This is a genomic window from Streptomyces sp. HP-A2021 (assembly GCF_022807935.1).
GTDB classification, from domain to species: Bacteria; Actinomycetota; Actinomycetes; order Streptomycetales; family Streptomycetaceae; genus Streptomyces; species Streptomyces afghaniensis.
Map to the genome: position 1 here is coordinate 6711857 of NZ_CP094344.1, position 114810 is coordinate 6826666.

96 protein-coding genes, 3 tRNA genes and 3 pseudogenes (2 of these 102 only partly in view) are annotated in these 114810 nt (G+C 71.9%); 45 read left to right on the plus strand and 57 right to left on the minus strand.

The window, feature by feature from the left end:
- Nucleotides 1-2015: the 5' portion of a nitrite reductase large subunit NirB gene (gene nirB, locus MQE23_RS30335; protein ID WP_020270019.1), read on the minus strand. It extends 583 nt beyond the left edge of the window; only the first 2015 of its 2598 coding nucleotides appear in the window; it begins with the start codon at nt 2013-2015; its stop codon lies off the left edge, out of view.
- Nucleotides 2015-3232, minus strand: a complete 1218-nt coding sequence (locus MQE23_RS30340; RefSeq protein ID WP_243380805.1) for an FAD-dependent oxidoreductase — start codon at nt 3230-3232, stop codon at nt 2015-2017. The genes nirB and MQE23_RS30340 overlap by 1 nt, the downstream gene beginning before the upstream one ends.
- A gap of 175 nt (nt 3233-3407) precedes the next feature.
- Here MQE23_RS30340 and MQE23_RS30345 point away from each other — a divergent pair, with 175 nt between their 5' ends.
- Nucleotides 3408-4190: a sulfite exporter TauE/SafE family protein gene (locus MQE23_RS30345; protein ID WP_020270021.1), complete on the plus strand. Its 783-nt coding sequence runs from the start codon at nt 3408-3410 to the stop codon at nt 4188-4190.
- 10 nt (nt 4191-4200) lie between these two features.
- Here MQE23_RS30345 and MQE23_RS30350 read toward each other — a convergent pair whose 3' ends face one another.
- Entirely contained in the window at nt 4201-5103 is a 903-nt protein-coding gene (locus MQE23_RS30350) for an NAD(P)-binding domain-containing protein (RefSeq protein ID WP_243380806.1), read from the minus strand.
- 105 nt (nt 5104-5208) lie between these two features.
- On the opposite strand from MQE23_RS30350, the gene MQE23_RS30355 reads away from it, so the two are divergent.
- A complete protein-coding gene (locus MQE23_RS30355; RefSeq protein WP_037666968.1) occupies nt 5209-5601 on the plus strand; it encodes a helix-turn-helix domain-containing protein in 393 nt (130 codons plus the stop codon).
- Here the strand turns inward: MQE23_RS30355 and MQE23_RS30360 are convergent.
- Together MQE23_RS30360 and MQE23_RS30365 are read right to left on the minus strand one after the other, a co-directional pair.
- On the minus strand, nt 5539-6225 hold the full coding sequence (locus MQE23_RS30360; RefSeq protein WP_243380807.1) for a class F sortase: 687 nt from the start codon (nt 6223-6225) through the stop codon (nt 5539-5541). The two genes, MQE23_RS30355 and MQE23_RS30360, sit on opposite strands and share 63 nt — an antisense overlap.
- Before the next feature lie 167 nt (nt 6226-6392).
- Nucleotides 6393-6914: a hypothetical protein gene (locus MQE23_RS30365; protein WP_020270023.1), complete on the minus strand. Its 522-nt coding sequence runs from the start codon at nt 6912-6914 to the stop codon at nt 6393-6395.
- 271 nt (nt 6915-7185) lie between these two features.
- Here MQE23_RS30365 and MQE23_RS30370 point away from each other — a divergent pair, with 271 nt between their 5' ends.
- Nucleotides 7186-7803 (plus strand): NAD(P)H-dependent oxidoreductase, encoded by a 618-nt coding sequence (locus tag MQE23_RS30370; RefSeq protein WP_051185472.1) that lies wholly within the window; start codon nt 7186-7188, stop codon nt 7801-7803.
- 28 nt (nt 7804-7831) lie between these two features.
- Here MQE23_RS30370 and MQE23_RS30375 read toward each other — a convergent pair whose 3' ends face one another.
- Nucleotides 7832-8248 (minus strand): gamma-glutamylcyclotransferase family protein, encoded by a 417-nt coding sequence (locus MQE23_RS30375; RefSeq protein WP_020270025.1) that lies wholly within the window; start codon nt 8246-8248, stop codon nt 7832-7834.
- A gap of 139 nt (nt 8249-8387) precedes the next feature.
- On the opposite strand from MQE23_RS30375, the gene MQE23_RS30380 reads away from it, so the two are divergent.
- On the plus strand, nt 8388-10034 hold the full coding sequence (locus MQE23_RS30380; RefSeq protein WP_243380808.1) for a M4 family metallopeptidase: 1647 nt from the start codon (nt 8388-8390) through the stop codon (nt 10032-10034).
- 47 nt (nt 10035-10081) lie between these two features.
- Here the strand turns inward: MQE23_RS30380 and MQE23_RS30385 are convergent, their stop codons facing one another.
- On the minus strand, nt 10082-10792 hold the full coding sequence (locus MQE23_RS30385) for a GntR family transcriptional regulator (RefSeq protein WP_037666970.1): 711 nt from the start codon (nt 10790-10792) through the stop codon (nt 10082-10084).
- 139 nt (nt 10793-10931) lie between these two features.
- Here MQE23_RS30385 and manD point away from each other — a divergent pair, with 139 nt between their 5' ends.
- The 5 genes from manD to MQE23_RS30410 are packed head-to-tail and all read left to right on the plus strand — an operon-like array spanning nt 10932 to nt 17049.
- The gene (manD, locus tag MQE23_RS30390; RefSeq protein WP_020270028.1) at nt 10932-12140 is read left to right on the plus strand and encodes a D-mannonate dehydratase ManD; all 1209 of its coding nucleotides are present in this window, start codon (nt 10932-10934) and stop codon (nt 12138-12140) included.
- 5 nt (nt 12141-12145) lie between these two features.
- A complete protein-coding gene (locus tag MQE23_RS30395) occupies nt 12146-13510 on the plus strand; it encodes a mannitol dehydrogenase family protein (RefSeq protein ID WP_243380809.1) in 1365 nt (454 codons plus the stop codon).
- Nucleotides 13511-13563: 53 nt separating this feature from the next.
- Nucleotides 13564-14958, plus strand: a complete 1395-nt coding sequence (locus tag MQE23_RS30400; RefSeq protein ID WP_020270030.1) for an MFS transporter — start codon at nt 13564-13566, stop codon at nt 14956-14958.
- A complete protein-coding gene (locus tag MQE23_RS30405; RefSeq protein WP_243380810.1) occupies nt 14955-15998 on the plus strand; it encodes an L-idonate 5-dehydrogenase in 1044 nt (347 codons plus the stop codon). Before MQE23_RS30400 ends, MQE23_RS30405 begins: the two co-directional genes overlap by 4 nt.
- Before the next feature lie 49 nt (nt 15999-16047).
- Nucleotides 16048-17049, plus strand: coding sequence for a sugar kinase (locus MQE23_RS30410; protein ID WP_243380811.1), 1002 nt, complete (start codon nt 16048-16050; stop codon nt 17047-17049).
- On the opposite strand, the gene MQE23_RS30415 is transcribed toward MQE23_RS30410, so the two are convergent.
- Nucleotides 17046-19283, minus strand: coding sequence for a molybdopterin-dependent oxidoreductase (locus MQE23_RS30415; RefSeq protein WP_243380812.1), 2238 nt, complete (start codon nt 19281-19283; stop codon nt 17046-17048). The genes MQE23_RS30410 and MQE23_RS30415 overlap by 4 nt on opposite strands.
- 312 nt (nt 19284-19595) lie before the next feature.
- On the opposite strand from MQE23_RS30415, the gene MQE23_RS30420 reads away from it, so the two are divergent.
- Genes MQE23_RS30420 through MQE23_RS30430 form a run of 3 tightly spaced genes read left to right on the plus strand, consistent with a single transcriptional unit; the run spans nt 19596 to nt 23170 of the window.
- Entirely contained in the window at nt 19596-21116 is a 1521-nt protein-coding gene (locus MQE23_RS30420; RefSeq protein WP_020275223.1) for an amino acid adenylation domain-containing protein, read from the plus strand.
- Entirely contained in the window at nt 21113-22381 is a 1269-nt protein-coding gene (locus MQE23_RS30425; RefSeq protein WP_243380813.1) for a hypothetical protein, read from the plus strand. Before MQE23_RS30420 ends, MQE23_RS30425 begins: the two co-directional genes overlap by 4 nt.
- A gap of 21 nt (nt 22382-22402) precedes the next feature.
- Nucleotides 22403-23170 carry an enoyl-CoA hydratase-related protein gene (locus MQE23_RS30430; RefSeq protein WP_243380814.1) on the plus strand — a complete coding sequence of 256 codons (768 nt, stop codon included), beginning with the start codon at nt 22403-22405 and terminating at the stop codon, nt 23168-23170.
- A 97-nt stretch (nt 23171-23267) separates the two neighbouring features.
- Here the strand turns inward: MQE23_RS30430 and MQE23_RS30435 are convergent, their stop codons facing one another.
- Together MQE23_RS30435 and MQE23_RS30440 are read right to left on the minus strand one after the other, a co-directional pair.
- Nucleotides 23268-23576, minus strand: a complete 309-nt coding sequence (locus tag MQE23_RS30435; RefSeq protein ID WP_243380815.1) for a hypothetical protein — start codon at nt 23574-23576, stop codon at nt 23268-23270.
- A gap of 159 nt (nt 23577-23735) precedes the next feature.
- Nucleotides 23736-24434, minus strand: a complete 699-nt coding sequence (locus MQE23_RS30440) for an ElyC/SanA/YdcF family protein (protein ID WP_037671642.1) — start codon at nt 24432-24434, stop codon at nt 23736-23738.
- A gap of 215 nt (nt 24435-24649) precedes the next feature.
- Here MQE23_RS30440 and MQE23_RS30445 point away from each other — a divergent pair, with 215 nt between their 5' ends.
- The 5 genes from MQE23_RS30445 to MQE23_RS30465 all read left to right on the plus strand — a co-directional run bounded on the left by MQE23_RS30445 (nt 24650) and on the right by MQE23_RS30465 (nt 31599).
- On the plus strand, nt 24650-25432 hold the full coding sequence (locus tag MQE23_RS30445; protein WP_243380816.1) for a sirohydrochlorin chelatase: 783 nt from the start codon (nt 24650-24652) through the stop codon (nt 25430-25432).
- Nucleotides 25433-25548: 116 nt separating this feature from the next.
- The gene (locus MQE23_RS30450; RefSeq protein WP_037671645.1) at nt 25549-26826 is read left to right on the plus strand and encodes a deoxyguanosinetriphosphate triphosphohydrolase; all 1278 of its coding nucleotides are present in this window, start codon (nt 25549-25551) and stop codon (nt 26824-26826) included.
- 167 nt (nt 26827-26993) lie between these two features.
- Entirely contained in the window at nt 26994-28259 is a 1266-nt protein-coding gene (locus MQE23_RS30455) for an FAD-dependent oxidoreductase (protein WP_020275230.1), read from the plus strand.
- 38 nt (nt 28260-28297) lie between these two features.
- The gene (gene dnaG, locus MQE23_RS30460; RefSeq protein ID WP_243380817.1) at nt 28298-30220 is read left to right on the plus strand and encodes a DNA primase; all 1923 of its coding nucleotides are present in this window, start codon (nt 28298-28300) and stop codon (nt 30218-30220) included.
- A gap of 86 nt (nt 30221-30306) precedes the next feature.
- Nucleotides 30307-31599: an RNA polymerase sigma factor gene (locus tag MQE23_RS30465; RefSeq protein ID WP_243380818.1), complete on the plus strand. Its 1293-nt coding sequence runs from the start codon at nt 30307-30309 to the stop codon at nt 31597-31599.
- Between the two features lie 54 nt (nt 31600-31653).
- Here the strand turns inward: MQE23_RS30465 and MQE23_RS30470 are convergent, their stop codons facing one another.
- From MQE23_RS30470 to MQE23_RS30485, 4 genes are all read right to left on the minus strand, one after another.
- Complete coding sequence (locus tag MQE23_RS30470; protein WP_037671647.1) at nt 31654-33582, minus strand: ABC transporter ATP-binding protein; 1929 nt, start codon at nt 33580-33582, stop codon at nt 31654-31656.
- On the minus strand, nt 33582-35315 hold the full coding sequence (locus tag MQE23_RS30475; RefSeq protein ID WP_020275234.1) for an ABC transporter ATP-binding protein: 1734 nt from the start codon (nt 35313-35315) through the stop codon (nt 33582-33584). Before MQE23_RS30475 ends, MQE23_RS30470 begins: the two co-directional genes overlap by 1 nt.
- Nucleotides 35316-35458: 143 nt before the next feature.
- Entirely contained in the window at nt 35459-36913 is a 1455-nt protein-coding gene (locus tag MQE23_RS30480; RefSeq protein ID WP_037671649.1) for an FGGY family carbohydrate kinase, read from the minus strand.
- Between the two features lie 152 nt (nt 36914-37065).
- Nucleotides 37066-37371: a YtxH domain-containing protein gene (locus MQE23_RS30485; RefSeq protein ID WP_037671666.1), complete on the minus strand. Its 306-nt coding sequence runs from the start codon at nt 37369-37371 to the stop codon at nt 37066-37068.
- Between the two features lie 159 nt (nt 37372-37530).
- Here MQE23_RS30485 and MQE23_RS30490 point away from each other — a divergent pair.
- The 5 genes from MQE23_RS30490 to MQE23_RS30510 all read left to right on the plus strand — a co-directional run bounded on the left by MQE23_RS30490 (nt 37531) and on the right by MQE23_RS30510 (nt 39115).
- A tRNA-Asn gene (locus MQE23_RS30490) sits at nt 37531-37603 on the plus strand.
- A gap of 5 nt (nt 37604-37608) precedes the next feature.
- Nucleotides 37609-37681, plus strand: a tRNA-Asn gene (locus MQE23_RS30495).
- A gap of 189 nt (nt 37682-37870) precedes the next feature.
- Nucleotides 37871-37947, plus strand: a tRNA-Ile gene (locus tag MQE23_RS30500).
- Between the two features lie 107 nt (nt 37948-38054).
- Nucleotides 38055-38390: a metalloregulator ArsR/SmtB family transcription factor gene (locus tag MQE23_RS30505; RefSeq protein WP_243380819.1), complete on the plus strand. Its 336-nt coding sequence runs from the start codon at nt 38055-38057 to the stop codon at nt 38388-38390.
- The gene (locus MQE23_RS30510; protein WP_037671654.1) at nt 38390-39115 is read left to right on the plus strand and encodes a cation transporter; all 726 of its coding nucleotides are present in this window, start codon (nt 38390-38392) and stop codon (nt 39113-39115) included. Before MQE23_RS30505 ends, MQE23_RS30510 begins: the two co-directional genes overlap by 1 nt.
- A 65-nt stretch (nt 39116-39180) precedes the next feature.
- On the opposite strand, the pseudogene MQE23_RS30515 reads toward MQE23_RS30510, so the two are convergent.
- From MQE23_RS30515 to MQE23_RS30525, 3 genes and pseudogenes are all read right to left on the minus strand, one after another.
- Nucleotides 39181-39408 (minus strand): annotated as a pseudogene (locus MQE23_RS30515) (undecaprenyl diphosphate synthase family protein); the annotation flags it as partial.
- Nucleotides 39409-39419: 11 nt separating this feature from the next.
- A complete protein-coding gene (locus MQE23_RS30520) occupies nt 39420-39590 on the minus strand; it encodes a hypothetical protein (protein ID WP_020275239.1) in 171 nt (56 codons plus the stop codon).
- Nucleotides 39591-39663: 73 nt separating this feature from the next.
- Entirely contained in the window at nt 39664-40359 is a 696-nt protein-coding gene (locus MQE23_RS30525; RefSeq protein ID WP_243380820.1) for an ANTAR domain-containing protein, read from the minus strand.
- Nucleotides 40360-40535: 176 nt separating this feature from the next.
- Between MQE23_RS30525 and MQE23_RS30530 the strand changes: the two genes are divergently transcribed.
- Nucleotides 40536-40892, plus strand: a complete 357-nt coding sequence (locus tag MQE23_RS30530; RefSeq protein ID WP_051185664.1) for an STAS domain-containing protein — start codon at nt 40536-40538, stop codon at nt 40890-40892.
- On the plus strand, nt 40889-41842 hold the full coding sequence (locus tag MQE23_RS30535; RefSeq protein ID WP_020275241.1) for a sensor histidine kinase: 954 nt from the start codon (nt 40889-40891) through the stop codon (nt 41840-41842). Before MQE23_RS30530 ends, MQE23_RS30535 begins: the two co-directional genes overlap by 4 nt.
- 28 nt (nt 41843-41870) lie before the next feature.
- Here the strand turns inward: MQE23_RS30535 and MQE23_RS30540 are convergent, their stop codons facing one another.
- The 8 genes from MQE23_RS30540 to MQE23_RS30575 all read right to left on the minus strand — a co-directional run bounded on the left by MQE23_RS30540 (nt 41871) and on the right by MQE23_RS30575 (nt 53769).
- A complete protein-coding gene (locus tag MQE23_RS30540; RefSeq protein WP_020275242.1) occupies nt 41871-42908 on the minus strand; it encodes a rod shape-determining protein in 1038 nt (345 codons plus the stop codon).
- A 173-nt stretch (nt 42909-43081) separates the two neighbouring features.
- Nucleotides 43082-46213 (minus strand): SAV_2336 N-terminal domain-related protein, encoded by a 3132-nt coding sequence (locus MQE23_RS30545; protein WP_279345165.1) that lies wholly within the window; start codon nt 46211-46213, stop codon nt 43082-43084.
- 93 nt (nt 46214-46306) lie between these two features.
- On the minus strand, nt 46307-47326 hold the full coding sequence (locus MQE23_RS30550) for a MoxR family ATPase (RefSeq protein WP_020275246.1): 1020 nt from the start codon (nt 47324-47326) through the stop codon (nt 46307-46309).
- Nucleotides 47327-47395: 69 nt separating this feature from the next.
- Nucleotides 47396-49084 carry a trypsin-like peptidase domain-containing protein gene (locus MQE23_RS30555; protein ID WP_243380822.1) on the minus strand — a complete coding sequence of 563 codons (1689 nt, stop codon included), beginning with the start codon at nt 49082-49084 and terminating at the stop codon, nt 47396-47398.
- Nucleotides 49081-49422 carry a CU044_2847 family protein gene (locus MQE23_RS30560; RefSeq protein ID WP_037671668.1) on the minus strand — a complete coding sequence of 114 codons (342 nt, stop codon included), beginning with the start codon at nt 49420-49422 and terminating at the stop codon, nt 49081-49083. Before MQE23_RS30560 ends, MQE23_RS30555 begins: the two co-directional genes overlap by 4 nt.
- An 82-nt stretch (nt 49423-49504) precedes the next feature.
- Nucleotides 49505-50863: a carboxyl transferase domain-containing protein gene (locus MQE23_RS30565; protein WP_243380823.1), complete on the minus strand. Its 1359-nt coding sequence runs from the start codon at nt 50861-50863 to the stop codon at nt 49505-49507.
- On the minus strand, nt 50856-52313 hold the full coding sequence (locus tag MQE23_RS30570) for an acyl-CoA synthetase (RefSeq protein ID WP_243380824.1): 1458 nt from the start codon (nt 52311-52313) through the stop codon (nt 50856-50858). Before MQE23_RS30570 ends, MQE23_RS30565 begins: the two co-directional genes overlap by 8 nt.
- A gap of 55 nt (nt 52314-52368) precedes the next feature.
- On the minus strand, nt 52369-53769 hold the full coding sequence (locus MQE23_RS30575) for an SLC13 family permease (protein ID WP_020275252.1): 1401 nt from the start codon (nt 53767-53769) through the stop codon (nt 52369-52371).
- Nucleotides 53770-53964: 195 nt separating this feature from the next.
- Between MQE23_RS30575 and MQE23_RS30580 the strand changes: the two genes are divergently transcribed.
- The gene (locus tag MQE23_RS30580; RefSeq protein WP_020275253.1) at nt 53965-54678 is read left to right on the plus strand and encodes a FadR/GntR family transcriptional regulator; all 714 of its coding nucleotides are present in this window, start codon (nt 53965-53967) and stop codon (nt 54676-54678) included.
- Nucleotides 54679-54712: 34 nt separating this feature from the next.
- Here MQE23_RS30580 and MQE23_RS30585 read toward each other — a convergent pair whose 3' ends face one another.
- Entirely contained in the window at nt 54713-55804 is a 1092-nt protein-coding gene (locus MQE23_RS30585) for a MerR family transcriptional regulator (protein WP_243380825.1), read from the minus strand.
- 147 nt (nt 55805-55951) lie between these two features.
- On the opposite strand from MQE23_RS30585, the gene MQE23_RS30590 reads away from it, so the two are divergent.
- The 5 genes from MQE23_RS30590 to MQE23_RS30610 all read left to right on the plus strand — a co-directional run bounded on the left by MQE23_RS30590 (nt 55952) and on the right by MQE23_RS30610 (nt 60999).
- The gene (locus MQE23_RS30590; protein WP_243380826.1) at nt 55952-56821 is read left to right on the plus strand and encodes a hypothetical protein; all 870 of its coding nucleotides are present in this window, start codon (nt 55952-55954) and stop codon (nt 56819-56821) included.
- A gap of 124 nt (nt 56822-56945) precedes the next feature.
- Nucleotides 56946-57887 carry a hypothetical protein gene (locus MQE23_RS30595; RefSeq protein WP_243380827.1) on the plus strand — a complete coding sequence of 314 codons (942 nt, stop codon included), beginning with the start codon at nt 56946-56948 and terminating at the stop codon, nt 57885-57887.
- 75 nt (nt 57888-57962) lie between these two features.
- Nucleotides 57963-58436: a hypothetical protein gene (locus MQE23_RS30600; RefSeq protein ID WP_037671721.1), complete on the plus strand. Its 474-nt coding sequence runs from the start codon at nt 57963-57965 to the stop codon at nt 58434-58436.
- Nucleotides 58437-58593: 157 nt separating this feature from the next.
- Entirely contained in the window at nt 58594-59043 is a 450-nt protein-coding gene (locus MQE23_RS30605; protein WP_020275291.1) for a hypothetical protein, read from the plus strand.
- 9 nt (nt 59044-59052) lie between these two features.
- Nucleotides 59053-60999, plus strand: coding sequence for a peptidoglycan-binding domain-containing protein (locus tag MQE23_RS30610; RefSeq protein WP_243380828.1), 1947 nt, complete (start codon nt 59053-59055; stop codon nt 60997-60999).
- A gap of 16 nt (nt 61000-61015) precedes the next feature.
- Here MQE23_RS30610 and MQE23_RS30615 read toward each other — a convergent pair whose 3' ends face one another.
- The 10 genes from MQE23_RS30615 to MQE23_RS30660 form a co-directional block, all read right to left on the minus strand.
- The gene (locus tag MQE23_RS30615; RefSeq protein WP_037671719.1) at nt 61016-61624 is read right to left on the minus strand and encodes a hypothetical protein; all 609 of its coding nucleotides are present in this window, start codon (nt 61622-61624) and stop codon (nt 61016-61018) included.
- Nucleotides 61590-62417 carry an FkbM family methyltransferase gene (locus tag MQE23_RS30620; RefSeq protein ID WP_243380829.1) on the minus strand — a complete coding sequence of 276 codons (828 nt, stop codon included), beginning with the start codon at nt 62415-62417 and terminating at the stop codon, nt 61590-61592. Before MQE23_RS30620 ends, MQE23_RS30615 begins: the two co-directional genes overlap by 35 nt.
- Entirely contained in the window at nt 62414-62635 is a 222-nt protein-coding gene (locus MQE23_RS30625) for a Trm112 family protein (RefSeq protein WP_243380830.1), read from the minus strand. The genes MQE23_RS30620 and MQE23_RS30625 overlap by 4 nt, the downstream gene beginning before the upstream one ends.
- Nucleotides 62632-63537 carry a hypothetical protein gene (locus tag MQE23_RS30630; RefSeq protein WP_243382817.1) on the minus strand — a complete coding sequence of 302 codons (906 nt, stop codon included), beginning with the start codon at nt 63535-63537 and terminating at the stop codon, nt 62632-62634. Before MQE23_RS30630 ends, MQE23_RS30625 begins: the two co-directional genes overlap by 4 nt.
- A gap of 15 nt (nt 63538-63552) precedes the next feature.
- On the minus strand, nt 63553-64290 hold the full coding sequence (locus MQE23_RS30635; RefSeq protein ID WP_243380831.1) for a class I SAM-dependent methyltransferase: 738 nt from the start codon (nt 64288-64290) through the stop codon (nt 63553-63555).
- Complete coding sequence (locus MQE23_RS30640; RefSeq protein WP_020275283.1) at nt 64287-65534, minus strand: hypothetical protein; 1248 nt, start codon at nt 65532-65534, stop codon at nt 64287-64289. Before MQE23_RS30640 ends, MQE23_RS30635 begins: the two co-directional genes overlap by 4 nt.
- Nucleotides 65531-69658, minus strand: a complete 4128-nt coding sequence (locus MQE23_RS30645; RefSeq protein WP_243382819.1) for an alpha-(1->3)-arabinofuranosyltransferase — start codon at nt 69656-69658, stop codon at nt 65531-65533. The genes MQE23_RS30640 and MQE23_RS30645 overlap by 4 nt, the downstream gene beginning before the upstream one ends.
- Nucleotides 69655-70395 carry a class I SAM-dependent methyltransferase gene (locus MQE23_RS30650; protein WP_020275280.1) on the minus strand — a complete coding sequence of 247 codons (741 nt, stop codon included), beginning with the start codon at nt 70393-70395 and terminating at the stop codon, nt 69655-69657. Before MQE23_RS30650 ends, MQE23_RS30645 begins: the two co-directional genes overlap by 4 nt.
- A gap of 11 nt (nt 70396-70406) precedes the next feature.
- Complete coding sequence (locus MQE23_RS30655; RefSeq protein WP_243380832.1) at nt 70407-71558, minus strand: glycosyltransferase family 4 protein; 1152 nt, start codon at nt 71556-71558, stop codon at nt 70407-70409.
- Between the two features lie 206 nt (nt 71559-71764).
- Nucleotides 71765-72760 carry a DUF3068 domain-containing protein gene (locus MQE23_RS30660; protein WP_243380833.1) on the minus strand — a complete coding sequence of 332 codons (996 nt, stop codon included), beginning with the start codon at nt 72758-72760 and terminating at the stop codon, nt 71765-71767.
- A 215-nt stretch (nt 72761-72975) separates the two neighbouring features.
- On the opposite strand from MQE23_RS30660, the gene MQE23_RS30665 reads away from it, so the two are divergent.
- Both MQE23_RS30665 and MQE23_RS30670 read left to right on the plus strand, forming a co-directional pair.
- The gene (locus MQE23_RS30665) at nt 72976-73128 is read left to right on the plus strand and encodes a hypothetical protein (protein ID WP_010042314.1); all 153 of its coding nucleotides are present in this window, start codon (nt 72976-72978) and stop codon (nt 73126-73128) included.
- A gap of 2 nt (nt 73129-73130) precedes the next feature.
- Nucleotides 73131-74375, plus strand: coding sequence for a helix-turn-helix domain-containing protein (locus MQE23_RS30670; protein ID WP_243380834.1), 1245 nt, complete (start codon nt 73131-73133; stop codon nt 74373-74375).
- Between the two features lie 42 nt (nt 74376-74417).
- On the opposite strand, the gene MQE23_RS30675 is transcribed toward MQE23_RS30670, so the two are convergent.
- Complete coding sequence (locus MQE23_RS30675) at nt 74418-76430, minus strand: TerD family protein (protein ID WP_243382821.1); 2013 nt, start codon at nt 76428-76430, stop codon at nt 74418-74420.
- A gap of 239 nt (nt 76431-76669) precedes the next feature.
- On the opposite strand from MQE23_RS30675, the gene MQE23_RS30680 reads away from it, so the two are divergent.
- Together MQE23_RS30680 and MQE23_RS30685 are read left to right on the plus strand one after the other, a co-directional pair.
- A complete protein-coding gene (locus MQE23_RS30680; RefSeq protein ID WP_037667032.1) occupies nt 76670-77443 on the plus strand; it encodes an IclR family transcriptional regulator in 774 nt (257 codons plus the stop codon).
- Nucleotides 77440-78294, plus strand: coding sequence for an SMP-30/gluconolactonase/LRE family protein (locus MQE23_RS30685; protein ID WP_020270105.1), 855 nt, complete (start codon nt 77440-77442; stop codon nt 78292-78294). Before MQE23_RS30680 ends, MQE23_RS30685 begins: the two co-directional genes overlap by 4 nt.
- A gap of 121 nt (nt 78295-78415) precedes the next feature.
- On the opposite strand, the gene MQE23_RS30690 is transcribed toward MQE23_RS30685, so the two are convergent.
- The 3 genes from MQE23_RS30690 to MQE23_RS30700 are packed head-to-tail and all read right to left on the minus strand — an operon-like array spanning nt 78416 to nt 81641.
- Nucleotides 78416-79822: a pyridine nucleotide-disulfide oxidoreductase gene (locus MQE23_RS30690; protein ID WP_243380835.1), complete on the minus strand. Its 1407-nt coding sequence runs from the start codon at nt 79820-79822 to the stop codon at nt 78416-78418.
- Nucleotides 79819-81039, minus strand: a complete 1221-nt coding sequence (locus MQE23_RS30695; RefSeq protein ID WP_243380836.1) for an MAB_1171c family putative transporter — start codon at nt 81037-81039, stop codon at nt 79819-79821. Before MQE23_RS30695 ends, MQE23_RS30690 begins: the two co-directional genes overlap by 4 nt.
- The gene (locus MQE23_RS30700) at nt 81036-81641 is read right to left on the minus strand and encodes a toxin-antitoxin system, toxin component family protein (RefSeq protein ID WP_243380837.1); all 606 of its coding nucleotides are present in this window, start codon (nt 81639-81641) and stop codon (nt 81036-81038) included. The genes MQE23_RS30695 and MQE23_RS30700 overlap by 4 nt, the downstream gene beginning before the upstream one ends.
- Before the next feature lie 237 nt (nt 81642-81878).
- On the opposite strand from MQE23_RS30700, the gene MQE23_RS30705 reads away from it, so the two are divergent.
- The 4 genes from MQE23_RS30705 to MQE23_RS30720 all read left to right on the plus strand — a co-directional run bounded on the left by MQE23_RS30705 (nt 81879) and on the right by MQE23_RS30720 (nt 86638).
- On the plus strand, nt 81879-83237 hold the full coding sequence (locus MQE23_RS30705; protein WP_243380838.1) for an extracellular solute-binding protein: 1359 nt from the start codon (nt 81879-81881) through the stop codon (nt 83235-83237).
- A complete protein-coding gene (locus tag MQE23_RS30710; RefSeq protein WP_020270110.1) occupies nt 83234-84175 on the plus strand; it encodes a sugar ABC transporter permease in 942 nt (313 codons plus the stop codon). The genes MQE23_RS30705 and MQE23_RS30710 overlap by 4 nt, the downstream gene beginning before the upstream one ends.
- The gene (locus MQE23_RS30715) at nt 84172-85026 is read left to right on the plus strand and encodes a carbohydrate ABC transporter permease (protein ID WP_020270111.1); all 855 of its coding nucleotides are present in this window, start codon (nt 84172-84174) and stop codon (nt 85024-85026) included. Before MQE23_RS30710 ends, MQE23_RS30715 begins: the two co-directional genes overlap by 4 nt.
- Nucleotides 85027-85123: 97 nt before the next feature.
- Nucleotides 85124-86638 carry an alpha-N-arabinofuranosidase gene (locus MQE23_RS30720; RefSeq protein ID WP_037667033.1) on the plus strand — a complete coding sequence of 505 codons (1515 nt, stop codon included), beginning with the start codon at nt 85124-85126 and terminating at the stop codon, nt 86636-86638.
- Nucleotides 86639-86659: 21 nt separating this feature from the next.
- On the opposite strand, the gene MQE23_RS30725 is transcribed toward MQE23_RS30720, so the two are convergent.
- Both MQE23_RS30725 and MQE23_RS30730 read right to left on the minus strand, forming a co-directional pair.
- Entirely contained in the window at nt 86660-87727 is a 1068-nt protein-coding gene (locus MQE23_RS30725) for a hypothetical protein (protein ID WP_243380839.1), read from the minus strand.
- Nucleotides 87728-87853: 126 nt separating this feature from the next.
- Entirely contained in the window at nt 87854-90832 is a 2979-nt protein-coding gene (locus MQE23_RS30730; RefSeq protein ID WP_243380840.1) for a beta-galactosidase, read from the minus strand.
- An 81-nt stretch (nt 90833-90913) separates the two neighbouring features.
- On the opposite strand from MQE23_RS30730, the gene MQE23_RS30735 reads away from it, so the two are divergent.
- Entirely contained in the window at nt 90914-91372 is a 459-nt protein-coding gene (locus tag MQE23_RS30735) for an Rrf2 family transcriptional regulator (RefSeq protein ID WP_020272842.1), read from the plus strand.
- A gap of 366 nt (nt 91373-91738) precedes the next feature.
- Nucleotides 91739-92392 (plus strand): DUF4360 domain-containing protein, encoded by a 654-nt coding sequence (locus MQE23_RS30740; protein ID WP_020272843.1) that lies wholly within the window; start codon nt 91739-91741, stop codon nt 92390-92392.
- Between the two features lie 50 nt (nt 92393-92442).
- On the opposite strand, the pseudogene MQE23_RS30745 reads toward MQE23_RS30740, so the two are convergent.
- Both MQE23_RS30745 and MQE23_RS30750 read right to left on the minus strand, forming a co-directional pair.
- Nucleotides 92443-92775: pseudogene (locus MQE23_RS30745) on the minus strand (alpha/beta hydrolase); the annotation flags it as partial.
- Between the two features lie 59 nt (nt 92776-92834).
- Nucleotides 92835-93290 (minus strand): annotated as a pseudogene (locus MQE23_RS30750) (protocatechuate dioxygenase); the annotation flags it as partial.
- Between the two features lie 309 nt (nt 93291-93599).
- Between MQE23_RS30750 and MQE23_RS30755 the strand changes: the two are divergent.
- A complete protein-coding gene (locus MQE23_RS30755) occupies nt 93600-94580 on the plus strand; it encodes an arabinan endo-1,5-alpha-L-arabinosidase (protein ID WP_243380841.1) in 981 nt (326 codons plus the stop codon).
- Nucleotides 94562-96001, plus strand: coding sequence for a family 43 glycosylhydrolase (locus MQE23_RS30760; RefSeq protein WP_020272846.1), 1440 nt, complete (start codon nt 94562-94564; stop codon nt 95999-96001). The genes MQE23_RS30755 and MQE23_RS30760 overlap by 19 nt, the downstream gene beginning before the upstream one ends.
- A 94-nt stretch (nt 96002-96095) precedes the next feature.
- Here the strand turns inward: MQE23_RS30760 and MQE23_RS30765 are convergent, their stop codons facing one another.
- The 10 genes from MQE23_RS30765 to MQE23_RS30810 all read right to left on the minus strand — a co-directional run bounded on the left by MQE23_RS30765 (nt 96096) and on the right by MQE23_RS30810 (nt 108316).
- A complete protein-coding gene (locus MQE23_RS30765; RefSeq protein ID WP_243380842.1) occupies nt 96096-97847 on the minus strand; it encodes a histidinol-phosphate transaminase in 1752 nt (583 codons plus the stop codon).
- A 162-nt stretch (nt 97848-98009) separates the two neighbouring features.
- Complete coding sequence (locus MQE23_RS30770; RefSeq protein ID WP_243380843.1) at nt 98010-99158, minus strand: aldose epimerase family protein; 1149 nt, start codon at nt 99156-99158, stop codon at nt 98010-98012.
- A gap of 56 nt (nt 99159-99214) precedes the next feature.
- Entirely contained in the window at nt 99215-100459 is a 1245-nt protein-coding gene (gene mmsB / locus MQE23_RS30775) for a multiple monosaccharide ABC transporter permease (protein WP_020272849.1), read from the minus strand.
- A complete protein-coding gene (gene mmsA, locus MQE23_RS30780) occupies nt 100456-102006 on the minus strand; it encodes a multiple monosaccharide ABC transporter ATP-binding protein (protein ID WP_020272850.1) in 1551 nt (516 codons plus the stop codon). The genes mmsB and mmsA overlap by 4 nt, the downstream gene beginning before the upstream one ends.
- Before the next feature lie 32 nt (nt 102007-102038).
- The gene (chvE, locus tag MQE23_RS30785; RefSeq protein WP_347710149.1) at nt 102039-103151 is read right to left on the minus strand and encodes a multiple monosaccharide ABC transporter substrate-binding protein; all 1113 of its coding nucleotides are present in this window, start codon (nt 103149-103151) and stop codon (nt 102039-102041) included.
- A gap of 143 nt (nt 103152-103294) precedes the next feature.
- On the minus strand, nt 103295-104263 hold the full coding sequence (locus MQE23_RS30790) for a hypothetical protein (RefSeq protein ID WP_020272852.1): 969 nt from the start codon (nt 104261-104263) through the stop codon (nt 103295-103297).
- Nucleotides 104264-104374: 111 nt separating this feature from the next.
- Nucleotides 104375-105379, minus strand: a complete 1005-nt coding sequence (locus MQE23_RS30795; protein WP_020272853.1) for an alcohol dehydrogenase catalytic domain-containing protein — start codon at nt 105377-105379, stop codon at nt 104375-104377.
- A 61-nt stretch (nt 105380-105440) separates the two neighbouring features.
- The gene (locus MQE23_RS30800) at nt 105441-106604 is read right to left on the minus strand and encodes a mandelate racemase/muconate lactonizing enzyme family protein (RefSeq protein WP_037669401.1); all 1164 of its coding nucleotides are present in this window, start codon (nt 106602-106604) and stop codon (nt 105441-105443) included.
- A gap of 308 nt (nt 106605-106912) precedes the next feature.
- Entirely contained in the window at nt 106913-107206 is a 294-nt protein-coding gene (locus MQE23_RS30805; protein ID WP_243380844.1) for a hypothetical protein, read from the minus strand.
- 663 nt (nt 107207-107869) lie between these two features.
- Entirely contained in the window at nt 107870-108316 is a 447-nt protein-coding gene (locus MQE23_RS30810; protein WP_020272857.1) for a MarR family transcriptional regulator, read from the minus strand.
- Between the two features lie 95 nt (nt 108317-108411).
- Here MQE23_RS30810 and MQE23_RS30815 point away from each other — a divergent pair, with 95 nt between their 5' ends.
- Both MQE23_RS30815 and MQE23_RS30820 read left to right on the plus strand, forming a co-directional pair.
- Nucleotides 108412-109434, plus strand: a complete 1023-nt coding sequence (locus MQE23_RS30815) for an NADP-dependent oxidoreductase (RefSeq protein ID WP_020272858.1) — start codon at nt 108412-108414, stop codon at nt 109432-109434.
- Between the two features lie 94 nt (nt 109435-109528).
- Complete coding sequence (locus MQE23_RS30820) at nt 109529-109948, plus strand: organic hydroperoxide resistance protein (protein WP_020272860.1); 420 nt, start codon at nt 109529-109531, stop codon at nt 109946-109948.
- Nucleotides 109949-110016: 68 nt separating this feature from the next.
- On the opposite strand, the gene MQE23_RS30825 is transcribed toward MQE23_RS30820, so the two are convergent.
- Nucleotides 110017-111162, minus strand: coding sequence for a serine hydrolase domain-containing protein (locus tag MQE23_RS30825; RefSeq protein ID WP_020272861.1), 1146 nt, complete (start codon nt 111160-111162; stop codon nt 110017-110019).
- Nucleotides 111159-113732, minus strand: a complete 2574-nt coding sequence (locus MQE23_RS30830; RefSeq protein ID WP_243380845.1) for a M14 family zinc carboxypeptidase — start codon at nt 113730-113732, stop codon at nt 111159-111161. Before MQE23_RS30830 ends, MQE23_RS30825 begins: the two co-directional genes overlap by 4 nt.
- A gap of 143 nt (nt 113733-113875) precedes the next feature.
- On the opposite strand from MQE23_RS30830, the gene MQE23_RS30835 reads away from it, so the two are divergent.
- A complete protein-coding gene (locus MQE23_RS30835) occupies nt 113876-114703 on the plus strand; it encodes an EI24 domain-containing protein (protein WP_243380846.1) in 828 nt (275 codons plus the stop codon).
- Here MQE23_RS30835 and MQE23_RS30840 read toward each other — a convergent pair.
- Nucleotides 114654-114810, minus strand: partial view of a hypothetical protein gene (locus tag MQE23_RS30840; RefSeq protein ID WP_020270034.1) — the 3' end only. It continues 1076 nt past the right edge of the window; 157 of the gene's 1233 nt are visible here — the last part of the coding sequence; its start codon lies off the right edge, out of view; it ends in the stop codon at nt 114654-114656. The genes MQE23_RS30835 and MQE23_RS30840 overlap by 50 nt on opposite strands.

Here is a 114810-nt window from a genome sequence, read left to right on the forward strand (position 1 = left end):
AGGTCGATCGCCATGCGGACGGAGTCCTGGACGCCGTAGCGGCACCAGGTCTGGCCGACGCAGGACTTCACCGTGCGCAGCGACTTGCCGTAGGCGTGGCCGGACTCGAAGCCGGCGTCGACCAGGCGGGCCCAGATCAGGGGCAGCTGCTCGACGCGGGCGCCGAACATGTCGATCCGCTGGCCGCCGGTGATCTTCGTGTAGAGGCCGAAGTCGCGGGCGATCTCGCCGATCACGATCAGCTTCTCCGGGGCGATCTCACCGCCGGGGATGCGCGGGACGACCGAGTACGAGCCGTTCTTCTGCAGGTTGGCCAGGAAGTGGTCGTTGGTGTCCTGCAGGGCGGCCTGCTCACCGTCCAGGACGTAGCCGCTCGCGCCGATCGTCGGAGCGAGGGAGGCGATGATCGAACCGACCGCCGGCTTGCAGATCTCGCAGCCGTCACCGCCCCTGGCCTCCTCGCGGCCGTGGCGGTCCAGCAGCTCCTGGTAGCTGTTGATGCGCAGGGCGAGGACGATCTCGTACAGCTCCTCGCGGGTCTGGCCGAAGCAGCCGCACAGGCCCTTGTCGACCTCGACGCCGCTGGCCTCCAGCTCGGCGGTGACCAGCTGGCCGAGGACCTTGACGCAGGAGCCGCAGCCGGTGCCGGCCTTGGTGCACTTCTTCACCTCGGGCACGGTCGTGCACTGGTGGTCGGTGACCGCGCCGCGGATCGTGCCCTTGGAGACGTTGTGGCAGGAGCAGACGATCGCGTCGTCCGGCAGCGCGGACGGGCCGAGCTGGGCCGGGGCGCCGGCGCCGGCCGGCAGGACGAGGGCCTCGGGCGCGACCGGCGGGACCGAGCCGGTGAACGCCTTCAGCGTGCCGTACGCCTCCGCGTCACCCACCAGGATGCCGCCGAGCAGCGTGCCGTCGCGGCCGATGACCAGCTTCTTGTACAGGCCCGCGCGGGAGTCGGAGTAGACGACGTCCAGGCAGTCCTCGGCGGTGCCGTGCGCGTCGCCGAAGGACGCCACGTCCACGCCGAGCAGCTTCAGCTTGGTGGACAGGTCGGCGCCGGTGAAGGCGGCCTCGTCCGCCGCGATCGTCGCGGCGGCCGTCTCGGCCTGCTCGTAACCAGGGGCGACCAGGCCGTACACCCGGCCGTCGGAGGCCAGCGCGCACTCGCCGATCGCGAACACGTGCGGGTCGTTCACCGTGCGGCACTGCTCGTCGACCGCGATGCCGCCGCGCTCGCCGACCGTCAGGCCGCAGTCGCGGGCCAGCTGGTCGCGGGGGCGGACACCGGCGGAGAACACCACCAGGTCGGTGGCCAGTTCGGAGCCGTCGGACAGCTTCATGCCGGTCACGGCGCCGTCCTCGCCGACGACGATCTCCTGCGTGCCGACGCCCGTGTGGACGCTCAGGCCCATCTCCTCGATGGTGCGCAGCAGGGCGGCGCCGCCGCCCTCGTCGACCTGGACGGGCATCAGACGGGGCGCGAACTCCACGATGTGGGAGGTGAGTCCGAGACCCTTCAGCGCGCCCGCGGCCTCCAGACCGAGCAGACCGCCGCCGACCACGGCACCCGTCGTCGCCTTCTTGGCGTACTCCTCGATCGCGAGGAGGTCCTCGATCGTGCGGTAGACGAAACAGCCCTCGGCGTCCTTGCCCGGGACCGGCGGCACGAACGGGTACGAGCCGGTGGCCAGGACGAGCACGTCGTAGTCGACGACGAGACCGGAGCGGGCGGTCACCCTGCGCGCCTCGCGGTCGATCGTCTCCGCCGGGTCACCGACGCGCAGCTCGATGCCGTGGTCCTCGATGAACCGCAGGTCCGTCATGGACAGGTCCTCGGGCGTCTTGCCCGAGAAGTACGAGGTGAGCTGCACGCGGTCGTAGGCAGGACGCGGCTCCTCACAGAGCACGACCACGCGGTGCGTGGCGGTCAGGCCGCGCTCGGCGAGCGCTTCGAGGAAGCGCTGGCCGACCATGCCATGGCCGACGAGCACGATCGTGGGGGTGTCCTTGGACATCAGGAGCCTCCGTCATTGGTAAGCAGGTGGAGCAGCGGGCCGCCGTCGGAGGGGAGCGGCTCTGCTCCCTCCCAGGCGCGCGCCAGCGCGCCGACGGTGCCGAGTTCGCCGACGAGAACCCCGCCCACCAGGCGGTCGTCGCGGACGACGACCTTCCGGTAGGTGCCGCGGGTGGCGTCGGTGAGCTGGACGACGTCGTCGCCCGGCAGCGCCTCGGTCTCGCCGAACGCGGCGAGGTCGAAGGGGCTGTCGTGCCCGTTCAGCGTGAGTCGGGTCAGGGAGCGGGTGCCGGTGTAGCGGGCGTCCGCGTTGCCGGCGAGCAGTTCCGCGAGCGCGTCGGCCTGTTCGAGCGCGGGGGCGGCGAGGCCGTAGAGGACGCCGTCGTGCTGGGCGCAGTCGCCGATGGCGTGGATGTACGGGTCGGAGGTGCGCAGCTCGTCGTCGACGACGATGCCCTTGCGGACGTCGAGGCCGGCGGCCTGGGCGAGACCCACCCGGGGGCGGACGCCGCAGGCCACGACGACGAGGTCGGCGTCGAGCGCGTACCCGTCGGCCATCTCCACGGAGCGGACCGCGCCGCCGACGCAGCGCACGTCCCGTACGCGGCACTCGGTGTGCACCTCGACGCCCAGGTCGGTCAGGTGCCGCTTGACGAGCTTGGAGGCGGCCGGGTCGAGCTGGCGCTCCATCAGCCGCTCGGACTGCTGGGCGAGGACGACCTGGGCGCCGCGCAGGGCGAGCGCGCGGGCCGCGGAGACCCCGAGGAGCCCACCACCGATGACGACCGCCTTCGCCCCCGGCCGGACCGCCTTGGACAGGCCCAGGCAGTCGTCCATGGTCCGGAAGGCGTGGACCCCCTCGGGCAGCACGTGGTCGGGGGTGAACAGGCCGCGCAGGGGCGGCAGGACGGGGTTGGATCCGGTGGCGAGGACGAGCCGGTCGTATGCGATCACCGTGCCGTCGGCGCACTCGACGGTCCGCCCGTCGCGGTCGATGCCGACGACCCGGCCGCGCGTGGCCTGCGCGGGCGCCGGCAGGGCGATCACCTCGGGGCTGTAACGTCCGGCCAGCACCTCGGCGAGCAGCACCCGGTTGTAGGGCCGGTGCTCCTCCTCGCCGATCAGCAACGCGGGCGTGCCGAGCTCACCGAGCCGCCGGGCGAGCCGTACGCCCGCGAGGCCGGTGCCGATCACCACCACACGCTCATTCGAGGTCATGTCCTTGAGCGTGCGGTGCCGGTGTTTCCCGGCAGCATCACGACTGTTTCCCACGGGGAACGCTGCCCTCAGCGGGGGCCGGGGGTGGGTGTGAGGGTTTGTGGAGTGCGGCGACGGCGGGCTGTGAGGGTAGCGTCGCACAGGCGTCGCACGGCCGTCGCATAAGCTCCCGATCATGCCCGACATATCGCTGACCATGATCGCTCTGCTCTGCCTCGCGGCTCTCGCCGCCGGGTGGATCGACGCCGTGGTCGGTGGCGGCGGGCTCCTGCTGCTGCCGGTGCTGCTGCTGGGGCTACCGTCGCACACGCCCGCCGCGCACGCGCTGGGCACCAACAAGGCGGTCGCCATCGTCGGTACGACGGGCGCGGCGGTGACGTACGCCCGCAAGGCCCCGGTGGATGTCCGTACGGCCGTGCGCATCGGGCTGGCCGCCCTCGCCGGATCGTCCGCCGGGGCGTTCTTCGCGGCCGGGATGAGCACCGACGTCCTCAAGCCGGTGATCATGGTGGTGCTGCTCGCGGTCGCCGCGTTCGTGATCCTGCGGCCCGCCTTCGGCACGGCCCCCGCGACCGGCCCGGCCACCCGGCGCCAGATCCTCGCGGCGATCGGTCTCGCCGGTCTCGGCATCGGCTTCTACGACGGTCTCATCGGCCCCGGCACCGGCACCTTCCTGGTCCTCGCGCTCACCGCCCTGCTCCACCTCGACCTCGTCACCGCCTCCGCCACCGCCAAGATCGTCAACTGCTGCACCAACGCGGGCGCCCTCGCGACCTTCGCCTGGCAGGGCGCGGTCCTGTGGCAACTGGCCGCCCTGATGGCCGTGTTCAACCTGGCCGGCGGCACCCTGGGCGCCCACACCGCCCTGAAGCAGGGCAGCGGCTTCGTCCGCGTCGTGCTGCTGACGGTGGTGTTCGCCCTGGTGGGCAACCTGGCGTACGAGCAGTGGCTGGCCTAGCGCCGCGGTACTAGGAGGAAGCCCCCGCCCGCAGGTCCAGCAGCTCGACGATCCCCGTCCCGTCCTCGTCCCCGTGCCCCTGGGCGAGGCGCCGCTCCATCAGCGCCAGGTACGGCGTCAGCAGCTCCGGGCTCACCCGCTGCTCCTCGGCCGTGCGCAGCAGCGTGGCGTTGCCCGCGACCTGCATGGCGAGGTTGGAGACGACGTTCCTGGTGTAGTCGCCGCTCTCCAGCTGGTCGGCGGTCTGGTGCACGGCCCCGGCCATCGCGGTCAGCCAGTCCACGAGCAGCGGCGCGAAGTCCTTCGGGGCGATGTCCTCCGGGCGGATCAGCGCGAAGGCGTGCGTGACGCCCGCGAACATGCCGTTCATCGCGCTGAGCAGCGCCACGTCGTGCAGCGCGGCGAAGCCCGGGTCGGACCCGGCGTAGCGGGTGCCGGCCGGGACGGCGAGGGTGTCCCGGTGCTCGGCGAACAGCTCGGGGGAGCCGCTGTAGAAGACGTACCCACCGGACTCCGGGGCCCCGATCATCGGCGGGACGGCCATGATCCCGCCGTCCAGGAAACGGGCTCCGCGGGCCTCGGCCCAGGCGGCGCGGCTGCGGCCCTCACCGGGCGTGCCCGTGGTGAGGTTCACCAGGTCCCGCCCCGCGAGAGGGGCCCCGTCGAGGGCCTCGCCCACGGAGGCGTCGTCGAGCAGACAGGCGACCACGAGCCGGTTCGCGGCCACCGCCTCAGCGGCGGTCCGGGCGACGGTGGCGCCCTCGGCGGCGAGGGGTTCGGCGCGGGACGCGGTGCGGTTCCAGACGGTCACCGGGTGTCCTGCGGCGAGCCAGGCGCGGGCCAGGGCGGTGCCCATGTCGCCGGTGCCGAGGAGGGTGAGAGGGGTGCGGGGGTCAACTGCGTTGTCGGTCATGGCGTTTAGGCTCGTCCCAGGGGAAGCGCCTGCTCAAGTACGTACTTGGAAGTGGGTGGTTACCCCGGGGGAAGGGTCCAGGCAGGAGAAGGGGAGGGCTCGGGCATGGGGACGACGGGGCGGCGGCCGGGGGCGTACGTCTGCGGGATCGACGCGGCGATGGACGTGATCGGCGGCAAGTGGAAGGTACTGATCCTCTGGGCGCTGAACGAGCGGCCCTGCCGCTTCGGCGAGCTGCGCCGCGAGCTGCCGGGGATCACCGAGAAGGTGCTCGCCTCGCACCTGCGGGAGATGGAGGCCGACGGCCTGGTGCACCGCGAGGCGTACGACGAGGTGCCGCCCCGTGTGGAGTACTCGCTGACGCCCCGGGGCGTGAGCCTGAACGAGGCACTGGAGCCGCTGGGGGCCTGGGGGAAGGCCCATGTCCTCGGGGAGTCACCGGCTGCCGGTCAGATGCGCGAAGACGACGACGTTCCCCTGGTACCCGGAGCCGCGTGAGTAGGTGCCGCCGCACGTGATGACCCGCAGCTCGGGGCGGCGGGCGGCGCCGTAGACCTTCTCGTCGGGGAAGTCCTTCGCCGCGTACGCCTCGACGGCGTCCACGGTGAACACCGCGACGCTGCCGTCCCGCCGGTCCACGTCGATCGTGGCGCCCTTGGCCAGGGCGCCGAGGTCGTAGAAGACAGCGGGGCCGTCGGCGTTGTCGACGTGGCCGGCGACGATCGCGGTGCCCCGCTCGCCGGGCGTGGTGCCGGCCTCGTACCAGCCGGCGAGGTTCTTCCGCTCGGCGGGCGGTACGTCGAGACTGCCGGTCCTCGTCAGGCCCAGCCCGGTCAGGGGCGCGTTCACCCGGATCGCCGGGATGCGGATGCGGTCGGGCGGCGAGGGCGGCAGCGCGGGCACGGCAGGCCGCTCACCGGCCCGGCCGTCCCGTCCCGCACGGCCGTCCTGCCCGTCCTGCCGCGCGTGGGCCTGCGCGGCGGAGGGCTGCGGCGGGGCGTGCGTCTCGGCGCCGTCGCGCAGCAGCCAGACCCCGGAGCACAAGGCGAACACCGTGAGGGCCGCCATGGCGGCGTCGGCGGGGCTGCCGAACCTGGTGCCGTACCTGGGGAACCTGCGCATGGCCGACCCTTCCTGATCCCCGACAGCCTTCCGGTTTCCGGCCTGCGACCCCCGGCCCCGGCGCCCGTCCGGGGTGCGCCCCGCACCCCCCTCCGGGCCGCGAGGGGCGTCGGACCCGGAGGGGGAGGGGACATGCGGTACCGGCGACGGACAGCGGAGGGTGTCCGTCAGATCCCGTCGCCTCTCGCCCGGCGATGCAGGAGCCAGGTACCGCCCGCGGCGGCGACGGCGAGGGCCGCCACGCCGGCCGCGGTCTGCACGGGGTCGGGGCCCAAGGCGCCGCCGACCCCCGTCTTCACACTCCCTCTGGGAGGGACCTGCGGGTGCCCGGAGGTCAGCGTGACCACAAGGTCACCGGTGATCCGCCGGCCGCTCCCGGTGCACGTCGCCGTGATCTCGTACGTCCCCGGCTGCGCGCTCGGCGGCACCCTGAACCGCCCGGTCGCGTCCTGCTCGTGCGGGCCCGGCGCGAGGCTGAGGGAACCGGCCCCGACCGCGCTCGCGTCACCCGTCGCCGTACCGCCGTCGCCACAGGCCGCCGTGCGCACCGTGACGAGTCCGCCCGGGACGACCGAGGACGGGTGCACCTCCACGTCACCGGCGGGCGCGCCGTACGCGGGGGCGGCGGCGAGGGCCGCGGCGGCGACGGCGAGCGCGGTGCCGGTCAGCGGCCGGGCGGTACGTCGCATCGGTGCTCCTTCGAGCTGTTCGGTCGTGCACCTGCCCTTCCGAGGTAACGGGCAGCGGGACGACCGCGCTTTCTGAGGGTGCGTCAGAATTGGGGTGAATGGGTGTCAGGGGGAGGTGGGCCGACCGGCCTTCGTGGGCGTTTAGGCAGGTCACGGGTGTTCTGCGGACGAGGCGTGGAAAAGCGCGGGGCGCGCGTGTGAACGGGTGATCCGGGTGCCACGCACATCCGGCCTTGACCTCAAGAAAGGTTGAGGTAAGAGGCTGTGCCGCATGAACTCAGCCGTTACGAACGCACCCGTCCCCGCCCAGCCCGCGACCGAGCCCCTCCGGGTGACCCTCGTCGTCGGCAGCAACCGCCACGGCCGCTTCGGCCCGGTCGTCGCCGGCTGGCTCCTCGATCACCTCCAAGGCCGGGACGACCTGGTCGCCGAGGTCGTGGACGTCGCCGACATCGACCTGCCGACGTCCTTCGAACCGACCCCCGAGGCGACCGCCGCGCTGTCCGGCGTCACCCCGAAACTTGCCGACGCGGACGCCTTCGTGGTCCTCACCCCCGAGTACAACCACTCCTTCCCGGCGGGCCTGAAGAACCTCGTCGACTGGCACTTCGGCGAGTGGCGGGCCAAGCCCGTCGCCCTCGTCTCCTACGGTGGACTGGCCGGCGGCCTGCGCGCCGTCGAGCACCTCCGGCAGGTCTTCGCCGAACTGCACGCCGTGACGGTCCGCGACACCGTCTCCTTCCACAACGCCGGCGCGTCCTTCGACGACGCGGGCACCCTGCACGACCCGTCCGGCCCGGACGCGGCGGCCAAGGCCATGCTGGACCAACTGGTGTGGTGGGGCCTGGCGTTGCGCGAGGCCAGGGCGAAGCGGCCGTACGCGGGCTGAGCCCGGCCTCACTCCTTGCCGGCCCCTGTCACCTCCGCGCCCGCCAGTCACCGCCCGCGATCGGCCTCCCGTGAGTCCTGAGCCGGGCGGCGACGGCGGGCGCGGCGACGTACACCCAGGCCCGGACGACCGCCCCGTCAGCGTCGCGTACGACCTTCCGCTCGACGCGTTCGTACAGGCTGCGCGGGTCGCCCGGCACGCAGTCCTCCAGCCGGTCCAGCTCGGCGAGCAACTCCGCGTACGTCTCCGGGCGCGCGGTCACCAGCTCCCCGCACACGACCCCGCCGCCCGGCTCCTCGACCGCGTAGGGATAGCCCGGCCCCTCGTACAGCACCGCTCCCGAGAGCCGCCCCGGCACCTCGGAGCGGGTGCGGCCGCGCAGGAAGAGGTCGTGGTTGACCTCGCCGGGGCGGAGGGTGCCGTAGACGAAGAAAGGGAGAGTCACAGGAACGATTCTCCACCCTCACACACCTCCACACGGGGCCTATGGACATGACATGTCCGGGCCGCCTTAACTCGCGGTCAACATCAACGCCGCCCCCGGTCGACCCCACGCGACCGGGTGCGCCCGTATGAGGAGACCGATGAGTCGGATACGTCACGTCCGAGGTTCCCGTCTCGCCCTCGCGGGTGGTGCCGCCACCGGCACCGCCGTCCTGCTGGCCGCCGCGCTCTCGCCGACCGCCCTGGCGGAGGAACGGCCGACCCGGTCCGAGGCGATCGACAGTGCCGAGACGGTCCTCGCCGACCGGGCCGCGGAACTGGGCCTCACGTCGGCCCAGGAGACGAAGGTCCGGGACGTGGTCGTCGACGAGGACGGCACCCGGCACGTCCGCTACGACCGCACGTACCACCGACTCCCGGTCCTGGGCGGTGACTTCGTACTCCACCTGAACCCGGACGGCACCTACCGCGGCACGAGCCGGGCCACGAAGTCCGCGCTGTCCCTCAAGAGCGTCACCCCGAAGGTGACCGCCCCGAAGGCCGCCGACCTCGCCGCGAGCCTGCTGCGCGCCGCGCACCTCGGCGAGACGCTGAAGAAGCTGACCGCCAAGCCGCGGCTGGTCGTCGACGCCCTGCACGGCGCCCCCAGGCTGGCCTGGCAGACCGACGCGGTGGCGCACGACGGGCTCGGCAACCCGGTCGGGCGCACGGTGCTGACCGACGCCACGACCGGCGACCGGATCGACGCCTGGGACACCCTGGAGTCGGCGTCGGGCGACGGCAAGTCCCTCTACGGCGGCACGGTTGCGCTGGAGACGACGAAGTCCGGGTCGTCGTACCGGCTCAAGGACGCGACGCGGGGCGGCACGTACACGGGCGACGCGGCGAACAAGACGGACAAGTGCCTGCTCACGATCTGTCTGACCCGCGCCCCCGCGACGGTCTTCTCGGACGCCGACAACCACTGGGCCACGGGCGAGGCCTCCGACCGCGCGACGGTCGCCGTGGACGCCCAGTACGGCACGGACGTCACCTGGGACTACTTCAAGAACCTGCACGGCCGCAACGGCATCGCCGGCGACGGCAAGGGCTCGTACAACCGCGTCCACTACGGCAAGGACTACAACAACGCCTTCTGGGACGACAACTGCTTCTGCATGACGTACGGCGACGGCGACGGCAAGCAGCTCGGACCGCTGGTGTCGCTGGACGTGGCCGGGCACGAGATGTCCCACGGCGTGACGTCGAAGACGGCGGCGCTGACGTACTCGGGCGAGTCCGGCGGCCTGAACGAGGCCACGTCGGACATCTTCGGCACGCTCGTGGAGTTCTACGCGGACAACGCCGAGGACCCGGGTGACTGGCTGATCGGCGAGAAGGTCGTCCGCTCCGGGCTCGGCCGGGAGGCCCTGCGCCGCATGGACAAGCCGTCGAAGGACGGGAAGTCCGCCGACTGCTGGAGCGAGGGTCTCGCCGACCTCGACGTGCACTACTCCTCGGGCGTCGGCAACCACTTCGCGTACCTGCTCGCGGAGGGCAGCGGCGCCAAGACGATCAACGGCGTCGCCCACACCTCCCCGACCTGCGACGACTCCACGGTGCAGGGCATCGGCCGGGCCAAGCTGGGCAAGATCTGGTACCGCGCCCTGACGGTCTACATGACGTCCTCGACGGACTACGCGGGTGCCCGCACGGCGACCCTGAACGCGGCGAAGGACCTCTACGGCGGCGGCAGCACGGAGCAGAAGGCCGTGGCGGCGGCCTGGAGCGCGGTCAACGTGGGCTGAGCTCCACCGGGACACCGGCGGGCGCACCGACAGGTGCGCCCGCCGCTCTACTCCCAGACCACCACGTTGCGCCGCACCGGCACGGACGACGAACCGGTCGCGAAGAGCTCGGGTGAATGGGCCCGGATGCGCTCGATGTCGCTGAAGACGGCGCGCAGGTGCGTGCGCATGGCGGTCCGGGCCGACGCGAGGTCGCCCCCGACGACCGCGTCGAAGATCTCCCGGTGCTGGTCGGCGAAGACCGCGGGGGAGACGTTCTCGTGCAGGCCCAGGCGCCGGGCCCGGTCCAGGTGCCCCTTGGCCGCGGCGACCGTGGTCCACACGTTGCCGTGCCCGCTCAGCCGCATCAGGCCCTGGTGGAAGGCCTCGTCCAGCTCGAAGAACTCCTCCAGGCCGAGGCCCGGGCGCTGCTGGCGTGCGAGGTTGTCCCGCAGTTCCGTGATCACCGAGTGGTCCGGATCGGACGGCAGGGCGTCCAGTGAGGCCAGCTCGACGGCCTCCCGCAGGAACTGCGCGTCCGCGACCTGCGCCGGGTCCACCCGGGACACGAACGAGCCGATCTTGGGGAAGATCTGCACCAGCCCGTCCTGGGCCAGCAGGATCAGGCTCTCCCGCACCGGGGTGCGGCTCACGCCGAGGGATGCGGCCAGCTCGTTCTCCGACAGGGCGGCGCCCGGGGGCAGTTCGAGGGTCAGCACCATCTGACGGAGCTTCAGGTAGATGGAGCGCCGGCTGGTCCGCCGGTTCGTCTGGGCCATGTGCACATCCTACGTATCGCAGCGGGGGTATTGCTCACCTGTGCGACAGGTGCTTGTATACAAGCACTGCACGACAGGAGCGGGGCCCACCGTTCCCGTCGGCCCCGCCCGCTCTCAGCCGCCGTAAGGAGAGCCCCCAGTGAGCAAGATCGAGCGCGTCGAGGTCTTCGTCGCCTCCCCGGGCCGCACGTTCGTCACCCTGCGCATCACCACCACGGACGGGGTCACCGGCCTCGGCGACGCCACCCTCAACGGGCGCGAGCTGGCCGTCGCGAGCTACCTGCGCGATCACGTCGCCCCGCTGCTGACCGGCCGGGACCCGGCGCGGATCGAGGACCTCTGGCAGTACCTCTACAAGGGCGCCTACTGGCGGCGCGGGCCGGTCACCATGACGGCCATCGCCGCCGTCGACACGGCCCTGTGGGACATCAAGGGCAAGACCGCCGGGCTCCCCGTCTACCAGCTGCTCGGCGGCCGGTCCCGGGACGGCGTCCTGGTCTACTCGCACGCCAGCGGCACCGACGTGCCGTCCCTCCTCGACGACGTCGAGCGCTATCTGGAGCTGGGTTACAAGGCGGTGCGGGCCCAGGCAGCCGTACCCGACGTCGGCGGCACCTACGGCGTCCGCAAGGGCAAGCTCTACGAACCGGCGGCCGGCGAGCTGCCCGACGAACAGCCCTGGGACACCGAGGCCTACCTCGGTTTCGCGCCGACGTACCTGGAGGCCGTACGGGAGCGCTTCGGCTTCGGCTTCCACCTCCTGCACGACGTGCACCACCGGCTGACGCCGATCGAGGCGGCCCGCTTCGGCAAGAGCGTCGAGGCCTGCCGGCTGTTCTGGATGGAGGACCCCACCCCGGCCGAGAACCAGGAGGCGTTCCGGCTCATCCGGCAGCACACCACGACACCGATCGCCGTCGGCGAGGTGTTCAACTCCATCTGGGACGTCCAGCACCTGATCACCGAGCAGCTCATCGACTACGTGCGCACCACCGTGGTCCACGCGGGCGGCATCACCCACCTGCGCCGGATCTTCGACCTCGCCGCGCTGTACCACGTCCGCACCGGCTCGCACGGTGCCACCGACCTCTCCCCGGTCAGCATGGCCGCCGCCGTGCACCTCGACATCGCCGTACCCAACTTCGGCATCCAGGAGCACATGGGCCATCCGGACGAGGCCCGCGAGGTGTTCCGCACGGGCGTCACCTTCGCCGACGGCATGCTGCACCCCTCGGACGAGCCGGGCCTCGGCGTCGAGTACGACGCGAAGGCCGCCGAACGCTTCCCGTACCAGCGGCGCTATCTCCCGGTCGCGCGCCGGCTCGACGGCTCCGTGCACGACTGGTGAGCGGCGTGCACCGGCTGAACCGCGCCGCGCTCGGCGCACTCCCGCCCGGGTCGCGCCCCCGCGTCGACCCCGCCGGACTCCGTACCCGGATCGTCCACTTCGGCATCGGGGCCTTCCACCGGGCGCACCAGGCCGTCTACACCGAGAACGCCGCCGCGCGCTCCGGCGAGCCCTGGGGCATCGCCGCGGTCGCTCCCCGGTCGGCGGCGACCGTCGACGCCCTGCGCGCGCAGGACTGCCTGTACTCGGTGACCGAGCGCGGCCTCGAGGAAGACGCCCCCCGTGTCGTCGGCGCGCTGACCGGCGCATACGTGCTCGGGCGGGACGGGGCGGTCGTCGACGGGCTGCTCACCGACCCCGAGGTGACGGTGGTGACGCTCACCGTCACGGAGAAGGGCTACCGGGCCGCCGGTCCGGACACGGTGATCGCACGCCTGGCCGCCGGGCTGGCCGCGCGGATGCGCTCCGGTGCCGCCCCGGTCAGCGTCGTGTCCTGCGACAACATGGCGGACAACGGAGCCGTGCTGCGGACCGCGGTCCAGGACGCCGTGCGCGCCTCGGGGGAGCGGGACCGGGAGCGGATCCTGGAGCTGATCGACCGGTACGTGGCCTTTCCCGCCACCGTCGTGGACCGGATCGTGCCCGCCACCACGACGGCCGACCTCGCGGACACCGCCACCCGGCTGGGAGTCCACGACGTGCTGCCCGTCAGCGGTGAGCCGTACCGGCAGTGGGTGCTGGAGGACCGCTTCGCCGCCCCGCGCCCCCCGTGGGAGCTGGACGGAGCCCTCCTCGTCCCCGACGTCGCCCCTTACCAGCTCACCAAGCTGCGGCTGCTCAACGGCTCGCACTCCGCCCTCGCCCCGCTCGGGATCGCGGCGGGCCGCACCACCGTCGCCGACGCGATGGCCGACGGCTGGGGCGAGCGGCTCGTCAAGGCCCTGTGCGCCGAGGTCGCCCCCACGCTGCCGGACGGCGGCCCGGACCCCGGCCGGTACGCCGACGACCTGGTGGTCCGCTTCCGCAACCCGGGCATGCGGCACCTGCTGCGGCAGATCGCCTCCGACGGCTCGCTGAAGATCACCGAGCGCTGGCTGCCGGCCCTGCGCGTGCTGCGCGAGCGCGGTGCGGCCACACCCGTCCTCGAACTCGCCCTGGCGGGCTGGGTGAACCTCACCCGGGACCACGGCATCCCGGATCCCGCGCAGGACGCCCTCGCCGCCTGCTGGCGCACCGCAGCGGACGACACGGCCGTCGTCCGCGCGCTCCTCACCACCGTCGGCGCGCCCGACCTCGCCGACGACTCCGCGCTCGTCACCGCCGTCGTACGGCATCTCCCGGCCCTGCGCACCGGACATGTGGACATCTGACCGCCACCCCCACCCCCGAGGAAGTCCCCGCTCACGAACAACGGAGTTCACCGATGAAGGACACCACGACCACGGCTGAGCCGGCCGGTGCCGTGCGACGCAGTACGCGTGACCTGACCAAGGCCGCCGTGTCCGGCTGGCTGGGCACGGCCATGGAGTTCATGGACTTCCAGCTGTACTCGCTGGCGGCCGCGATCGTCTTCAACAAGATCTTCTTCCCCGACGTCAGCCCCGCCATCGGCCTCATCGCCGCGATGGCCACCTACGGCGTCGGCTACGTCGCCCGCCTCGCCGGCGCGGTCTACTTCGGCAGAATGGGCGACCGGCTCGGCCGCAAGAAGGTCCTGACGATCACCATCCTGCTGATGGGCGCCTCGACCACCCTCATCGGCGTCCTGCCCACCTACGCGACCATCGGCATCATGGCGCCCGTCCTGCTCGTCGTCCTGCGGCTGGCGCAGGGCTTCGGCGCGGGCGCGGAGATCGCCGGCGCGACCGTGATGCTCGCCGAGTACGCCCCGGCGCGGCGGCGCGGACTGGTCTCCTCGCTGGTGTCGCTGGGCACCAACTCGGGCACCCTGGCCGCCTCCGGGCTGTGGGCGGTGCTGCTCGCCGTGCTCAGCGAGGAGCAACTGCTCTCCTGGGGCTGGCGACTGCCCTTCCTGCTGAGCTTCGGCCTGCTGCTCTTCGCGGTGTGGCTGCGGCGCAACCTCAAGGAGAGCCCGGTCTTCGAGGAGCGGCCCGACGTCGTGGACGGCGTGGCCATGAGCCGCCGCGAGGTGGAGTCGGCCGTCACCGAGGGGACGGGCGGTGACACCGGACTGCTGGAGGCGGGCCTGAAGCAGCGCAAGGGCCGGGCGTTCTTCCTGGCGCTCGGGCTGCGCTTCGGCCAGGCGGGCAACTCCGGGCTGATCCAGACGTTCCTCGTCGGCTACATCGCGACCGAACTCGCGGCCGAGCGCTCCGTCCCCACCGACGCCATCGTGTACGGGTCGCTGCTGGGCTTCCTCACGGTGCCGGCCATCGGCCTGCTCGGCGACCGCTTCGGACGCCGCAGGACGTATCTGGCGCTCACCTCGCTCACGGCCGTCGCCGCCTTCCCACTGATGATGCTGATCACCTCGGGCAGCACGCCCGCGCTCATGGCCGGCATGATCCTGGGGCTGAACATCGGCGTCCTCGGACTGTTCGCGCTGGAGAGCGTGACGATGGCCGAACTCTTCGGCTCCCGCACCCGGTTCACCCAGCTGGCGCTGGCCAAGGAGATCGGCGGCGTCCTCGCCACCGCGATCGGGCCGGTGCTCGCGGCGAGCCTCACCGCCGCCACCGGAAGCTGGTGGCCCATCGCGGCGATGCTCGTCGTCTACTCCCTCATCACCCTCGTCAGCGCGCTGCTCTCGCCCGAGACGCGCGGACGCGACCTGGTCCGGCTGGAGGACGCCGTATGACCCCCATGAAAGCCGTCGTCGTGCACGGCGCCGGTGACGTCCGGATCGACGAGCGGCCCCGGCCCGAGCCCGCGCGCGACGAGGTGCTGCTCGCCATGGAGTGGGGCGGCATCTGCGGCTCCGACGTCGCGTACTGGAGGAAGGGCGCCTCCGGCACGGCGGCCCTCGCCCACCCCCTGGTCCTCGGCCACGAGGTCGCCGGCCGGGTCGCAGCGCTGGGCCCCGGGGTGACCGGCCTCGCCGAGGGGCAGCCCGTCACCGTCCACCCGGCCCAGCTCGTCGGCGAGCTCCCCGAGCGGCTCGCCGGGCGCAGCAACCTCCACGCGCACGTCCGCTACCTCGGCTCGGCGGCCCTCACCCCGCACACCGACGGCGGGTTCAGCGAGTTCCGTACGGTCCCCGCGGCCCAGGTCCGGCCGCTGCCCGACGGTGTGGACACCCAGTCCGGCGCCCTGGCGGAGCCGCTGGCGGTCGCCCTGCACGCCGCGGGCCGGGCGGGCGGACTGCGGGGCCGCACGGTCCTGGTGAACGGGGCCGGACCGATCGGCTCGCTGGTCGTCGCCGCCGCCAGGCATCTCGGCGCCCGGTCGGTGTGCGCCGCCGACCTGTCCTCCGCGTCGCTGGCCGTGGCCCGCAAGATGGGCGCGGACACGACCGTCGACATCTCCCGGGGCGAGGAACTGCCGCGGGACACCGACGTCGTCTTCGAGGCGTCCGGCGCGCCCGCCGCACTGGGAGCGGTCCTGCGGGCCACGGCCCGCGGCGGCACCCTCGTGCAGGTCGGCAACCTGCCGGGGACGGCCGAGCCCGCCGTCCTGGGCGACCTCGTCACCCGCGAGATCACCTGGATCGGCTCCTACCGCTTCGTCGACGAGATCGACGACGCCCTGCGCGCCCTGCGCGACGGCCTGGACGTCTCACCGGTCATCAGCCATCGCTTCCCGCTGGACCAGGCCGAGCAGGCCCTCACGGTCGCGGCGGACCCGGCGAGCGCGAGCAGCAAGGTGATGCTGCGGCTCGGCGGACCGGTCACGGTCTGACCCCATACGTACGCCCCCGGGCCACCCGCCAGGAGAACAGGAGAGCACGTTGCCCCACCCGACCGCCGGTTCCCGGGCCGCCGAACCCGCTCGCGAGCACACCGCGGCGGACGTCGTGTGCCTGGGCGAGACCATGGCCGTCCTCAGCCCGCCGGACGACCGGCCGCTCGCCGACCAGTCCGCGCTCCGCCTCTCCGTCGGTGGCGCCGAGTCCAACGTGGCCTGCGGGCTGTCCGCGCTCGGGCACCGCGCGGCCTGGCTGAGCCGGGTGGGCGACGACGCGTTCGGGCGGCGGATCCGCGCGGAACTCGCGGCCCGGGGAGTCGACGTGGGCGCCGTCGGTGTCGATCCGGCGCATCCCACGGGCGTGTACTTCAAGGACCCGGGGCCCGACGCGACCCTGCCCCTGTACTACCGGAGCGGATCGGCCGCGGCCCACATGGGACCGGAACTGGCCCGCGCGCCCGAGCTGCGGGGGCCGCGCATCGTGCACGTGTCGGGCATCACCGCCGCGCTGTCCGGCAGCTGCGCCCGACTGCTGGAGGAGATCGTCGTACGCCGCACGCCCTGGGGCGCGGCAGCGGACCGGCCGGTCGTCTCCTTCGACGTCAACCACCGTCCCGCCCTGTGGAGGGGGCGTGCCGCCGACGCCGCAGCGGCGTTGCGGGACCTGGCCCGGGCCGCGGACCTGGTGTTCGTGGGACGCGACGAGGCCGAGGCCCTGTGGGGGACGCGCCACCCCGACGACATCGCGGGCCTGCTCGACCCGGCTCCGCTCGTCGTCGTCAAGGACGCGGAGCACGGCGCGACCTCGTACGCGGCGGGCGGCGAGGTCACCTTCGCCCCAGCCCTCGCGGTCGAGGTGGTCGAACCGGTCGGCGCGGGCGACGCCTTCGCCGCCGGGTATCTGTCCGGTGTCCTGGAGGACGCCGACGAGGAGTCCAGGCTGCGCCGCGCCCATCTGTCGGCGGCGACGGCCCTGCGCAGCCGGGACGACATGCCCGACCTGAGCATCGCGACCTCTTCGGCCCTGACAGGGCAACGGCCTTAGGGCCGCACCGCCTCCAGCCGCACCGCGCACGCCTTGAACTCCGGCATGCGGGAGGTCGGGTCGAGCGCGGGGTTGGTGAGGGAGTTGGCGCGGCCCTCGCCCGGCCAGTGGAACGGCATGAAGACGGTGTCGGGGCGGATGGCGTTGGTGATCCGGGCGGGCGCCACGGCCCGGCCCCGCCGGGACACGACGGCCACCGGATCGCCCTCGGCCGCCCCGAGCCGGGCCGCCAGCCGCGGATGCAACTCCACGAACGGCCCGGGCGCGGCGGCGTTCAGTTCCGCCACGCGCCGGGTCTGCGCCCCGGACTGGTACTGCGCCACGACCCGCCCCGTGGTGAGCAGCACGGGGTACTCGTCATCCGGTTCCTCGGCGATGGCCCGGTGCGAGACGGGGACGAAGCGGGCGCGTCCGTCGGGGGTGGCGAAACGGTCGAGGAAGAGGCGCGGGGTGCCGGGGTGGACACGGCCCGCCGTGTCCACCGTCGAGGCCGTCGGGTCTTCCGCCCTGGCCGCCGACTCTTCCGCTGAGGCCGTCGCGTCCTGTGTGGAGGCCGGGCGGCCCGCCGCGCTCCGTTGCGCGCCTGGGCCACCCGCCCCGCCCTCGGCCCCCGTCAGGCCCTCCGGCTCCACCGCCGGACAAGGCCAGAACACCCCGTTCTCCTCCACGATCCTGCGGTACGTGATCCCCGAGTAGTCCGCGGGGCCGCCCGCGCTCGCTCGGCGGAGTTCCTCGAAGATCTCCTCCGGGTCGGTCGGGAAGCCCTTCTCCACGCCCAGGCGGGCGGCCAGTTCGTGGAGGACCTCCAGGTCGCTGCGGACGCCGTCGGGCGGGGTGACGGCCTGGCGGCGGAGCAGGACCCTGCCCTCCAGGTTGGTCGTCGTGCCCGTCTCCTCGGCCCACTGGGTGACCGGCAGGACCACGTCCGCGAGCGCTGCCGTCTCCGACAGGACCACGTCACACACGGCCAGAAAGTCCAGCGCCTTGATGCGCTCCTCGACGTGCGCGGCACGCGGCGCCGACACCACCGGGTTGGACGCCATCAGCAACAGGGATTTGATGTCCGTGCCCAGCGCGTCCAGCAGCTCGTACGCACTGCGCCCCGGGCCGGGAAGGCTGTCCGGGTCCACGCCCCACACCTCGGCGACATGCCGCCGCGCCGCCGGGTCGTCGAGCTTGCGGTAGCCCGGCAACTGGTCGGCCTTCTGCCCGTGTTCGCGGCCGCCCTGCCCGTTGCCCTGCCCGGTCAGGCAGCCGTACCCCGACAGCGGGCGGCCCGCCCGGCCGGTCGCCAGGCACAGGTTGATCCACGCGCCCACCGTGTCGGTGCCCTTGGACTGCTGCTCGGGCCCCCGCGCCGTGAGCACCATCGCCGACTCGGGCTCGCAGAACATCCGTACCGTCTCCCGCAGTTCGGGAACGGACACCCCCGTGATCCGCTCCACGTACTCCGGCCAGTGCGCCATCGCGGCGGCCCGGGCGTCCTCCCAGCCCACGGTCCGCTCCTGGACGTACTCCTCGTCCACCCGCCCCTCGGCGATCACCAGATGGAGCAGCCCCAGGGCGAGTGCCAGGTCCGTGCCCGGCCGGGGTGCCAGGTGCAGGTCCGCCTGCTCGGCGGTCTTCGTGCGGCGCGGGTCGATGACGATCAGCGTGCCGCCGTTCTCCTTGAGCTCGTTGAAGAACCGCAGGGACGGCGGCATGGTCTCCGCGAGGTTCGAGCCGACCAGGATCACGCAGCCGGTCTTCGGGATGTCCTCCAGCGGGAACGGCAGGCCGCGGTCGAGACCGAACGCCTTGATGCCGGCCGCCGCGGCCGACGACATGCAGAAACGGCCGTTGTAGTCGATCTGGGACGTGCCCAGCACGACCCGCGCGAACTTGCCGAGCGTGTACGCCTTCTCGTTCGTCAGACCGCCCCCGCCGAACACCCCGACCCCGTCCGGCCCGTACTCGGCGCGCGTGCGGCGCAGCCCCTCGGCGATCCGGTCCAGCGCCTCGTCCCAGGAAGCCGGCACCAGCTCGCCCCCCTCGCGCACCAACGGCGAGGTCAGGCGCACGTTCGAGGCCAGCACCGCCGGCGCCGTACGGCCCTTGCCGCACAGCGCACCCCGGTTCACCGGGAAGTCCGTACGCTCGCTCACCTCGACGGTCCCGTCGGGCGCGGGCGTCAGGTTCATCCCGCACTGCAGGGCGCAGTACGGGCAGTGCGTGGGCGTGGCGGTGGTCTGCATACCGTTCAGCCTGCTTCGGCCGTGTTACGCGCGGGACGGTTCCCTGTTACGCGGCAGGGACGGCAACCTCCCCGTCGCCACCCCGCCCGCGTGAGGCACGCGCCTGCCCACCTTCACGTCGCCGCCGACCGGCACGGACGTTGCCCTTGTGACGAAAAACGCCACATGTGGCTCATTGCTCTCCTTTCTTGGCTGATCCGACCTCGTTGAGAGTTGAATCAGCGCCACTACGCTCTCGCTACGCGCAGCGCTCGCACGACTCCGAACGGCGTTCGACTCCCACACTCGAAACAGCCAGGAGGCCAACCGATCATGCCACTGCGCCATCTGACCCCCCATGACCGGCAGCTGTTCCGGCAGTACGGCCGTGGCCCCACCGTCCCCGTCCCCGACCCGCTCCTGCACCACGCCGTCGCCCGGCACGCCGCCGCCACCCCGCACGCCGTGGCCGCCGAACACCAGGGTGCGCACCTCACCTACGGCGAGCTCGACCGCCACGCCGACGCCCTCGCCGCCCGCCTCGTCCGCGAGGGCGTACGCCCCGGCGACCACGTGGGCCTGTTCGTCCGCCGCTCGATCCCGATGCTCGTCGGCCTGCTCGGCATCCTGAAGGCCGGCGCCGCCTACGTCCCGCAGGACATCGGCCTCGCGCCCCCGGCCCAGCTCACCCACGTCATCCGCACCGCCCGGACCCGGGTCGTCCTCACGGTCGCCGAACACGCCCACCGGGTGCCGCTGCCCGACGGCCACCTGCTGCTCGCGCTCGACGAGCCGCTGCCGTACGCCCCGGCCCCGCGCCCCCGCGTCACCGGCGACGACGGCGCTTACGTCCTGTTCACCTCCGGCACCACCGGCCGACCCAACGGCGTGAAGGTCACCCACCGCAACGTCGCCAACATCCTCCTCACCGAGCCGGGCGGCCTCGGCATCCGCCCCGGCGACCGGGTCGCCCAGCTCCTCAACATCGCCTTCGACATGGCCGCCTGGGAGATCCTCGGCTGCCTCAGCCACGGCGGCACCCTCGTCATCCGCGGCAAGGACATCGCCGCGGCGGCCCGCACCGCCGACGTGCTGATCGCCACCCCGACCGTGCTGTCCGGCCTCGACCCTGCCGCCTGCCCGCGCGTGCGCACGGTCGCCGTCGCGGGGGAGCCCTGCCCGCGCCCGCTGGCCGACCGCTGGGCCCGGCGGGCCGCCTTCCACAACTGCTGCGGCCCGACCGAGACCACGATCGTCAACACGATGAGCCGCCACGACCCGGCCGCCCCGCTGCTCACCATCGGCCGCCCCACCCCCAACAACACGGTCTACGTCCTCGACGCCGACCGGCGCCCGGTGCCCGTCGGCGAGCCCGGCGAGATGTGGGCCGGCGGCGACTGCGTCTCCGCCGGCTACCTCGACAACGACGCCCTCAACGCCGAGCGGTACGCCCCCGACCCCTTCCTCGGCGGCGGCCGGCGCATGTTCCGTACCCGCGACCTCGGCCGCTGGACCCCCGACGGCGAGCTGGAGCACCTCGGGCGCACCGACGACCAGGTCAAGGTGCGCGGCTTCCGCGTCGAACTGGACTCCGTCTCCTCCGTCCTGGAGACGGCCGCCGGCTGCACCCGTGCCGTCACCCTGAGGCGCGACGCCCGCACCCTGGTGTCCTTCGTCTGCCCGGCCGACGTCGACCCCGACACGGCCCGCCGCGCGGTCGCGGACACCCTGCCCTACTACTGCGTCCCCGAGCAGGTCCTGCCCCTGGCGTTCCTCCCCGAGACCGACCGCGGCAAGGTCGACAAACAGGCCCTGCTGGGCATGCTCGAACAGCGCCTGGCGGTGGCCCGATGACCACGTCCCCCGCCCGGACCCGCCAGGACACGGGCGAGCTCCCGCCGCTCCTGTCCGCCCCCCGCCGCCTGCTCAAGCACCCCCGCCTGATGCACTACAACCGCCTCGCGGCCCTGGTCCTCCTGGCCAACGCGGCGTTCCTGTGGGCCGCCCGGCCCCTGGCCACGCCGACCCTCGGGCACGCCGCCCTCGCCAACCTCGCCCTCGCCGTCCTCGTCCGCCAGCAGTACGTCATCAACCTCTTGTTCCGGCTGGCGACCTCGGCCCCGGTCAGCTGGCCGCTGAGGGTCCGCTGGACGCTCGGGAAGGTGTACCACTTCGGCGGGCTGCACGTGGGCGGGGCGCTGGCCGGGGCGGCCTGGTTCCTGGCCCTGACGGTCGCGGTGACCCGCGCCGGAACGGACGTGCCGCTGATCACGGTGAGCTGGACCCTGGTGGCCCTCCTCGCCCTGATCGTCGCCACCGCGCTGCCGCCCTTCCGCAGTCGCCACCACGACCACTTCGAGAGGATCCACCGCTTCGGCGGCTGGGGCGCCCTCGCGCTCTTCTGGAGCCACACCCTGCTGTCCGGCCAGGGGCCGGTGCCGCTCGCGGTCCTCGCCGTCGTCACGTTCAGCGTGGCCCTGCCCTGGCTGCGGCTGCGCAAGGTGGACGTCCGCACCGAACGCCCCTCTCCGCACGTGACGCTGGCTCACTTCGACTACGGCGAGACCCCCTTCGCCGGCTCCTCGACCGCCATCAGCCGCAGCCCGCTGAAGGAGTGGCACTCCTTCGCCAACGTCCCCGCCCCCGGCCGCTCCGGCTTCCGGCTCACCATCTCCCGCGCCGGTGACTGGACCGGCTCCTTCATCGACGACCAGCCCTCGCGGGTGTGGGTCAAGGGCATCACCACGGCCGGTGTCGCCAACATCGAGGTCCTGTTCAGAAAGGTGGTCTACGTCGCGACCGGCAGCGGCATCGGCCCCTGCCTGCCCCACCTGCTCGCCGCCGAGGTCCCCTCGCGCCTGGTCTGGGCGACCCGCGACCCCCGCGCCACCTACGGCGACGCCCTCGTCGACGAGATCCTCGCCGTCCAGCCGCACGCCCTGGTCTGGGACACCTCCCGGCACGGCAAGCCCGACATGGTGCGGCTCGCCCACGCCGCGTACCGCGACTTCGGTGCGGAGGCGGTCATCTGCATCTCCAACAAGCGGCTGACCTGGCAGGTGGTGCACGGCCTGGAACGGCGCGGCGTTCCGGCGTACGGCGCGATCTGGGACTCGTAACCCACCTTCCAGGGAGTGAAGATGAACCACCTGAAAGCCGAACGGGACGGCCGCGTGGTGACCGTCCGCCTGCACCGCCCGCACGCCCTGAACGCGCTCAGCTCCGAGCTGCTCGCCGAACTCCTCGGCGTCCTCGGCCCGCTGGACCAGGACCCGGAGGTCGGCTGCTTCGTCGTCACCGGCTCGGAGAAGGTCTTCGCGGCCGGCGCGGACATCAGGGAGATGGCGGGCCGGTCGGCCGTCGACATGATGTCCGAGGACTACTTCGCGGCCTGGGAGGACTTCGCGGACCTGCGCACCCCGAAGATCGCCGCCGTGTCCGGCTACGCGCTCGGCGGCGGCTGTGAGCTGGCCATGATGTGCGACCTGGTCGTCGCGGGCGAGTCGGCCCTCTTCGGCCAGCCCGAGATCAAGCTGGGCGTGGTACCCGGCATCGGCGGCACCCAGCGGCTGACCCGGCTGGTGGGCCGGGCCAAGGCCCTGGACCTGGTGCTCACCGGCCGCACGATGGACGCCCGGGAGGCCGAGCGCTGCGGCTTGGTCTCCCGCGTGGTCCCCGACGACCGGGTCCTCGCCGAGGCCCTGGAAGCGGCGGCGGCCATCGCCTCGTACGGCCGCACGGCGGTCAGGGCGGCCCGCGAGTGCGTCGACCGGGCCCTGGAGACGGGCCTGCGGGACGGCCTGCGCTTCGAACGGCGGGTGTTCCACGCGTTGTTCGCGACCGAAGACCAGAAGGAGGGGATGACGGCGTTCCTGGAGAAGCGCCCCCCGCGCTTCCACGGACGCTGACGGTCACAGGACAGCCGGGGACGGGACGCACGGACCACACCGCGCTCCCGCCCCCGGCCACGTTCAGGGGCTGTGTCTGGTCAGGACACGGCCCCGGTCAGCACTCGTACGCGTAGTACGGGTCGTCGCCCGCCTCCAGACCGATCCTGCCGGTCCCGTGAGGGCCGATCTGGATGCACGACGGGTCCCAGCCGTCGACTTCCACGCTGGCGGAGATGGTGTGCCCGCACACGTTGTGGATGTCCGCCCACCCGGGGCCGTAGGCGCCGAGCTTGGCGCAGCCCGGCTCCATGGCCCTGACCGGCGCGGCGGCCACGGGTGCCGCCGAGGCGGCCCCCATGGCGGCCGGCCCGGCCAGCAGCGCGACCGCGGCGGCCGTGACCAGCGCGGAGCGAAGTCGAGTCATCAGGTGTCCTTTCCCCCAGTTCGCGGCGGTCGGCCCGATCCGCCGCCGCACGGCGAAGACACTAAGCGTGATCACATAGTCACGTAGAGCATCCATGGTGTTTTTCACGCGCTGGGGTGAAATGTGCGCGTCAAACCCGCCGGAGGAGAAAGTCCGGAATCATCCGAGAGTCTCTTCGGCCGTGGCCAACGCCCTCTCCACGCCCGGCTCCCGGGGCCCCAGGAACCGGGGATCCGGCCGGAACACCGCGTCCAGAGCCGCCTTCCCGGCGGCGAGGATCTCCCGCGCACCCCCGTAGTACCAGGTCGCGTCGTGCACGGCGTCCACGCCCACCCCGTACGACTCGACCCCTGCCGCCTGACACAGCGCCACCGCCCGCCGGATGTGGAAGCCCTGGCTGATCAGCACGGCCTCGTCCACCCCGAAGATCTTCTTCGCCCGCACACAGGAGTCCCAGGTGTCGAACCCCGCGTAGTCGCTGACGATCCGCCCGTCGGGCACCCCGTGCCGCGTCAGATACACCCGCATCGCGTCCGGCTCGTCGTAGTCCTCGCGGCTGTTGTCCCCGGTGACGAGCACCACCTCGACCCGCCCCTCGCGGTACAGCGCGGCCGCCGCGTCCAGCCGGTGCGCGAGGTACGGCGACGGCTCCCCGTCCCACAGCCCGGCACCGAACACCACGGCCACCTCGGTCCGCGGCACGTCTGCCGCCGTCCGCAGCCGGTCACCCGCGGCCACGTACATCCAGGTCGCCGGAAGCAGCGCGAGCACACACCCGGCCATCACGGCCTGCACCAGCCGCCGCCGGCCTCGCCGGGTACGCGGCAGTCGCGGTCTGCGGAACGTCACACGACGCATCGGACGGTCCCTCCCCAGGTCGGCCCCTCGACAGTCAGGGACGCCCGCTCAGGCCGCCCGGTTCATCCGCCCACGCGTGACCAGCTTCACGCGTTACACGGAACCGCCAGGTCAAGCAGCCTCACACTCCACATGTCCCACATCGTGAACCGCTGGAAAACACCCGTGACGCCCACGCAACGGGAAGGCAACGTGCGGCGGCGACCATCGATGGCATGCCCAGCCAGCTCAGCCTCGTCCCGCCGCCCGCCACGCGCCGCCCGGCCCCGCCCGCCCTCGTGGTCGTGGCGCACGGCAGCCGCGACCCCCGCGCGCTGAGCACCGTACGCGCGCTCCTGGACCGTGTCCGCGCGCTGCGCCCCGACGTGCCGGTGCACCTCGGGCACATCGAGCTGAACGCCCCCCTGCTCCCCGACACGCTCGCCGCCCTGGGCGACACGGAGGCGGTCCTGGTCCCCCTCCTCCTCAGCCGCGGCTACCACGTCAAGCAGGACATCCCCGAGATGGCCGCGGCCGCCGAGGCCCGCACCCACCTGGCCGCCCCGCTGGGCCCGCACCCCCTCCTGGTGGACGCCCTCCAGGCCCGCCTGACGGAGGCCGGCTGGCCCACTCACATGGATGAGGCGACCCGCCGCACCAGCGCCGTCGTCCTCGCTGCCGCCGGCTCCCGCGACCCGGACGCCAAGACGGACACCGGCTGCACGGCCCACCTGCTCGCCGCTCGCCTGGGCGTCCCCGTCATCCCCGCCTATGCCTCCGCAGCGACCCCGACGGTCCCGGCGGCCGTGCGCACCCTGATCGCGAGGGGCCGTCACCGCATCGCCCTGGCCTCCTACTTCACCGCCCCCGGCCGCTTCGCCACGGAATGCGCCCAGTCGGCCCCCTGGATAGCGGCGGCCCCCCTGGGCACCCACCCGTCCATGGCCCACCTCCTCCTCCACCGCTACGACGAGACTCTGGCGGCCCGGGAGACACAGCTGCAATTGGCTTCGGCCTAGAACGCGGGGTACTGCACGTACCTCAGGGGCGCGGGGAACTGCGCGACCAGCCCGAAACCACCCGCACCCGCCCGAAAACAGAACCCGGCAGACGCACAGGCGCATACTGTCGGCACATGGACGGCACCTCACCACACCCCCGGGCCTACGACCCGACGTCAGTCGACCGCTGGGCCCCGGAACCAGACAAACGCCCCGGCCGCACCGCCTTCCAACGCGACCGAGCCCGAGTCCTGCACAGCGCCGCCCTGAGAAGACTCGCCGGCAAAACCCAAGTGGTGACGCCCGGCACCCTGGGCCCGGCCTGGGACGCCAGCCCCCGCACCCGCCTCACCCACTCCCTCGAATGCGCCCAGGTCGGCCGCGAACTGGGCGCGGCCCTCGGCTGTGACCCGGACCTCGTGGAAGCCGCCTGCCTCTCCCACGACCTCGGCCACCCGCCCTTCGGCCACAACGGCGAACAGGCCCTCAACGAGTTCGCGGCGGACTGCGGCGGCTTCGAGGGCAACGCCCAGTCCCTCAGACTCCTCACCCGCATCGAGCCCAAACGGTTCACCCCCGAAGGCTCCGTCGGCCTCAACCTCACCCGCGCCGCCCTCGACGCCGCCACCAAGTACCCCTGGCCCCGCGGCGCCCACCCCACCGACCCGGCGTCCCGCAAGTTCGGTGTCTACGACGACGACCGCCCGGTCTTCGACTGGGTCCGCAAGGACGCCCCCGGCACCCGCGCCTGCTTCGAGGCGCAGGTCATGGACTGGTCCGACGACGTGGCCTACTCGGTGCACGACGTGGAGGACGGCCTGCACGCCGGCCACATCGACCCGAACTGCCTGCACGCGGAACCCGAACGGCAGGACGTCTTCCAGGTCGCCCGGGACCGCTACGTACCGGCGGACACCGACCCCGCCGAACTCGCCGAGGCCCTGGACCGGCTGCTCGCCCAGGAGTGGTGGCCGCACGGCTACGACGGCACCGCCGTCGCCCAGGCCCGGCTGAAGGACGCCACCAGCCAGCTCATCGGCCGCTTCTGCCTGGCCGCCGAGACCGCGACCCGCACCGCGTACGGCGCCGGACGGCTCACCCGGTACGCCGCCGAACTGGTCGTCCCGCGCGAGGCCAGGATGGAGTGCGCCGTCCTCAAGGCCGTCGCCGACCTCTACGTCATGCAGCGCGCCGAGCAGGAACGCCTGCGCGCCGACCAGCGCGTCGTCGTCGCCGAACTGGCCGAGGCGCTCACCGCCCGCGCCCCGGACGGCCTGGACCCGCAGTTCCGCGCGCTGTTCGACCGGGCGCCGGACGACCGGGCCCGCAAACGGGTGATCGTCGACCAGATCGCGTCCCTCACCGACACCTCCGCCCGTTCGCTTCACGCCCGTCTGACGGGGCACGCATGAGACTGGTGGGAAAACCCATGGGAAACAGGGGGCAACACCCGGGAAACACGGGACCCCGGCATGCCCGATCGTGACCCTCCGTGGCCTGATCGGGTCACTCCCTCTTCCCGCATCACGCTCCGTGCGGGACGCTCGCAAGTGGCGACACCCTTACGAGGAGGCATCAAGTGGTCGACGCGGATCAGACATTCATCATCGTCGGAGGCGGACTCGCCGGCGCCAAGGCGGCCGAGACGCTCCGGGCGGAGGGCTTCACCGGCCGGGTGATACTGATCTGCGACGAACGTGACCACCCCTACGAGCGCCCGCCGCTGTCCAAGGGCTACCTCCTCGGCAAGGAGGAACGCGACAGCGTCTTCGTGCACGAGCCCGCCTGGTACGCGGCGAACGACATCGAGTTGCACCTCGGCCAGACCGTCGACGCGATCGACCGTGCGGCCAAGACGGTCCGCTTCGGCGAGGACGGCACCGTCGTCCGCTACGACAAGCTGCTCCTGGCGACCGGCGCCGAGCCCCGCCGCCTCGACATCCCGGGCACGGACCTGGCCGGCGTCCACCACCTGCGCCGGCTCGCGCACGCCGAGCGGCTCAAGCACGTACTGACCAACCTCGGGCGGGACAACGGCCACCTCGTGATCGCGGGCGCCGGCTGGATCGGCCTGGAGGTCGCGGCGGCGGCCCGCGAGTACGGCGCCGAGGTCACCGTGGTCCACAGCGGGCCGACCCCGCTGCACCACGTCCTCGGCCCCGAGCTCGGCCAGCTCTTCGCCGACCTGCACCGCGACCACGGCGTCCGCTTCCACTTCGGCAGCCGGCTCACCGAGATCGTCGGCCAGGACGGCATGGTCCTCGCGGCCCGCACGGACGACGGCGAGGAACACCCGGCGCACGACGTCCTGGCCGCGATCGGCGCGGCCCCGCGGGTCGCTCTCGCGGAAGCGGCAGGGCTGGAGATCGCCGACCGGGCGCGCGGCGGCGGCGTCGTGGTCGACGAGCGGCTGCGCACCTCCGACCCCGACATCTACGCGGCCGGCGACGTGGCCTCCTTCCACCACACCCTCTTCGAGACCCGCCTGCGGGTGGAGCACTGGGCCAACGCGCTGAACGGCGGCCCGGCGGCAGCCCGCTGCATGCTCGACCGGGACGTGACGTACGACCGTGTGCCCTACTTCTTCTCCGACCAGTACGACCTCGGCATGGAGTACTCGGGCTGGGCGCCCCCGGGGACGTACGACCAGGTGGTGATCCGGGGGGACGCGAGCCGGCGCGAGTTCATCGCCTTCTGGGTGAAGGAGGGCCGGGTACTGGCCGGGATGAACGTGAACGTGTGGGATGTCACAGACAAGATCCAGCAGCTGATCCGCTCCAAGGCCCGGGTGAACACGGAGGCGCTGGCCGACCCGCACGCACCGCTGGACGGCCTCGCCTCATAGCCGTCAGCACTGTCGGTCCGCCCCCGTAGAATCGCTGCGTGGCTGGACGGATCAACGACGAGGACGTGAAGGCGGTACGGGACGCGGTCCCGATCGACGCCGTGGTGTCCGAGTACCTCCAGTTGCGCAACGCGGGCGGCGGCAACCTCAAGGGCCTCTGCCCGTTCCACGACGAGAAGTCACCGTCCTTCCAGGTCAGCCCGAGCAAGGGACTCTTCCACTGCTTCGGCTGCCAGGAGGGCGGCGACACCATCACGTTCGTGATGAAGATCGACCACCTCTCCTTCTCGGAGGCGGTCGAGCGCCTGGCCGGCCAGGCGGGCATCACCCTGCGCTACGAGGAGGGCGGGTACAACCCGTCCCACCAGCGCGGCGAACGTATCCGCCTGGTCGAGGCCCACAAGATCGCGGCCGAGTGGTACGCGGAACAGCTCGCGACCTCCCCCGAGGCCGACACCGGCCGGGTCTTCCTCGCCGAGCGCGGCTTCGACCAGGCCGCCGCCGTCCACTTCGGCGTCGGCTACAGCCCCCAGGGCTGGGACCACCTCACGCGCTATCTGCGCGGCAAGGGCTTCACCGACAAGGAGATCCTGCTCTCCGGGCTCGCCCAGGAGGGCCGCCGCGGCCCCATCGACCGCTTCCGCGGCCGCCTGATGTGGCCCATCCGCGACATCGGCGGCGACGTCGTCGGCTTCGGCGCCCGCAAGCTCTACGAGGCGGACAACGGCCCCAAGTACCTCAACACGCCCGACACGGCCATCTACCGGAAGTCCCAGGTCCTCTACGGCATCGACCTGGCGAAGAAGGAGATCGCGAAGACGAGCCGCGCGGTCGTGGTCGAGGGCTACACGGACGTCATGGCCTGTCACCTCGCCGGCGTCACGACCGCCATCGCCACCTGCGGCACGGCCTTCGGCGGCGACCACATCAAGATCCTCCGCCGGCTGCTGATGGACAACGGCTCGGCCCGCGTCATCTTCACCTTCGACGGCGACGCGGCCGGCCAGAAGGCGGCCCTGCGCGCGTTCGAGGACGACCAGAAGTTCGCCGCCGAGACGTACATCGCCATCGCCCCCGACGGCATGGACCCCTGCGACCTGCGCCTGGCCAAGGGCGACGAGGCGGTGGCGGACCTGGTCGAACCCCGCACCCCGCTCTTCGAGTTCGCCCTCCGCCAGATCGTGAGCCGTTACGACCTCGACACCCCGGCCGGCCGCGCCGCCGCCCTGGACGAGGCCGCCCCGATCGTCGCCCGCATCAAGAACAGCGGCGCCCAGCACGAGGTCGCCGTCCAGCTCGCCGGCATGCTCGGCATCCTCGACACCCAGTTCGTGGTCAAGCGCGTGGCCCAGCTGGCCCGCTGGGCCCGCGACCGCGGCGGCAAGGGCCCGGCCCCGGACCGGCACCAGCACGGATCGCAGCAGTACGCCGCCGCCCAGCCGTCCGCGGCCCCCCGCGGCCCCGCCCTCAACCTCCGCAACCCGGTCTACGCCACCGAACGCGAACTCCTCAAACTCGCCCTCCAGCGCCCCGAGTTGGTCTCCCCGGCCTTCGACGCGTACGGCGTCGACGAGTTCACCGCCCCGCCCTACGCCGCCGTACGCCAGGCCATCCTGGACGCCGGCGGCGCCGAACTGGGCGTCGCGGACCCCCAGGACTATCTGGTGAAGGTCCGCGAGGCCGCCCCGGACGACGCGGTCCGCGCGATGGTGACGGAACTGGCCGTCGAGGCGATCCTGCTGCACAAGGGCGTGAAGGGTGTCGACGAGACCTACGCGGGCGCCCAGTTGGTCACCGTCCGCCGCCGCGCCGTCGAACGCCGCATCCGCGACATCACCGGCCAGCTCACGCGCCTCGGCACCCACGGCGACCCGGCCCAGCTGGCCGCCGTGCAGAACGAACTCTGGGTCCTCCAGCAGTACGACCAGGCCCTGAGGGAGCACGGCGCCGCCGCGCTCTGACGTCACCGCGCGGTCACGGACCGGAAGCAAAAAGTCATCGCACGCCCCTCGTGGCGACGATGTGTCTTACCCCACACTGGGTTCCGGTGCCTGAGTCCTCGGAGCGCGGCCGATCCGTCCCCGACGGGTCCCAGACCCCCGCGGTTCCGCTCATCGCGTACGGGACGGACAGCGGCGAGGCCGCTCACTCCGCCCCCGAAGTACCGCTGCCGCCCGCCTTGGCAGCGATCATCCTGGAGGTCGCCCCCGTGCAGACCCAGACCCTCACCCAGACCGACGTCAGCGGTGCCGTCGGCGCCGACGGCACCGCACCGGACGCGGAGGACGACGTCCTTCCCGCGGTCCCGGCGCAAGGCCGCGTCGTGCTCCGCCCCGAGACGGAACCGGAGGAGCCGCCCGCCGAGGCCATCGAGCCGGCCGAGGCTCCCGAAGCCGTCGAACCGCCGCCGGCCCGCGCCGACACCAGCGGCCCCTCCTCCGACCTGTTCCGCCAGTACCTGCGGGAGATCGGCCGCATCCCCCTGCTGACCGCCGCCGAGGAGGTCGAACTCGCCCGCCGCGTCGAGGCCGGCCTGTTCGCGGAGGAGAAGCTGCGGCTCGCCCCCGACCTGGACAGCCAGCTGGCGCTGGACCTCGACCGTCTCGTCGTCATGGGCCGGATGGCCAAGCGCCGCCTCATCGAGGCCAACCTGCGCCTGGTCGTCTCCGTCGCCAAGCGCTACGTCGGACGCGGCCTGACCATGCTCGACCTCGTCCAGGAGGGCAACCTCGGACTCATCCGGGCCGTCGAGAAGTTCGACTACGCCCGCGGCTACAAGTTCTCCACCTACGCCACCTGGTGGATCCGCCAGGCCATGTCCCGCGCCCTGGCCGACCAGGCCCGCACCATCCGGGTGCCCGTGCACGTCGTGGAACTCATCAACCGGGTCGTCCGCGTCCAGCGCCGCATGCTCCAGGAGCGGGGTTACGAGCCGACACCGGAAGAGGTCGCCGCCCACCTCGACCTGGCCCCGGAGCGCGTCAGCGAAGTGCTGCGCCTCGCCCAGGAGCCGGTGTCGCTGCACGCGCCCGTGGGCGAGGAGGACGACGTCGCCCTCGGCGACCTCATCGAGGACGGCGACGCCACCAGCCCCGTCGAATCCGCCGCGTTCCTCCTCCTCAAGGAGCACCTGGAAGCGGTCCTGTCGACCCTGGGGGAGCGGGAGCGCAAAGTCGTCCAGCTCCGCTACGGCCTCGCCGACGGCCGCCCCCGCACGCTGGAGGAGATCGGCCGCATCTTCGGCGTCACCAGGGAACGCATAAGGCAGATCGAGTCCAAGACCCTCAACAAACTCCGCGACCACGCCTTCGCGGACCAGCTGAGGGGCTACCTGGACTGAGCTGGACCGCGAGGGGGGCCGCCCGTCACGGCGGCCCCCGCCCATCCAGCCTGTCTAGTCCACCTCCGCCGCCGCCTGCGCGAACTGCGCCTTGTACAGCCGGGCGTAGGCCCCGTCCGCCGCCAGCAGCTCCTCGTGTTCGCCCTGCTCCACGATCGCCCCGTTCTCCATCACCAGAATCGTGTCCGCGTCCCGGATCGTCGACAGCCGGTGTGCGATGACGAACGAGGTACGGCCGTGCGCGAGTTTGGCCATCGCCTTCTGGATGAGTACCTCCGTGCGGGTGTCGACCGAGCTGGTGGCCTCGTCCAGCACCAGGATCACCGGGTCGGACAGAAACGCCCGGGCGATGGTGATCAGCTGCTTCTCACCCGCGCTGACCCCCGTCCCCTCGTCGTCGATCACCGTGTCGTACCCGTCCGGCAGCGTACGGATGAACCGGTCCGCGTGCGCGGCCCGGGCCGCCTCCTCGATCTCCCCCCGCGTGACGTCCCGCGCGGCCCCGTACGCGATGTTCTCCGCGATCGTGCCGCCGAACAGCCAGGTGTCCTGGAGCACCATGCCGATCCCGGCGCGCAGTTCGTCCCGGGACATCCGCGCGATGTCCACCCCGTCGAGGGTGATGCGCCCGCCGCTGACGTCGTAGAACCGCATCAGCAGATTCACCAGCGTCGTCTTGCCGGCGCCCGTCGGGCCGACGATGGCCACCGTGTGCCCGGGCTCGACCTTCAGCGACAGGTCCTCGATCAGCGGCTTCTCGGGGTCGTAGCGGAACGACACGTGCTCCAGCGCCACCTGCCCGCGCACTTCCTCGGGCCGCACGCCCGGCACCGGATCGGCGCTCTGCTCCTCCGCGTCCAGCAGTTCGAAGACCCGCTCCGCCGAGGCGACACCCGACTGCACCAGGTTCGCCATGGACGCGACCTGCGTCAGCGGCATGGAGAACTGCCGCGAGTACTGGATGAAGGCCTGCACGTCACCGATGGACAGCGAGCCCGAGGCGACCCGCAGCCCGCCGACGACCGCGACCAGCACGTAGTTGAGGTTCGACACGAAGAACATCAGCGGCTGCATGACCCCGCTGTTGAACTGCGCCCGGAACCCCGCCTCGTACAGCGCCTCGTTCTGCTCGGCGAACTGCTGCGCCGACTCCTCCTGCCGCCCGAACACCTTCACGAGCGCGTGCCCGGTGTACATCTCCTCGATGTGCGCGTTCAGCTTGCCCGTCGAGCGCCACTGCTGCACGAAGTGCGGCTGCGACCGCTTGCCCACGCGTGTGGCGACGACGAACGACAGCGGCACGGTCACCAGCGCGACCAGCGCCAGGATCCAGGAGACGTAGAACATCATCGCGAGGACGCCGATGATGGTCAGCACCGAGTTGATGAGCTGCCCCATCGACTGCTGGAGCGTCTGCCCGATGTTGTCGATGTCGTTCGTCGCCCGGGACAGCACCTCACCGCGCTGGCGCTTGTCGAAGTACGACAGCGGCAGCCGCGACAGCTTCGTCTGCACGTCCTCGCGCATCCGGAACATCGTGCGGTTCACGGCCCGGTTGACCATCCGGGTCGCCACCGCCATCAGCAGCCCGGCCACCAGGAACACGCCCAGCGCGAGCAGCAGCACATGCCCGACGGTCGTGAAGTCGATGCCCTCGCCCGGGGTGAAGTCGGTGCTGCGCAGCATGTCGGCGACGTCACCGTCCCCGCGCTGCCGCATCGAGTCGAGGACCTGCTCCTTGCTCGCCCCCTCGGGCATGTCCCGGCCGACGATGCCCGCGAAGACCAGGTCGGTCGCCTTGCCGAGGATCTTCGGCCCGACGACGTTGAGGCCGACGCTGAGCACCACGCACGCCAGCAGCACGAAGAGGGTGATGCGCTCCGGCCGGAACTGCGCGACGAGCCGTTTGCCCGATCCCTTGAAGTCCAGCGAGCGCTGGTCGGGGCCGCCCCCGGCCATCATCCGCCCCATGGGCCCCGCCATCAGGCAGCCTCCGCTTCCGTGAGCTGGGAGAGCACGATCTCCCGGTAGGTCTCGTTGTCCGCCATCAGCTCGTGGTGCCGGCCGGTGCCGACGACGTGGCCCTCGTCGAGGACGACGATCCGGTCGGCGTCCCGGATGGTCGCCACCCGCTGGGCGACGATCACGACGGTCGCCTCCGCGGTCTCCTGCGCGAGCGCGGCCCGCAGGGCGGCGTCCGTGGCGTAGTCGAGGGCGGAGAAGGAGTCGTCGAAGAGGTAGATCTCCGGGCGCTGCACGAGCGTCCGGGCGATCGCGAGCCGCTGCCGCTGACCGCCCGAGACGTTCGTCCCGCCCTGCGCGATCGGCGCGTCGAGCCCGCCCTCCAGCCGCTCCACGAACTCCTTGGCCTGCGCCACCTCCAGCGCGTGCCACAGCTCCTCGTCGGTGGCGTCCGGATTGCCGTAGCGCAGGTTGGTCGCCACCGTGCCCGCGAACAGATACGGCTTCTGCGGCACCATCCCGACGGTCTTCGCGAGCAGCTCCGGGTCGATCTCCGCCACCTCGACCCCGTCCACGAGCACCTGCCCCTCGGTCGCGTCGAACAGCCGCGGGACCAGCCCCAGCAGGGTCGACTTGCCACTGCCGGTCGAGCCGATGACGGCGGTCGTCTCGCCGGGCCGGGCGACCAGGTCGACGGCGCGCAGCACCGGCTCCTCGGCACCCGGATAGCGGAAGCCCGCCCCGCGGAGCTCCAGATGCCCGTGCCGGCGCAGCTCCCGCACGGGCGCCGACGGCGGCACGACGCTCGACGAGGTGTCCAGCACCTCCTGGATGCGCTCCGCACACACCTCCGCGCGCGGCACCATCATGAACATGAAGGTGGCCATCATCACGGACATGACGATCTGCATCAGATAGGCGAGGAACGCGGTCAGGTCACCGATCTGCATCTCCCCGCTGTCGATCCGGTGCGCGCCGAACCACACCACGGCGATCGACGACAGGTTCACCACAGTCATCACGATCGGGAACATCAGTGCGAGCAGGTTTCCGGTGCCCAGCGCGAAGTCCGTGAGATCGGTGTTTGCCTTGCGGAAGCGCTGCTGCTCGTACTCGTCCCGGACGAAGGCCCGGATGACGCGGTTGCCGGTGATCTGCTCGCGCAGCACCCGGTTCACCGTGTCCAACCGCGTCTGCATGGCCCGGAACAGCGGCCGCAGCCGCCGCACGATCAGCGTCACGCAGATGCCCAGCACCGGTACGACCGCCACCAGCACCCCGGACAGCGGCACGTCGAGACCGAGCGCCAGCACGATGCCGCCCACGCACATGATCGGCGCCGACACCATCAGCGTGAACGTCATCAGCGCCAGCATCTGCACCTGCTGGACGTCGTTCGTCGTACGGGTGATCAGCGAGGGCGCGCCGAACTGACCCACCTCACGCGCGGAGAACGACTGCACCCGGTCGAACACGGCAGCTCGCACGTCCCGCCCGAGCGCCGATGCCGTACGGGCGCCGTAGTACACGGCACCGATGTTGCACACGACCTGGACCAGCGAAATGCCGATCATGAGGGCGCCGTAGCCCAGGATGTAGCCGGTGTCTCCGTTCACGACACCCTGGTCGATGATGTCCGCGTTCAGCGTGGGCAGGTAGAGCGTGGCGCAGGTCTGCAGGAACTGCAGCAGCACCAGCAGGACGATGGGTCTCTTGTAGGGCCTGAGATGGACCCGCAGGAGTGGTATGAGCACGCTGCTTCTCTCGGGTGGGTGACGGGGCGGGTTCGTTGCCCCTGGCCCCTATCGTCGAACACTCCACCCGCGTTACCTCAACCGAATTAACCCAACAGGCGGTCAAAAAGCCCCGGGCTCCCTCGGATCCGCCCGCCCGGCCACTACGGCCGCATCGCCCCCGGATGCGTCTGCTCCCGTACCGACACGAACTGCTGCCGCACCGCCTGCCCCACGGCCAGTTCCTCCCCGGGCTCCAGCACCTGCGCGACCGCGCCCTGCCAGGCCGGCGGGGTCCGCGCGTCGAGCGTGCCCTGGGACGCCCCGAGTGCCCAGGCGGCCTGCCGGGCGGCTCCGATCGCCGCGTAGTCCGCCGGCTGCGGCACCACGACCTGCGTCCCGAACAGCGAGGGCGCGGCCGCCTGCACGGCGGGCAGTTCGGCGGCCGGACCGAGCAGGAACACCCGCCGCACCTCCACGCCCCGGGCGCGCAGCACGTCCAGCGCGTCCGCGAGCCCGCACAGCATGCCCTCGAACGCGGCCCGCGCCAGATGCTCCGCCTTCATCGACTCGCGCCTGAGCCCCGCCAGGGTCCCCGCGGTGTGCGGCAGGTTCGGCGTCCGCTCACCCTCCAGATAGGGCAGCAGCACCAGCCCGTGCGCCCCCGGCGTCGACTTCATCGCCAGCTCGGACAGGCTCTCCAGATCGGGCAGCCCCAGCAGCTCGGCGGTGCCGCGCAGCGTCCGTACGGCGTTCAGCGTGGTGACGACCGGCAGGTGCATGCCGGTCGCGTCGGCCAGCGCGGTGATCATCCCGGAGCCGTCGACCAGCGCCTCGGGATGCACGGCCATCACGGACCCGGACGCGCCCAGCGACACGACCGCGTCCCCGAGCCCGATGCCGAGCCCGAAGGCCGCCGCCATGGTCTCGCCGGTCCCCACGGAGATCAGCAGCCCCTCCGGCGTCGTACCGGCCGCGTCCGCCGGGCCGATCACCTCCGGCAGCATCACCTGGTGCCCGAGCGCCAGCTCGACCAGGTCGGGCCGGTAGGCGCCGGTCGCCGCGGACCAGTACCCGGTGCCGGACGCCCCGCCCCGGTCGGTGGTTCTCCGGACCGGCCGGCCCAGCAGCTGCCAGACCAGCCAGTCGTGCGCCTGCAGGAGGATCGCGGTGCGCTGCGCGTTCTCGGGCTCGGTCCGGGCCAGCCAGCGCAGCTTCGTCACCGGCTGCGCGGCCTGGGGCACACATCCCACCGCCTGCGCCCACGCCTCGCGCCCCCCGAGCGCGTCGATCAGGTCGGCCGCCGCGACCTGCGTCCGCTTGTCACCGCCGACCATCGCCGGCCGCACGGTGTTGCCCTGCGCGTCCAGCGGCACGACGGCGTTCTGCTGCGCCGATACGCCGATGGCCTGCACGCCCTCCAGCAGACCGCCGCCCGCGGCCTCGCCCAGGGACAGCAGCCAGGCCTGCGGGTCGACGTCGGACGGCCGGCCGCCGCTGTCGGGGCTCTCCACCGGATGCGGTGCATATCCCTGCCTGAGCACGGCTCCGGAGTCCGTGTCACAGACGACGATACGAGTGAAATCGGGTGAACTGTCCAACCCGGCGACTATCCCCATGGCCAAAATTCTGCCGTACCGCTGCGCTGGCTTGGGCCGTGGGCGCCGTGGGGATGTTGCGCCGGGTTTCGGGTGCGGGTGCGTTGTGGCTGGTCGCGCCGTTCCCCGCGCCCCTGAGGGACATGACCTCGCACGGCGTCGAGAAGGAACTGTTACGTGTTGCTTGTGCCCCAGTCGTCCTCGCCGCCGTTGTGGGTGGCGCGCTCCTTGAGGTGGCGGACCCGCTCGGCCACCGAGTCGGGGACGCGGTCGCCGACCTTGTCGCTCACCACGTGGTACGCCTTGCCCGCGAACTCACGGCCCTGGTGGGCCGCCGACTCCGCGGTGTTGCGGACGGCGGGGTTCTGCGCGAACTGGCGGGCCGACTTCTTCAGCTGTTCGTAGCGCTCGCGTCCGGCCCTCGTGCCCAGCACGTAACCCAGCACGACTCCGGCGACGAAAGTGAGCCGGTAACGCATGGCGACCACCCTTCCCTTGCGTAGGCCTCCGGTGCGGTGACGGCGCCGGGGAGTACCGATTGGCGGAGCACCCCCCTGCTTGCGCTAATGTATGTGTCGCAGCGAGCGCGCGCCCTCTGGCGAATACCCAGGTAGGTACGTTCGATGCAAACGAGACCTTCCTCGGTAGCTCAATTGGCAGAGCAGCCGGCTGTTAACCGGCAGGTTACTGGTTCGAGTCCAGTCCGGGGAGCTCGGTCCTCCGTAGCTCAATTGGCAGAGCAGCCGGCTGTTAACCGGCAGGTTACTGGTTCGAGTCCAGTCGGGGGAGCATGTTGAACGAGGACCCCCGCAGGGGTCCTTTTTCATGTCCGTTCCGATCTTCCGGGAACCGTGCGGCGCCGGGCGCAGTCCTCATGGTCGCGAAGGCCGTGCGAAGCCGACCATCCGAAGCAGGAGATCGTATGAGCGGCTATGCTGCGGCAGACGGCGCGCACACATGTACGCGACACGCCGCTATGGGGCGGTAGCTCAGCCGGTTAGAGCAGCGGACTCATAATCCGTCGGCCGTGGGTTCGAGTCCCACCCGCCCCACCACTCGCTACGCGAGGAGAACCGTTTCCAGCTGCGGAAACGCAGGGGCGGCGGCCGCGAGGCTCAGTTCAAGCTTTCCTGAATTCAGCGATCTGTGTATCGTCGTGGCTGTGCTGAATCTCGCGTCCGACATCGAGGTGCTGGCGCGGTTCGGTCGCGCGCTCGCCGATCCGATCCGCTGCCGTCTGCTGCTCGTCCTGCGTGCGGCTCCGGCCTACCCGTCCGATCTGGCCGAAGCCATCGGTATCTCCCGCACGCGTCTGTCCAACCACCTGGCCTGTCTGCGTGACTGCGGACTGGTCGTCGCCGTTCCCGAGGGCCGTCGTACGCGCTACGAGCTTGCCGACCCCCGTCTGGGTCACGCGCTGGACGACCTGCGCACAGCCGTGGTGGCTGTCGCCCAGGACAGCACGTGCCCGGACGCCGAGGAGACGGGCTGCTGCTGATGGCCGCGGAGATTTCCCTCGGCCCGGCTCCCGCACGCCGGGAGGTCCTGGCGCGCCGCATACGGCTCCTGGTGGCGGCGACGATCACCTACAACGTGATCGAAGCCGTCGTCGCCATCACGGCGGGGTCGGTCGCGTCGTCCTCCGCGCTGATCGGCTTCGGTCTGGACTCGGTGATCGAGGTCTCGTCGGCGGCCGCGGTGGCCTGGCAGTTCTCGGCCCGCGAGCACGCCGTGCGCGAGGCGCGGGAGAGGAAGGCGCTGCGGATCATAGCCGTGTCGTTCTTCGCGCTCGCCGCCTTCGTGGCGGTGGACGCGGTCCGGTCCCTGGCGGGCAGCGGGGAAGCCGAGTCGTCGGTGACCGGCATCGTGCTGGCCGCTGTGTCCCTGGCGGTCATGCCGTTCCTCTCCGCCGCGCAGCGACTGGCCGGCCGGGAGCTCGGGTCGGCGTCGGCCGTGGCGGACTCCAAGCAGACGCTGCTGTGCACCTATCTCTCGGCGGTCCTGCTGGTGGGACTGCTCGCCAATGCGGCGTTCGGCTGGTCCTGGGCGGATCCCACAGCCGCTCTGGTGATAGCGGGGATCGCCGTGAAGGAAGGCCGGGAGGCGTGGCGCGGAGACGGCTGCTGCGCGCCGGCCGGGCTGAGCACGCTGAAGGCCGGCGGCGATCCGGCCGGAGCCGAGGACGCCTGCGGCTGCGCCCCGGCGGGCGCCTGCTGCAACTGACCTGGCGATGCCGCCACTTCGGGGCAGGGGGCCTCGTCGGTGTTCGGGTCCGGGCGTCGACACTGGGCGGTGCCGAGGCGGCGTCGGCGGTGGGTGTACGTGGTGATCGCCTGCCACAGGTGGCGGCGGTCGGTGTCGGGCCAGAGGTCCGGCGTGAAGTGCAGCTCGGCGTAGGCGGTGTGCCAGGGCAGGAAGTTGGAGGTGCGCCGCTCGTTGCCGGTGCGCCGGAGCAGGTCGACGCCCGGCATGTCCGGGTGGGGCAGGTGCCGCGCGAAGTCCTCCTCGCCGATCAGGCCGGGTGCCGTCAGGAGCCGGTGCCGTCGTCCTCGCTGCCGGTGTCGTCGCGGTCGCCCTCTGCCTGGGACGGGGTGTGGTCGCTCATCGGGATGCCTCCTTCCCGTGCCGGTGGACCGGAGCGGCCGTGTGCCGTGCTCCGGCCGTGACCGGCCGAGTACCCCGACGGGCTGCGAAGCACCGTGGCAGCAGCGGGCTGCCCGGCCGGCGGCGTACCGGGGCGGCGGCCGGGGGCGGGCTCCTCGGGCCGGGGGTCAGGTCCGGCCGCGGCGGGCGATGGCTCGCTGCAAGGCCTCACGGAGGGCGGGGGACGGGCGGGGACCGTCGGGCTTCGTGCTGGCCGTCACGGCGGCGGCCACGTCACGGAGCTTGGTGTTGGAGAGCTGGGAGGTCTCGCGGAGGATGTGCCAGGCCTCGTCGGACGTGCAGCCGTGGGTGGCCATGAGGATGCCCCGGGCCTGGTCGATGACCGGGCGGGAGGCGATGGCCTGGCGGAGCTGCTCGACCTCCTCCTGGAGGACGTGCAGGCGCTCCGCGCGTTCCAGGGCGACCGCGGACGGGGCCGGGGCGGCCGGCCGGCCGGGCTCCGGGTCGGGGTGGGGCGTGTCGCGCAGGGGGTCGGCCGTGTCCAGGCCCGCCAGTTCCAGGATCCGGCGCGGCTGGCCGTTCCAGTTCGTGGTCGTGACCGTCACGAATCGCTGCCGGGCGAAGTCGCCCAGCACGTCGAGGAACTGCAGACCCGCCGTGTCCATGAAGTGCACGCCCCCCATGTCCAGGTCCACCCGCGTGATCGTGGGCGGCAGTTCGGCCAGGGTCCTGGCCAGTGTTTCCGCGCAGCCGTGAACCAGCTCACCGCACGGGGTGAGCTCAGCCCGTTCCGCGTCCACGCGGCCACTGATGACCAGTGTGTTCAACCCTCCTGTGCGATGTGCTGATGCCGCAGACGTCATGTCACCGCCTCTTCGGTCGTGTTCCTCCTCGCGGAACCGCACGACGTCACTCGCCCCCGTGGACGTCGGTGTGAGGTGCGCCTGCCCGCCGTACGGCGTACTACACACCACAGCGGGGAATGAGCTTCCCCCGGGCGGGTACGAGCGCTGTGGTCCACAAGCGTGGGGAGAGGGGCTTGAACACTCAGTATCGGGTGCCGGCCGCCGGGTCCAGTGACCCCGTGCCGGGCCTGGCGGTGTTCCCGTTGTCCGGGCGCAACGGTGTCCGGGCGGCGGGTGAGGTCGTCCTGACGACACGTGCGATCTGGGAAGGCGTACTGGAGCAGGCCGTTCGCGAGGATGAGGACGTGTACTACCTGGAGTTGTCCGACGTGACGTTCGTCGACGTCGCGGGCGCGGGTGCGCTGGCGACGGCCGCCGGGCAGCTCGGGGACGGCCGGCGGTTCGTGGTGCGACGGCCACCGCCCGCCCTGCGGCGGACGCTGGACCTGCTGTGGCCCGACCACGCCGGGATCGAGGTGTCGGTGTCATGACCGCTCCCGTGGCCGAACCCTTCGGCGCTCTCGACCCCTTCGTCCATCCCGCGCTCTTCTACCGCGACGAGGCGGAGTACCTCGACGTCACCGTGCCCTTCGTGCGGGAGGGCCTGGCGGCCGGCGAACCCGTGGCCGTCGCGGTGCCGGGCAAGAACCTCGCGCTGATCCGGGACGCGCTGGGCGAGGCCGCCGAGTCGGTGCGGCTCCTCGACATGCGCGAGGCGGGCCGCAACCCCGGGCGGATCATCCCCGGCGTGCTACGCGCGTTCGCCGACGCCCAGCCGCCCGGACGCCGGGTGCGGATCATCGGCGAGCCCATCTGGGCCGGGCGCTCCGACACCGAGTACCCCGCCTGCGTCCAGCACGAGGCGCTCATCAACGCGGCCTTCCGGGGCCGTACGGCGACCATCCTGTGTCCGTACGACGTCGAGCAGCTCCCCGAGCACGTCCTCGCCGACGCCTACGCCACCCATCCGACCGTCATCCCCTCCGGCTCCCGGCTGGAGCAGGGCAGCGACGCGTACGCGCCCGGGGACGTCGTCGACCGCTACAACGAGGCGCTGCCGCCCGTGCCGGACGCGCTGACGTTCGCCTTCGACTCCGGCTCGCTCTCCCAGGCCCGGCACGTGGCCGTCGGGGAGGGCGCGCGGCTCGGGCTCACCGGCGTCAAGCTGGACGACCTGGCCCTCGCCATGGCCGAGCTCACCACCAACAGCGTGGTGCACGGCGGCGGTTCCGGGGTGCTGCGGGTGTGGACCGAGGGCGGGTACGTGGTCTGCGAGGTGCGCGACGAAGGGCGGCTCACGGACCCGCTGGCCGGGCGCCGGCCCGTGCCCCGCGACCAGCGCGGCGGGCGCGGGCTGCTGCTGGTGAATCTCATCGCCGACCTGGTGCGGGTGCACAGGGGGGACAGCGGGACGACCGTGCGCTGCTGGTTCACCCGCTGAGGGCCGCTGAGGGTCTCGGGGCGGTGGCTCAGGACCCCAGCGGATCCAGCGCCAGCGGTGCGATCCTGCCCTCCATCATCGCGCCGAGGCCCTGCACGGCGCACACGTCCGGGCGCTCGGCGATGTGCACGGGCATACCGGTCGCCTGACGCAGCATCTGGTCCAGGCCCGGCAGCAGCGCACTGCCGCCGACCATCATGATCCCCCGGTCGGCGAGGTCGGCGACCAGGTCGGGCGGGCAGGAGCGCAGCACCTTGCCGATGCCGTCCAGGATGGCGGTGAGCGGCGTCTGGATGGCATCCCGTACGGCGGCGGTGTCCACCTGGACGGATCGGGCCAGGCCGGTCGCGACGTCCCGCCCGTGGATCTCCGTCGAGGCCGGGCCCTGCGGGGTGAGACCGTTGCCGGACAGGGCGAGCTGCAACGGCCGTACCGACTGGCTGGGCAGCATCAGCTCGTGTTCGTGCCGCAGGTGCTGCACGATCGCCTGGTCGACGGCCTCGCCGCCCACCGGGATGCGCTCGGCGGTGACGATCGAGCCGAGGGACAGCACGGCCACCTGCGTCGCCGCCGCCCCGCACACCATGATCATCGTGGCCTCGGGCTGCTCCACGGGCAGTCCGCAGCCGACGGCGGCGGCGATCAGCGTGTCGACCAGCTCCACGCGGCGGGCCCCGAGGCCGACCAGCGTCTCGATGGCGGCGCGCTGGGCGAGCGGGTCGGCGTCGTGCGGGGTGCAGGCCGCGGCGCGCAGGATCGGCTTGCGGCGCAGGCTGCGGCGCATCTTGTCGCCGAGCAGGTGCCGCAGCATGCGCTGCGCCATCTCGATGTCGACGACGGTGCCGCCGGAGACCGGCCGTGCCACCCGGATGTAGTCCGGTGTGCGGCCCGTCATCTTCTCCGCGAGTTCGCCGACCGCGATCAGCGCGCCGGTGCGGGTGTTCACGGCGGCGGCGGACGGCTGGTCGACGACGAGCCCGGCGCCTTTGACGTAGACACGGGTGCGGGCCGCCCCCAGGTCGACGGCGAAGTGGCAGCGGCGCAACTGCTCCAGACTGGCGGTCATGGCAGGTCCTCCCGAGAGCACAGACCGTGGGAAGCCGCCAGGTGGCGGGCCTCGCAGACGTGGGGCCGCCGGGCGGCGGGCCTCCCTCGCATCCTGCGCGGGAAGGGCCCGGGGCGCCTTTCTGAGGGGGCCGGGCGGGGTGCCGCCGAACGGGGGGTTCGGCCCCGCCGGACCTAGAGCGAGCGTGCGGCCTCCAGGAGCGATGTCAGGGAGGTGACGGTGGTTTCGCAGCCGGCCTCGCGGAGCTGCCGGTCGGTGGTGGCGTTGCGGGCGAGGCCGACGAAGCGCAGGCCGGCCCGCTGGGCGGCGGCGAGCTCGGCGACCGTGCACCCGATGACCAGGCCCGTGGTGGCGGTCCCGGCGCCGGAGTCCAGGGCGCGCAGCAGGCAGTCCGGGTGCGGTGTGAGGAGACCGAGATCCTCGGCGCGGCCGTGAACGCCGGCCAGGGGGAGCGTGCCGTAGGGCCTCAGGTAGCGGTGTGCGGCCTCGGCGCAGGCGTCCGTGACCACGCAGACGCGGCGGCCGGAGGCGTGCAGGGTGCGGAGCAGGGGCGCGAAGTTGTGTGTCGCCGGCGCGTGCGGCACGGCCCGGAGTTCGAGGTCGTCGAGGCGTTCCCGCAGCAGCGGGCCGAGCCGGTCCTGCGCGAAGGCCCGCAGTACGTCCAGTGGATGCGCGAACGCCTCCTGCCCCGCTCCGCCCCCGGTGTCCCGAGGGCCGCGGTGCTCGGCGACGAGGGCGAGCAGGTCGCGTACGGCCTCGCGCGCGGTGCTCGCCGAGAACAGCCGGGCAACGGGCCCGTCGAAGCCGAACAGCACGGTCTCGGCGTCGCCGAGGAGGCCGGGCAGCGGACGGTCCGGCCACGGGGCGGGGCCCTGCGGCCCGGGCAGCGCCGCTCCCTCCGGGGCGAGCCGCACCGAGGCCGCCACCGACAGGCCCGGCACCGGCCACCCGCGCAGCCCGGCGTTGACCGCACGCTGGGCCGCGCCCGCCCGGCGCAGTGGATGGCGGCGGGTGATACGGGCCGCCTCCTCCAGCAGATGGCCGAGCAGCGGCTCGGACACCCGGGTGACCTCGGCGCGCACGAAGGCGACCGGGTCGTCCACCTGCCAGGACAGTTCGACCGCGGCGGTGAAGGCGCCCTTGCCGGAGCTCGGCAGGGAGACCTGGTGGTGGGAGTGGTGGGTGGTGAGGTCCACCTCGTAGTACGTCACGAGCCGCGGCGGCCCGTCGCCGTGCGGCTGGGCGGGGTTGAGGAGGGTGAGCGGGCCGTCGGGCCGGGTGTGGACGACGGCCGTGCGGCCCGGGGCCGGTATCCCGAGCCGGCGCAGGTCGCGCGTGATGAACGGGCCCCGCACCAGGTCGCGGGCCTCGGGGCCGGGGGCGGCCGTGGCAGGGGACAGCGGGCAGTACCAGGCGACGGGCGGGGTGTCCGTGGCGCCGCCCCGGTAGAGGGGCTGGAAGCGCTGCGGTCCCTGTGCCGCCGAGCTGCCGGCGAACTGCTCGTACACGCCCGGGGAGACGACCACCTGGATGTCGGCGGACGCGTGCGGTTCCTCCTCCGGCGGCGGGGTGGGCCGGTCCCAGAACGTCACGGTCAGACGCGGCGGGTCCACCAGCCCGGTGAGCACCTCGGGCAGCCCGCGCAGGACCGCGACCAGCACCGGGAGCACATAGGTGCCGGGTTCGGTGTGGACGGCGTAGCCGTTGCCGCGGACCCGGACGTCGAACTGGGAAGCGGTGAGGGCGCCGCGGGAGAGCATCTCGTGCACCGCGTATTCGAGGGTGATACGGGCCTCGGGGTGGTGGGTGAGGTCGTCGGCCTCGAAGAGGATCGTGGGGCGGGCGCGGTGGCCCAGCCGGCGTACGGTCTCCTCGCTCACCGTCGCGAACGCCGTGCCCGAGCCGTCGCGTTCGCCGGTCGTCTCGGCCCGGAACTCGCCGGCCGCGAGTCCGGCCCGTTCGTCGATCAGGCCTCCGACCTGTGCGAGGAACTCGCGGGTGCGGCCCCGGGCCGTGCGCGGGAGGGAGCGCAGCAGCAACTCCCGCACGCCGGGCCGGAACTCGTAGGAGCCGGGTGGGCCGGGGACGGAGGCGAGCATGCCGCTGAGGATCACCTCGGCCAGGTGCTGGGGGCGCGGGTCGCGGTCCACGGTGCGCTGGACCAGGCGCATCACCGGCACCGAGGGGACCGCCAGGGCGAGGTGCCCGGCGAGGCGGAAGGCCTCCGGGGACGCGGTCGCGCGAAAGCGCAGGACCAGCTCCTCCGGGGAGGACGAGGCGATGTCGGGGGTCGGTTCGGCGGGCGGGGCGGGGGAGGGCGGCAGCCAGGCCGCGGCGCCCGGCGTGCGGGCCCCGCCCGGGCCTGCGACCAGGGCCGCCCAGTGCGCGAGCCAGGGGGCGCCCGGTTCCAGGACCGGTAGGGGGAGGGCCTGGTCGGGGGGTGGTGCGGCTTCGTAGGGGGTGAAGGCGAGGGTCGCCGAAGGTGCCGCCGTGGAGGGGGAGGTGAGCAGGCCCGGCTCGGCGGGGAGCGCGGTGATGGGCCAGAGGTGTTCCGGGAGGGGCTGCACCACGGCGAGTGGCAGGTGGCGGGCCCAGTGGCGCAGCGTGCGGTACCACCGCTCGCCCGCCTCGCCCGGACGCCACTGCGGGCCCATGCAGTCGCTGACGACGAGCGTGACGGTGCGGCCGTCGTCGAGGACGGGGACGTGGCGGGCCCGGCCGTCCGGGGTCGCCGGGTGCAGGGTGACCGTTCGGAAGAGGCCCGACTGGGCGAGGGCGGTGTGCAGTTCGCTCACCAGGGGGCGCCAGACCGGCATGGTGGGGCCGGTGTCGTGCACGAGGTTCAGGCGCAGCCAGCGGTCGGGGGCCGGGCGCAGGACCGGGAGCCACACGTCGGGGTGGGCGCCGAGCCGGGCGATGCGGTCGGCCGTCGCCCGCTCGTCCAGCACCCGGGCGTACGGGGAGGGCACCTTGCGCCTGAGCGGGCGCAGGGCGCGCTGGAGCGCGAGGGGGTGGGGCAGCATCGGGGGCGCGGGGGCGAGGAGGGGGATCCGCCGCCGGGTGGGGAGTCGTGCGGGGAGCGCGGGGCGGGCAGGGTCAGCGGGACGCGGTCGGGGGTGGGGCGGACCGGCTCCGGCTCCGGTTGCGGGGGTGCGGGGGCGGGGGTGTCCGCCTTCTCTTGGGTTTCCGCCGTCTGGGGGGTGTTTGCCTCGGGTGCGGGCGTGGCGGACGAGGGGGCGTTGTCGTCGCCGGGTTCCGGCAGCGGCTCCTCCTGCCGGTCCGGGTCCAGCAGGGCGGCCATCCACAGCAGTTCGGCCAGCTCTCGGGGCGTCGGCGACGCGCCGGCCGCGGACAGGGCCGCGGTCAGCCGGGCGACCGGTGACGGTCCGGGGCCGTGGTCAGAGACCATCGCCGTCGGCCGTCGCGCTGAGGTACGGCATCAGCTGCTCGGCGAGGTCGTCGCGGGACTCGGCGTCGAGGCCCGCGACTCCGGTGAGGTAGAGGGCGTTCAGCAGCTGGTCGGTGGCGAGTTCGCCGCCGCCCGCCCGCTCCAGGAAGCGGGTGATCAGACGGTCCGCGTGACCGTCCGGGGTGTCGAGGTGGGCGCGGACGATGTCGGTGAGCTGGTCCCGGTCGGGGCGGCGCAGCTTCAGCCGGACGCAGCGGCGCAGGAAGGCGGGCGGGAACTCGCGTTCGCCGTTGCTGGTCAGCACGACGAACGGGAAGGCCCGGCAGCGGACCCGCCCGCGGTGGACGGTGACCGGGGTGTCCGTGCCGTCCGCGAGGACCTCGGCCGCGCCGTCGCCCGAGTGGCGGGCGGCCCGGACCAGTTCCGGGATCTCGTACTGGCCCTCCTCCAGCACGTTCAGCAGGTCGTTCGGCAGGTCGAGGTCGCTCTTGTCGATCTCGTCGACGAGCAGGGCGCGGGGCCGGTCGTAGGGGAGCAGGGCGGTGCCGAGCGGGCCGAGGCGCAGGTGGTCCTCGACGTCGCCGGCGGCACGGCCGGGCCCGCCCTGCCGCTCCCGGGCCGCGTACAGCCGGGACAGCGGGTCGTACTGGTAGAGGCCGTCGGCGAGGGTGCTGCGGCTGGTGATGTTCCAGCGCAGGACCGGTCCGAGGCGCAGCTCGCGCGCCACCGCGTACGCGAGTGAGGACTTGCCGGTGCCGGGCGGGCCCGTGACGAGCAGGGGGCGGCGCAGGCACAGCGCGGCGTTGACGAGCCGGACGCTCTCCGGGGTGGCCACGTACGACTTCGCCCGGTGCACGCGGTCGGGGGAGACGGCCGTCGCGTCATCGCTGTCGAGGGGCGGCGGCAGGGCGGGCCCGCCGTCGAAGGCACGCCAGGGCGGTGGGGCGGGGAGGTGGTCGATGCCGTCGTGCGGCTCGTTCTCGCCGGTGTAGACGGACCAGTGCGGCATGGGGGATGTTCTCCGCTCTCCGTTTCGAGCTGGTGGTTCTCAGGTGCGCCGGGCCGGGCCCGCGGTGGGTCAGGCCACGGGGGTCCGGGCGTGGGCGGCGGCTACGGCATGCGGGTCGGTGAAGACGCGCGGGTCGTCCCACAGCAGCTGGATGCCGTGGGCCCAGTGGTCCTCCTCGGCATCGGCCTCTTCGCGCAGGGCCAGGATCCGGCGCGGGAGCTCGGCGGGCGGTACGGCCTTGAGGCAGGCGTCGAGCTCGTCGAGGAAGGCCTTGCCGGTGCAGCCGTCCGCTCCGGAGCAGTCCTCCTGCCCCGAGCCGCAGCCGTCGCGCGACCACACGATCACCGGGGCCGGCGCCGTGAGCGAGGTGTCGAAGTGCGGCCGGGTGCGGGAGGCGGCCGGGGCGGTGCCGAACCCGGCGAGGCAGGCGTCGGGCTGCCGCAGCCGCATCCGCAGCCGCCCGGGTTCCTCCGGACCGCCGCACTCCACGCGGTGCATCCGCGCGCCCGGCAAGGCGTCGAGGCGCTTCCAGGTCCGGGTCAGCACGTGCCGGGTGCTGGCCTTGCGCCGGGCGTGGTCGGTGACGACCAGCGGGTAGACGCAGCCGAGCGGGATGGCGTCGTCGGGGGCGCTCTCCCAGCGGTCGACGGGCCAGTCCAGCCAGTCCCGGGGCAGCGCGAAGGCGACCAACTCGTCGGCGCCGGGCGTCAGATACCGGAAGGCCGCCTCGATACGGTCCTGCACGTACGCGCGCAGCCGGTGCTGCTCGACCGTGCCCGAGTCCACCGGGTGCCGCCGCCCCTCGCTGTACGCGGACACCTCGACGCGGACCAGGTCGTCGCCCGCGCCGCTGTGCCCGAGTTCGACCAGGATGGGCGACCAGTCGGGCGCCGACGGCTCCGCGGCCGGGGTGTGCAGCAGGTCCTGGAGCCGGTCGGCGAACCGGGACACCGTGCGCGCGGCGCCCGGGCCGTCGAGTTCGCACAGCACGAACAGGGCCGCCGACCACAGCGAGTCGAATCCCTCCGCGGGCGGCGGCGGATCGAACGGGTCGGCCGCCGCGGTGTAGAGCCGGACCGGGTCGCACTCCACGCCCGCGCGGGCCGCCTTCTCGACCAGGGCGCGCAGCCGGGCCCGGTCGGCGGTGGTGTGGTCCGAGGTGGGGACCAGGCTCTGGAGTGCGGGCCAGTAGCGGGCCATGACCTGGGTGGGCATCATCCGGCCGGTGCGCACCTCCCCGCTGCCGGCCGCCGCCGTGACCATGCCGACGACCTCGCCGGTGTCGGCCAGGGTGACGGCGGCCCCGCTGAAGCCGGGGGCCAGGGGCTGGCCGCCCGGGTGCCAGGCCTCCAGCTGGAGCCACTCCCGTTTGATCAACTGGGGTGCGGTGACGCGGTATTCGGCGAGGGTGCCCTCGTCGAAGCCGGCCGGAAAGCCGTAGACGACGAGCTTGCGCGGCGTTGTGCCGTGCGCGGCGTCGACCGGGGCCAGCGCGGCCGGGGCGACGGGCACCTCCCGGTCGAGTTCCAGCACGGCGAGGTCGCCGAGGTCGGTGCTGGAGCCGGACCAGCCGCCGTGGGCGACCACCCGGGCGGGCACGGGCGGGGAGCCGGGCCGCTCCGTGAACGTCACGGTCAGGCTCTCGCCGTCCCCCACGACGTGGGCGCACGTCAGCACCGTGCCGGGCGCGACCAGGAAGCCCGCTCCGGCCACCCGGCCCCGTAACTCGACCCGGGCGTGCCACTCGGCGCTGTTCATGAGGCGGGGCTGGTCTCCGGACCGGCCGGGGACCAGGTCAGTCTGACCACCAGGTGGCCCTCGGCGGTGCCCTTGGCGATGAACGCGCCCGTCTCCGCGGACAGTTTGACCCCGAACTCGATCTCCACGCCGTCGGGCTTCAGGGACCCGTCGCGGAACACCCGCAGCGCGGACTCCGCCGCCGAACGCACCCCGTCCAGGGCGCCCTCGAAGGTGCGGGTCGCCTGGACCGTGCCGTCGCCGCGGGAGACCAGGCGGGAGCCGGACCGCTCCTCCTCCACCGCCTCGACCGCGACCACGGCACCGTCACCGGTCCTGAATTCGACCAACCCGTCCACGGCACCCCCGTCGTCCCACTGCACTGAGCATTTCCATTGTTACGGAAGGTACTTGATGTTGCGGGAGGCATCCACCGAACTCTCACGGACCCACGGTCCCCCGGATCACCCCCAGCTCCACCAGATCCTGCGGCCGGATGCGGAGCTGGTCCGCCGTCGCCTCCACCTCGCGCGGCGGCCGCTTGAGGATGGCCGCCGCGAGCTCCGGCGCGATCACCGAGAAGTAACTGTCCGGGGTGGCCCAGGTGTTGCCGGGCGCGGCCAGCGCCAGCGCGCCGCCGGAGCCGCCCTCGCCGATCACCAGCGTCGTCACCGGCGTGCGGGCGCCGGCCACCGCGCCGAACAGGTCCGCGATCGCGGCGCCCGCGCCCTGCCGCTCCGCCGCCGCGTCGTTGGCGGCGCCCGGGGTGTCCACGAGGGTCAGCACCGGGATGCCCAGCCGGTCCGCGAGGCGGATCAGACGGGCGGCGGTGCGGTAGCCGGCGGGGCGGGTCGCGGTCCCGGTCTGCGCGGCGTAGGCGACCGTCCGGCCCTCGTGCGTGCCGAAGCCGCACAGCATGCCGTCCGGGTCCGTGCCGCCGCAGCGGTCGCCGCTGATCGCGGCCCGGTCGGAGAAGTAGGCGTCCAAGTAGGCGGCGGCGCGCGGGCGTCGGGGTGAGCGGGCGCGCCGGACGGCGTCCCAGCCGGTGGCGGGCAGGCCCGCGTCGTCGCCGAGCGGTTCGGGCGGCGGGGCCGGTGTGCCGGACGGGCACGTCAGCAGCCGCAGCCACCGGCCCAGAGTCTCGCGCAGCTCCTCCGGCCGTACGACCGCGTCCACCGCGCCGGCCGCGAACTGCGCCTCGGCCGTGTACGCCGCCGGGTCCGCGTCCGCCGGCCGAACCCGGGAGCCGGCGAAGCCGACCTGGGCCCCGGGCAGCGCGAGGACCACGTCGGCGCCCGCCCCCAGGGTGGCCCAGCCGCCCCCGGTCGTCGGATCGCGCACCACCGCGACCTGCGCGAGACCCGCCTGTCTGGTGAGCGCCGACTGCCGGGCCACGCGCTGGAGCTGGGTCAGGGCGAGCATGCCCTCCTGCATCCGGCTGCCGCCGGTGGCGACCAGTGGCACGACCGGGAGGCGGTGCTCCCGGGCGTAGGTGTACGCCGCCTCCAGCCGGTCGCCGGTGCGTTCGCCGAGCGAGCCGCCGAGGAAGCCGAACTCGAAGGCGATCAGCACGGCCCGGGTGCCGCCCACGCGGGCGGTGCCGCAGACCACGGACTCCTGCTCGCCGGTGCGCTCGGCGGCACGGGTGCGCAGGGCGTCGTAGCCGGGCCAGCCGAGCGGGCCGTCGGGTTTGGAGTCCCGTATGACGGCGGGCAGTTCGGCGAAGGTGGCGTCGTCGGCGATGGCGTCGGCGACCGCCCGGGCGGAGAGACGCTCAGTCGCGGGGAGGCGCTCAGTCATGGGACAGCGCCCGCTTCATGATCTTCCCCATGTCGTTGCGGGGCAGGGCACCGAGGTGGTGGACGACCCGGGGGCGCTTGTGCGGGGCGAGCCGCTTGGCCACGTGATCCGCCAACTCGTCGAGCGACGGCGGGGACTCCGGCTCCGCGGGGACGATCCACGCCACGATCCGCTCGCCCAGGTCGGCGTCCGGCTCCCCGGTGACGGCGGCCTCCCGCACCCCCGGGTGTTCCAGGAGCGCGTTCTCGATCTCCCCCGCCCCGATCTTGTAACCGCCGCTCTTGATCAGGTCGGTGGCCTTGCGGCCGACGATGCGGACATAGCCGTCGGGGTCGCGCACCGCCATGTCGCCGGTGCGGAACCAGCCGTCGGCGGTGAAGGCGGCGGCGGTGGCGTCGGGCCGGTTCAGATACTCGGTGAACAGGTTCGGGCCGCGCACCTGGATCTCGCCGACGGTCTCACCGTCGTACGCGGTGACCTCCGAGCCGTCCTCCTCGACCAGCCGCAGCTCCACGCCCGGCAGCGGCACACCGACCGTGCCCGGGCGGGCCTCGCCGTCGGCACGGACGCTGGTGTTCATCAGCGTCTCCGTCATGCCGTACCGCTCGATCACCCGCCGCCCGGTCGCCGTCGCGATCCGCCCGTGGTCGTGCACGGGCAGCGCGGCGGAACCGGACACCAGCAGCCGCGCCCCGGTCAGCGCCTTCACCAGCTCCGGGTCGCCGGTCACCGCCTCCGCGATCCGGTGGTACATCGTCGGCACGCCGAACAGCATGGTCGCCCCGGCGTTCAGCTCCCGGGCGACGCCCTGCGTGCTGAAGCGGCCCAGGTGCCGCACCGAACCGCCGCGCCGCAGCGGGCCGAGGGTGCCCAGGACCAGGCCGTGCACATGGAACAGCGGCAGTCCGTGGACGAGTACGTCGTCGCCGGTCCACTGCCACGCGTCGGCCAGTGCGTCCAGGGTCGAGGCGATCGCCCGGCGCGGGATGACGGCACCCTTGGGCGGGCCGGTGGTGCCGGAGGTGTAGACGATCAGGGCCGGGGCGGACTCGTCGGCGTGGTCCACGGGGACCGGCCCGGTGCCGTGCACGTCGACGTCGAGGCGGGGCAGGTCCCGCACGGGGGCGGGAAGTTGGTCGTCCGGTGCCGTGAGCACCAGCTCGGGTGCGCTGTCGGACAGGATGTGCCCGAGTTCCTTCTCGCCCGACTTCGGGTTGAGCGGCACGGCGGGGACACCGGCCAGCAGCGCGGCGACGACGGCGACGGCGGTTTCCATGGTGGGCGTCGCCCACACGGCGACCCGCGTGGCCTCGCCGATGCGGCCCGTGAGTGCTCCGGCCGCGGCGGCGAGCTGCGCGTAGGTCAGGGAGCGCTCGCCGAACCGGAGGGCGGGCCGGTCGGCCGAGCCGTCGGCCGGGGCGTCGGTCAGGGCCGGGAAGAGGGGGGTCACGCGACACATCTCCTTAGCTGTTGCCTGCGGTTGTCCGTGGGCGGTGGGGGGCTGTCTATCCCCACCCGGGCACGACCATCACCAGCCACGCCGCCGCCGGTACGACCGCCACCACGATCCCTCCGTACACCATCAACTGCCGGAAGAAACGCTCACGGTCCACGTCCGGCGCGGCGGCCAGGACGAGTGCGCCGTTCGTGGAGAACGGGCTCACGTCCACGACGGTCGCCGACACGGCGAGGGCGGCCACCATGCCGATCGCGCCGATCTCGCCCCGTTCCAGGAACGGCACGGCCAGAGGGATCAGGGCGCCCATGATGCCCACGGAGGAGGCGAAGGCCGAGACGAGTGCGCCGATGTAGCACAGCAGGACGGCTGCCAGCAGGGGGATGCCGATGTTTCCTACGCCCTCGCCTGCCCAGGTGATCGTGCCCATCTCGTCGAGGACGCCTATGTAGGTGAGGACACCGCAGATGAGGAGGACCGTCGGCCAGGCGATCTGGCCTGTCGCCTTGCGGCTGTCTTCCGGCCACAGCGTGCTGAGGACGACGGCGAGGGTGATGGCGGTGAGGCCGGCGTCCAGGTCGAAGACGAGGACGGCGACCACCAGGGCGAGGAGGGAGGCGAGGGTGGCTGTGCGGGAGGGGGTGAGGCTGGTCGTTTCCGTGCTCGGCGTGGCTGCTGGGGCCGGGTCGGTCCGCAGCTCGGCGGGGCGAGGTGCCGCTTTCTGTGGGACGGGTGCCGCCCCAGCGGCACGACCGCCCGCAGCGGGGGCAGGATCGCCCGCAGCGGGGGCGGGGCTGCCGCCGTCGCCCCCTGCGTCGACGTCCCGTTCGTCCACCGCCCCCTGCGCCCACAGCTTCAAGCCGCCGCAGACGACGAACACCACGCCGGCGATGACCAGGTTCGCCGCGAGGGACGACAGGAACAGGACCACCTCGTTGCCGGGGAGCTTCTCGCGTTCCACGATGCCGTTGACGATCGAGCCGTAGATGCTGATGGGGGAGAAGCCGCCGGCCTGGGCGCCGTGGACGACCATCGCGCCCATCAGCAGCGGGCTGATCCCGTACCGGGCGGCGAAGCTCAGGGCGATCGGGGCGACGATCGCCACCGCGGCCGGGCTGACCGCGCCGATCGCCGTGAGCGCGCCGGTCAGCGCGAACATCACCCAGGGGATGAGCGCCACCCGCCCCCGCACGAGCCGGACGGCGGCGTGCACCAGCCAGTCGGTGGTGCCGTTGGCTCGGGCGATCGCGAAGAGGTACGTGACGCCGACCAGGACGACGAACAGGTCGCCGGGGAAGCCGGCGAAGATGCCGTCCGCGTCGAGGTCGGCGACGAGCCCGCCGACCCCGAAGGCGGCGGCGAAGGCGAGCGCGCCCATGTTGACGGAACGGGTGGTGGCGATGACGAACACCACGACGAGGACGAGGATCGAGATGAGTTCGGGGGACATACGGGCTCCCGTCTTTGGGCCCCGGAGCGGCTGGGAGCACCAGGAGAGTGGCCGAGTGGCTGAGCCACTTGAGGTGCGTTGGCTGAACAGCGTGGGTGCGGCCCGGGCGTCCGTCAAGGGGGTGGGCAAGAATTGGTTCAGCCACTCGGCCACCGCGAGGTGCCGGTGTTACGCTCCCGGCGAGAGGGGGACTCCGTGACCGACGCCCTGCGCCCCATGACCAAACAGCGCCTCTACGAACAGGTGCTGGAGCGGCTGCGGCAGTACGTCGCCGAGGGCGGCCTGCGCGCCGGCGACCGGCTGCCGCCCGAGCGCGATCTGGCCCAGCGGCTCGGGGTGAGCCGGGCCTCGGTGAAGCAGGCGATCGTGGTGCTGGAGGTCCAGGGCCTGGTGGAGGCCCGGCACGGGGGTGGCACGTACCTCGTGCGGGACAGCCTCGACACCGAACCGGTCGACCGGATGGTGGAACGCCGCCGGCGCCTGCCCGATGTCCTGGAGGCCCGGGAGGCGCTGGAGACGAAGCTCGCAGAACTGGCCGCGGAGCGGCGCTCGGAGGAGGACCTGGCCGCGATGCGCTCGGCGCTCGCGCACATGTCGGAGGAGATCTCGGCGGGCGGTCACGGCGTGGAGGGCGACCGGCTGTTCCACGCGGCGGTGACGGCGGCGGCCCACAGTGGTCTGCTCGCGGAGTTCATGCGCTCCATCGCCGAGCAGATCGCCGAGAGCCGCACCGAGTCCCTCCGCCAGCCCGGCCGCCCGTCCCGCTCCCTCTCCCAGCACCGGGCCATCCTCGACGCGATCGCCGCACAGCAGCCCCGCCAGGCGGCCACGGCCATGCGACGGCACGTCCGCACCGTGGCGAAGGTGCGGTTGCTGGACTGGGAGCCGGAGGAGTCCGGGGAGTCCTAGGGCGTGTCCGCAAAGTCCCGCCTGCCCCGCGACGCTAGGCGGTGGCCGCGCGCTCTTGCCGCTCCACCACGTCCGCCACCACACAGCTGACGTTGTCCGGACCGCCGGCCTCGTTCGCCGCCGTGACCAGGGCCTGGACCGTTTCGGCGGGGGCGGCGGGGGCGGCGAGGACCTCCCGGATCCGGTCCTCGGGGACCACACCGGTCAGGCCGTCGGAGCACAGCAGGTAACGATCGCCCGGGAGCGTGTCGTGCAGGCGGAGGTCCGGGATCGTGGTGGCCCCGTCGCCCGTCAGAGCCTTCAGGAGGAAGGACCGCTGGGGGTGGGACACGGCCTCCTCGGGCGTCAGACGCCCCTCGTCGATCATCGACTGGACGACCGTGTGGTCGTGGGTGATGAGGAACAGCTCCCCGTCGCGCAGCAGGTAGGCGCGGGAGTCGCCGATGTGCACCAGGGCCAGCCGTGAGCCCGTCCACAGCAGGGCGGTCAGGGTCGTGCCGATGTCGTCGGCGCCGTCGGCCACGTCCCGGACGGCCTGGGCCGCGCCCCGTACCGCGTCCTCCAGGAGGTTGAGGACCCCGCCGGCCGGGACCTCGTCCGTGTCCAGGAAGCGCAGTGCCTCCACGGCGGCGCTGCTCGCGGGCGCGCCCGCCGGTCCGAAGCCGTCGGCGACAGCGAGCAGTCGGGTGCCCGCGTACGCCGTGTCCTGGTTGGCGGGGCGGACGCGACCGGTGTCCGAGTGGGCTGAGTAGCGCAGTTCCAGCATGGCGGTGTCCTTTCCGGACTCATCCGAGTCCGCTGTCAGGTGATCGACCAGGAACGCGGCGAGGTCCCGCCGTACCGCCGTCTGAGCCTCGACACGCGCCCAGTAGGCGCGGATCTCCCGGGCGGCGGCGGTGGAGTCGCGGTCGTGGAGTCGGCAGACCTCGCGGATCTCGGCCAGCGGCATGCCCAGCCGCCGCAGCCACGCCACCAGCCGGGCCTGCTCCAGCTGCCCGACCGCGTAGTACCGGTATCCGGTGTCCGGGTCCACCCGGGCGGGCCGCAGCAGGTCCAGCTCGTCGTACAGGCGCAGTGCCTTCGGCGAGAGCCGGCACGCCTTCGCGAACGCGCCGATCGTCAGCATGTCCCGGTGCACCTCGCCACCTCCCTCCGATTCCGCCACCGATGCTGGGGCTTCACCGAAGGTGAAGGTCAAGCGGGCTGTTCCGGTTCCGGCGGCGGTTGTTAGCCTGCCGGTCGATCACCCGATCGCACGAAGAGGGAGCCCTTTGTGCCCCGTATCGCACTCGTCACCTACGACTCCGGTCCCGAGCCCGGCAGGGACCAGGACCTCCCGCTGCTGGTACGGGCGCTGCGGGACGCCGGTGCCGAGGCCGTCGCCGTGCCCTGGGACGCCCCCGGCGCCGACTGGGGCGGCTTCGACCTCGCCGTGATCCGGTCGACCTGGGACTACAGCTGGCGGGCGGCGGAGTTCTCGGCGTGGGTGCAGCGGTGCGGAACGCTGACACGGCTCGCCAACCCGCCCGCGGTCGTGCGGTGGAACACGGACAAGCGGTACCTCGGGGATCTGGCGGCTGCCGGCGTGCCCGTCGTCCCCACCCGGTACATCGCGCCCGGCGAGCCCGCCGACCTCCCTGACCACCACGAATATGTCGTCAAGCCCACCTCCGGCGCCGGCGCCCGTTTCGCCGCCCGCTACACCCACGACGAGCACGAAACGGCCGTACGACAGCTGAAGCGGATGCACGCCGAGGGCTTCACGGCGATGGTGCAGCCGTACGTGCGCAGCATCGACTCCGCCGGCGAGCGGGCCCTGCAGTTCTTCGGCGGGCGCCTGCTGCACGCCAGCCGCAAGGGTGCGGTCCTAGCGCCGGGCACACCGTACGACGCCGACAAGGTCGCCCACCCCGACCTGAGGCCCTGGCAGCCGACCGCCGCCGAACTCGACGTCGCCGAGCGGGCACTGGCCGCGATACCCGGGCAGCCGGAGCTGCTGTACGCGCGCGTGGACCTCGTCACCGGGTCTGACGGGGAGCCCTGCGTGATGGAACTGGAGCTGGTCGAGCCGAACCTGTTCCTGTGGCTGCACCCGCAGTCCGTGCCGCGGGTGGTCGAGGCGGTCCTGGCCGCCGCCCGCTGACCACGTCTGCCAGGGCTTTTGCGGCAGAACGCAACACCCTGGATGCTCACGCTCGCCTCGGAGAAGCTCAAGGAGCGAAGGGGCGCGAGGAATCGCGCCACGACTCGGGGGAGTGCGTACGACCATGAGGCGAGCGATCAGTTCCGCATGCACGGCCACGGTGATCGTCACATTGGCCGTGGCCGGCTGCACCACGAACACGAGCGAGCCGTCGGACTCCGCACGACCGCAGCGGGGCACCGCGGCCGAGGGCGCCGTGGGCCCGGTGCGGGAGCTGACCGACGCCGAGGAGATCCTGATCGAGCGAGCCGAACAGCTGCTGGTCAGGAAGTGCGTGGAGAAGGAAGGATTCACGTACTGGCTGACGCCGGTGACGAGCGTGGAGGAACGCCAGAGCCGGGGCTACGTACTGAGCGACGTGGACTGGGCACGGAAACACGGCTATGGCGGACAGCTCGAGAAGAAGGCCGAGAAGATCCGCCGGAGCGATCCGAACAACGCGTACGCCAATTCCCTCCCGGAAGCGGAACGCATTCGCTACTCCAAGACCGTCAGCGGCGACCCTTCGAAGGGCATGCTGTCGGTCGAACTGCCCACGGGCGGCACCGTTCAGACCCCTCGCGACGGCTGCTGGGCCGACACCAGGGAGCGACTCTACGGTGATCGCGCGACCTGGTTCCGTGTCAAGAAGACCGCCACAACCCTGACTCCGCTGTACGTACCGGATCTCGTCAAGGACAAGCGCCTGGTGAACGCCGTCAAGGCGTGGTCCCGGTGTATGCGCGCGGCGGGCCACGACTACGCCGACCCGGACGAGCTCCGCGACAAACGGTACGTCGTCACCGAGGGGCTGAGCCCCGCGCGAGCACACGCCACCGAGGTGGAGCTGGCCGTCGCCGAAGCCACGTGCGCCGGGAAGACATCCCTGGCCAGGACGGCACGCTCCCTCGAACGCGAATACCGCGCCGAGAAACTCCGGCAGTACAGCGACGACATCGCCATGTACCAGCGCATGAGGCTGGACGCACTGGCCAGGGCCAAGGACGTCATCGGCTCACAGGCCTGACACCTCACGGATTTCCGCGGCATCGCAGCCGCGGGATCTCTCGCAGAACCCCCATGAAAGAAGGAGTGACGCACCATGCGCAAAATCCCTGCCGTTCTGGCGGCTCTCGCTTTCGCCGGCCTCGGGGCATTCGTCCCGGCGACAACCGCGCACGCGGCTGCGAACTGTAGTGACAACTACACGGACGCGCGGTCCGGGTACATGTACGCCTACAAGCACGCCTACTGCGAGACGCACATCGGCAACTCCGACAGCTGGGACTCCGACTGGGGCAACAGCTCCGGACCCTTCCAGGGCGGTGACACCAACGAGGCGTCCTCGATCCTGAACAAGGGGAACAGTTACGAAGTCCAGTTCTTCAACGGGACCGGTCAGGACTGGGCGGGTGGGCACATCTGCCTGTCGAGGGACGAGGCGTACGCCTCCGATCTCTCCAACGACGACTTCCACAACGACAACGATGACGACAGGGGTGAGGCGAACGACGCCATCAGCTCGCACCGCTGGGTGAACCCCGACTCCAACAACTGCGACCGCTGGGCGACGTGACTTCCCGGCCGCACAGCTGAGTCCGCGCACCACGCCATGGCCCACCGGTCAGCCACCGGTGGGCCATGGCGCCCGGGCACGCGGTGCCGTACAGGCTCGACCCGGCACCCGACCACGCGATGCCCCGCTTTCCCGACGGCACAAGGAGCGATTCCCCATGCGCAAGACGCTGACCACGGCCGCGACTCTGGCTCTCGCGGTGTCCGGTGTGCTCATCCCCGCGACCAGCGCACAGGCGTCCACGGCCTGTGACAGTTTCTGGAGCGGAGCGGTGCCCGGCTACGTCCACGCGTTCCACAACGCCGACTGCGGGCACTACTTCGGCCGAGCCGACAGCCACGACGCCGACTGGGGCGACAACGCCGGCGCCTTCCGAGGCGGGGACGACGACGCGGCCACCTCCGTCCTGAGCAAAGCTTCCGCGGGCCTCGCCGCCAAGCTCCACGAGCGCCCCGGCTACGGCGGCGGTCATCTCTGCCTGGAGCCGTCCGAGGCCTATGTGCACGACCTCGCCGGGAAGACGTTCAGCAACGGCACCGACGCGAACGACAACATCAGCTCCCACCGCTGGGTGCCGAGTTCGGCGTGCGGCACCTTTCTCGACTAGGAGTTCCCGATGCCCATCGACATCCGGCCCAGATCGGCCTGGGCCCCGTACGCCGCCGTCACCGTGACGGGAGGCCTGCTCATCTCCCGGAAGGCATGGGCGGATTTCAACGGCGACTACACCAAGGCGACCCAGGCGCTGATCGAGGAGGTGGGAGCCCCACCGAAACCGACGCCCCATCGTGAGTGGTCCCCCTGGAAAGGGGGCGTGTTCCTCCACCACCGCGGCGGCGGCTCATCGGGTCTCGACACGGAGGAGGAATGCGCCAAGGACGTGGCCGACGCCTGGTCGGACATGTACGGCAAGGCCGACGAGGACATCGGCTACAACTACTTCGTCTGCCCGCACGGGAAGATATACGAGGGACGCGGCCTCGAACGGGGAGAGGCCAACGGCGGCGATGCCCCCGCTGAGGGAAACGTGCCCAAAGGGCATGTCTGGGTCCCGGAGCACGGCGCGGTCGGCCGGAACGCCGCCTTCTACTCGATCTGCGGCCTTCTCCGGTCCGAGGACGAGCCGACATCCGCGATGGGCACCTCGATCAGGAGCCTGATCGAGTATCTGCGGTCGGAGGTCCCGGCCGGCCGGAAGGCCGGCCCCCACATGTTCCCGCACTCCAAGGGCTACGCCACGCAATGCCCCGGCAACCTCCTGCCCTACGCGCACACCGGTTCCCCGGTGGACCCCGGAGTTCCCGCCGCGAGTACGCCCAAGCAGCTGCAGATCATCTCGCGTGCCCAGTGGGGAGCACGTCCGCCCCGCGACGAGGTCAAGGTCCCGCTCTCGCAGCGCACCGCCTTCGCCGTCCACTATTCCGCGGGGCCGGCCGGCCAGACACCCAGGGCGATCCAGAACTACCACATGGATTCCAAGGGCTGGTGGGACATCGGCTACAACTTCCTCGTCGACAGGCAGGGCCGTATCTTCGAAGGGCGCGGCTGGGCCAACGAGGGCGCGCACGCCCGGGGTTACAACACCACACACTTCGGAGTCTGTTTCATCGGCCGGGACGGCGACGCCACCACGGCAGCGAAGAACTCCATCCGGAGCCTCTTCTTCGCCGCCCGGGAAAAGACCGGCAAGCCACTCACCTCGACCTATCACGGCGCGCTCGACTCCACCCAGTGCCCGGGCGCGGCGCTGCGCGCCTGGACACAGAACGGGCTGCCGGGAACCACGTATCCCATCGTGGGCGGCGAACCGGTCTACGACGGCGTTCCCCCGGACGACGGCTCCAGCGGCGGGCTGACCACCGTGCGGTCCATCGCCGCTCAGCAACGAGCCGTCAACGGGCTCGGTCACAGCCCGCCCCTGACCGTGGACGGGCTGTTCGGCCCGCTCACCGACGCCGCGGTGCGCTGGCTCCAGGGCAAGGTCGGTGTGGCCGCCGACGGCCTGTGGGGGCCGCGCACCGAGGCGGCGTACGTGGCCCACATCGGTGCGGGCGGCAGCGGAGGCGGGTCGGCCACGGTCCGTTCCATCGCCTCGCAGCAGCACGCGGTGAACGCACTTGGCTACACCCCGCCCCTCGACGTGGACGGCGAGTTCGGGCCGCTCACCGATGCCGGGGTGCGCTGGCTGCAGGGCAAGGTCGGAGTCGAGACGGACGGGCTCTGGGGGCCCGCCACCGAGGCGGCCTACGCAAGCTATGCCGACGGTGAACAGCTCGACGTGGACGGGAACTTCGGGCCCGCCACCATCGCCGCGACGCAGCGGGCGATCGGCGTCACCGCCGACGGCGCCTGGGGACCCGGGTCCAAGCGCGCCCTGCAAGAGCACCTCAACACCTGGGCCGGCACGGTCCTGATCGTGGACGGCGACATCGGTCCGGACACGGTGAAGGCCCTTCAGGGCCACCTCAACAAGATGACCGGCGCCGACCTGGTCGTGGACGGCGACTGGGGCGCCGCCACCACCAAGGCCCTCCAGACCGCCCTCAACCAGGGGAGGTTCTGACCGCGGCCGGAGCGCCTCAGTTCTGACCGCCGGTGACGGCCACCCGCTGCAGCAGCCCCCAGGTGAACTCCGCGACGGCCTCCCACCGCACCCCCTGCGCGTCCGGCGCGGTGAACGCCAGCCCCCAGCGGGTCGGGGCCGTGCCCTCCAGGGGGCGGGCCGGGGCGAAGGCGCGGGCTGCCTCGTCGACCGTGCAGGACCAGGGGGTGAGGTCGTCGAGCGTGCGCAGCTCGGGCCCCTCGGCGCCCGGGGCGCGGACCAGCCACTCGTTCCACACCGCGCCGTTCGGGGCGGTCAGCACCTCGAAGCGCAGGTCGGGCCAGAGCGGCACGGGCCAGAGCCAGGCCTCGCAGTCCAGGTCGCCGATCCGGCGGGGCGTACGGGACTCCGGGGCGCCGAGGATCGAGCGGTAGCGGGACAGGGGCGCCCGGGAGCGCGGGGAGCGGACCATCGCCTGCCAGCGCTTGTTGGCCTCGCGCATGTCCGCGAGGGACACCCCCAGCTCGTGGCGGGCGTCCTCCACCAGGCCGGGGTTGTGGTCGGCCATGCGGCGCAGCAGCACCAGCTGGAAGTCGAGCGGTGTGAAGGGGCTAGCGGGGCGCTTTCCGGAGGGCATGGGAACCATCGTCGCCCACCGGCGCGGTGCCCGGACGGCGGCCGTCCGGGAGGAAGAGGACCGAGTTGACGTAACGCGGGCCGCGCAGGACGCCGGACGGCAGGACGCGGCGCAGCAGGCCGTGCGAGACGACGTAGGAGGCGTCCGCCTGGTGCTCCTCCAGGGGGAACTTCGTCAGCGGCACCCACCTGTCGCCGGGCAGGACCCAGCCGTCGTATCCCAGCAGGGACAGGTAGGTCACCACCGGGGCGATCGGCTGGATGCGGGACTCCAGCTCCACGAACAGGGCGGGCCGGTCGCGGGCCAGCAGGCCCGTCGCCCCGCGCAGGACCGCCGGCTCGTTGCCGTCCACGTCGATCTTGATGAAGCCGACGTTCCGCAGGCCCAGCTCGTCCAGCGTGACGCAGGGGACGTCCAGCGCCCGGCCGTGGATGTCGCGCCGCACCAGCGACGACACGCCCCGGTCGCCCGAGTCGTCCGACGGCAGCCACAGGCGGGCGATGCCCGGGCGGTCCGAGGCCGCCGCCCGGATCACCCGTACGTTCGGCGGGACGGCGGCGGCCAGCAGCCGGGCCAGATGGGGTACGGGTTCGATCGTCACGACGTGCTCGGCCAGGCCGGACAGCCGGTGCGTCCAGGGCCCGTACCAGCCGCCGACGTCCACCGCCGTACCGCAGTGCGGCGGGCACAGCTCGGCGAGCCGGGCCAGCTCCGGTTCGAACCGGGGGTAGAGCGCCCGGGCAGTCGCGGCCACCAGGCGGGTGGGCAGGAAGGGAGCGAGGCGGGCTGCCAGGCTGGTCATGGGGCCATCCTCTGGAGAAGTTCCTCGTGCTCGTCGTCGTCGACCTGCTCGCCCGAGGACGGCAACAGCTGCGGAATGCCGTCGACGATCGGATAGCGGCGGCGCAGCCGCGGGTTGTACAGCGCCTCCTCCTGCCCGGCCTCCTCGGCCAGCAGATGCAGCGGCCCCTTGTCGAGCGGGCACGCCAGAATCTTCAGCAGCGGGTCGTCGGGCTTCATGGGGATGCCAACTCCTTGGCTGGTGCGGGGGGTTGGGGAGAGGGATCGTGCTTCGGCATGGTCAGCAGCACGGCGACCGCCAGGGCCGTGCCCGCCACCCGCAGCGCGAGCCGCAGCGGCTCGTCCGGCAGGGCCTCGCCGAACGACAGCGTGCCGAGCACCGCCGTGAACAGGGACGTCACGGTCGTGCACACGGGCACGATCAGCGAGGCCCGGCAGCGCTGGAGCGCCGCCTGCGACATCACCAGGCCGAACACCCCGGTGAACAGCAGCAGATACGGATACGGGGAGCTCAGCAGGTCCAGCACCGCACCGCCGATCCCGCTGGTCGTCAGATGGCTCGACACACCTTTGATGGCCAGCGAACTGACGCCGTACAGCAGCCCTACGGCCACCCCGTACTCGACGCCGGTCGTCGGCCGCCGGTGCCGGTTGCGGGCCCGCCGCTCGGCGGAGCCGTACAGCCACAACCCGGCCGCCAGCGACGGCACGCACACCAGCAGGATCAACTGGTACGGCGCGTCCTGGCTGACGGTGTCCGAGCCCTCGCGCAGGGACAGCACCACCATCAGCAGCGCGAGCAGGATCGCGGCCAGCGCGTACCGCTCCCGGCCGCTCGTCTCCTCCCCGAGCAGCCGGGCCGACAGCAGCACGAGCAGCACCAGGCCGGAGACGAAGATGCCCTGCGCGGCGGCGATCGGGAGGGTGCGGTACACGACGAGCTGGGCGCCGAAACCGGCCGCGAGGGCGAGGGAGCCGCCGATCCACAGGGGGCTGCCGAGGACCAGGCGCAGCAGCCGGGCCGGCTGCCGGATCGTCACCTCGGGCAGCGCGGTGAGCGCCCGTTTCTCCAGCACGAAGCCCAGGCTGTACAGGGTGTTCGCCAGCAGGGCCGCGGCCACTCCCCACCACATGGGCTACGTCCTCCTGGCGTGCAGCAGCAGGATCGACGCGAGCTGCGGCCGGGCACAGGCCAGCCGGTCCAGCGGCCGCAGCGGGCGCGGAACGCCGTGGAAGGGAGCGCCTTCGAGCGTCACGACCGTGAACCCGGACGCGGCGACGAACTCCCGCAGCGCGCGGGCGGTGTAGAGGCGCAGATGCCCTACGACCTCCCGGCCCGGGCGGCCGTGGATGCCGCGCAGGCTGACCTCCGAGAAGACCGGCTGGACGCCGGCGAGCAGCAACGCGCGGTTGTACCAGGCGGCCAGGTTCGGCGTGGACAGCATCAGATGCCCGCCGGGCCGCAGGATCCGGCGGATCTCGTCGAGTGCCGCGTCCGGGTCGACGAGATGCTCGATCACCTCGCTGAACAGCACGGCGTCGGCCGACTCCGGCGCGAACGGCAGTCCGCCGCCGGTGAGCTCACCGCGGACCGCGTACGGGATGCGGGTGCGGGCGCGGCGCAGGGCGTCCTGGGACCAGTCGACACCGATGACGCGGTGGCCGGGCAGGAGCGGGGCGGCGGTGGCGGCGGCGGTGCCGTCCCCGCAGCCGATGTCGAGGATCGTCTGCGGCTTTCGGCCCGCCGGGCCGAGCGCCCCGGCGAGCATGCGGGCCTGGCGGAGGCTGCGCGGCGTGCCGGAGGCGACGGGGACGGTCGGGTTCTCGTAGAAGTCGCGCAGGCCGGAGGGCGGGGGGCCGGTGGTGGTCGTCACGGGGTCACCTCCGTGGTGTGCAGATAGTGCTCGAACAGGTCGCGGAGGTGGGCGCCGTCGCCGTGGCTGAGCAGGGCCCGGGACCAGCGCAGGGCCAGGTGGAGGCGGCCGGCGGTGGAGGCGGTGGTCACGGTGAGGCCGCGCGGCATCCGGGCCGGCGCAGAGAACCAGACCGCGTGCGCGCGGCCCGTCTCCTCGCCGAAGTCCAGGGGGTACGGGATACGGCCGATGTTGCTGAGCAGGGTCGTCGACGTCCAGGGCGCGGCGGCGCGGCGCAGGGCGCGGGTGAGGGCTGCGCGGGCGGCGACCGGGGCCCAGGGGGCGGTGAGGAGGGCGGCGCCGTGGCCCAGTTGGGGGCGGGGCAGGGACTTCAGGGCGCGGGTTCGCTCCGCGGTGCGCCGGAGGAGGGCGGACATGTTCGGGTGGTCCAACTCCGCGGGTGAGAAGGGGACTTCCACCAGGCGGGTGCCGTTGCCGATGGGCATCGTGGTGTCGCGGGGGCGGTCGTCGACGGGCATGGTGATGCGGAGGGGGCGGGGCCGGGCACCGTGCTCCCTGTTCCAGTGGGCGATGGTCAGGGCCGTGGTGACCATGAGCTGGTCGTTGACGGTGTAGGGGGAGCCCTTGGGGCGGTGGGGGAGGGGGAGTTCCGTCACCAGCATGCCGTTGCCGGGGGAGGGGGCCGGAGTGCCGGGTGCCACCCGCGCGGGGGGTGACCAGGTGGTCGGGGTGTCCGGGGGGTCTTGGCGGGGCTCCGCGGGTCGGACCGGGGGTGCCGCAGGGGCGTTGTCCCTGCCTCCGTAGAGTTCGGCGGCCGTTGCCAGGACGCGGAGGCAGGCCGGGCCGTCGAGGGCGGTGTGGTTGATGGTGAGGAAGAGGACCGAGTCCACCACTTCGAGCCGTATGGGCGGGGACACCGACAGCGGTGGCGCCTCCGTCAGGGCCCGGGTCCTGGCGTCCTGGAGTGCCCGGGGCCCCGGTGGGGCGAAGGTCACCACCTCCACATCGGGCTCCGGCGTCAGCTCCCACTCGTAGCGGCGTCGGTACCACGGCCCTTTCGCCTCCCGCATCAGGATCCGCGGATGCCGGTGCAGGGCCTCCGTGAACGCCTTGCGCAGACGCATCTGGTCGACCGGGCCGGGGAGGTGGACCTCGATGTGGACCGTTTCCGGCTCCTCCTCCTGGAGGCAGTGCCGGGACACCTCGTCCACCACCGGGAACGGGATGCGTACCGGTGTCGTCATACGGGCTCGCCCTTCTCCGGTTCGCGCAGACTCACCAGGCCTGCGAACAGGCCGATCAGCGCCAGCAGTTGGGCCGTACGGCCGAACGCACCAGCGCCCGCGCCCACCGGCTCCCCGGCCCCGAACGCGGCAGCGACCCCCGCTCCCGCCAGTGCCACGAACGCGATCGGCACCAGCAGCGCGTGCCGCCGGGCCGCGAGCAGCGCCAGCGCCGGGACCAGCAGCGCCAGCCAGCCCGCGATCACCGCTCCGACCAGCGTCAGCGCCACCGTGCCGAGCCACAGGCCGGGCAGCGGCGGGGCCGGCTGCGGTGCGTCGGGGTTGGGGGCGCGGCGGCGCCAGAGCGCCAGGCCCAGCAGTACCGCGATGCCGGCGCCGCTGCCGATCAGCCCGGCGTCGTACGTGGTGGCCGGTTCGTAGGACAGCTTGACCGTGCCGCCCGCCCCGGCCGGGATCCGCCAGCCCTGCTGCCAGCTGTCCAGCCGCAGCGGGGTGAGCTCCTTGCCGTCGAGGGTGGCCTTCCAGCCGTCGTTGTAGTTCTCGTACGTCGTGAGGTAGGAGGCCGCGCCCGAGCCGACCGTCACCTGGCGCTGGTCGCCCAGCCAGTCCCGGACCCGCAGCTCACGCCCGGCCGCGGCGGCCTCCGGGACCGTCCCGCGGGTCAGGGTGACGTCCGTCAGCGCGAGCGGGCCGGCGTCGCCGCCCTCCAGCCGGTGGTCGCCCGAGGCGAGCTCCACCTCGGCGTCCTTCCTGTCCTGTTGGCAGAGTGTCACCTCGACGGGCCGCCGTTCCACCAGGTCGCGCACGGTGCCCTTCGCGCTCGTCCGGTACAGCTCGCCGTCCAGCGCCACGTCGGGCCCCTTGCCGCACGGCAGCGAGAACTTCCGGGTGCCGTCCGGCTGCGGGGTGCGGTACTGGTCGAGGGAGGGGATGTATGCCTCCGTCAGGCCCACGGGCAGCCGCAGATCCTCGTCGGCGACCGGGTTGTGCAGGGTCAGCGGGGCGGTCTCGGTGATCGTGATGTCGAGCCGGTCCGTGGTGATCGGCGGGAAGCGGACCCAGCCGTTCTCGTCGACGCCCGCGACCGTCGCGCCGTCCGGGGAGCTGATGTGCACCTGGGAGGCGCGGGTGGACAGACCGCCCGCGGGCGCCAGGACCAGTTCGCCGACCGGCTGCTTGCCCTCCCAGCTCAGGTGGATCGTCGGACGGTCGCCCGCGATCCACGCCGTCGTCAGGTCGCCGTCGGTGAGGTTGCGTGCCGCGAGGCCCGCGCCGAGGCCCGCCGTGGAGTCGGCGGTGGCGACGATCCGGGACTGCTGCTCGGGCGCCACCTCGTACAGCAGCCGGTCGAGTTCCTCGCCCGGCACCGGCACCGCGCTCGCCGCCACCTCGTACGTCCCGGCGGCCGGTGTCGTGAAGCGGCGGTGCAGGCCGGCCTCGGTGCCGGTCGCGGAGAGGCCGGTCGGGTCGGAGGTCCGGTGCAGGGAGACGACCGTGGCGTCCGCGGTCGCGTCGGCCGCGTCCACCGGGAGCCGCAGCAGCCGCGTCACCTGCACGTCCGGCAGGTCGATCTCGGAGAAGCCCGCGCCCGTGAGTCCGGCCCGGCGCTCCACCGAGTCCACGATCGTCAGCTTCATCCACCGCGTGCCGCCCTCGGGCGCCCTGACGCGCTGCGCCGTGCCGTTCGGCCGCAGGAAGCTCGTCCGCTCGCCCTTCTCCGTCTCCACCCGCACCTTCGTCGCCGCCGCCCGCACGCTCTCCTGCGGCAGCGGCGTGACCTTGAAGGAGGACGGCATGTCGTAGGAGCCGGTGAAGCCGATGCGCAGCCACTGCCCGTCCGGCGTGTCCGGCGCGCCCTCCGTCCACGCGGTGTCCGGGTTGCCGTCGAAGGCGTTCACCGGGTCGTACTGCGGCAGGTGGAACAGCCAGTTGCCGTACGAGGAGGCCGTCACCGAGCGGGCGCCGCGCAGTTCGGCCACCGTCTGGTGGTCGGTGCCCTCGGCCGGCAGGATCTGGCGGGGCTTCTCGCCCGGGTCCTGCTGGGCGTCGGGCGCGTTGCGCTCGTCGCGCGTGTACGTGTACGACGTACCGGCGTTGACCACGCCGAACCGGGTGTCGGCGCGCCGCATCCCGTCGCCCGTCACCTGCACCGCCGGGGTGCCGAGCCCCGGGTGGTTGTCGCCGGTCAGGACGGTCGCACGCCCGCGCAGCCGCGACGCCAGCGGCAGCAGCGCCTCCGGGCCGCCGGACACCACCGCCGTGTCGGAGACCGGCATGAGTCCCGCCTGCCCGGGCCGGACCACCTCCTGCCCGGCCGGCCGGTAGATCTCCACCGCCCGCTGCCGCGGGTACAGCCCTTCGACCTGGAGCGGCGCGTCCTGCGCGATCCGGCCGCCGGTCATCACCGGCCCCAGCCCCGTCACCCGCTCGTACCCCGACTGTTCCAGGGTGCGCTTGACGGTCGTGGTCGGCACGTAGCCGATCTGGTCCGGGTCGAGATCATTGCGTACGACGACGTAGTACAGCCCCGCCCGGCTCAAGTAGTCGGCCAGCCCCGGCACTTCGGCACCGGACGTCAGCGCCTGCTCGACGGCGTCCATCGCGCGCCGGTTGCCGGGCGTGCCGAACGGGACGTAGTCGCGCTGCGCCCACCGGGACTCGGCGAGCACGTCGAGCGGCTGGTCGATGGGCGAGCCCCAGGTGTAGACGCCGTGCGCGGTCGCCGGGACGACCAGGGCGCGGGAGTCGGGCGAGTACTTCTCCAGCCAGTCGGCCGTGGCCTGCCAGTAGGCGGGGAGCTTCTGGAAGGAACCCGGGTTGAGGATCGAGCCGTTGAGGTACGGCCACAGCAGCCCCGGCAGGATCAGCACCGCCGCGACCAGCGGGGCGAAGCGCCGGCCGCGCACCGGTCGGGCCCCGCGCGGCTCGGCGGCCACGCCCACCAGATGGGCCAGGCCCAGCACGAAGGCCAGCGCCAGGCCCGTCTGGAACTTGTAGATGTTCCGGAACGGCGACAGCCAGCCGTCCAGCCAGCCCTGCACGACCCCGTGGAACGGCGCCCCGAACGCCCCGCCGTACCCGGCGAGCAGTACCAGCGCCGCAACGAGAACCGTCAGCACGAGCCACCGCCGCTCGGGCATGTCCCGCCGGGCGAGCCCGGCAAGGCCGAGCCCGGCCGCGAGCGCCGAGCACACGATCACGACGACCGACGAGGCCACGGCCCACCCCGCGGGCAGCCACGCCTCACCGAAGTGCAGGTAAGCGACCCAGTTCCCGGCGCCGCGCAGCGCCTCCGTCGCCGACATGGTGTCCGTCGTCGTCTGCGACGTCTCTATATAGGGGAGGAAGTTCTCGCCGTAGACCCCGAGCAGCAGCAGCGGCACCCACCACCAGGCCGTCACCACGAGCACGGCCGGAGCCCACCAGGCGATCAGCTTGCGCTGCCGCGGCCCGGGCGGCCGGGACAGCAGATACAGCCCCACCGGCAGCAGGGACGCCAGCGTCGCCGAGGCGTTCACGCCGCCCATGAACGGCACCAGCAGCGCCGACCGCAGGGCCGCGACCCGGGCGGCGTACCGCTCGTTCGTCAGCGGCAGCAGCACCCACGGCAGGAACGCGCCGGGCAGCGCGGCAGCCGACGTCGACCCGATCACGGTCGTGAACACCGGCCACAGCGCGTACGCCGCGGCCGCCAGCAGCCGGGACGCGCCACTGCCCACCCGCAGCCGCTCGGCCAGCCGCAGCGCACCCCAGAAAGCGACCGACACGACGATCGACAGCCACAGCCGCTCCGCCAGCCACACCGGCAACTGCACGAGGTCGCACAGCCAGTAGAACGGCAGCATCGGCCACAGATAGCCGACGTACTGGTCCTGGATCCCGCCGAACCCGGCCCGGTCGTGCCACAACTGTCCCAGGTCGGCGAGGAACTGCCCCGGGTCGACCGTCACACCGAGCTTGGTGTCGAAGGTCTGCCGCCCCGGCTGCACCGCGAGGAACAGCACGAACACCACGGCCCAGAACCCCAGCAGCCAGCGCCGCGACCGCGGGCCCTCGGGCGGACCCGCCGCGGTCGCGGTGGTGGGGACGGCTGCCGGTGGAGGAGCCTGGACCGTGGTTGTCATGTAGGACACCGCCGCAGGATGAGGAGGAGGTTCCAGGTGGCGAACTCGCGGATGCCGGGCGCCTTGACGACGGCCTCCGCGAGGAACGGCCAGTAGCGGGAGCGCGCCGAGACGACCGTGACGTCGTCCCGGGCACGCACCTGCCGCAGGGTGGAGCCGATGTGCACCGCGAACAGGTTCTCGCCGAGCGTGTGCTTGGCGGGCCTGCCGGTCCGCCGCAGATGGCGGGCCCGGGCCCGCTCGGCACCGAAGTAGTGCCAGGGGGCCCACTCGTGCCCGCCCCACGGCGACAGCCAGTTGGTGAACGACACGTAGATCAGCCCGCCGGGCCGCGTCACCCGGGCCAGCTCGCTCAGGAACGTCTCCGGGTCGGCCACGTGCTCCAGGACGTTCGAGGAGAAGGTGACGTCCGCGACGCCGTCCCGGAGGGGCAGGAGGTATCCGTCGGCGACGACGGCCGAGTCGGGGGGTTTCTCGCCGAGTTCGGCCATGTCCGGTTCGAAGAGGAACGCCTGCGCTCCACGCCGGCGGAACTCCTCGGTGAAGTAGCCACTGCCGCCGCCGACGTCCAGGACCGTACGCCCGGCGACGGGCCCGTCGTACGCCTCGACCTGATCGACGGCGTCCCGGGCGAGCAGCGAGTAGCAGCTCTCGGGATCGTCCTGCTCGTGGAGGAAGGCACGGAACAGGGCAAGTGATCTGCGAAAGGAGGGGTCGCGTTCATAGGGGCGAACCACCGCACGCCGCCTCACGGCGCCCAGCCCCTCACCGCCTCCGCGGCAACCACACGGAACTGCCGCACGGTCCGGTCCCACCGGAACTGCGCCGCCCGCTCCCGAGCCGCCTTGCCCATCAACTCCCGCCGACGCCCGGACAGGGCCAGCGCACACCACGCCGCCGCGAACGACGACTCACCGCGCGCCAGAACCCCGGTCTCGCCATCCACCACGGAGTCCTTGAGCCCCGGCACGTCGAACGCCACGGTCGGCGTCTGTCGCGCCGCGGCCTCCGTCACGACCAGGCCCCATCCCTCCACGGCGGAGGGATGCAGCAGCAACCAGGCTGCGCACAGCAGCCGGTGCTTCTCGGCCTCCGACACGTGTCCGGTGAACTCCACGCCAGGACCGGCGAGTTGTTCCAGCCGTGCCCGCTCGGGACCGTCCCCGACGATGACCAGTCGCCCGCCGGTGACAGGCCGCACCCGCTCCCACAACCGCAGCAGCAGATCGATCCGCTTGTACTCGACGAGCCGGCCGACGGCGACGAACAACGGCTCGGGGGACCGCTCGGCCCGCGGCCCCGGCTCCTCGACCCCGTTGTGCACGACCCGGATCCGGTCCCGCTCCACGCCGATCGCGCGCAGCGCGTGCGCGGTGGAGGAGGAGACCGCGACCAGCAGACTCCGCTGCTGCGCCCCGGTCAGCGCCCAGTGCTCGAGTCTTCGGCCGATCCGCGCGGCCGGCGCCAGCGGCCCGCCGAAGCGCATCTTCCACAGGTCGGTGTGGACGTGGTTGACCAGGCAGAGCGTGGGCCCGGGGTGCCACAGCGGCGCCAGGTACGGCATGCCGTTGCACACCTCGACCAGCAGATCGCAGTCGCCGACCTGACGGGTGAAGGCAGACCGGGCGCGCAGATAGTGCCCGTACGGGCCGCCCGCCGACACGACCCGGTAGTCCCGGAAGGCCGCGGGGCCCCCGCACAGCAGGGTCACCTGGTGGCCGAGCCGGGTCAGGCCGTCGGCGAGCTTGTCGACCAGCAGCTCGGAGCCGCCGGCGGACGGGTTGTCCAGGTCGCGATGGGCGAGGAAGACGATCCGGCGCGGATGTGGGGGGAGCGCCGGAAGGTGCTGCTCCGCGCTGGGGGACGCGGCATGCAGCGAGGACGGTACGTGCTGGGGCATGGGTGCTCCAACTCGTCTCGGGGTGCGGAACTCAGCGTGGGGGAAGGTGTGGCTCTGGGGGTCTGGCTGTGGGGGGCCTGAGCCCTTCCTGGGAGGGGAGTGTGGACGGGTTGTGCTCGGGTGGGGTTGGACAGTTTTCGCCCGGACGTTCTCCGCGGCTACTCACCGGCGTGACAATTTCGGGCTTTGTTAGAGCTGACGTCACATCACATCGTGAGGGTGGGCTGGGGCGTACCGGATGTATCGGACGGAGCGGGCTGCTCCGGCTCCTTCCGCCCACGTGTCACCAGAACGCCACCCACCACCGCGAGCACCACACCCGCCACACCGGCCCCGACCGGCAACGTCGTGCCCACCAGGCGCAGTTGGCCGCTGTCGCGCTTCGCCTGCCGCACGGCCTCCTTCTGTGTCGCGGTCGTGAACGAGACCTTCCGGGCGTCCAGCAGCACTGCCGCGTCCTTCTTCCCGCCCGGCGCCCGCAGGGTCCGCCTGGGTCCGGTCTGCGCGTAGATCACCCGGCCGGTGGCCTGGTCGACGACCAGCTCGAAGCCGTGGTTGGAGTACCACTCCTCGGCCAGCACCTGCGGCCGCTCGGGCTGGTCGACGAGGCTGCCGGGCACCATCCGCGTGCCGGTCCTGGTCGGCGGCACGGAGCCGGTGAACTTGTAGCCCGTGTAGCCCTGGACCTTCTCGGTGCCCTGGTAGCGCAGCACGACCGTGTCGCCGAGGGTGTTGTCCCACCACTGGTACGAGCGTTTCTGCACGTCGAAGGGGAACTTCAGATAGGCCTCGCCCTCGATGTACGGTTTCTCGCCGCAGCAGTGCACGGGCCGGGTGGTCTTCCGGTCCATCACCCAGCGGTGCGGTGTGAAGTCCAGCGCGTCGTGCGGGTCGGCGGCCGGCAGCGACTTGTCGGTGTCGACCGTGGTCGTCACGTCCCAGACGGCGTTTCCGCTGCGTTCGCTGTCCTCGACGTTGCCCCGCACCCGCTGGGTCACCGTGATCTTCCGGCCGGGGACCGTCTCGATCCGGTCAGTGTCGAAGACGCTGCCCCGGCCGGTGTAGACGGCGGTGGTGTCGATGTCGATCGGGTTCACCGCGGCACGCGGCTGGACGTACCAGGCCAGCAGGGGCGCCAGCACCAGCAGGAACGTGCCGAGACCCAGCAGGACCAGGGAAAACGGAGAGGTTGTACGGCGCATCCGGGCACTCCAGTGGCTTGGGACGGCTCGACGTACGAGAGGGCCGGCACGGCGGCGGAATGCGCGCGTGCGGCTGGGCCGGGAACCGTAGGCCGCTCTTGACGGGGTGTCAATGCTTGTCGAGACTGGGCGCGACAGGCAGGGACGGGATGCCGGGGTGGGGAGAACCTCCGGACGATCTCCGGACGAATCCGGACAGAGAGGCTGACCCTGCGATGTCGAGACTGCTCGCTGCCGCGCTGACCGTCGCGCTCGCCGCCGCCCTTGCCGTGGGCGCCGCGCTGGGCGTCGTCGCGCTGCTCGAAGCCACGCCCGACCAGCCGAACACCCCCCTGATCACCTACGAGCAGGCCGGGCAGGGGAGTTGACGGTGACGGCCGCCCGCACCGGAACCGTCACGTCTCGCTCGGCCTGGCACGACGTACCGCGCTTCCAGGTGCGCCGGTTCGCGGCGATCGCCATGGCCGAGGCGCCCGCGCTCGCGGAGGAGATCCTCTGCGAGATACAGCGCGAGTACCCGCATCTGCCCGTCGTCCTCGACGACTCAGGCGAGCCCATGGCCCTGGTCGGCATCCGCCGCGCCATCGAGGTCTTCGTGCAGCACCTGGAGCACTCGGAGGGCCGGCCCACCGTTCCGCCCGGTGTCTTCCAGGACTTCGGCCGTGGCGAGGGCCTCAACGGCCGCTCGCTCGACTCCCTCCAGGCCATCTACCGCATGGGCGTACGCCTGGCCTGGCGCCGCTTCGCCGACATCGGCCAGCGCGTGGAGATCCCGCCGCCGGCGATGTACGAACTCGTCGACGCGGGCTACGAGTACCTGGACGGCCTGGTCGACCAGTCCGTGCGCGGCTACGCCGAGGCCGCGGCCCGCCAGGCCGGGGAACGCCTGCGCCTGCAACGCCGCCTCATGGAGCTGCTCCTCGCCGAGCACCACCGCGGCGACCCCGCCGAGGCCCTGACCGAACGGGCCGCCCGGATCGGCTGGCCCTTACCCGAGAAGGTCGCGGTCGGTGTCCTGCTGCGCCCCGCCCGGGAGGCCATGGCCCCCGCGGTCGGGCAGGGCGTGCTGCTCGACATGGAGTACGAGCAGCCCCGCATGGTCGTGCCCGAGCCGGACGCGGCAGGCCGCCCCGAGCTCCTGCACCGGGCCCTGGCCGGCTGGTCCGGAGCGATCGGCCCGCCGGTCCCGCTCACCGACGCGGCGAAGTCGCTGCGCTGGGCGGAGGCGGCGGTCCGCCTGATGGAACGGGACCTCCTCCCCTCCGGCGAGGTCCTCTACTGCACCGAGCACACCGAGGCGCTGGTCCTCCTCCAGCCCGAGGAACTCATCGACGACCTGGCCCTGAGATGCCTGGCCCCCCTGACCCACTGCGGCCCGACCCACGGCCGCCGCCTCGCGGAAACGCTCCTGGCCTGGCTGGAGACCCGGGGCGGAGCCCCGGAGGTCGCCGCCCGCCTGGGCGTCCACCCCCAGACGGTCCGCTACCGCCTGCGCCAGATCCGCGAACTGTGGGGCGACGAGATCGACGACCCCGACCGCCGCTTCGAACTGGAACTGGTGCTGCGGGCGCAGCGACTGCGGGGGGAGCTGGGGGCGGTGCGGGGGCGGCGGTGAGCCGGGCCGGTGCACCCGGCGGGGCGCACCGCCGCCGCGCCGTCACACCGTGGCCCGCTCCTTCGCCGCGGCCCGCCCGGATGCGGGAGCGTCCAGGTGGACCACCACCGAGGTGTAGAAGCGGTGCACGGCGTCGTCGACGCTGCGGATGAAGCCGGACTCCGCGTTGCCCCGGCCACTTCCCATGCCCTTGAAGAGGGACAGACGGAAGCCGGTGATGCGGGTGGCGCTGTCCTTGGGGAGCAGATCGGCCGGTTCGGGGCGCAGCCGCTCCAGCGTGCCCCGGGGACCACCCGCCTCGCCCTCCACCAGCGTCTCGACGTGCAGGTCCGCCGGCGCCTCGGCGAGACGGCGGATCAGGCGCTTGGCCCAGGTCAGGGGATAGCCCTGCTCGGGAGCCGGGATCTCCACGGAGGTGCGCAGCTTGGCGGTGCGCAGATCCGCGCTGATGCCGAGCAGGCCCGGGGCGCCCTCGACCCGCAGCTCCGCCTGGAGCCTGCCCTCCACACACAGCTGGTCGGCCAGGCGGGCGCGGCGGGCCCCGGGGTCGGTGCCGCGCCTGGTGCGCTGGGCGGGCAGCACCTTCTGCCCGAGTTCGCCGCCGAGCCGCAGACACACCTGGCGGATGAGTCGTTCCCAGCTCTCGACGACCTCCAGGGCGCGCGAGTCGCCCTGGCAGAGGGTCTCGTCGTCGATGCCGTTGCGCACCGGCACCCAGGCCGAGCCCATGTTCTGGAAGCCGTGGCAGCCGGAGTTGTCGTGCTGGAGGTAGTGCAGCAGTTCCTGAAGCAGCCAGGCGTGTGCCGCGTTGCCGACGCCCTCGTGCCGGATCAGCATCTGTGCTTGATGGGCCACTTCGGCCCACGACAGGTGCCAGAGTGCCACCTGGTGCTTGCGCCGCCGGTCGATCTTCACGTCGACCAGCGGGCTGCCCTCCAGCGCGACGTCGTTCGACAGGGTGATCACGGCCTCGTAGCCCCGCCGGGCCGCGATGTCCATGTAGGCCTGCACCTGGTCCGACTTCAGCGAATTGCCATTGGTCTTGGTCTCCACGAGCGCGGTCCACAGCTTCCCGGCGCGCTCGACGCGGATCACCCCGTCAGGGCGCCGGGGAGTGTCCCCGTGTGGCAGGGAGACCTCGGTGAACGTCTCCATGCGGCCGGACGGTGCGCCGAACGCGGCGGTGAGCCGCCTGCCGAACTCCGGGACCTGGGCCATCACCGACAGCAGCACCGACGTGGCGCGCATTTCCCGGTCCCGGTCGCTCTTGAGCGCCGACACCGGAAAGAGCCGAGCCTGCCTCCAGGACTCGTTCTCGGCAAGGCTCTTCGCGGGCGCCTTGGGGAGCGTGACCTTCTTCTTCGCGGTCCGGGGCCGGGCCGTCCGCTTCTTCGGGGCGGCTTCCTCGTCGGCCGGCGGACGCGGTGCGGGGACGGCCTCCAGTGTCGTCCGCGGCCGGGCGTCGGGAGGGACGACGGTGGATGATTCCTCCGCGACCGCCGCCGCGGACTCCGCCTCGTCGTCCTCGATGTCGACACCGAAGTCCGTCGCCAGCCCGGCCAGCCCGCTCTCGTAGCCCTGTCCGACGGCCCGGAACTTCCACTCCTCCGCGCGCCGGTACAGCTCGCCGAAGATGATCGCGCTCACCTGGCCGGGATCCTCGATGACGAACCGGAGGAGGCCCTCGCCCACCGCGTCGGCCAGCGTCACCCGCACGTCGTCCAGCTCGCCGAAGCGCGCGCCTTCGTAGCGGCTCGCTGCCACGACGATCCGCTCCACCTCGGCCGGGACCGCGGTCAGATCGAAGCTGATCCGGTCCTCGCTGCCGTCCCCCGTCGGCTCCTTGCCGAGGAGCTGCACACTGCCGTCGGCCGCCACCGGGTTGTTGTAGAAGTAAAAGTCGGCGTCGTTGCGTACCTTGCCGTCCGCGCCCAGCAGCAGGACGGACACGTCGGCGTCGCCCTCACCGGTCGGGCTGGACCAGCCCAGGCTCACGATCGCGGAGCCGGTGTTCTCGCTCAGGGCCGTCAGAGACACGTTCGAGCCCATGGTCATGTCACGCACAGAGATTCCCCCACCCTTGCGACACCTGTGACGTGTCGCACACAGGGCACTTTAATGTGCACGCCACGTGTCTGTGGTGTGCTCACGGGTTTCCGCCCGCGGGCCTCTGCCCATTGCCCGGGCAAACCTCTGTGGCTAGCCTGTGTTCGTCATGCCGATCGCCTGTTGATATCTCGAACGTTGATATCTCGAAACACAGGCGCCTGAGACATATAGGGAGGGGGCCGGTCGTGGGACGCCTCGTACCAGCCGTGACCCGGGCTCTCGACATTCTCGAGCTCTTCCTCGACGGGGACGGAACGCTCTCCGCCCCCGACATCGTGCGCAAGCTCCAGCTGCCGCGCACGACCGTGCACGAGCTGGTGACCACGCTCGCCGCCCGGAAGTACATCGTCCCCGTGCCCGGCCAGCCCGGACGCTACCGGCTCGGTGTACGCCCGTACCAGCTCGGCGCCCGTTACTCCGAGCAGCTCGACCTCGCGGCCGAGGGCCAGCTCGTCGCCCGGTCCGTCGCCGAGACCTGCGACGAGACGGTGCACGTGGCGATCCTCGAGGACACGGACGTCATCTACATCGCCAAGGTCGACTCCACGCACGCCGTGCGGATGGTGTCGGCGGCCGGGCGCAGGCTGCCCGCCCACTGCACCTCCGTCGGCAAGATGCTGCTGGCCTCCCTTCCCGAGCACGAGCTCGCCGCGCGGGTCCCCGACGGCGCCGAGCTGGTCGCGATGACCCCCAACAGCATCACCGACCCGGCCGCCCTGCGCGAGACCCTGGCCGAGATCCGTGAGCGGGGCATCGCGGTCGAGAACCGCGAGTCCAACCCGGACGTGAGCTGCGTGGCCGCGCCGGTGCGCGACCGCACCGGCCAGGTCGTCGCCGCCCTGTCGATCTCCGTGCCCATGATCCGCTGGAGCGAGGAGCGCCGCGCGGAGCTGGAGCAGCTCGCCGCGAAGGGCGCCGCCGAGCTGTCCGAGCACCTCGGCCACCGGAGCATGGCATGACGACGACGCCGTACGAGGTCGCCGTACGGGCCGAGGCCGAGCTCGGCGAGGGACCGACCTGGGACCCGGCAACCGGCCGGCTCCTCTGGATCGACATCCTCGGCTGCCGGGTGCACACGTACGACCCGGCCACCGGGCGCCGCACGGTCCGCCGGACGGAACAGCACGTGGGTGCGGTCAAGCCGCGGGCCGGCGGGGGTCTGGTGCTGAACCTGCGGGACGGGGTCGGTCTCCTCGACCCCTCAGACGGCGGCTTCAGCTGGCTGCACCGCGAGCCCGTGCCCGGCCGGCGCGCCAACGACGCGGCCGTCGCGCCGGACGGCTCGCTGTGGGCCGGCACGATGCGCTACGACGAGGCGCCCGGGGGCGGCACGCTCTCCCGCGTCACCGGTGACGGATCGGTCGATGTCGTGCTCGACGACGTGGCCGTCAGCAACGGCACGGGGTGGAGTCCCGACGGCCGGCTCATGTACTACATCGACTCCCCGACGCGGCGGGTCGACGTCTTCGACTACGAGGACGGGCAGCTGTCCGGGCGGCGGACCCTCGCGGAGATCGAGGACGGCGCGGGGTTTCCCGACGGGCTGACGGTGGATGCCGACGGGTGTGTGTGGGTGGCGCTGTGGCAGGGGGCGGCGGTTCGGCGGTACACGCCGGAGGGGCGCCTGGACCGGGTGATCGAGTTGCCTGTGCCGCTGGTGACGGCGTGTGCGTTCGGTGGGGCCGGGCTGAGTGACCTGTACGTCACGACGGCCCGGACCGGACTGACGGAGCCGCCGGCGCTGGCGGGGTCGGTGTTCGTGGTGCCGGGGGTGGGCAAGGGGGTTGCCCAGCCGGCGTTCCAAGGCTGAGGTCCGCTCGTGGGGGTGGGTGCGCAGCCCGGCGCTGCGGGGTGCCGCTGCGCCCACCCGTGCCGCCCTGGGGGCACCTCCCAGGCCCTTAAGGCACTGGGGGAGGCACGACTGTCCGCAGCTAGGTAGCCAACCCCGCGGCCTTCCGTTCCTCAGCCGTCAGCGGTGGCCCGCTCAACGCCGGCCGCAACGGCCCCGCCATCGCCGCCGCCATCACCGACGGCGTCAGCAGCACCCCCGCCCCCCGCTCCAGCGACGTCACGTCCGTCACCCGGCGGGCGATGCGGCCGTTGCCCGTCGCCGTGTACATCAGCCGGTCGACGTACGCCGTCACGAGCCGGTCCCGCAGCGTGGGGCCCTGCTCCGTCGCGCCCGGGTAGAAGACGTCCTGCCCGATGGCCAGGTCCCAGGCCGCGCCGACCGGGCGGGACACCGCCTGCTGGATCAGCCGGGACAGTCCGGGAGCCGCCCAGCCGTGCCGCCGTACCGTGTTCCGCAGGAGCAGGGCGCTCTGCGCGGCGACGGCCAGACCGTGCCCGTAGACCGGGTTGAACGCGGCGAGGGCGTCGCCGAGGACGGCGAAGTTCGCGGGCCACACCGGCATCCGCTCGTAGAAGTGCCGGCGGTTGACGGTGGTGCGGGTGAACGCCACGTCGGACAGCGGCTCGGCCTGTTCGAGCAGTTCGCCGATGAGGGGGTGCCGCAGGTCCTCGCGGGCGAAGCGGACGAAGTCGTCGTTGTCCGGGGAGGGCCGGCCGCCCCGGGTGCCGCACAGGGTGACGATCCAGCGGCCTTCCTCGATGGGCAGCAGGAAGCCCGCCCGGCCGGGCCCGCCCTCGCGCCGGTCGGGCTGGACGTTGACGACGGGGAAGCCGTCGCGGGCCGCGGCGGGGGCCAGGTAGAGGCGGCTGGCGTACGCCAGGCCCGCGTCCACCTCGCGTCGCTCCGCCAGGGGCAGGCCGAGGGCGGTCAGCCACCGGGCGGCCTGGGAGCCGCGGCCCGAGGCGTCGACGACCAGGTCGGCGGTGAGGGTTCGCTCGGGGTCGTCGGAGGGCCGGATGCGTACGCCCGTGACGGCCGTGTCCGTGCCGGTCAGGCCCACCGCCTCGGCCCGCTCCACGACCTCGATCCGCCGGTCGGCCAGGACCCGGGCGCGGACCGTCGCGTCCAGCAGGTCCCGGCCGGCGAGGATCACGTGGTGGGACTCGGCCCAGCGTCGGAACCAGCCCCGCGTCCCCAGGGCGACGATGTCCGTCGTGACCGGCAGCCGGTTCGCCCCGGCGTCGCGGAGCACCCCGGTGATCCCCGGCAGCAGTTCCTCCATGGCCCGCGCACCGCCCGACCAGAGCATGTGCGCGTGCCGGGCCTGCGGCAGTCCCTTGCGGGGGCCGGGAGCGGCGGGCAGCGCGTCGCGCTCCACGACGACGACCCGGTCGGCGACGTCGGCCAGGGCACGGGCCGCGAGCATGCCGGAGTGGGATCCCCCCAGGACGACGGCGGTTCTGGCGGGGGTGGGACGGTCAGTCATGCGCGGGCGTTCTCTCTCCCGGGGGCGGCCGCGCGTGAGCGTACCGCCTCGATGTGGTCGCGGTGACGCAGGGCCAGGGCCACGGCCTGGATCTCCTGGAGCAGGTAGGCGGTGTCGGGGCCGGACGGGGAGGCGGCGCTGTCGGTCTGCGGGGCCCGCTCCCGCGCGGCGACGGCGTCCAGGATCGTGACGGCGGCGGCCAGGGCCTTGGCCCGGCCGGGCTCGAACCCGAGGTCCAGGGCCGCGGCGTGGGAACGCTCCCGCAGCTCCTCGTCGAGGTGCCGGGAGAGCTGGAGGAGCACGTCGCGGATGTACGTCTCGCGGCGGATCAGGCGCAGTTCGCCGGTGGCGCGCGGGGTGAAAGGGGCCCCGCCGCCGTTCACGGTGCGCAGCAGCAGGTAGAGGGGGCGCAGTTGCCAGTGGGCGAGCCGGATGCGCCAGCGCTCGTGCAGGTACTGGCCGCCGTGCGGGATGATGAAGCCGATCGCGACCATGGTGGCCGACAGACAGGCGGCCGAGGGTGCCAGGTAGGTGCTCAGCCAGTCCAGGTCGTGGCCGGTCATCCGGGCGATGACGGCGGTGAGTTTGGCGACGTCGAAGAGCAGGTTCGTCGCGTAGCCGACGCCCAGGAACCTCAGGCCCCAGCGCAGCCAGGCGTCGAGGCCGTCGGTGCGCACCCAGTTCCAGATCAGCCGGGCCGTGACCGAGCAGGCCACGGTGTGCGCGAGGAGGTAGAGCAGGATCTCCTCACGCATGAAGGGCGTGGTGGCGTAGTAGGTGTCCAGGTCCCGGCGGCGTTCCACGGGGACGTCCGCGAGCCAGAACAGCACCCACAGGGCGACGACCACGCCCGCGTAGGCGAAGACGACCCACCGGGCGGCGCGGCGCGTCGAGGCCGAGCGGTCGGCCAGGCCGTTGCGCCAGGCGACGATCAGCAGCAGCCAGGACGCGCACAGCGCGGTGAGCAGCGAGTACACCAGCGGTGCCGCGATGTTCGGCACGCCGGTGACGCGGTTGGTCCAGCCGATGACCGACGGGGACGCGAAGACGAACACGGCGCAGGCGAACAGCAGCAGCCCGCCGACGGCCCGCAGCATCGGGTCCCGCCACATCTTCACCAGGCTGGGCAGTTTCATGACCAGGGCGATGGTCAGCGCGCCGATCGGCAGCCAGAAGGAGACGGAGAAGGTGTCGAGGACGTCCCGTGCGTGGGTCATCGCGCGCCGCCTCCGCGTCCGCGGTAGCCCATCGACCGCCGCACCGGGTCGAGCGCGGCGTCCGGCTCGTCCGGGACGGTGCCGTCCGCGAAGGAACGGAACGCGGCGGCCAGCCGGTGCCCGAACGCGTCGGCCTCGGCCTCGTCCCGCTCGCGCGAGCCGTCCCGGGCCGCCACGGTCAGCGCCACGGACTTCCAGCCGGGCTCGCTGTCCAGGGCCCGGGCCGCCGCCGTACCGGCGACATGGTGGTGGCCGTGCCCCGCGTGCAGATGCCACAACTCATGCCCGAGGATGACCAGTTGCTGCACCGCCTCGGCCCGCTCCTCGACGATGACCAGGTCGAAGTCCTGGAACTCCACCCACAGCCCGGTCACTTCGATCTCGTCGGGGAACCGCTCGAAACGCAGGTCGACCGGACGGCCGCCCCGCCGCGCGCTCATCTCCTCGCACAGCGCCCGGCACAACGACCGTACGCCGTCCGGGACCTGCTCCCGCGCCCGGACCGCGGCGGCGAGCTCGGCGGCCAGGCGGCGCATGGCGGCCCCACGTCGCGAACGCCTGAGCGCGGTGACGGCTCGCACTCGCGCGCCCGCGATGTCCATCGCTCCCCCTTCTCAGCGCCGGCCGGCGGCTTGGCCGCGCGTCCGAGACTACGCGCCCGAAAGTGTTCGCGTCATGCGATCCCGTGCCGGTAGTTCAGCGGGGAACGACCGTTCCTGCCCGAAAGTCGTGACCAAACTTCCGGGCCGACCATTGACGTGCAAGCGCTTCCTATTTACCGTCCCGTTCGAAGTCACGAGCACCTTCCGATATATCGAACACGACAGCAAGGGCAGGGCATGGGACGACCTGACCTGAATCGCAGGCAGCTACTCGGCGGGCTCGGAGGACTCTTCGTCGCGAGCAGCTTCGGCTTCGCCGCGCTCGGCACGGGCGCCGACGCACTCGCCGCCGGCGCCGACACCCGCGTGCGCTACTGGAACCTCTTCAGCGGCGGCGACGGATCCAACATGATCGCGATGCTGGACGCCTTCCGCAAGGCCAACCCGGACATCGCGGTGAAGGACTCCACCCTCCAGTGGGGCAGCCCCTTCTACACCAAGCTCGCCATGGCCGCCGCGGGCAACCGCGCCCCCGACCTCGGCGTCATGCACCTCGGCCGGGTCACCGGATTCTCGCCCGGCCGCTTCCTGGACCCCTGGGACGTCGGCCTGCTCGCCAAGTACGGCGTACGGGAGGAGGACTTCAACCCCGCCCTGTGGAAGCGGGCCGTCATCGACGGCAAGCTCTACGCCCTACCGCTCGACATCCACGTCCAGCTCTGCTTCTACCGCAAGGACGTGCTGAAGAAGGCGGGCCTGCTCGGCGACGACGGCCGGATCGTGCCCGTCACCTCCGCCGACGAGTGGTTCGACGTGCTGAAGCAGGCGAAGCGGGCCACGAAGAAGGGGCTGCAGACCATCGGTCTGTGGGTCAACGACCAGAACTTCCAGTGGTGGTTCTTCGTCGCGTTCTACACCCAGTTCGGCGGCACCTGGTTCAACGCCGCGAACACCGAGGTCACCTTCGACACCGACAAGGCCACCCAGGTCCTTCAGTTCCTGCGCCGCCACATCACCGACGGGTACGCCAACCCGGGCTTCGCGGGGGCCGCGGGCGCCGAGCAGTTCCTCAACGGCTCCCCCTTCGTCTGGGAGGGCAACTGGTCGGTGCCGGTCTTCTCCGGAGCGAAACTCGACTACGGCGCCACCCCGCTGCCGCCCGTCTTCGGCGAGCCGGCCACCCACGCCGAGTCGCACGCCTTCGTCCTGCCGCACCAGTCCGACCGCGGCGGCCCCGCCAACGAGGGCGCCCACCGGCTCGCCGCCTACATCGTCCGGCACGCCCGGCAGTGGGCCGCCGGCGGCCACATCCCCGCCTACACGCCGACCCTGTCCACCGCCGCGTACAAGGCGCTGAACCCGCAGAGCGAGTACGTGTCGGCCATGGACCACCAGGCCACCGAGCCGAAGGTGTGGTTCGCGGGGTCCACCGGCATCCTCGCCCAGCGCGTCGGCCCGATCGTCGTCGCCTCGACGCTGGGCTCCGCCAAGCCGGAGACCGCCGCCCGCCGGATGAAGAGCGCACTCACCCAACTGCTCGCCATGAAGAACCCCATGGACGGCCGGACAGCCGCACAAGGAGGTGCGGCCGCATGATGGCGACCAGCGCCCAGACCGTCACCGCACCCGCCCGCGCCCGGACCGCCGCCGACAGCGCCACCCTCCGCCGGCCGCAGGGCTTCCAGCACGGCGGCTGGTTCGTGGCCCCCTTCCTCCTGCTGTTCGCGCTCTTCGTGATCTGGCCGCTGCTGCGCGGCGTCTACCTCAGCTTCACGGACGCCAACATCTCGGGCGAGGGCGCGAGCTTCATCGGCCTCGACAACTACCGCGAGGCCCTCAATGACCCGCTGATGTGGGACTCCCTCGGCCACAGCGCCTACTTCACGCTCCTGGTCGTCCCCTGCATCACGGTCCTGGCCTTCCTCCTCGCGATGCTCGCCCACCACATCGAGCGCGGCAAGTGGCTGTGGCGGCTGTGCTTCTTCGCCCCGTTCCTGCTGCCGTCCACCGTCGCGGCCAACCTGTGGCAGTGGCTCTTCAACCCCGGCACCGGAATGATCAACTACGTCTTCGGCATCGAGACGCCGTGGCTGACCGACAAGTCGTACGCGATGCTCGCCATCGTCATCCAGACGCTGTGGTGGACGGTCGGCTTCAGCTTCCTGCTCTACCTGGCCGCGCTCCAGGGCATCCCCGGTCACCTCTACGAGGCCGCCAAGCTCGACGGCGCGAACGCCTGGCACCGCACGGTCCACATCACCCTGCCGATGCTGCGCAACATCACCGGCCTCGTCGTCGCCCTCCAGATCCTCGCCTCGCTCCAGGTCTTCGACCAGGCCGTCGTGATGATGGACTTCCTCCCCGGGCCCGAGGGATCGACCCGTACCTTCGTGCAGTACACCCTCGAAGAGGGCTTCACCAGCTACCGCGTGGGCTACGCCTCCGCGATCTCCGTCATCTTCTTCGTGATCATCGCGGCCGTCGCCCTCGCCCGGATGTGGCTGCTGCGCAACCGTGAGGAGAGCGCCCGATGACCACCGCCGTACCGGTGAAGCCCCGCAAGCCGTGGACCCCCAGCCAGATCGTCCTGACCCTCCTCGGCACAGCCGTCTCGGTCGCCTTCCTGGCCCCCTTCGCCTGGGCCCTGTTCACCTCCCTGAAGTCGGAGACCGAGGCGGTGGAGGTACCGCCGCACTGGCTCCCCGAGGACTGGACGGGCCAGGCCTGGAAGGCCCTCTTCGAGACCGGCAACATCACCAACTGGTTCGTCAACTCCGTGGTCGTCTCCGTCTGTGTGACGTCCGTGGTGCTGCTGGTGAGCGCACTGGCCGGATACGGTTTCGCCCGCACCGAGTTCCGCGGCAAGAAGCCCCTGATGGGCCTGGTGATGGCCGGCCTGATGATCTCGCCCGCGGTCCTCGGCGTGCCGCTCTTCACCACCGTCCAGCAGATGGGCATGGTCGACACCTACTGGGGCATGATCCTGCCGCAGTGCGCACCCGCCGCGATGGTCTACATCCTCTACAAGTTCTTCCAGGGCATCCCGCGCGAACTGGAGGAGGCCGCCTTCATCGACGGCGCAGGCCGCTGGCGCGTCTTCTTCACCATCGTCCTCCCGCTCTCCCGCCCCTCCCTCGCCGCGGTCGGCATCTTCACGTTCATCGCCTCGTGGAACAACTTCCTCTGGCCGTACATGGTGACCAACAACCCCGACCTGATGACCATGCCGAACGGCATCGCGACCGTCATGAACTCCTACGGCATCCAGTGGGCCCAGCTCATGGCCGGCGGCCTGATGGCGGGCCTGCCCCTGATCATCGTCTTCGTGTTCTTCCAACGCCAGATAGTGGCGGGCGTGGCCCACACGGGCCTGGCCGGGCAGTAGACGGCCGCGCCCCGATAGGGGCGCGGGGAACTGCGTGAACAACCCCCACAAACCCGCAGCCGCCACCGAACAGAACCACCCACCCCGAAAGGCGAACATGCACACCGCCCGCTTCACCCTCGACCCCGCCTTCACCGTCGGCGAAGTAAACCCCCGCCTCTTCGGCAGCTTCGTGGAACACCTCGGCCGCTGCGTCTACACCGGCATCTTCGAACCGGACCACCCCACGGCCGACGCCAAGGGCCTCCGCACAGACGTCCTCGACCTGGTCCGCGAACTGGGCGTTACAGCCGTCCGTTACCCCGGCGGCAACTTCGTCTCCGGCTACAAGTGGGAAGACTCGGTCGGCCCGGCCGAAGAACGCCCCCGCCGCCTCGACCTGGCCTGGCACTCCACGGAGACCAACCGCTTCGGCCTCTCCGAGTACATCGACTTCCTCCGCAAGATCGGCCCCCAGGCCGAACCCATGATGGCCATCAACCTCGGCACCCGAGGCGTCGCGGAAGCCCTCGAACTCCAGGAGTACGCCAACCACACCGAGGGCACCGCCCTGTCCGACCTCCGCGCCGCCCACGGCGACAAGGACCCCTTCGGCATCAGGCTGTGGTGCCTCGGCAACGAGATGGACGGCCCCTGGCAGACCGGCCACAAGACCGCGCGGGAGTACGGCCGGGTCGCCGCCGAGACGGCCCGGGCCATGCGCCAGCTGGACCCCGGCGTGGAACTCGTCGCCTGCGGCTCCTCCAGCCAGTCCATGCCGACGTTCGCCGAGTGGGAGGCGACCGTCCTGGAGGAGACGTACGACCTCGTCGACTACATCTCGCTGCACGCCTACTACTGGCCCGAGAACGGCGACATCGACTCCTTCCTGGCCTCCGCCGTCGACATGGAGTCCTTCATCGACAACGTCGTCGCGACCGCCGACCACGTGGGCGCGCGCCTGAAGTCGAAGAAGCGGATCAACCTCTCCTTCGACGAGTGGAACGTCTGGTACCTGCCCGAGTGGGAGGCCCGCGCGAAGACCTTCGAGCAGGACGACTGGCCCGAGGCGCCCCGCCTCCTGGAGGACAACTACAGCGTCACCGACGCCGTCGTCTTCGGCTCGCTCCTCATCGCCCTGCTCCGGCACGCCGACCGCGTCACGGTCGCCTGCCTCGCCCAGCTGGTCAACGTCATCGCGCCGATCATGACCGAGCCGGGCGGTCCGGCCTGGCGGCAGACGACGTTCTTCCCCTTCGCCCAGGCCGCCCGGTACGGCCGCGGCCAGGTACTCGACGTCCGGGTCGACTCGCCGACGTACGAGACGAAGAAGTTCGGCGAGACGGACCTGCTGCACGCCACCGCCGTACGCGCCGAGGACGGCACGGTCACGGTCTTCGCGGTGAACCGCAGCCGCACCGAGTCGCTGCCGCTGGAGGTCGCGCTGAACGGGCTCGACCTGTCGTCGGTCGTCGAGCACAGCGCCCTCGCCGACGCCGACCCGGACGCCCGCAACACCCTCGACGACCCCGAGCGGGTGGCCCCGCACGCGGTCGACGGCACGGCCCTCCAGGACGGCACGCTGAGCGCCGTCCTGGAGCCGCTGTCCTGGAACGTGATCCGGCTGGCGTGACAGCCGGTCCGAGCCGACACGTCAGCGTTCGATGCGCGGCTGGGCGGTCGGGGACGGCGGAGGCGACGTCGTGCCGACCGCCCAGTAGCCGTCCGAGCCGGGCACCGTCGCAAGGGCGTTCATGACGACGGGGGTCGTGGCCACCGGCCCCCGCTCGCTCACCCACGCCGTGCCGTCCCAGCGCAGGTAGTGGGCCCGGGTCTGGTCCCAGAAGTCCCACCCGGAGATACGGTCGGGACGCCCCTGGGCGTCGCCCACGATGCCGGTCAGCACTCCCACGCCGAACGGTGCCGTGACGTACTCCCAGCCGGTGCCGTCCCCGTGCAGCAGCCGGACGCCCGGGGGCTTGCCGGGCGGGCCGCCGACGCCGTAGTCGTAGCCGGTCATCCAGATGTCGTCGCGCGCGACCGGAAGCAGCCCGGTGAAGCCGGCACGGATCCCGCCGGGCGCCGGCAGCACGGTCCAGGCCGCTCCGTCCCAGCGGGCGACGAGCTCGCTGCCGTAGACCCAGACGTCGCCGCAGGGCGCGCGGTGGATGCCGTAGGGCGGGATGGTGGTCGTGGCCGGGGGTGCCTCCAGCCAGGTCCACTTGCCCCGGTGGCCGTGCAGCAGCACCGAGCCGTCGCTGTTCCGGCCCGAGACCCAGACGTGGCCGCGGGGGCCGGTCGTGACGGCGGCGAGGGACGTGCCGGGCGCCCCGCGACCGGGGAAGTCGACTTCCCGCCACGTCGGTCCGTCCCCGGCGAGCAGCCGGGCGGTGCCGGAGGTGTCGGTGCCGACGGCCCAGGCGCGGCCGTCGGACGCGGCGACGGAGCCCAGATAGCCGCTGAAGCCGGGGGCGGTGCGCTGCCAGGCCGTGCCGTCCCACACGAGGGCCAGCGCCGTCCCCCGCACGCTGCCGCCGCGGCCCTCCTCGCCCACGGCCCAGGCGAGGCCGGGGCCCGCGGCCGCCACGTCGAGCAACTGGGCCGCGGGGGAGGCCGCCGGGGCGGCGACGGCCTGCCACTCGCGGGCCTCACCCAGGAGGCCGGGAGCCGCCCAGGCCGTACCACCCCGCAGCGGGGCGAGCCCGAGCCCGGCCCCGGCCACTCCGCCTAATCCACCTATGAAACGCCGTCTTCGCACGAGGTTCCCCTCCCTGTCGGCAGCCATGAAAGGCCAACACGGTGAACCAGCCTGCCGGAGAAGGCAATGCACACGGACGGCTCGATCCGGTCACACCGGTGTGACCGGCACTCCTCCCGCCGCCGCGCCCAGCAGGGTCAGCCGCGCCTCCCCGGGCCCCGACGGTGTGGTCCCGTCGGACAACACCGCCAACGCCAGTGTGTTGGCACCACGTGTGCGGAGGATCCCGTTCGGCAGCACGAACGTGTGCTGCGGACCTACGTCGTTGATGTACTGGCCCATGTTCCAGCCGTTGAGGAAGATCTGGACGCGGTAGGCCCGCTCCGGGTCGTCGTCGAGGACGAGCCCGATGGAGGCGTCGACGCCGGGCTCGACGTCGAGCCGGAAGTCCGTCCGGTACCAGGTGACGCCCTGCCGCCGGTCGGCACGCGGCAGTTCGGCGTCCTTCCAGTCCCCGTCGTCGTACTCCGGCAGATGCCAGCCCTCGCGCTCCCCGTAGAGCCCGCCGTTGTTCATCGGTCCGCGCACGGGATCGGGGGCCGACGCGCCCTGGATCCGCCAGGTCACCTTCGGGGAGGCGCCCTCGAAGGTGACGGCGGTCAGCCCGCGCGCCGCCTTGTGCGTGTCGCGCGCCGTGCCGTCCATGTCGTGCTGCATCCGCCGGACGAGCACGGACAGCACGTGCCGGTCGCCACGGTCGCGGCCGTCCTCGCGGAACCTCTTCCGCAGGTCCTCCGGCAGGTCGAAGGTGGCCTTCGCCGTCCAAGTGCCCTGCCGCGCCCGGTCCTTGTCCGGCACCGGCATCCGGTGCGTGCCCAGCGGCTTGCCGTCCAGCCAGGCCATCAGCAGGCCCTGCGTGCCCGTGCTGTAGTCGAGGGTCACGGACTCCAGGCCGCGTCCGTCCGTCCACTCGCCCCGGTACCAGACGTCGCCGTAGTGGAAGCCGTAGTCGTCGGCGAACAGGACGGGCTGCCCGTCGGGTACGGGCGTCGTGCTGAACGATGTCTTCTTGTCGGCCGCCGTCCAGCCGGAGTCGTCGAAGCCGGGGTCGGCCTCCGGGTTCTCGGTCCGCCGCCGCCAGCCGTCGAGGGCGGGCAGGGCCGGCCGGGTCACGCCGGGCAGCGGGCGCAGCGCCAGCAGACTGCCGGAGGCGCTGATCCGGGTGGGCACCGGGCGCCCGTTCCACGTGACATGGGTGATCCCGCGCGGCCCCCACACCTCCAGGCCGGTCTGCGCGGTGGTGTCGCCGGTGAGGTGGACCGTGGAGCCGCGCAGCGTGGCCGACCGCAGCAGCGCCGGGCCGTAGACGAGGAGCGGGCCGGACGGCGTCTCGTACGGCCACAGCCTGAGGGCCGTCGCGTCGTCGGCGAACAGCAGCAGCATCGTCGTGTCCACGCCGTCGCCCTCGACGCGCACCCGGCTCAGCCCGCCGGCGCCGAGCGGAGCGGTGACGTTGAGCTTGCCGAGGTTCCAGGACCACGCGGGCTCCGCGTCCAGCCGCATGGGCGTCGGCTCGTCCGCGCAGTCCAGGACGACCTGCGCCAGATCGCCCCGCCGGCCCGCGAACACCGCGATCTCCTGCCGCCCGGCGGTCAGGCTCAGCATCGGCTGCACGGTGGCGTGCACCAGCGTCCGCTTCCCGAGCTTCAGCCCGGCGGCGATCAGCTTGGCGTCCCGGGCCGGGACCGTGACCGGCACGTCGATCCCGGCGTCCGGCAGTGTCGAGGTGACCGCCTTCTCGGAGTCGTTGCGCAGGACGTAGAAGTGGGCGCCGGTGTCGGGGTTGGCCAGGTGGTAGACCTTGATCCGCTCGTCGGTGGCCCGTACGGCCTTCGCCCGGTCCAGCCTGGCGAGGTCCGGCACGTACCGCAGCAACTGCCCGATCTGGTGCATCGGGGCGAGCTTGGGTGTGGCGTTGCGGGCCTCGTCGAACGCCGCGCCGTAGTCGTAGGAGGTGTAGACGACCGGAGCGGGCAGCCAGCCCCAGGAGGTGCCGCCGTACGTCATGTAGACGTTGTGCAGCGTGATGCCGTTGGCGAGGTTGGTGAGGTAGAAGCGCCGCTCGTACGCCGCGTCCCGGGTCCGGCGGGCCTCGGCGTAGCCCTTCCCGTCGAACCAGGACCCGCCCCACGGGTCGAACCAGCCCCCGCCGAACTCGGGCACGAACCCGGGCGTGCGCGGACTGGCCGTGGCCCCGCCCTTCACCCCGCCGGTCCCGAAGTGCCCCCAGTCGGGCGGCACCTCGTCCGGCTCCGGATACCCGTCGAACCCGTACAGCCAGCGCCCCTTCTCACCGCCGGTGCCGAACGACCCCGGGACCCAGTCCCCGTTCCCCCCCTTGTCGTTGTGGAACAGCGGCACGTCGATGCCGTCGGCGCGGACCTTCTCGTACAGGTAGGACATGTAGGCGCGCCCGGTCGGCTCGTCGACGTGCGCGTCGTACTCGTTCTCGATCTGGTACAGCAGGACCGTGCCGGTGCCCCGGGTGAACAGGCGCTTGGCGACGATGGCGTTGACGGCGGTCAGCCACTCGTCGACGTACCGCAGATACGTCGGGTCGGAGGTGCGGGCCGTGCCCTCGGTCGCGGTCAGCCAGCCGGGGAAGCCGCCGGCGTCGACCTCGGCGTTGATGTACGGGCCGGGCCGCAGGATCACGTACAGACCGGTCTCGGCGGCCATGCGAAGGAACAGGTCCAGGTCCCGCACACCGGTGAAGTCGTACCGGCCGGGGGCGGGGGAGTGGTGGTTCCAGGCGACGTACACGCTGACGGCGTTGTAGCCGTGGGCACGCATCTTCTCCAGCATGTCCCGCCACAGGGACGGGCTCGGCAGCCGGAAGGGGTGCAGCTCGCCCGACCAGAGGACGAGGCGCCGGCCGTCGACCAGCAGCGAGTACCGGTCGAAGCCGACCTCGTGCCGCCTGCCGTCGGCGCTCGGCACCGGGGGCGGCGGGCCCGTGGGCACGGTCCGTGCCGGGTTGGCGGAGGTCGGCGACCCGCTGCCGGTCAGCGCGAAGCCGAGCGCCGCCGTGCCGGCGAGAGCGTGGAAGGTACGCCTGCTGAGCTCCAAGGGAGCGCCTCCTGTTGTGCTGCCGTGCCGTACGTGGTGCTGGTGGGTCATTGTCTACGGGCCGACCGCGACAATGGTCGTATGAGGATCTCGGCACGTGCGGACTACGCGGTACGAGCGGTCGTGGAACTGGCCGTCCGGCAGGGCGAAGGGCCGGTCAAGGCGGAGGCCGTCGCCACCGCGCAGGACATCCCCCACAAGTTCCTGGAGGGGATCCTCGGCGATCTGCGCCGCGGTGGTGTCGTCGACAGCCGGCGCGGCGGGGGCGGCGGTTACCGGCTGGCCCGGGAGGCTGCGGAGATCACGGTCGCGGACGTGATCCGGGCCGTGGACGGACCGATCGTCTCGGTGCGCGGCGAGCGTCCGACCGGCCTCGCCTACTCCGGCACGGCCGAGCCGCTGCTGCCGCTGTGGATCGCCCTGCGGGCCAATGTGCGCAGGATCCTGGAGGGCGTGACGATCGCCGACCTCGCGGCCGGCGCGCTGCCCGAGCCGGTGGAGCGGCTGGCGGCGGAGCCGGCGGCCTGGGAGAACCCGTAGCGGGCCGTGGCCCGGGAGAACCCGTGACGGGCCGCGTCCGCGGGGGAGCCGGTGGGTGATCCTCATCGCGTCCTCGGGGTGTCCTGGTCTGACGCACTGCTAACGCACCTTATGCGCCCCCCGGTACTGCTGGTGCCGACGGGGCCCGCGTGGACGGGCCGCGCGCCCCTTCCCCTGGTGTGATCCCGCCACTGTGAATGGCCGGAGACCGCCCTGGCCGACCCCCTCAGCCCTGCGTACGATGCGACCGCTCCCGGCCTTCACAGCTCCTCCATGGAATGGTCACAGGTCGGGCGCGCATGCGCTGTCGTCTTGACATGCTCATGTCTATTCGTGTTCCACCCCCCACGAACGGATGGGAGAACCATGGCCGGTGGCCTGCTCCTGAGCGGCGCGGTAGCCGCGCTCCTCACCAGCGCACTCCCCGCACAATCCCCGTCCTCCGGGTTCGTCGACCCGCCCCCGGACAAGATCGTCATCAAGGTCGCCACGGTGAACGGCTCCGGCTGTCCGCAGGGCACGGCGGCGGTCGCCGTCTCCGAGGACAACACGGCGTTCACGGTCACCTACAGCGACTACCTCGCTCAGGCCGGCGGGGGCTCCGACCCGACCGCGTTCCGCAGGAACTGCCAGCTCAGCCTGATCGTCCACGTGCCCCAGGGCTTCACCTACGCCATCGCCAGCGCCGACTACCGGGGCTTCGCCTCACTCCAGCGCGGCGCGAGCGGCTCCCAGCGAGCCTCGTACTACTTCCAGGGCTCGCCCAGCACGGTGTCCAGGAACCATCCCTTCAGCGGCCCCTACAACGACAACTGGCAGGCCACCGACGAGACGGACTGGGCCCAACTGGTCTACGCGCCCTGCGGAGTCCAGCGCAACTTCAACATCAACACCGAGCTCCGGGTCAACGCCGGTACGCAGTCGGCCGACAAGGTCAGCTTCATGACGATGGACTCGACGGACGGGGACATCAGCACGGTGTACCACATGGCGTGGAAGGAGTGCCCGGGGAAGTCCTGACGGGATGAGGGGCGGCTCACCGGGGCGTTGGGCCGGGTGGGCCGCCCAGGTCATGCGCTGTTGCCCAGCTGTCGGGCGAAGCGGCGGACCGCATCGCGGAAGGCGACCGGATCGTCGAAGTTCGCGAGATGCCGGGCTCCCGGGATCAGCTCGACGCGGGCGTGCGGATGCGCCCGGGCGAACTCCGCCTCGCCGGACCGGAAGACGCCGTCCTTCTCACCGTTCAGGATGAGCACCGGAGCCGCCACAAGACGCATCGCGTCCGCGTCGAAACGCCCCAGTACCTCGCCCCAGGCGGCGGACAGGGTGTGAAAGGCGTAACCGGACCGGATCGTGGCCTCGACGACCTCGGCGGGATACATCCTGCGCAGCAACCGGTCGTTCCCCGGCGGAACGGGACCCGTGCCCCGGCAGGTCGACGGCGACCACGGGGAACTCGCCTGCCGAGCTGGGTGAGCGTGAGGAGGCCTGATGCCGCGCCCCCGTCGTCGTAGATCGAGTCCTGGGCGAGGGTGGTCCGGGGGACCGTGTTGACGGCGTACTGGGGGAGCGACGCGACCCTCCTCGTGATCGTCTCGTTGAAGAAGAGCTGGCCTGTGTGGAGTTCCTGACCGCCGGTGAAGGAGCCGTCGGGGGTCAGGGTCACGTCCGTGTGGACCTTGATGTGGATGTGGACACAGCGGCCCTGGTACCAGCCGGGGCAGGCCGAGGTGATCTTCGCGATGCTGTTGGAGCCGGTGAGGACGCCCCCGCGCAGGAACGTGCCGTTGTCGGGTTCGTCGTGGCCGTTGTCGCCCACGAAGCCGGAGTACTCGCCGAGCGCGTCGGCGTGCCAGATCTCGACCAGGGACTTGTCCTCGCTGATGTCGGAGCGGAACGCCGTGCCGTCCTGATGGTGACCGGCGCCACCGCCGCCACCCTGGCGGTCGGCGCCGCCGCCAGGACAGACGCCGACCCCACCACCCCCGTGGCCTCCGCAGCCGCGGCTGGGAGTGGTTGCTGTCAGAGGACTGTGTGTTCGGCAAAGTGATGTGCCGTCAAGGGCTTTGCCGGTCGGGCCGTGTGGGGTGTGAGCTGCTCCCGGCCGGTCACAGTTGTTGCTGCGCGGACCATTGACGCGCAAGACGTTCGATTCTACGGTCCGTTCGAACTTGCGATCGCTGTTCGAAATGTCGGCCAGTGTCACCCCCACCGCAAGGAGGACCGTATGAGCCGCTCCATCCTGCGCAGGAGAACCGCCCTGCTCGCCCTCCCCGCCGCAGCCCTGCTCGCCCTGATGCCGAGTGCGGCGTCCGCGTATCCCAACCCCGGCCGGGTCACCGGTGACATCGTCACCCACGACCCGTCGATGCTCCGCACCTCGTCCGGTCAGTACCTGCTCTACGCGACCGGCGGCGGCATCGCCAGCAAATCGTCCGGTGACCGCACGGCCTTCCGCAACGGCGGCGACGCCTTCTCCAGCCGGCCCGGCTGGTGGCGGAACTACTCCTCCGTCCCGGAGGCCTGGGCGCCGGACATCTCGTACCACGGCGGCAAGTACCTGATGTACTACTCCGTCTCGAAGTTCGGCTCGAACACGTCCGCCATCGGCCTCGCGACCTCCAGCACCGGCCAGCCGGGCAGCTGGACCGACCAGGGCACGGTCTACACGTCGAACTCCGCCAGCGACTTCAACGCCATCGACCCGAACCTCTTCGTGAACGACGACGGCAAGTGGTGGCTGTCCTTCGGCAGTTGGTGGACCGGGATCAAGATGATCCAGATCAACCCCGCCACCGGGAAGCAGCTCTCCTCCAACACCACCCGCTACTCACTCGCCTCCCGCCCCACCGGGACCAAGGCCGTCGAGGCGCCCTTCATAGTCAAACGGGGCGGGTACTACTACCTCTTCGCCTCGTACGACACCTGCTGTGCCGGCACCAGCTCGACGTACAAGGTGAAGGTCGGGCGGGCCTCCAGTGTCACCGGGCCGTACCGCGACAGGAACGGCGTCGACCTGATGAACAACGGCGGCACGCCCGTCCTGGAGTCGCACGGCAGCGTCATCGGCCCGGGCGGCCAGTCGATCCTGAAGGACACCGACGGCGACCTGATCGTCTACCACTACTACGACGGCAACGACAACGGCACGCCCAAGCTCGGCGTCAACCTCCTGAACTGGAGCAGCGGATGGCCCGTCGCCTACTGACCCTGCTGGCCGTCCTGCTGCTCGCCCTCACCCTCGGCCAGCCCACCGCGAGCGCCGCCTCGTTCGCCAACCCGGTCAAGTCCGTCAAGGGCGCCGACCCCTGGATCTCCTACCACGACGGCAACTACTACCTGGTGACGACCAGTTGGACCGACGTGATCACCATCCGCAAGTCCGCCACCCTCGCCGGGCTCTCCACCGCGCCCAGCGTGCAGGTGTGGAAGGGCGACGCCGCCTCCCGGTGCTGCAACATCTGGGCACCTGAGCTGCACTTCGTGGGCGGCCGCTGGTACCTGTACTACGTCGCCGGGCAGAACGTGTCCGACTACAACCCCACGCAGCGCAGCCACGTGCTGGAGAGCGCCGGCTCCGACCCCATGGGCCCCTACACCTACAAGGGGCAGCTCAACTCCGCCTGGATGCTGGACCCGAGCCTGATGAACGTGGGCGGCCGGCTGTACATGCTGGGCAGCGCGATCACCACCGGCGGGACGCAGAACCTCGTCATCGCGCCGATGTCCAACCCGTACACCGTCAGCGGCTCCTACTCGACGATCTCGACACCGACGCACGCCTGGGAGCGGCAGGGCGGCACCGTCAACGAGGGCGCGGAGGTGCTGCAACGCGGCGGCCGGACCTTCCTGATCTACTCCGCGAGCGGCTGCTGGACGCCCGACTACAAACTCGGGCAACTGGAGCTGACCGGCTCCAACCCGCTGTCCGCATCCTCCTGGACGAAGAAGTCCACGCCCGTCTTCCAGCGCAGTGACGCCAGCGGGGTGTACGGGCCCGGCCACAACGGCTTCTTCACCTCACCCGACGGCCGCGAGAACTGGATCGTCTACCACGCCAACGACTCCGCGTCCGAGGGCTGCGACAACGGCCGTACGACCCGGGCGCAGAAGTTCACCTGGAACTCGGACGGCACCCCGAATTTCGGCACGCCGGTCCGGTTGGGAGCTTCCCTGCCAGGACCCTCGGGTGAGCCGTCCGCCGTCTCGACGACCTACACGGTCACCAACCGCAACAGCGGCAAGTGCCTGGACGTGGCGGGCAGTTCGTCGGCCGACGGTGCCAACGTCGTGCAGTACACCTGCAACGGCGGAACCAACCAGCGCTGGCGCCTGGAGGACCTGGGCGACGACACCCACCGCCTGGTGAACGCCGCCACCGGCAAGGTCCTCGACACGGCAGACTGCTCGACCGCCGACGGCGCGGACCTCCGCCAGTGGTCCTGGCTGAACAACACCTGCCAGCGGTACCAGTTCCTCGCCACGGACGGCGGCTACGTCCGCATCGTCAACAAGGCCACGGGCAAAGTAGCCGACGTGGCGAACTGCGCGACTACGGACAGTGCGGACGTACGCCAGTGGTCATGGCTCAACAACGCCTGCCAACAGTGGAGGCTGAACCCGGTTTAGCGTGATCGGCCCTTCAGGGGCGCGGGGAACTGCGCGACGAGCCACAACGGACCCGCACCCGCCGCGCACCGAAACCGCCTACGGCGAGGGGGCACTACCCGGCCTGCCCCATCCCCGCCGCGTTGGGCCACGCCTGCGCCCCCGGCCACCCGGTCGCCGGCGCAGGCGAAAGCCCATTCGTCCCTCTGACCTGCGCCGCCGTCAGCCCACCCCGCGCGGGAACCCCCGGCGGCGTGGGCCCGGTGGCGGCCGGCATGGGAGCCGGTGCAGGTGCCGGGACCGGAGCCGGTGTCTGTGCCACAGGGGCCAGTGGCGGCGCCGGCGCGGCCATGGGCTGGGGCGCCGGCTGAGGCGCAGGCTGGGGCACAGACTGCGGGACAGGCTGTGGGACGGACTGAGGCATCTGCTGCTGCCCCATCTGCCCGAAGTGCACACCCTGCCCGGTCTGTCCACCCTGCCCGACCTGCGCCGCCGCCGGCATCGGCATCCCGCCGCCCGGCCCGGCGGGCACGGCACCCGCCGGCACGGCGGACGCGGCGGCGGGGAGCGGCATACCGGTGCCGGCGGCAGCCGGAGCGACGGCGGGCCCTGGAGCGCCACCGCCGGTGGCCTGCGCGGCAAGGCCCCGCATACCGGATCCGTTGGTCTCGCTCACCAGACGGTCCACTGCCGCCGTACCCGAGCTGTAGCTGGTCCCATTGCCCAGCTCGGGTACGGCGGCTCCCCTCCTGGACGTCCCGTAGAGCACCTGTTCCAGGCCGGACACCAGGCGACGCACGTCCACCTGGGGGCGCACGACGAGACGCAGGAAGCGGCTGGACGAACCGATCTTGTTGCCGCACTCGCGGACCAGGATCCGGTGCTCGGTGAGCATCCGGTCCCGGACCACGGTGCCCTCGGCGCCCACGGGGAGGCGCACGAAGAGGAAGTTGCCCTGCGACGGGTAGACCGTCAGCCCGGGAAGGGAGGACAGCTGGCTGGCCATGTCGAGCCGGTCGCGCCGGACCTGCTGGAGGCTCTGCGCGTACTCGGCGCCGTGCTCCTTGAGCATGAAGACGACATGCTCGGCGAAGGAGTTGAGGTTCCACTTGGGCAGCATGGAGCGGACCCGCCCGGCGAGCGCGGGGTTGGCGACCAGGTAGCCGAAGCGGATGCCGTGCAGGCCGAAGTTCTTGCCGAGGCTGCGCAGCACGATGACGTTGGGCCGCAGCATCGCCTCCTGCACGACACTCGGCTCGGCCTCGGCGTCCGCGAACTCCAGGAACGATTCGTCGATGACGACCAGGTCGAGGTCGGCCATGGCGTCCATGAACTGCACGATGGCGTGCTTGTGCAGGAAGCCGCCGTCGGGGTTGTTGGGGTTGCAGATGACGGCGACGCGCGTGCCCCGGGCACGGATGAACTCGGCGTACTGCGCGAGGTCGAGGGCGAACCCGCTGGACTCCTGGAGCGGGAACATGTCGACCCGCTTGCCGGTCTCCATGGGCTGGTCGGTCCAGCGGCCGAAGGTGGGGACGGGGATGGCGAGGGACTCGCGGACGAGCAGGTGGTCGATCCAGGTGATGAGCTCGGTGGAGCCGTTGCCCATCGCCACGCACTGCGGCGGCAGCTGGAGCAGGCTGCACAGCTCGGCCGTGATGGTGTCCGCGCTGCTCGGGTAGTACGTGATGATGTCGCGGAGTCTGGCCGACATGTCGTCGAACATGGCCGGGGTGGGGAAGTACGGGTTGCAGGGGATACAGAAGTCCACCGGTCCCGCACCTTCGCCGCCCTCACGTGTCAACGCCGCCATCGACGGGCTGTGCGCCGCGGTGCTGCGGAACAGCGACGTGACGTTGTCGGCCATGGAACCTCCGTATAGGGCGGATCCGCTGGGGACGACCGGATCCGACGTTTGAGGACGGCCCGCGCGGGGGAGCGCGGGCCGCCCTTACATACGGAGGCTTCGGTGGCGCTGTTCAACCACTGAGGGTTCCCTCAGAAAATTGTGTGCCACCTGTGAAGACGATCAGCAGCCGAACGTGTGGACCGTCGTCGTCCGGTACGTCTGCCCGGGCCGCAGGACCGTCGACGGGAACGACGGCTTGTTCGGCGAGTCCGGGAAGTGCTGCGTCTCCAGGCAGAGCGCGTCACCCTGCCGGTAGGTGCGGCCGGACGGGCCGGTCAGCGTGCCGTCGAGGAAGTTGCCGGAGTAGAACTGCAGGCCCGGCTCGTTCGTGGCTATCTTCAGGCTGCGGCCGGAGGCGGGGTCGCGCAGGGTGGCGACGTGCTCGGGCCGGGCGGTGATGCCCTTGTCGAGGACCCAGTTGTGGTCGAAGCCCTTGGCGGTGACCAGCTGGGGGTGCGAGGTGCGGATGTCCCGGCCGATCGCCTTGGCACGGGTGAAGTCGAAGGGCGTGCCCACGACCTTCGCCAGCTCGCCCGTCGGGATCAGACCCGAGTCGGTGGGCGTGAAGCGGGAGGCCGCGATCTGCAGCTCGTGGTCCTCGATCGTGCCGCTGCCCTCGCCGGCCAGGTTCCAGTAGACGTGGCTGGTGAGGTTGACGACGGTGGCCTTGTCCGTGGTGGCCTCGTAGTCGATGCGCCAGTCGCCGTGCCGGGTGAGCGTGTACGTCACCTTCGTCTTGAGCGTGCCCGGGTAGCCCATCTCGCCGTCGACGCTCGTGTAGTACAGGTACAGGCCGACGTCGGAGCCCTTGGTGAACGGCTCGACGTCCCACACGCGCTTGTCGAAGCCCTTGGCGCCGCCGTGCAGGCTCTGCTCGCCGTCGTTCACGGAGAGCTGGTAGTTCTTGCCGTCGAGGGTGAACTTGCCCTTGCCGATCCGGTTGCCGTAGCGGCCGATCAGCGCGCCGAAGTACGGGCTCTTGGCGACGTAGTCCTCGATGTTGTCGAAGCCCGCGGAGACGTTGGCGTAGCGGCCGCGGCGGTCGGGGATCTCCAGCGACTGGACGATGCCGCCGTAGGAGAGGACCTTCAGGCGGGTGCCGCCGTTCTCCAGCGACCAGCTGTAGACCTTGGTGCCGTCAGCGAGCTTGCCGAAGAGCTTCTTCACCGGCTTCCTGCCTCCCGTGGCGTGCGCCGTGCCGCCGAGCGTGGTGGCGGCCATTCCCGCCGCCGCGGCTCCCGCGATGACCGTGCGTCTGTTCAGTTCCATGCGTGCGGCTCCCGATAAGGAGAGGGCCCCGCCTTCCGGCGGGGCCCCGATCTGACTTACGAACCGACCTTGCGCTTGTTCCACACGTCGAACCCGACCGCCGCCAGAAGCACGAGGCCCTTGATGACCTGCTGCCAGTCGGTGCCGATGCCGACGAGGTTCATACCGTTGTTCAGCACGCCCAGGACCAGGCCACCGATGATCGCGCCGAGGACGGTGCCGACACCGCCGCTCATCGACGCGCCGCCGATGAACGAGGCCGCGATCGCCTCCAGCTCGAAGTTGAGGCCGGCCTTGGGAGAGGCCGCGTTGAAGCGGGCGGCGAAGACCAGACCCGCCAGGGCCGCGAGCATGCCCATGTTCAGGAAGACCAGGAAGGTGACCTTCTTGTCCTTCACGCCCGACAGCTTGGCCGCGGGCAGGTTGCCGCCGATGGCGTAGATGTGGCGGCCGATGATCGCGTTGCGCATGACGTAGCCGAAGCCGACGAGCAGCACACCAAGGATCAGCAGGACGATCGGGGCGCCCTTGTAGCTGGCCAGCAGCATGGTCAGGGTCAGCACGGCGGCGCCGATCGCGACCAGCTTCAGCAGGAACAGCTTGACGGGCGGGACGTCCAGGTTGAACTCCTGCTGCCGCCTGCGGTCCCGGACCTCCTGGAAGATCACGAAGGCGATCATCGCGAAGCCCAGCAGCAGCGTGAGGTTGTGGTAGTTGGTGTTCGGACCGACCTCGGGCAGGAACCCGTTGGCGACCTTCTGCAGCCCGTCCGGGAACGGGCCGAGCGTCTGGCCCTCCAGGAAGATCTCGGTCAGACCGCGGAAGATCAGCATGCCCGCCAGGGTCACGATGAACGACGGTATGCCGCCGTACGCGATGAAGAACCCTTGGATGGCACCCGCGGCCGCGCCCACGGCCAGGCACAGCACCACGGCGATCGGCCAGGAAATATCCTGTTTGACCATGAACACGGCGGCCATCGAGCCCACGAACGCCGTCAGCGAGCCGACCGACAGGTCGATGTGGCCCGCGATGATGACCAGCATCATGCCGATCGCGAGGATCAGGATGTAGCTGTTCTGCAGGACCAGGTTGGAGACGTTGCGCGGCAGCAGCAGGTCGCCGTCGGTCCACACGGCGAACAGCACCACGATCAGGCCGAGCGCGAACAGCATGCCGTACTGCCGCATGTTGCGACGCATGCCGTCCAGCATCAGCTGCAGCAGTCCGCCGCCGGTGGCCGTCCCTCCCTTGCCGGGCGGCGCGGGGGCCGGCGTCTTGGCGGTCACGTCCGTGCTCATCGGGTTACCTCTTTGTCCTTCGTCATCTGACGCATCAGCGATTCCTGTGAGGCCTCGGCCCGCGAGAACTCACCGGTCAGCCGCCCGGCGGCCATCGTGTAGATGCGGTCGCACATGCCGAGCAGTTCGGGCAGCTCGGAGGAGATGAAGACGACCGCCTTGCCCTGGGCGGCCAGCTGGTCGATGACCGTGTAGATCTCGTACTTGGCCCCGACGTCGATCCCGCGCGTCGGCTCGTCCAGGATCAGCACCTCCGGGCCGGAGAAGATCCACTTGCTGAGGACGACCTTCTGCTGGTTGCCGCCGGACAGCTTCCCCACCGGCTCGAAGACGGTCGGCGCCTTGATGTTCATGGACTTGCGGAAGCCCTCGGCGACCTGCCGCTCCTCGTGCTCGTCGACCACACCGCGCTTGGCGACCTTGCTCAGGGCGGTCAGCGAGATGTTCCGGTTGATGGTGTCGATGAGGTTGAGGCCGTAGTGCTTGCGGTCCTCGGTGACGTACGCGATCCCGTGCTTGACCGCCTCGGGGACGGACTTCGTACGGATCTCCTTGCCGTCCCTGAGAACCGTGCCGCCCGCGTACCGGCCGTACGTCCGCCCGAAGACGCTCATCGCGAGTTCGGTGCGGCCGGCGCCCATCAGGCCCGCGATGCCGACGATCTCGCCGCGCCGGACCTGGAGGGACACGTCGTCGACGACCTTGCGCTGCTGGTCGATCGGGTGGAACACGGTCCAGCCCCGGATCTCCAGGGCGGGCGCCACGCCCTGCTCGGGCTCGTGCGGCGACCGCTCCGGGAAGCGGTGCTCCAGGTCGCGGCCGACCATGCCGCTGATGATCCGGTCCTCGGTGGTCTCCGGCGCCTTCACATCGAGGGTCTCGATGGTCTGGCCGTCGCGGAGGATCGTCACCGAGTCGGCGACCTTGCGGATCTCGTTGAGCTTGTGGGAGATGATGATCGAGGTGATGCCCTGCTTCTTCAACTCCAGGATCAGGTCCAGGAGTTTGTCGCTGTCCTCGTCGTTCAGGGCCGCGGTCGGCTCATCCAGGATGAGCAGCTTCACCTTCTTCGACAGGGCCTTCGCGATCTCCACGAGCTGCTGCTTGCCCACGCCGATGTCGGCGACGCGGGTGTCCGGGTGGTCGGTCAGGCCGACCCGGCGCAGCAGTTCCGTGGCGTGCCGCAGGGTCTCGGTCCAGCTGATGATCCCCCGCGTGGCGTGCTCGTTGCCGAGGAAGATGTTCTCCGCGAGGGAGAGGTAGGGCACCAGGGCCAGTTCCTGGTGGATGATCACGATGCCGCGCTCTTCGCTGGCCCGGATGTCCTTGAACTGGCAGACCTCACCCTCGAAGAGAATGTCTCCCTCGTAGGTGCCGTGCGGGTGGACGCCGGAGAGGACCTTCATCAGGGTCGACTTGCCGGCGCCGTTCTCGCCGCAGATGGCGTGGACCTCGCCCTGCCGGACGGTCAGGGTGACGTCCGACAGCGCCTTGACGCCGGGAAAGGTCTTGACGATCGAGCGCATTTCCAGGACGGGTCCCGCCATGGTCGTGCCTTCCAATCAGAGTGAGCCGGCGGTTACTTGAGGTCGCTTGCCTTGATGTAGCCGGAGTCGACGACTTCCTTCTGGTAGTTGGTCTTGTCGACGGCGACCGGCTCGAGCAGGTAGGCCGGGACGACCTTCGCGCCGTTGTCGTAGGTCTTGGTGTCGTTGACCTCGGGCTTCTTGTCGTTCAGCAGCGCGTCGACCATGTTCGAGGCGACCTTGGCGAGCTGGCGGGTGTCCTTGTAGACGGTCATCGACTGCTGGTCGGCGATGATCGACTTCACCGAGGCGAGCTCGGCGTCCTGGCCGGTGACGATCGGCAGCGGCTTGCTCTTGGAGCCGTAGTCGTCCGACTTCAGCGCCGAGAGGATGCCGATGGAGATGCCGTCGTAGGGGGAGAGGACCGCGTCGACCCGCTCGCTCTTGTAGGCCGAGGTCAGGATGTCGTCCATGCGCTTCTGGGCGGTGCCGCCGTCCCAGCGCAGGGTCGTGACCTGGTTCAGCTTGGTCTGGCCGGAGCGGACGACGAGCTGCTTCTTGTCGATGTAGGGCTGCAGGACGTTCATCGCGCCCTGGAAGAAGTAGCGGGTGTTGTTGTCGTCGTTGGAGCCGGCGAACAGCTCGATGTTGAACGGGCCCTTCTTGGAGCCGTCCTTCAGGCCGAGCTTCTCGACGATGTAGGTGCCCTGGAGCTCGCCGACCTTCTCGTTGTCGAAGGACGCGTAGTAGTCGACGTTCTTCGTGCCGAGGATCAGGCGGTCGTAGGAGATGACCGGGATGTTGGCGTCCTTGGCCTGCTGGAGCACGTTGTTCATCGACTTGTTGTCGATGGCGGCGACGATCAGCGCCTTCACACCCTGGGTGATCAGGTTCTCGACCTGTGAGACCTGCTGGTCCGGGTCGTCCTCGCCGTAGACCAGCTGGGTCTTGTAGCCCTTGGACTCCAGGTCCTTCTTGACGTTGTTGCCGTCGGCGATCCAGCGCTCGGAGGACTTGGTCGGCATCGCGATGCCGATGGTGCCGCCCTTGGCGCTGTCTCCGCTCTCCTCGCTGCCACCTTCGCTGTTCTGGCCGCAGGCGGACAGGGTCAGGGCGAGGGACGCGGCTCCGGCTATGGCGGCGAGAGCGGCTCTGCGGTTACGCATGATCATCATCCTTGATGTGTGGGTGCAGGGCTCGGTCTGGAGGCGCGAAGTCGCTCCGGAGGGTCGGGCCGGAAAGACCGAGAAGAGATGTGTCGGATTGTGGTCGGCTGTGTCTTCTTTTGTGAAGGCGAGTAGCCGGAACGTTATGACGAGATTTCGAACCGTTGCAGATCGCCCGGCAGCCGTGACCCGAGCGGCGCCATGTCGCCGTCGGCGCCGTGGCGGGCCAGGAGATCCAGAGCGAGGCGGCCGCGCCGCACGCGTTCCTTGGCCGTGGCCAGGGTCAGCTCCCGCATGTGGTGCCCGTAGGGGTAGATCCCGGGCGCCTTGGAGAGGCCGAACTTCAGGTAGAGCGGCGCGCCCCGCCTGATGAGCTCGGCGACCTCGTACATCCGGACGTAGCCGCCGAGGTCGTCGGGGGCCTCGATGTACATGTCCATCGGAGCGCCCGACACCCGGCGGATCTCGGTGAGGTGATCGAGCGTCAGGTCACTGGGCACGTTGATCGAGTCGCCGCCCAGCTTCTCGTACACCGCGTACGCCGCCGGGTTGACGGGCCCGATGAGCGCGCTCACCTTGAGCGTCGTGTCGGCCGGGATGATGCCGGCGGCTCTCGCCCGGTGCAGCGTCCACAGCACGCCCTCGTCGGCGACGAGGAGGCACTTGACGCCCAACTCCGTGGCCCGGACGGCGTCTTCGACGCATCCGGCGACGGCGTCGTGGCCGCGGGCTCTGAGGCCCGCGCCGCGCGAGTCGGTACGCGTGGAGCCGCCGATGTCCCACGTGCCGCGCGGGCCGGTGAACAGACAGAGCTCGATGTCGCGTTCGGCCGTCGCCTCGACCATCTCGGTGATCTCGGCGTCGGTCAGCATCCACACGCCGCTGCCCTGGCTGATCCGGTGGATCGGCACGTCCAGCCGCGAGGCCTCCTTCAGGACCACCGCCAGCGCCTCGGGCCCCTCGCACGAGGGGATCTCGGTGCGCCAGCGGCCGCCGCCGGGGAAGGAGTGCGGCGAGGCGTCGGCGGGGTCGAGGGCGGGCGCGCTCAGGCCCAGCGTGGTGAGCGCCTGCTCACCGGGCCTGCGGGCTGCCGTGGCGGAAGCGTCGGTCACAGGAAAGTCCTTCGGTTCGATATTTCGGACGAGGTTCGCGGCTCTGGGTATGACAAGGCTGGGAGTACGCCGGTACGGGAGCCGTCAGGTTGCCCCCGTACCGGCGTACGTCTAGGGGCGGAGCAACACCTTGCCCACCTTCGGATCGCCGGCTCCCACCAACTCGATGGCCTGCGAGAACTCGGCGAGCGGCAGCTCGTGCGTCACCAGCGGCAGCGGGTCGAGCAGCCCGGCGGCGAACACCCGCACCGTGTGCGCCCAGGCGTCCGGCGGAGCACCGAAGACGGTGTGCACCTCCAGCTGCCGTACGACGAGATCGGTCGGGTCGAGACCGTCGGCGCCCGGCGCCGGGATCCCGGTCAGGACCAGCCGGCCGCCGCGCCGGAGCAGGGCGGCGGAGATCCGGGCGGCGTCCGCGGACCCGGCCGTCTCGATCACCACGTCGAAGTCGTCCGGGAGGTCCTGGTCCTTCGTCCGGAAGTCCGTCGCGCCGTACTGCCGCGACAGCGCCTCACGGTCCCGGCGGGTGCCGACGACCAGCAGCTCGGCGGGCGAGTTCGCCTTGAGGAACTGCACGGCGAACATGCCGAGCGTGCCGGTGCCGACCACGGCGACGCGCTCGCCGGGCTGTGCGTTCCCCTTCAGCGCGGCGGCAGCGATGCACGCGGCCGGCTCCAGGAGGGCCGCGGCCGTGAGGTCGCAGTCGTCCGGAAGGGCGTGCAGGAGACGGGCGGGGAGCGTCAGCGTGGCCGCCATCGCGCCCGGCTGGGTGAACCCGGTCTCCTCGTACCCGGCCGTGCACAGGGTCGTGTCGCCCGCGTGGCAGCGGTCGCAGACCTGGCAGTTGCGGAAGCCCTCACCGACGACCTTGCGGCCGACCAGGGACCCGGGGACACCGGCGCCCACGGCCTCGACGGTCCCGGACCACTCGTGGCCCGGGGTGAGCGGGTAGCGGACGTAGCCCTCGGGGCGGTTGCCCTGGTAGACCTCGCGGTCGCTGCCGCAGATGCCGGAGGCGTGGACACGGACGAGCGCCTCGCCGGCCTCGGGCTGCCGGGGCTCGTGCGGGACGAGACGGTGCTCGCCCGGGGCGTCGATCACTACGGCGGTGCTCACGTCGCTCCTGGGAGTTTCGAAGCTTTCGGTTGCCGGTTCCGGGTTTCCGGGGGCGGGACGGTCACTGGGCGCCCTTGGGCTTGCGCTGCTCCCAGCCCTCCGCCCACAGGTCGAAGCGGGCCTGCTGCTGCGGGAACTCGGCGGCGGCGTCGACGTCCAGCTCCACGCCCAGGCCCGGGGCGTCGGAGAGGTGGAAGCAGCCGTCCTCCGGGTTCACCTGCGGCGCGCCCTTCACGACCTTCTTGATCTCCGCGTCCGCGAAGTCGTTGAAGTGCTCGAGGATCTTGAAGTTCGGGGAGGTGAAGCCGACCTGGAGGGAGGCGGCGGTCAGCACCGGGCCGCCGACGTTGTGCGGGGCCACCAGCATGTAGTGGGTCTCGGCCGTCGCCGCGAGCTTCCGGGTCTCCCAGATTCCACCGATATGGCCGACGTCCGGCTGGATGATGTCCACGGCCTGGCTCTCGAACAGCTCGCGGAACTCGATCCGGTCGTGGATGCGCTCGCCGGTGGCGACCGGCATGTCGACCTTGGCGGCCACCTTCTCCAGGGCCTTGAGGTTCTCCGGCGGGACCGGCTCCTCCAGCCACGCCGGCTTGAACGGCGCGAGCTCCTTGGCCAGGCGTACGGCCGTGGCGGGGGAGAAGCGGCCGTGCATCTCCAGCATCAGCTCGGCCTCGGGGCCGATGGCGTCCCGGACCGCCTCGATCAGGGAGACGGCGTACAGGGTCTGCTGGTGGTCCAGCTCGAAGTGCCCGGTGCCGAAGGGGTCGATCTTGAGCGCCCGGTAGCCGCGCTCCATGACCCCCTGGGCCGCCTTGTGGTACGCCTCCGGGGTGCGCTCCGTGGTGTACCAGCCGTTGGCGTACGCCTTGACCTTGTCGGTGACCTTGCCGCCCAGCAGCTGCCAGACCGGGACGCCCAGGGCCTTGCCCTTGATGTCCCAGCAGGCCATCTCGATCACGGCGATGCCGGACATCACGATCTCGCCGGCGCGGCCGTAGTCGCCGTACTTCATCCGCTTGACGAGGTCCTCGACAGCGAAGGGGTCGGAGCCGAGAATGTGGTTGACCTCAGCCTCCTTCAGGTAACCGAGGAGAGCGTCGGTGTGTCCCAGCATCCGGGTCTCGCCGACTCCGGTGATCCCCTCGTCGGTGTGCACCTGGACGTACGTCAGGTTGCGCCACGGCGTCCCGACCACGTGTGTGCTGATTCCGGTGATGCGCACGGCGGTTTTCCCTCGCAGCTTCGTCGGCTCGGTTCTGTCAGTCGCTCAGTTCGACGTGTTCGAGATTTCGGCACACGTTCGAAATGCTGGCGTGACAGTAAAGACGGGGCGGTGGGGGTGTCAATGGGTCGCGCGCATAACGGTTTCGACAGTTTCGAAACCATGGGGGCGGCGTGTCCCTACAGAACCTTCACAGCAGGATCTAGGAACGTGACCGGCGCGGAACTTAATCTTCCCGCGTCATGGACTACTGCGACCCGTGCCGACGGCACCTCAACGGCGCGCTCGCCTGCCCGGGGTGTGGCACCTCAGCCGATGCGCTGCGCTGGCGTGAGCCGGAATACGGCGGGTATGACGCCGTTCCTGAGGGCGGGGCTGGCGGGGAGGGCGTGCCTGACGTGCATGACGTGCGCGACGGGTCTGGTGAGCCCGATGAGGCGGACAGCCACCATGGTGAACACGGCGACGACGGTGCGCCGTTGGGGCGTGCCGCTCGGCGGCGCGGACGTGGACGCGGGCGCGAGCACGGGCCGGTCGGTGAAGGTCCGGGTGAGGGGCCGGGCGGTGGGACGAGCCGGCGGGACCGGAAGGCCGCGGCGCATCGCCGGCGGCGGCGCCGGACGCTGTTCGTCGCGGCGGGGTTCGTGCTGGCGGCGGGTGGGCTGAGCCTCGCCGAGCTCGGCATGGACGCGCCCAAGTCGACGCCGAAGCCGGCGGCGGCGGGAGGTGAGTCGGCGGACGGCGACGCGTCGGCGGAGGCGGGGGAGACGGGCGGCCAGGGCGAAGGAGCCCGGGCTGAGGAAGCATCAGGATCCCCTTCGCCCAGCGTGTCTGAGTCCCCGTCGGCTTCCAAGTCCCCGAAGGCCGACAAGTCCGAGGACGCGAAGGACGACGAGACGCCGAAGGGATCCGACCCGACGTCGGCGGACACGCCCCCCGCCCGCCCGACGTCGGCCCCGACGACAGACCGGCCGGACCCGGCCCCGACCCGAACCACGGCCCCGACGACCGCACCCCCCAGGCCGGAACCGTCCCCCTCGGAGACCTGCAATCGCTTCCTGTGGTGGTGCGCGTAGCGCCTGACGCCGGGGGGTGGGTCGGCGGGTGCGGGCGCCTCGGCTTAGCTGCGGGCAGTCGTGCCTCCCCCAGTGCCTTAAGGGCCTGGGAGGTGCCCCCAGGCGGCACGGGTGGGCGCAGCGGCACCCCGCTCCGCCGGGCTGCGGACCCACCCGGCCTCAGCCGCTACGCCGAGCACCCCGCAAAACTCAGCCCAGCATCCCCCGCAACGCATCCCGCAGAGCCACCCTCTCCCCCTCGGAAAGCCCGGCCAACGGCTCCCGAGCGAACCGCAGCGACTCCCGCAGACTCCGGGCCACCCGCCGCCCCTCACCCGTCGCCGCCGCCACCTTCACCCTGCGGTCCGCAGGATCCGGCCGCCGCTCCACCAGCCCCCGCGCCTCCAGCCGGTCCACGATCCCCGTGACGTTCGACGGCTCGCACTTCAACCGCCGGGCCAGCTTCCGCATCGGCAGCGGCTCAAGGCACAGCAGGCTCAGCAACCGCGCCTGCGCCCCGGTCAGCGCATGCTCCGCCGCCGCCTCCTCGTAGTCCTCGTGGAACCGCGCCACGACCTCCCCGATGAGCTCGACGACCTCAAGGGTCAGCGGATCGGGGCGGTGGCTGTTCTGGGAGGTGGATGTGGTGGAGGCCATGGAATCGAGGGTACCCGGTTATTTGACAACCTGAAATTTTCAGGAGCATGGTTGTTTCAGGTACTGAAACATTCGAGTCAGTGGAAAGGCGCACCATGACCGACACCCCCACCCTCCCCGCCGTCAGCCGCGAGTGGCACCTGGTCAGCCGCCCCGTCGGCTGGCCGAAGCCCGAGGACTTCGCCTTCGTCGAGGCGGAGATCCCGCAGCCGGGTGAAGGTCAGGTCCTCGTGCGGAACAAGTACCTCTCCGTGGACCCGTACATGCGCGGCCGTATGAGCGACGCGAAGTCCTACGTCGCCCCGTTCGAGCTCGGCAAGGTCATGCAGGGCGGTGCCGTCGGCGAGGTCGTCGCCTCCAACGCTGAGGGGCTGGCCGTCGGCGATCACGTACTGCACTTCCTCGGCTGGCGCGAGTACGCCGTCGTGGCCGCGAAGAACGCCGTGAAGGTGGACCCGGACGCCGCGCCGCTGTCGACGTACCTCGGCGTGCTGGGCATGACCGGCCTCACCGCCTACGCGGGGCTGCTGCGCACCGCCGCCTTCAAGGAGGGCGACACCGTCTTCGTGTCCGGTGCCGCCGGCGCCGTGGGCGGCCAGGTCGGGCAGATCGCCCGGCTGAAGGGTGCCTCGCGGGTCATCGGGTCCGCCGGGTCGGAGGAGAAGGTGAAGCTGCTCGTCGACGAGTACGGCTTCGACGCCGCCTTCAACTACAAGGACGGCCCGGTGGGCAAGCAGCTGCGTGACGCGGCTCCCGACGGGATCGACGTGTACTTCGACAATGTCGGTGGTGACCACCTGGAGGCCGCTCTCGGGGCGCTCAACGAGGGCGGGCGGATCGCCGTCTGCGGGATGATCTCCGTCTACAACAACACCGAGCCCGTTCCCGGCCCGAAGAACCTCTCCCGGCTGATCGCGACCCGTGGCCGGATGGAGGGCTTCCTCGTGAGCGACCACTACGACCTTCAGCCGCAGTTCGTGCAGGAGGTCGCCCCCTGGGTCGCCTCCGGTGAGCTGAAGTACCGGGAGACCGTCGTCGAGGGCATCGAGAACAACCTCGAGGCGTTCCTGGGTGTGCTGCGCGGTGACAACACCGGGAAGATGATCGTCAAGCTCTGACACCTTCTGATGGTTTCCGGTATGCGGTAAGTTTTTTCCGAATCCGCTCGGCCCGGGCGCGAGCCGCGGCGGACGACCGAAGGAACACAACCGCATGCCCATCCAGCAGTCCGACGTCCTGTACACCGCCGTCGCCACCGCCGAGAACGGGCGCGACGGACGGGTCGCCACCGACGACGGCAAGCTCGACGTCGTCGTCAACCCGCCGAAGGAGATGGGCGGCAGTGGCGCCGGGACCAATCCGGAGCAGCTGTTCGCCGCCGGCTACAGCGCCTGTTTCCAGGGGGCTCTCGGCGTCGTCGCACGTCAGGAGGGGGCCGACCTCACCGGGTCGACGGTCACCGCCAAGGTCGGCCTCGGGAAGAACGGGGACGGGTTCGGGATCATCGTGGAGATCTCCGCCGACATTCCCAAGGTGGACCGGGGCACCGCGCGGTCGCTCGTCGAGAGGGCCCACGACGTGTGTCCCTACTCGAAGGCGACTCGCGGGAACATCACCGTGACGCTGGTCTGACGACAGTCGTTGCGTACGCGGAGGCCGCACCCTTGGACGTGGGGTGCGGCCTTCGCCCGTGCCAGGACTCAGAGGGCGAGCGCCGCCGTGTGGATCGCCTGCGCCAGGCGGTCGTTCTCCGGGGCCGCGCCGCCCGGGAAGGCGAAACGGCGGCGCGTGTAGCCGTACGCCAGACCGCTCCACGGGTCCGCGAAGGCCTGCGAGCCGCCCGCGCCGCTGTGCCCGATCGTCCCGGCGCCGAGGAACGGGTGCGCCACGTCGGCCGTCATCTGGAAGCCGAGGCCGAACGCCCTGTGGGCACGTGACACCAGGTCGTAGCCGACCGAGTGGATCTGGCCGAACTCCGCCACCGTGTCCGGCTTCAGCAGCGGTGCCTGCTCGCCCACCTCGCTGATCGCCGCCGCGTACATCCCGGCCAGGCCCCGCGCGGACGCCACTGCGCCCACCGAGGCCGGGCCCTTGGCGCGCACCAGCGGCATGTTGGGCAGCGAGGCGAGGTCGGTGGGTTCCGTGGCGTGGCGGTTGAAGGCGATCGAGGCGAGCGTGTGCGGGCCCGTGGGCGTGGCGTCGAGGACGGCCTGCTGGGCCGGGGTCGGGGCCATCGGCTGGGTGGTGCGGAAGCGCGGCTCGTGGGGCGCGGGCAGGCCGAGGTGGAAGTCCAGGGCGTACGGGGTGCGGATCCGCTCCTGGTAGACCTCCTGGAGCGTGCGGCCCGTCGCGCGCCGCACGACCTCGCCGACCAGGGCGCCGCTGACCATCGCGTGATAGCCGAACGCCGTGCCGGGGCGCCAGAACGGCCGCTGGTCGGCGAGACGTTCGGCGAGCTGGCGGTCGTCGGCCAGCTCCGCGAGGGTGAAGCCGGTGTCCGTGCCGACCACGCCCGCCCGGTGCGCGAGCAGGTCGCGCAGGGTCAGGGTGCCCTTGCCCTCGGCCGAGAACTCCGGCCAGTAGTACGTCACCTTGCGGTCCAGTTCGAGCGTGCCGTCCTGGACGAGGAGGGCGACGACCAGGTAGGCGGCACCCTTGGTGGACGAGAACACGCCGTAGAGGGCGTCCGCCTCGGTCCCCGCCCACAGGTCGACGACCTTGCGGCCGTGGACGTAGGCGCACAGCTGGCCCTCGTAGTCGGGGCGCTCCCCGGCCACGAACGCGGCGAACTCCTCGCGCACCCCCTGGAAGCCGTCGGCCACCGTGCCGTGGATCTCCTGCGTCATCCGCTCTCCTCAACTGAACCGCTGTGTGCCACTGTGAACAATGCCCTCGCCACCTGCGGGAATTCCCCCTTGGGATGGTCCCGGAAGAGAGGTTCGGTGCCGAACAGGACCGTCCGGCCGCCGCTGACCACGGAGGCTTGTCCCGCTGCCGCCGCGGGGCCGCCGGTGCCGTCCCGGAGCGGGCGCCAGTGTCCGGAGACGAGCGGATTCCCGATCGCGTACGACTGCTCCACCCGCACTGAGGGGCCGAGGTCGGTGAACCACAGCGGGGCGTAGACGAAGGCGTGCGCGGGAGCGTCGTGCGTGAGGCGTCCCGTGTTCTGCGTTCTCACGACGCCGTTGGCGTCCGTGTTGCCCTCGACCGGCCGGACGGCCAGCCGGTCCGCCGCCGCGTTCAGGGCCGCTCCCGTCGCGCCCCGGCCGACCAGGCCGTGGTCTTCGAGGAAGGCGGCAAGAGCGCTGCGGGCGGGGGCGGTCAGGGCGGCGTGGTCCAGGCCGGCGGACACGAACAGCACGTCCGTGCCGGACCAGTCGAAGCCCGCGTTCAGCGCGGCCGTCGAGACCGGCGTGACGTCGAAGTCCATCTCCCGCAGGGCGAACAGCTCGCCGGGCGAGACGGCGGCGGCGACCCGGATGCGGCGCAGGGGCGTGCCGCCGGTGAACCGCGTGGCCGCGAAGGAGACGTCGTGGGCTCGGGCGGCCGCGACCGCCTCGCGGCGGGCCGACGCCGGGACGATCGCGCTGCCGTCCGGCCCCCGGCGTACCGGAACGCCTTGCCGGAGGAGGGAATTGAGGGCCGCGATCTCGCGCGGGTCGGTCAGGCGCAGGCGGAGGTCGCCATGAGCGGGCACACGGGCGACCGGCGTGGCCTCGGCGACCGGGCGCAGGGGCGCGCCCCGCAGGCTGCCCGACGTCACCCGTTCGACCGTGGCGCCCCACAGGCGGCCCAGGCTCCAGCCCGAGATGTCGTACATCACCGACACCTTGCCGCTGATGTCCCGCCCGTCGGCCAGCAGCACGTTCGCCATGCCGCGCTTGGGCTGGTGCAGGTCGACGACGTACGAGCCCTCGGGATACGTCCGTCCGGCGAGCCGGAAGGGGCGGGTGGCGCGGGTGACGCGGACGTCGTTGGCGAGGAGGTGGTCGACGAGGCGGGCCGCCGCCGGGGCCGACCGCTGGGTGCGGGAGTCACCGGGCGGGATGACGTAGGCGCGCGGGAACGTGGTCGTGTAGACGTCCTCCGGGCCGATGCCGGGGACGCCGGGGACCGTCCGCGGTGACACCGGTACCTGTGGGGCGCCGGCCGCGCCGCGGCGGAAGACCTCGATCTGGTCGGCGACGAGCGAGGTGCGGTGCTCCCGGACGTGGTTCAGGGCCGCGCGGATCGCCGCGCCCGCCACGGCCGTGTTGACCGCCGAGCGGCGGCGCAGCTCCGGGACGGGCAGTTCGTCGTACTCCTCGTTGTTCACCGCCAGCGGGATCTCCACCGTGTGCGCGGCGACCGTGCCGTGGAAGGCCGCGTACTGCGGGGTGAAGATCGGCGGCCAGTCGTCCCAGCCCTCCTCCTGGTCGCGGAACGGGATCTGGGCCGGTTCGACGCCGTCCTTCGCGGGCGTGTAGCCGAGGGCGTTGACGGCGGACTCCATGCCGAGGGCGTTGGCGTAGCTGTTCTTCAGGAAGAGGTCGTACTCGTAGTTCTCGCCGTGCGGGGGCGTGGTGGGCTCGATGAGGGTGCCGTTGACGTAGCCGTGCAGGTCGAGCAGGACGGCCGGCTGCTTGTCGAGCTCGATCTGCCGCATCGCGCGGGTCTCGGGCTGGGAGGCGGTGACGAAGTCGCGGTTCAGGTCGAAGCCGTTCGCGTTGGCGCGGGTGCCGGCGATACGGCCGTCCGGGTTGGCCGTGATGTTGAAGTACAGGCGGCTGTGCGCCAGGAGGTCGCGGGTCCTGGCGTCCTTGGCGGTCGCGAGCTGCTCGACGATCTTCAGGGAGGCGTCCGTGCCCTCCCACTCGTTGCCGTGGATGTTGCTGTTGACGAAGACCGGGGTCTTGTAATTCCGTTTGATGTCCGGGGACTTGGCCGCGGTCGCGGGCGCGTTCTCGATCAGCTCGCGCATGCGCTCCTGGGCGCGGGCCTGGCGGGTGGTCTCCGGGGCGGTCACGGTGACGAGGTAGAGGCGGTGGCCACCGGCCGAGCGGCCGGTCACCTCCACGCTGACCCGGTCGCCGAGGCGTTGCAGGGCGTTCAGCTTCGGAGCGATCGCGTGATACGGAGTGAGGCCCAGCTTCAGGGACTTGTCGCCCGGGTTCCCCGGGTCGGGGGAGAGGACCCGGCGGCGGGGATATCCGCGGGTGGTCGTGCCGGTGGAGGCTTCTTCGGGTGCGGCCAGGGCCCGCCGGGCCGCGCTCGCGGGAGCCTCGGCCGCGCGGTCGTCCAGGGCGGCGCCCTCGCGGGTGACGGGCTTCGGGTCCGCGCTTGCCGCGTCGGGGCCGAGCAGGAGCGAACCCGCCGTGGCGAGGGTGAGGGTGACGATCAGTACAGGTCTCGCAGGAACGGTTCTCGTGGTGCGCACGCGTACCTCCTCCGGGGCTTCCTGAGATCGGTACGGCGAGGTGTACCGGTTCGACTCAACGGCAACAAGGCCGCCTTGGTGTCACCGGTGACCCGTACGGCCCTGTCGGGGAGTGGCGTGGCCTGCCCCGATAGGGTTTTCCCATGAGCGATCTCGGGGTGGGTTTCCGGTACCTGCTGAAGGGCCAGCGGTGGGTGGCCCGGCACGGCAAGAGTTACGGCTTCGGGCTGCTCCCTGGCCTGATCACCCTCGTCCTGTACGCGGCGGCGCTCGTCGCGCTGGCGCTGTGGGGCGAGGACGCCGTCGCCTGGGCCACCCCGTTCGCCGACGGCTGGTCGAGCCCGTGGCTCGGGCTCTTCCGCGGCTTCCTGACCGCCGTGCTGTTCGCCCTCGCCCTGCTCCTCTCCGTCGTGACGTTCACCGCGGTGACCCTGCTGATCGGGCAGCCCTTCTACGAGAACCTCTCCGAGAAGGTCGACCGGGACGTGTCCCCGGACGGCCACGCCCCCGAGTCGGGCCTGCCGCTCTGGCGGGAGTTGTGGATCTCCGCCCGGGACAGCCTGCGGATCGTCCTCCGGGCCGCCCTGTGGGGCGTGCTGCTGTTCGCGTGCGGTTTCATCCCCGTCGTCGGCCAGACGGTCGTACCGGTGATCGGGTTCTTCGTCACCGGGTTCTTCCTCACCGAGGAACTGACCGCCGTCGCCCTCCAGCGCCGCAGCGTGGAACTGCGCACCCGCCTCGGCCTGCTCCGCTCCCGCAAGACCCTGGTGTGGGGCTTCGGCACGCCGCTGGCCGTGGCCTTCCTGGTCCCGTTCGTCGCGGTGTTCCTGATGCCGGGCGCGGTCGCCGGTGCCACCCTCATGGCGCGTGACCTGCTGGGCGAGGAGAACCGGGAGGACGGCGCGGAGGGCGACGGGGCCGTCACGACTCCTCCGCAGCCACCCTCAGGATCGTCCTCACCTGCGCGATGATGTCCAGCCGGTTCCGCACGAACTCCGGGTCGGTGACCTCCGTGGTGTTCCCGGTGCCGAACTGGAGCACGGGCGTGTGCACATGGCCGCCCGGCAGCCTGTCGTGC

Bases quoted from the DNA above. Each gene is read 5' to 3' on its own strand.
- MQE23_RS30340 (WP_243380805.1), bottom strand. From the start codon at position 3,232: ATGACCTCGAATGAGCGTGTGGTGGTGATCGGCACCGGCCTCGCGGGC.
- MQE23_RS30345 (WP_020270021.1), top strand. From the start codon at position 3,408: ATGCCCGACATATCGCTGACCATGATCGCTCTGCTCTGCCTCGCGGCT.
- MQE23_RS30350 (WP_243380806.1), bottom strand. From the start codon at position 5,103: ATGACCGACAACGCAGTTGACCCCCGCACCCCTCTCACCCTCCTCGGC.
- MQE23_RS30355 (WP_037666968.1), top strand. From the start codon at position 5,209: ATGGGGACGACGGGGCGGCGGCCGGGGGCGTACGTCTGCGGGATCGAC.
- MQE23_RS30360 (WP_243380807.1), bottom strand. From the start codon at position 6,225: ATGCGCAGGTTCCCCAGGTACGGCACCAGGTTCGGCAGCCCCGCCGAC.
- MQE23_RS30365 (WP_020270023.1), bottom strand. From the start codon at position 6,914: ATGCGACGTACCGCCCGGCCGCTGACCGGCACCGCGCTCGCCGTCGCC.
- MQE23_RS30370 (WP_051185472.1), top strand. From the start codon at position 7,186: ATGAACTCAGCCGTTACGAACGCACCCGTCCCCGCCCAGCCCGCGACC.
- MQE23_RS30380 (WP_243380808.1), top strand. From the start codon at position 8,388: ATGAGTCGGATACGTCACGTCCGAGGTTCCCGTCTCGCCCTCGCGGGT.
- MQE23_RS30385 (WP_037666970.1), bottom strand. From the start codon at position 10,792: ATGGCCCAGACGAACCGGCGGACCAGCCGGCGCTCCATCTACCTGAAG.
- MQE23_RS30400 (WP_020270030.1), top strand. From the start codon at position 13,564: ATGAAGGACACCACGACCACGGCTGAGCCGGCCGGTGCCGTGCGACGC.
- MQE23_RS30405 (WP_243380810.1), top strand. From the start codon at position 14,955: ATGACCCCCATGAAAGCCGTCGTCGTGCACGGCGCCGGTGACGTCCGG.
- MQE23_RS30415 (WP_243380812.1), bottom strand. From the start codon at position 19,283: ATGCAGACCACCGCCACGCCCACGCACTGCCCGTACTGCGCCCTGCAG.
- MQE23_RS30420 (WP_020275223.1), top strand. From the start codon at position 19,596: ATGCCACTGCGCCATCTGACCCCCCATGACCGGCAGCTGTTCCGGCAG.
- MQE23_RS30425 (WP_243380813.1), top strand. From the start codon at position 21,113: ATGACCACGTCCCCCGCCCGGACCCGCCAGGACACGGGCGAGCTCCCG.
- MQE23_RS30430 (WP_243380814.1), top strand. From the start codon at position 22,403: ATGAACCACCTGAAAGCCGAACGGGACGGCCGCGTGGTGACCGTCCGC.
- MQE23_RS30435 (WP_243380815.1), bottom strand. From the start codon at position 23,576: ATGACTCGACTTCGCTCCGCGCTGGTCACGGCCGCCGCGGTCGCGCTG.
- MQE23_RS30440 (WP_037671642.1), bottom strand. From the start codon at position 24,434: ATGCGTCGTGTGACGTTCCGCAGACCGCGACTGCCGCGTACCCGGCGA.
- MQE23_RS30445 (WP_243380816.1), top strand. From the start codon at position 24,650: ATGCCCAGCCAGCTCAGCCTCGTCCCGCCGCCCGCCACGCGCCGCCCG.
- MQE23_RS30450 (WP_037671645.1), top strand. From the start codon at position 25,549: ATGGACGGCACCTCACCACACCCCCGGGCCTACGACCCGACGTCAGTC.
- MQE23_RS30470 (WP_037671647.1), bottom strand. From the start codon at position 33,582: ATGGCGGGGCCCATGGGGCGGATGATGGCCGGGGGCGGCCCCGACCAG.
- MQE23_RS30480 (WP_037671649.1), bottom strand. From the start codon at position 36,913: ATGGGGATAGTCGCCGGGTTGGACAGTTCACCCGATTTCACTCGTATC.
- MQE23_RS30485 (WP_037671666.1), bottom strand. From the start codon at position 37,371: ATGCGTTACCGGCTCACTTTCGTCGCCGGAGTCGTGCTGGGTTACGTG.
- MQE23_RS30510 (WP_037671654.1), top strand. From the start codon at position 38,390: ATGGCCGCGGAGATTTCCCTCGGCCCGGCTCCCGCACGCCGGGAGGTC.
- MQE23_RS30525 (WP_243380820.1), bottom strand. From the start codon at position 40,359: ATGACGTCTGCGGCATCAGCACATCGCACAGGAGGGTTGAACACACTG.
- MQE23_RS30535 (WP_020275241.1), top strand. From the start codon at position 40,889: ATGACCGCTCCCGTGGCCGAACCCTTCGGCGCTCTCGACCCCTTCGTC.
- MQE23_RS30540 (WP_020275242.1), bottom strand. From the start codon at position 42,908: ATGACCGCCAGTCTGGAGCAGTTGCGCCGCTGCCACTTCGCCGTCGAC.
- MQE23_RS30550 (WP_020275246.1), bottom strand. From the start codon at position 47,326: ATGCCGCACTGGTCCGTCTACACCGGCGAGAACGAGCCGCACGACGGC.
- MQE23_RS30555 (WP_243380822.1), bottom strand. From the start codon at position 49,084: ATGAACAGCGCCGAGTGGCACGCCCGGGTCGAGTTACGGGGCCGGGTG.
- MQE23_RS30565 (WP_243380823.1), bottom strand. From the start codon at position 50,863: ATGACTGAGCGCCTCCCCGCGACTGAGCGTCTCTCCGCCCGGGCGGTC.
- MQE23_RS30575 (WP_020275252.1), bottom strand. From the start codon at position 53,769: ATGTCCCCCGAACTCATCTCGATCCTCGTCCTCGTCGTGGTGTTCGTC.
- MQE23_RS30585 (WP_243380825.1), bottom strand. From the start codon at position 55,804: ATGCTGACGATCGGCGCGTTCGCGAAGGCGTGCCGGCTCTCGCCGAAG.
- MQE23_RS30595 (WP_243380827.1), top strand. From the start codon at position 56,946: ATGAGGCGAGCGATCAGTTCCGCATGCACGGCCACGGTGATCGTCACA.
- MQE23_RS30600 (WP_037671721.1), top strand. From the start codon at position 57,963: ATGCGCAAAATCCCTGCCGTTCTGGCGGCTCTCGCTTTCGCCGGCCTC.
- MQE23_RS30605 (WP_020275291.1), top strand. From the start codon at position 58,594: ATGCGCAAGACGCTGACCACGGCCGCGACTCTGGCTCTCGCGGTGTCC.
- MQE23_RS30610 (WP_243380828.1), top strand. From the start codon at position 59,053: ATGCCCATCGACATCCGGCCCAGATCGGCCTGGGCCCCGTACGCCGCC.
- MQE23_RS30615 (WP_037671719.1), bottom strand. From the start codon at position 61,624: ATGGTTCCCATGCCCTCCGGAAAGCGCCCCGCTAGCCCCTTCACACCG.
- MQE23_RS30620 (WP_243380829.1), bottom strand. From the start codon at position 62,417: ATGACCAGCCTGGCAGCCCGCCTCGCTCCCTTCCTGCCCACCCGCCTG.
- MQE23_RS30625 (WP_243380830.1), bottom strand. From the start codon at position 62,635: ATGAAGCCCGACGACCCGCTGCTGAAGATTCTGGCGTGCCCGCTCGAC.
- MQE23_RS30640 (WP_020275283.1), bottom strand. From the start codon at position 65,534: ATGACGACACCGGTACGCATCCCGTTCCCGGTGGTGGACGAGGTGTCC.
- MQE23_RS30645 (WP_243382819.1), bottom strand. From the start codon at position 69,658: ATGACAACCACGGTCCAGGCTCCTCCACCGGCAGCCGTCCCCACCACC.
- MQE23_RS30655 (WP_243380832.1), bottom strand. From the start codon at position 71,558: ATGCCCCAGCACGTACCGTCCTCGCTGCATGCCGCGTCCCCCAGCGCG.
- MQE23_RS30660 (WP_243380833.1), bottom strand. From the start codon at position 72,760: ATGCGCCGTACAACCTCTCCGTTTTCCCTGGTCCTGCTGGGTCTCGGC.
- MQE23_RS30665 (WP_010042314.1), top strand. From the start codon at position 72,976: ATGTCGAGACTGCTCGCTGCCGCGCTGACCGTCGCGCTCGCCGCCGCC.
- MQE23_RS30675 (WP_243382821.1), bottom strand. From the start codon at position 76,430: ATGACCATGGGCTCGAACGTGTCTCTGACGGCCCTGAGCGAGAACACC.
- MQE23_RS30685 (WP_020270105.1), top strand. From the start codon at position 77,440: ATGACGACGACGCCGTACGAGGTCGCCGTACGGGCCGAGGCCGAGCTC.
- MQE23_RS30690 (WP_243380835.1), bottom strand. From the start codon at position 79,822: ATGACTGACCGTCCCACCCCCGCCAGAACCGCCGTCGTCCTGGGGGGA.
- MQE23_RS30695 (WP_243380836.1), bottom strand. From the start codon at position 81,039: ATGACCCACGCACGGGACGTCCTCGACACCTTCTCCGTCTCCTTCTGG.
- MQE23_RS30700 (WP_243380837.1), bottom strand. From the start codon at position 81,641: ATGGACATCGCGGGCGCGCGAGTGCGAGCCGTCACCGCGCTCAGGCGT.
- MQE23_RS30705 (WP_243380838.1), top strand. From the start codon at position 81,879: ATGGGACGACCTGACCTGAATCGCAGGCAGCTACTCGGCGGGCTCGGA.
- MQE23_RS30710 (WP_020270110.1), top strand. From the start codon at position 83,234: ATGATGGCGACCAGCGCCCAGACCGTCACCGCACCCGCCCGCGCCCGG.
- MQE23_RS30715 (WP_020270111.1), top strand. From the start codon at position 84,172: ATGACCACCGCCGTACCGGTGAAGCCCCGCAAGCCGTGGACCCCCAGC.
- MQE23_RS30720 (WP_037667033.1), top strand. From the start codon at position 85,124: ATGCACACCGCCCGCTTCACCCTCGACCCCGCCTTCACCGTCGGCGAA.
- MQE23_RS30735 (WP_020272842.1), top strand. From the start codon at position 90,914: ATGAGGATCTCGGCACGTGCGGACTACGCGGTACGAGCGGTCGTGGAA.
- MQE23_RS30740 (WP_020272843.1), top strand. From the start codon at position 91,739: ATGGCCGGTGGCCTGCTCCTGAGCGGCGCGGTAGCCGCGCTCCTCACC.
- MQE23_RS30755 (WP_243380841.1), top strand. From the start codon at position 93,600: ATGAGCCGCTCCATCCTGCGCAGGAGAACCGCCCTGCTCGCCCTCCCC.
- MQE23_RS30760 (WP_020272846.1), top strand. From the start codon at position 94,562: ATGGCCCGTCGCCTACTGACCCTGCTGGCCGTCCTGCTGCTCGCCCTC.
- MQE23_RS30765 (WP_243380842.1), bottom strand. From the start codon at position 97,847: ATGGCCGACAACGTCACGTCGCTGTTCCGCAGCACCGCGGCGCACAGC.
- MQE23_RS30770 (WP_243380843.1), bottom strand. From the start codon at position 99,158: ATGGAACTGAACAGACGCACGGTCATCGCGGGAGCCGCGGCGGCGGGA.
- mmsB (WP_020272849.1), bottom strand. From the start codon at position 100,459: ATGAGCACGGACGTGACCGCCAAGACGCCGGCCCCCGCGCCGCCCGGC.
- mmsA (WP_020272850.1), bottom strand. From the start codon at position 102,006: ATGGCGGGACCCGTCCTGGAAATGCGCTCGATCGTCAAGACCTTTCCC.
- chvE (WP_347710149.1), bottom strand. From the start codon at position 103,151: ATGCGTAACCGCAGAGCCGCTCTCGCCGCCATAGCCGGAGCCGCGTCC.
- MQE23_RS30805 (WP_243380844.1), bottom strand. From the start codon at position 107,206: ATGCGCCGCGGCCTTCCGGTCCCGCCGGCTCGTCCCACCGCCCGGCCC.
- MQE23_RS30810 (WP_020272857.1), bottom strand. From the start codon at position 108,316: ATGGCCTCCACCACATCCACCTCCCAGAACAGCCACCGCCCCGATCCG.
- MQE23_RS30815 (WP_020272858.1), top strand. From the start codon at position 108,412: ATGACCGACACCCCCACCCTCCCCGCCGTCAGCCGCGAGTGGCACCTG.
- MQE23_RS30820 (WP_020272860.1), top strand. From the start codon at position 109,529: ATGCCCATCCAGCAGTCCGACGTCCTGTACACCGCCGTCGCCACCGCC.
- MQE23_RS30825 (WP_020272861.1), bottom strand. From the start codon at position 111,162: ATGACGCAGGAGATCCACGGCACGGTGGCCGACGGCTTCCAGGGGGTG.
- MQE23_RS30835 (WP_243380846.1), top strand. From the start codon at position 113,876: ATGAGCGATCTCGGGGTGGGTTTCCGGTACCTGCTGAAGGGCCAGCGG.